Raw genomic sequence first — 115,343 nt, 5'->3', positions numbered from 1 at the left:
GTGAATTTGCACCGCTTCACGAATAACATTGCGATCACCAATGACAACTCGCGTATCTTCACCACCATACTTCTTATCTTGGTTCTCTTCGCCAATGACGGCGTGAGGGAAAATACGGTTCTCTTCACCAATGACGGTGTTTCCTTTGATGACCACATGCGACATCACTTCCGTACCTTGGCCAATACTTACCCCAGAGGTGATGTAAGTAAATGGACCAACGGTGACGTTAGCTCCGATGGTAGCGCCATCTTCAACCACCGCACTTGGGTGGATTTGTGCAGTTTCATGAATCATATTAAAACTCTCTACGAGCACATTTCATTTCAGCTGAACACACAACCTCACCATCAACTTTCGCTACGCCATTAAACAACGCAATACCACGACGCTCTTTAATGAACTGCACTTCGATGATCAGTTGGTCGCCAGGACCTACAGGCTTACGAAACTTCGCATTATCAATACTAGCAAAGTAATACAATTCGTTATCTTTCGGTGCACCAAAGGTTTTGAATGCTAGTAGGCCCGTTGCTTGTGCCATTGCTTCTAAAATCAGTACACCTGGAAAAATAGGTAACTGCGGAAAATGACCAGTGAACTGAGGTTCATTAACTGACACATTTTTCAAGCCAACAAGGTATTTGCCTTCTTCAAAGTCAATTACACGGTCAATCAACAGAAATGGGTAACGGTGAGGAAGCAGCCTCTGAATTTCAGTGATGTGCATCGTTTTCGTTTCAGTCGTCAAAGTCATATTCCTATACAGTAAAACTTTCAAAAATTATTTGGCATTATAGACGAAAAAGACTCGCAATTGGCGAGCCTAATCGGGAAAAAGTAGAATTAGGATTCCGCTTCCTGCTCTAAGTACTTTTCAAGTGCTTTAAGTCGCTTGTGCATATCTTCGATACGGTGAACGCGAGCGGCAGTTTTACGCCATTCTTTGTTCGGTTGCAACGGAATACCAGAAGAGAACATGCCTTTCTCGGTGATGCTGCGCATCACCATTCCCATGCCAGTAATGGTGACCCCATCGACAATCTCGATATGGCCATTGATGACAGTACCACCACCAATAATGCAATATTTGCCTATGTGGGTGCTGCCAGCAATGATGGTACCGCCAGCAATTGCAGTGCCGTAGCCAATACAGACGTTATGTGCAATCTGTAATTGGTTATCGAGAATGACGTTATCTTCAATCACAGTGTCATCTAATGCGCCACGATCAATTGTCGTGCAGGCACCGATTTCAACTCGATTACCGATCCGGACTGTGCCAATTTGCGGAATTTTAATCCACTCACCTTTCTCATTGGCATAGCCAAAACCATCAGAACCAATCACGGCACCTGACTGAATAAGGCACGCCGAGCCAATTTCCACTTCGTGGTAAACGCTGACATTTGCCCACAACTGGGTGTTAGCGCCAATTTTGGCGTTTTTACCGATGAAACAGCCAGCACCAATGGCGACGTTATCGCCCAGTTGCACGCCCGTCTCAATGACCGCGTTTGCACCAATAGAAACGTTCTGCCCTAGCTGGGCATCCGGTGCAACAACCGCAGAAGAGCTGATATCACTCGCAGGTCGCGGTGTCGTGTCCAGCGCTTGCGCCACCTTTGCAAAAGCAACGTATGGATCAGCGACGACCAATACATTGGTTGTACACAATTCACGTTCACTAGCCTTGACCATAATCACCGTTGCGCGGCATTGACCAAGGTGTTTGTTATATTTGGGATTAGAGAGGAAAGTTACGTAACCTTCCTGCGCCTTATCCATAGGTGCGACAGCGGAAACTGTCGCAGAGCCATCACCAAACAGCTCTCCCCCGGTGATGGTTGCCAATTCGGCTAAAGTCAGTTTTGCCATAATAATATTATTTTAGTTGTTTAATTACTTTCTCTGATAGGTTGTAGTCCGGCTTACCATATTGCATAGCTTGCACGTCAACAACGATGTCATAACCTTCTTTTTCCGCAACTTTCTTCACAGCGTCTTGAATCACCATGAAGAGTTTTTGCTTCTCTTCACTCTCACGACGCGCTGAGGCTTGCTCTAACGCTTGCGCTTTGATTTTGTACTTGCTGTCTAATTGACCAATTTCAATACGCAGCTTCTCGATCTCATCTTGACCTAGCAGTTCGCCATCACGTTTAAGTTTTTCAATTTTGGTTTTTGCTTCAGCTTGAATTGACTGTAGCTCTGCCCCTTTATCTTTAAACTCTTCTTGTAATTTTTGCAGCACAACTTCTCGTTGAGGTAATGCTTGGAATACTTGCGCGGTATTAATGTAACCTACTTTCTGCGCCGCCTCAGCGGCTTGCGCAAAAAATGATGAACTCAGTACAACTAGGCCCAATCCTGCCGCTTGAATCGCTTTTTTCAAAATACTTTCCTCTAATTAGAATGTTCTGCCGATCGTGAAAGTGAAGAACTCTTCATTATCACCTTCATAAATTTTAATAGGTTTGGCAATTGAAAATACCAATGGCCCCATAGGTGACATCCACTGTAGTGCCGCACCATAAGAGGAACGGTAATTCATTGGATCTGAGTAATCGTAATAATACTGATCACCATAACCGAGTTTCCCATCTTTGTAATCGAACTCTGTATCCCAAACGCTGGCCATATCGAAGAAGATGCTGGTGCGAATTTGGCTACGAGTTTCATCAGAGGCAAATGGCGTCGGTACAATCAGTTCTACACTGGCTAGCGCGACCGCGTTACCACCGACAGAGTCATCTGTTGCGCTATAGCAGCGGTTGTTGCCACCATTATTGCCATTACATCCTGTCGCATCGTTATAAATCGCTTTCGGTCCAGCCGAGTTAGATCCAAAACCACGCAAAGTGGTAAAGCCACCTGCATAATAGTTTTCATAGAATGGGAACAAGTTATCGTTACCATCCGTTTTCCCGTAACCATTACCATACCCTAAGCGTCCTCTTAGCAAGAGTGAAAACTCATGTTTTTTGGTTAATGGGAAATACTGGCGGACATCGTACTGCGCTTTGAAATACTTTACGTCTGAGCCCGGCACGGTCATCTTGTAGAAAGCGCGTTGGTGATTCCCCGCTGTTGGGAAAATGGTTCGGTTTAAATTATTGCGCGTCCATGAGATGTTGACGTCAAAGTCATTGGTGATCAAACTGCCATCATCGCTACGATTACTCGCTTGAGACTGTAAGAATTGACTAACTTGCACATACTCATCGATATTACCGATCTTGTTGTGCGTGTAACCGATACCGAGGTCAAAACGGTTTAATTCGTCAAATGGGAAACCCCACGTTAAACTTGTGCCGTAGCTTTCATTGGTATAATCAACAATACCAGCTTCAGAAGCCTCAAATTGGTTATAGAAAATCTTACCACCCAAACTGACACCATCAAGGTTCCAGTAGGGATCACGGTAATCTAAACTGATGTTCTTTTGATAGTCGTTCATCATGGCATTGATGCCAACTCGATTACCTGAACCAATGAAGTTGTCTTGTTGTAAACCAACCTGAAAACTCACGCCTGATTCTGTACCATAACCGACACCAAAGTTAACACTACCTGAGTTGGCCTCTTTCACGTTGTACACCAGATCGACTTGGTCTTCACTACCAGGTACACGTACGGTTTGCACATCCACTGTTTCAAAGAAGCCAAGACGGTTCAAACGGCTCTTACCCGTATCAATCGCTTTAGAGCTCAGCCAACTGCCTTCCATTTGACGCATTTCGCGGCGCAAAACTTCATCTTTGGTTGAGTTATTACCGACAAAGCGAATATCACGGACATAGATACGCTTACCCGCTTCCACATGAACAACCAAGGAAACTTCTTGCGTTTCATCATTAAATTCTGGGATGGTTCGAACTTGAGGATAAGCATAGCCAGCTTCACCCAATACTCGTTTTACATCTTCTTCAAGCTTGGTCACCAGTGAGCCGTTATAGGTTTCCTCGGCTTCAAACGGGATCAAAGCGGTAAACTCAGCCTCTTTGCCAATCAGCTCTCCGCGAAATTTAACGTCTTTGATTTTATAAGGCTGACCTTCGCTAATGCCTAAAGTGATATAAACGCCTTTTTTATCAGGAGAAATAGCAACTTGCGTGGAATCGACTTGAAACTTTAAGTAGCCACGGTCGAGGTAGAAAGAGCGCAAAGCTTCAATATCAGCGGCTAAAACCTGCTTTTGGTATTTATCATCAGAGAGGAAATTCCACCACGCCACATCGACATTTAAATTGAAGCGTGACAGTAAATCTTGGTCACTAAACACTTCATTGCCAATAAAGTTGATTTGCTGAATTTTCGCAGAAACCCCTTCACTGAACACAAATTTAAGGTCAGCACGGTTGCGAGGTAAAGGTGTTACCACCGCTTTTACGGTCGCGTTGTACTTACCTACGCTGTAGTAAAAATCTTCCAACCCCTTTTCAATGTTGCTCAAGGTCGTACGATCAAGCGCCTCACCGATGCGGATATTGGATGCATCAAGATTCTGCTGCAACTGCTCTTCTTTGATCGCTTTATTTCCAGAGAAGGAAACACTTGCAATGGTTGGACGTTCTTTAACCTGAACGATCAGAACATTGTTGTCTCGTAATACTTTGATGTCTTCAAAGTTGCCCGAAGTGTAAAGTGCTTTGATAATATCCGCGACATCTTGTGCATCAACGGTATCGCCAATTCGAACGGGCATTTTAAGCAGTGCAGCGCCGAGCGCAACGCGTTGAAGCCCTTCAATTTGAATATCCTGCACTACGAAATTCTCGGCACTGTGTGCTGAGAGGCTGGTTGCCAATAGTGTCGCGAAAAGGATCTGTTTCATTGCCATATTTATTCTTGTTATTCCTTGCTACAACTTCTGCCTAATGGTTACAAATCACAGGCGACTAAAATCATTAAATATTGCCACAGCCATCAAAGAAAAGATGATCGCCCCACCAATTCGGTATCCCATTTCTTGAATCTTCTCTGGGACAGGACGACGAATAACGGCTTCAATTGCAAAAAACAGTAAGTGTCCGCCATCTAACATTGGCAGTGGTACTAGATTGATAATGCCTAAGTTGACACTAATCAGAGCCAGAAAACCCAAGAAATAGACCAAACCGTAGTCAGCGGTAGTTCCAGCTCCTTTGGCAATCGAAATCGGCCCACTCAGATTATTCAACCCCACATCACCGACCACCAGTTTTTTCAACATGCTGACGGTTAAGTTGATCACTTGCTGTGTTTTTTCAACCGCTTTTCCGACTGATTCAAATACACCATATTGCAGCTCAAATCGATAACTTTCCGGCCATTCTGCGACTTTAGGAGCGATTCCCGCAAAACCTATCGTTTTGCCTTGCGGTAACTCACGAACGTCAGGCGTAAGCTCGATAGTCAAGCGTTGTTCATCACGCACAACAACCAATGAAACTGGCTGATTGGGATGGCTTTGTATCAACTCCACAACTTGCTGCCAATGGTTTATCTTCGCACCGTTGGCTTCGATCAAGGTGTCACCAACTTCTAACCCGGCCTTCTCTCCAGCGCTGCCTTGAGAAACATTGGTTAGCGTCAGCGATATTTCAGGGACAAATGGTTTAAAACCCAACGCTCCCATAGCAGACTCTGTTTCTGGGTTAAAGTTCCAAGAACGGATATCTAATGTTTTGATTTCATCCACACCAATTTCATTATCGGTTCCGACGGTGAGCGTTAATTGTTCATCACCAATATGGCTAATCAGCCCCATATTGACCGATTCCCAATCTAAGGTATTCACTCCTGAGACTGCTTTGATCTGCATTCCTGACTCTAAACCCGCTTGAGCGGCGATCGATTGCGGAGCAATTTCGCCAATCACAGGCTTTACCGCTGGGACGCCAATTAAGAACACGAGCCAATAGGCAAAAATGGCGAAGAAAAAGTTAAAAGCAGGCCCAGCACTCACGACAGCGACACGTTTCCACAATGGTTTTTGGTCAAAAGCTAAGGGTTTTAATTCAGCTGGAACATCATCAACACGGCTATCGAGCATTTTAACGTAGCCGCCGAGAGGAATAATTGAGAGGTTGTACTCGGTGCCATCTTTGGCTACTCGGCTCCAAAGTGATTTACCAAAGCCAATGGAAAATTTTTCGACTTTAATTCCGCAGCGACGTGCTACCCAAAAATGACCAAATTCATGCACAGCAACCAATATACCTAACGCAATGATGAAAGAGACGAAATTCCACAAAATACCACTCATAATAAATGCTCTTGTATGATTTGCTGGGCAATAGTGCGCGCCATTCTATCGAGCTCTAACAAGCTTTCCAAGTCATAGCAATGTAACTGAGTATGTGCTGCACACACTTTTGACAATACACGTTCATTAACTAGTGCGATATCGGTAAAACGAATTTGCTTATTTAAAAAAGCTTCAACGGCTATTTCGTTGGCTGCATTTAAAGAGGTGGTGGCATGTTGCCCTTGATAGCAAGCATCAATCGCCAATCCCAAACAAGGATAACGCTCGTAGTCCACATCCATAAAACTCAAATTACTTAATTTGGTAAAATCCAGTGCCGGAACACCCGCAGTAATGCGTTCTGGATAAGAAAGAGTTAAAGCAATTGGCGTGGACATATCGGGTTCCCCCATTTGCGCAAGCACCGAACCATCTCGGTACTGCACCATAGAGTGGATCACCGACTGTGGGTGGATTAACACTTTTAATTGCTGTTTCGATGCATTAAACAGCCACTTAGCTTCAATATATTCCAAACCTTTGTTCATCATAGTGGCGGAATCAACCGAAATTTTCGGCCCCATCGACCAGTTAGGATGAGCAATCGCTTGCTGTGGTGAAACATCAGCTAACGTGGATAAATCACTATAGCGAAAAGGGCCGCCAGAACCCGTGAGCAGAATATGTTGCACACCATGTTCTTGTAAATCACAGCGACCCAAAGAGCCTTGTATTTCAGGGGGTAAGCATTGAAAAATCGCGTTATGTTCGCTATCGACAGGGAGCAATTCCGCACCGTGTTTTTCGACCGCATCAATAAACAATTGGCCAGACATCACCAAGGCTTCTTTGTTTGCCAACAAAACACGCTTGCCCGCCTTTACCGCGGCCATGGTTGGTAACAAACCTGCTGCACCAACAATCGCCGCCATCACCGTATCCACCTCATCTAATGCGGCGACGTGGCACATGGCGTCTTCACCAAATAATACGGTTGTTTTTAAGTTCAGTGACTGCAATTGAGCTAAAAGCTCATCCGCCGCCTTTTGGTTTGCCATTACCGCATAAACTGGCTGCCAACGCTGACATAGCTCACGCATTTTATTGACATTATTTCCCGCGGCTAAAGCCACAACGGAAAAGTGTTCGGGATTTTGAGCCACGACTTTTAATGTGCTTGCCCCAATTGAACCTGTGGCCCCGAGAATCGTTAACTTACGCATAGCAACAACCGTGAATTAAGATTGGGGTAAGACAGCTTAACCCAAGCATTAGAAAATGAAATACAGTAGAGCAAAAACAGGAAATGCAGCCGTCAGGCTATCGATACGATCCAAAACGCCACCATGCCCAGGAATAATATTACTGCTGTCTTTAATTCCTGAAACGCGCTTAAACATACTTTCGACCAGATCACCGAGCACAGAGATAATCACAGTCGCTAATGTAATACCAACCATCGACAGCGTGTTTGTAAACCGGATATCAAACCAATCAGCAGTAAACCACGCCACAATCAATGCCGTAATAATGCCACCAATCAACCCTTCAATGGTTTTATTTGGACTGACTGCTGGTGCCATTTTGTGCTTACCAAAACTTTTGCCCGCAAAATAAGCGCCACTGTCTGCAGCCCAAACAATTAAGCAGACAAATAGCACCAACTTAGCACCGTGGTATGGCTCACTCAAAAAGGCTTCTGCGCGTAAAAAAAGTACGCTCCAGAAAAAAGGAAGTAGCGTAAGCACACCAAAAAGGTGCCTAAGTAGATTGGATTTTTCCCACCATGGGCGGGATTTAGGATAGGTAATGGCTAAAAAGCTAGAAAAAAGCCACCAAGCCACCCCAACACTTAATATCACATAGTGATTCGAGTTCATGTTGGCTAGGCTAACGGCATCAGGGGAAATCAGTAGGTAACTTGCTCCACCAATGATAATGGCGGGTAACAGCGCCAGATACCTAGATGTCGAATCGATAAACTGCGTCCATTCCCATACACCGACGAGCGCCACAAGGGCCAAAACGGCCATAAATAGGGGGAGTGGCAGTTCAAAAATGCCCAGCATCACCAGTGGAGCTAATATGAGCGCCGTGATAATTCGTTGCTTCAAACTAATGGATCCTTTATTTCTGTTCCATCAATGCCTTAACCTGTTCCCCTGTGCAGCCAAAACGGCGTTCACGGTTAACAAACCAAGTCACTGCTTCAATTAAACTTTCTTCACCAAACTCAGGCCAGTAAATCGGCGTAAAGTACATCTCTGCATAGGCCAATTGCCACAACATAAAATTACTAATACGACATTCACCGCTGGTACGAATGAGCAAATCCACTTCAGGAATATCAGACATCGTTAGCGACTGTGTAATCAGCGTCTCGTCAATCTGATCAGGAGAAAGCTCACCGCTCGCCACTTTGACCGCGATAGAGCGCATTGCTTCTGTGATATCCCATTTTCCGCCATAGTTTGCGGCGATATTAACGACCATGCCACTGTTTGATGAGGTTAACTCTTCTGCCTGAGCGATTTTTGTTTGTAAGCGTGAGCTAAAACGTGTTTTATCACCAATGACTCTAAGACGCAGATTGTTCTTATGCAGTTTTTTTACTTCTGTGGATAGCACAGTAATAAATAACTCCATCAACACGCCTACCTCAGCTTCCGGACGCCGCCAATTTTCACTACTAAAGGCAAACAGAGTAACGGCTTTAATACCCAATTTCGCTGCAGTGGAAATCGTTCTTCGGACCGCTGCTACACCATTCTTATGGCCAAATACACGAGGCTTACCTTGCGCTTTAGCCCAACGGCCATTTCCGTCCATAATGATTGCGATGTGCTGAGGTAATACATCAGATGAGAGGGATGAGTTTTGCATAAGAAATTAATTGATTACCAAACTGATAGGGCAAAATAGCATAAAAAAACGCTGCACTGTGAGCACAGCGTTTTAGAAAGGCTAAAAAGAGCGAATTAAACTTCCATTAACTCTTTTTCTTTTGCAGCAAGAACTTCATCAATTCTCTTAATCGCTACATCGGTAAGTTTTTGAATCTCTTCTTGCGCTTTATGATCTTCGTCTTCAGAGATTTCTTTATCTTTCAGTAGAGCTTTTAAGTCGCCATTGGCATCACGACGAATGTTGCGAACCGCAACGCGACCACCTTCGGCTTCACCACGAACAATTTTCACCAAATTACGACGACGTTCTTCGGTCAGTGGTGGCAGTGGTACACGAATAACCGTACCTGCAGACATTGGGTTTAGACCCAAATCAGACATCAAAATCGCTTTTTCAACTTTTGGCGTCAACTCTTTATCAAAAACAGTGATCGCGAGAGTACGTGCATCTTCAGCTACAACGTTAGCGATTTGATTCAGCGGTGTCGAAGCACCATAGTAATCGACAGAAATGCCGGAGAGTAAACTTGGGTGAGCGCGACCAGTACGTACCTTAGAAAGGTTGTTTTTCAGGGCATCTACGCTCTTATCCATACGCTCTTGAGCGTCTTTCTTGATTTCGTTAATCACAAATATCACCTACTTGTTTTTTTGTTTTGGAGTGATTAGTCAGCGGTGCTAATTAGTGTACCTTCCGCTTCACCCATTACCACGCGACGTAGTGCGCCCGGTTTGTTCATATTAAATACGCGGATTGGCATTTTATGGTCACGCGCTAGCGTAAACGCGGCCAAGTCCATCACTTTTAGCTCTTTTTCAAGCACGGTTGTATAAGACAGCTTATCATACAGTTCTGCGTCTGGGTTTGCCACTGGGTCTGCACTAAATACGCCATCTACTTTTGTCGCTTTTAGAACCACATCCGCTTCAATTTCAATACCGCGCAAACAGGCAGCAGAATCAGTTGTAAAGAATGGGTTACCAGTACCCGCAGAGAAGATCACAACACGGCCTTGACGTAGTTGGCTGATAGCATCGGCCCAATTGTAATCGTCACACACACCTTTAAGAGGAATGGCAGACATCACGCGCGCATTCACATAAGCACGGTGCAAAGCATCACGCATTGCCAAACCATTCATTACGGTTGCCAGCATTCCCATGTGGTCGCCCACAACACGGTTCATGCCCGCTTCAGCAAGACCTGCGCCACGGAATAAGTTACCGCCGCCGATGACAACACCCACTTGAACACCCAGTTCAACCAGTTCTTTTACTTCCTGTGCCATGCGATCTAACACCGCAGGATCAATACCAAAACCTTCTTCGCCTTGTAGCGCTTCACCGCTAAGTTTTAACAGGATACGTTGATAGGCTGGTTTAGGGTTCGTAGTCATGGAGCTTACCTTCCAAATAGAGAGTTGTTAATTAACAGTCATGATTTAAAACTGAATACTGAATTCTAAATCATCACAATTAGTCTCAATATGCCATTCGTAAAAAGACCGCAGCCTTGGCTACGGTCTTTTTTTAGGCAAAATCGCTAGGATTAACCTTTTTGAACCATTGCAACTTCTTCAGCGAAGCTAAGTTCTTGAGCTTTCTCAATACCTTCACCAACTTCTAGACGTACGAAGTTAGTAACGGTTGCGCCTTTAGCTTTCAGCATTGCGCCAACAGTTTGAGAAGGATCCATGATGAACGCTTGACCAGTAAGTGATACCTCACCTGTGAACTTAGTCATGCGGCCTTCAACCATTTTCTCAGCAATTGCTGCTGGCTTGCCAGATTGCATTGCGATTTCGATTTGGATTTCACGCTCTTTAGCCACAACTTCTGCTGGTACATCTTCAGGGTTCACGTACTCAGGTTTTGCAGCAGCAACGTGCATTGCTACGTGTTTGATGGTCTCTTCATCCGCTTCACCAGCAACCACAACACCGATACGGTCGCCATGGCGGTATGAACCTACTTTAGCGCCTTCAATGTAATGAACGCGACGGATAGTGATGTTTTCACCAATTTTAGCAACAAGAGCAATACGTGCTTCTTCAAATTTAGCTTGAAGTGCTGCGATATCTAGACGCTCAGCAAGTGCAACCGCTAGAACTTCGTTAGCGAACGCTAGGAAGCTTGAATCTTTTGCTACGAAGTCAGTTTGGCAGTTCACTTCTAGAAGTGCTGCAAAACCATCAGCTTCTTTAATTAGGATAGTACCTTCAGCTGCGATGTTACCTGCTTTTTTCGCTGCTTTAGCTGCGCCGCTTTTGCGCATGTTTTCAATTGCTAGTTCGATGTCAGCGTTTGCTTCTACAAGCGCTTTTTTACATTCCATCATACCTGCGCCAGTACGCTCGCGCAGTTCTTTTACTAGAGCAGCAGTTACAGTTGCCATTCTCTATTCCTCAGTTGATTCTGGTGGTAAAAATCAGGGGCCGATTGTTTGGCCCCTGATGCTAACTATAACTTGTTCAATGCACCAATCGTGTGACACATATAATCAAGTGTGACTCAGAGCCGCTATTATTCTGCTTCTACGAAACCGTCTTTTGCAGCAGCAAGTGCAGCTGCATCTTTGTTACGACCTTCGTTAACCGTTTCTGCAACAGCATTTAGGTAAAGCTGGATTGCACGGATTGCGTCGTCGTTACCAGGGATAATGTAGTCAACGCCATCTGGGTTAGAGTTAGTATCAACAACAGCGTAAACTGGGATACCTAGGTTGTTTGCTTCTTTAACTGCAATGTGCTCGTGATCTGCATCGATAACGAATAGTGCGTCAGGTAGACCGCCCATATCTTTGATACCACCAAGAGATTTCTCTAGCTTCTCCATTTCACGAGTACGCATTAGAGCTTCTTTCTTAGTTAGCTTATCAAAAGTGCCATCTGTTGCTTGAATTTCAAGCTCTTTTAGACGCTTGATTGACTGACGAACAGTTTTCCAGTTAGTTAGCATGCCGCCCAACCAGCGGTTGTTAACGTAGAATTGGTTGCTTGCGATAGCCGCTTCTTTAACAGCTTCAGATGCTGCGCGTTTAGTACCAACGAAAAGAACTTTACCTTTTTTCTCGCCAACTTTTTGTAGCTCAGCTAGAGCTTCGTTGAACATAGGAACAGTTTTTTCTAAGTTGATGATGTGAACACGGCTACGAGCACCAAAAATGAATGGCTTCATTTTTGGGTTCCAGTAACGAGTCTGGTGACCGAAGTGAACACCAGCTTTTAGCATGTCGCGCATTGATACAGTTGCCATTTAAAAATCCTCTATGGGGTTAGGCCTCCACATTCCCCATGTATCCGACCCCTAACATCTATTCGGTTGTTGCCGATAGTTTTATTGTTGGAGCACCCCGGAACACGTGTCGGAATGTGTGTGATTTAAAGATAATGTGTTTAGAAAGGAAGGTGGGCTTCGTCATTTCAGAAGAAAACGCACTTCGATTCCGGCGCGCTTTATACCATATTTAGCCCTTCTCTGGCTAGAAAAAAATACGACACATCATGGCTTAGGTAAGCTGTAGTTATGCAAACAATTCTTACTTACCGACAGGGATCCCTTGCGATTCATCCATGCACTGCTAGAATAACGCCCATTCGCACAGTTAAGTGCTTAAGAATTAATGCATAGAGAAAGCCGATGTCTGTAAAAATCAAAACTGCTGAAGAAATAGCCAAAATGCGCGTCGCGGGTAAACTGGCTGCCGATGTCCTTGAGATGATTGAACCGCATGTAAAAGTGGGCATCACCACTGAAGAACTTGACCAGATCTGCCACAAGTACATCACTGAAGTACAGCAAGCTATTCCAGCACCATTGAATTACCACGGTTTTCCTAAATCGATCTGTACCTCTATCAATCACATTGTTTGTCACGGTATTCCGGCAACTCAAGATACGCAGTATGGGCAATTACAGCGTCCAGCGGTACTGAAAGAGGGTGATATTCTGAACATTGATATCACGGTTATTAAAGATGGCTACCACGGTGATACCTCAAAGATGTTCTTTGTCGGTGAAGTGTCGCCAGCAGATAAGCGCCTATGTCTTGTTGCGCAAGAGTGTCTTTATATCGGCATGAAGAAGGTCAAACCCGGAGTTCAATTGGGTGAGATTGGTACTGCGATCGAAAAACACATTAAAACCAATAATAAAAATAACCCACGCCTTAAATTTTCGATTGTGAAAGATTATTGCGGCCACGGTATTGGCGCTCAATTTCATGAAGAACCGCAAGTGGTTCACTATAAAAACGGCGACAGAACCGTACTGCGTGAAGGGATGATTTTCACTATCGAGCCAATGATTAATGCAGGTAAATTTGGGTGCCGCCTTGATGATGAAGACAATTGGACGGTTTACACCGCCGATGGCAAAAACTCAGCGCAGTGGGAACACACCATTTTGGTTACCGCCACTGGCTGTGAAGTGCTGACGCTGCGTGAAGAAGAAACCATTCCGCGTCTGATGCATAACGCCTAATTACATCGAACCAAAACCTTATCAATCAATATCCCTCTTGCAGGGATATTTTTTTATCTGCAGTGATTTGATACAGTCAGTCTACGTTGTGACATATCACCAGCATGGATTGCCGTTATGCCTTTTCAGTCTCCCCTCACCTTTACTGACGCACAACTCACTATCGGCGAGCTTAAACAACAACTTGAACAGTTCACTCAGTATCAGAAACATCAATTTTTGCACCACCATCCGGTCAACGACCTGGTATTAGGCCGCTCTGAATATATGGACCAACTGCTCTACAGATTATGGGAACATTATTCATTTTCGCAGGTTCCAGACATCAGTTTAGTGGCCGTCGGAGGCTATGGCCGCGGTGAACTTCATCCCCTTTCGGATATCGATATTCTGGTCGTCTCCAATCATACTTTACCCGCTGAACTCGGCAGTAAAATTAGCGAATTCATTACCTTGTTGTGGGATTTGCGTTTAGAAGTGGGCCATGCCGTGCGTACCGTGCAGCAGTGCGCTGAAATTGGCCGTGAAGATTTAACCGTCGCGACAAACTTACAAGAAGCTCGGCTATTATGTGGTAGCGAAGAGACATTTTATAAACTCAAGATGTTGATTCATTCCGAATCGTTTTGGCCAAGCGAAACCTTTTACCGCGCCAAAATTCAAGAGCAGCGCGACCGACACGCTCGTTACCATGACACCACTTATAACCTTGAACCCGATATCAAATCGACTCCTGGAGGCTTAAGGGACATTCATACTTTAAGCTGGGTGGCTAGACGCCACTTTGGTGCAACATCACTGCTTGAAATGAGTCGTTTTGGTTTTTTAACTGATGCTGAATATCGTGAGCTAGTAGAGTGCCAAGACTTTTTATGGCGCGTGCGCTTTGCGCTGCACATTGAATTAAAACGCTATGACAATCGGCTTATTTTTGCTCATCAAGCTCAAGTGGCAGAACATCTGGGCTTTACTGGTGAAGGGAATCGCGCAGTCGAGATGATGATGAAAGAGTTCTACCGTACGCTACGTCGTGTTGCGGAACTCAACAAAATGCTCCTGCGTCTGTTTGATCAAGCCATACTCAATAACGGCGAAGAAGCCGTGGCAGAAATTTTAGATGATGATTTTCAACGTCGTGGCAACTTAATAGAAGCTCGTAAACCCGCGCTTTTCCAAGCTCGCCCTGAAACGATCTTAGATATGTTTATTCATATCGCCAATGATTCCAGCATTGAAAGCGTCGCGCCCACAACCATGCGCCAGTTGCGTACAGCCAGAAGGAGGCTCAATAAATTCCTGCACACCATTCCCGAAGCGCGTGAGAAATTCATGGCATTGGTACGTCACCCTAACGCACTACATCGTGCGTTCAGCCTGATGCATAAATTAGGCGTGCTCGCCGCTTATCTTCCCCAATGGAGCCAAATTGTTGGACAAATGCAGTTCGACCTATTCCATGTTTATACGGTCGATGAACACAGCATTCGTCTTCTCAAACACATCAATACCTTTAGCTACGCACAAAATCACGATAAACACCCCATCTGTTGCGAAGTCTACCCACGTCTCCAGAAAAAGGAGATGCTGATTCTGGCCGCTATTTTTCACGACATTGCCAAAGGGCGCGGCGGCGATCACTCTGAAATCGGTGCGGTAGAAGCCTATGATTTTTGTATTGAACACGGTTTATCAAAACCTGAAGCAAAATTAGTCTCTTGGCTGGTACAAAACCACCTCTTGATGTCGGTAACGGCGCAAAGACGCGACATTTACGACCCAGATGTCATTACCGAATTTGCCAAGAAAGTGCGCGATGAAGAGTATCTCGAACATCTTGTTTGCCTGACTGTCGCGGACATCTGCGCTACTAACCCTGAGCTTTGGAACAGTTGGAAACGCACCTTGCTGGCAGAGCTATATCACTCAACACAGCGGGCACTTAGGCGTGGGCTTGAAAACCCGGTAGATGTGCGCGATCGCATTCGCCACAACCAACAAATGGCATCCGCATTGCTTCGTAAAGAAGGCTACAGCGCACGCGAAATTGAAGTGCTTTGGCAGCGCTTTAAAGCCGATTACTTTTTGCGTCACACTCACAAGCAGATCGCTTGGCATTGTGAGCACCTACTCAAACATAGCGACCCAAGCCAACCGCTGATCCTAATGAGCAAAAAAGCCACTCGTGGCGGCACTGAATTGTTTGTTTACACTAAAGATCAACCCGCCCTCTTTGCGACTGTGGTTGCTGAACTGGACCGTCGAAATCTCAATGTTCATGATGCGCAGATCATGTCGAGTAAAGATGGCTACGTCCTTGATACCTTCATGGTACTGGATCAAAACGGCCATGCAATTGACGAAGAGTGTCACCCATCGTTGATCAAACACCTACTCAGTGGGCTAGAAACGGGTTGGCAGAACAAACTGAAATTGCGCCGCACGCCACGTAACTTGCAACATTTTAAAGTCAAAACTAAAGTCGATTTTTTACCCACCAAAAGCAATAAACGAACCTTAATGGAATTAGTCGCACTTGATACTCCGGGACTGCTGGCAACGGTCGGAGCCACATTTGCTGACTTAAACATTAACCTGCATGGTGCAAAAATCACCACCATTGGCGAACGAGCAGAAGATTTGTTTATTCTCACCGGTTCGCAAGGCGGAAAATTGAGTGAAGAAGAAGAGTGCACGTTACGTAACATGCTGATTAAAAATGTTTCTGAACTCGCGCCAAATTAAACGGAAAAGGAAAGCGATCTGGTCCACAACTTGAACCATTGATATCACGATGAACTATCTCGGGCGAGCATGGACTGCTACATTGAAATGGTTCATTGATGTGTCACAAAATACAATAGAGGTTGCCTATGTATCCCTACCTCACCGGTTTAGGCATTCAAGATCCTAAACAGATTGAGCGCTATTCACTTCGTCAAGAAGCCCATAAAGATGTGTTGAAGATTTACTTTCATAAGCAGAAAGGCGAGCTGTTCGCTAAAAGCGTGAAATTTAAATACCCTCGACAAGTAAAAAATGTATTGGTCGATAGCGGCAGCCATCAATACAAAGAGGTGACGGAGATCAACCGTAATTTAACCTTGGTGATTGATGAACTAAATAAAATCACTAAGCCGGTTCCTATGGGTGATCTCGATCTGAAGCAAAAAATATTGACTGACTTGCGCCATTTGGAAAAAGTGGTCACGAGCAAAATCGCTGAAATTGAAGCTGACTTAGAGAAGCTAAAATAGTCTCAAGACGGTAAAGTAACTTTAGATACCCAGAACATCGAATAACCCTGTTTCAGATAACTCTTCACTGACAAAAAAGGTTCCCAAAGGAACCTTTTTTATTACTAAGTATAAGCCGTCAATCAATATTGAACGCTGACCATGTTATAACCAACCCGCCCAAAAGCCGACCCAATACAGCGCAATCGCGGATACAACACCTGCCACGATATCATCGAGCATAATCCCCAAACCACCATGCACTCGTTTATCTAACCAACTGATCGGCCACGGTTTGAGCATATCGAAAAAGCGAAACAGCACGAATCCAGCCACCAGCCATTTCCAATCTAAACTAGGCAGTTCAAGCACTGGCACGACTAGCATTGTTATCCAAAAACCGGCAAATTCATCCCACACAATCGAACCGTGGTCATGCACTTTCATGTCGTCAGAAGTCACTTGGCAAATTTTCACGCCCACCAAGCAAGCCAGCACAACCACGGCACAATACACTGTGATAGGTAGCTGTACTAACAGCAAATAAAAAGGCACTGAGGCAAACGTTCCCATTGTGCCGGGCACGATAGGCGATAGGCCACTGCCAAAACCCGTGGCCAAAAGATGCCAAGGGTTCTTTAATGAGATTAATGCGATAGGGTTTGTCATCCGTTCACCTTAAAATGATCATAGCCGCTTAACTGCCAATTGAGTTTTTTTCCTTGATGCTGGAGCTCAAAAATACCCTGCGGGCGAATTTGGCCAATGCAACTCACCTTGCAACCGCAATGAGCAAGCGCACTTTCGATGGAACCTCGGTTATGCTCTGGAACAGTGAAACACAACTCATACTCTTCACCGCTGGTTAGTGCATATTGCTGGGCTATTTTTCTTTCGCCCACAAACTGCAACAGCTCTTGCGAAATAGGCAACGCACCGACATCTAAACTCACCCCAACATTTGAACGATGCAAAATATGCTTGAGATCAGACACCAAACCATCGGAAATATCAATTGCAGAAGAAGCCAAATGAAGCAATGCTTGGCCAGCAAGAATTCTTGGCGTTGAGAGATAGTGACGCTTTTCAAGCTCTTGGGCAAAAGGTTTATGGCGTAAGCTTGGGTCAAGAACCACATCGAGCCCAGCTTGGCTATCACCGAGTTCACCAGTGACGTAAACCCAATCTCCCACTTTGGCTCCACTGCGCAGCAGCGCCAATTCTTGTGGCACAAAACCTTGTACTGTCAAGGTAATGCTCAGTGGTCCTTTGGTTGTATCTCCACCAATTAGCTGAATATTGTAGTAATTCGCAAGTTCGAAAAAAGCATCACAAAAGGGTTTTAGCCATGCTTCATCGACACTGGGTAGAGTGAGTGCGAGCGATACCCAAGCAGGCGTTGCCCCCATCGCAGCCAAATCACTGATGTTAGATGACAATGCTTTATGAGCCACCCAAGCCGGATTCGCATCGGTTAAAAAATGAGTACCTGCGACTAAGGTGTCGGTACTGATGGCGATCCGAACATTTTCTGGTGCTTTGACCAATGCACAATCATCTCCTAGAGCAAGAGAGACATCTTTACGTTGTGACTGACGGTTAGAGAAATAGGTATCGATTAAATTGAATTCACCGAACATAAAAAATTCCCTGCCCTGAGTTTTTATTATGTACATCATTTCTCATCGCTTAGGGCTTTCGCGGAGAAAGATCCGTCATAAAAAAGGTCAGCGAATGCTGACCTTTTATTTTAAAACGACTTATTATTTTTTGCGTACATGTGGGGCGGCTTTATCAAGCACGCCATTCACAAACTTATGGCTATCTTCAGCAGCAAATACTTTTGCTAACTCAATCGCCTCATTGATGACCACTTTATATGGCACATCATCGCGACGAGTCATTTCGTACATGGCTAAACGAAGTAACGCCAATTCCATCATGTCTAAGTCTTGCATTGGACGAGACACGAAAGGACGCAATTTGCTATCTAGCTCTGTGTGGCTTAGCACTACACCCGTGAGTAGATCACGGAAATATGCAACGTCGGTTTCTGGAGCCGCTAACGCTGGCTCAGCAGCATGATGCTCTTCTTCATCATACTTACCACCCGAGAGGAATTGCTCTTCGATAGTGGCAACATTTTCTTTTGTAATTTGCCAAGAATAAATTGCTTGTAGCGCAAATTGACGTGCATTACGACGTGCGGCTGGTTTCACACTGGCCCCCATTAGGAATCGATTTCTGAAAGAACGTTAATCATCTCAAGCGCGCTTAGTGCAGCTTCTGCACCTTTGTTACCAGCCTTGGTTCCCGCGCGTTCAATGGCTTGATCGATGGTATCAACAGTTAGAACACCAAATGCCACTGGAAGGCTGTATTCCAGAGACACTTGCGCCAAACCTTTATTGCATTCACTGCACACATAATCAAAGTGTGGCGTACCGCCACGAATCACAGTGCCAAGAGACACGATAGCGTCGTATTTACCCGTTTTTGCTACGCGTTGAGCAGTAAGAGGTAATTCGACAGCACCAGGGCAGCGAACAACAGTAATATTGTCATCGCTAACTTGTCCGTGACGCTTTAAAGTATCGATTGCACCAGAAAGCAGGCTTTCGTTAATAAAACTGTTGAAACGAGAAATAACGATAGCAATTTTTGCATTTGGTGCGGGGAAACCACCCTCGATCACTTTCATAAGCCTTCCTTTAACTATATACACAAGTGAGAATCGCCGGATTCTAGCACAATTTTGTGAGCAATATCTAATGGAAATTCGGCTTAGACGGCAAACCAAGCGGCTAATCAGCAAAATAATAAAGGAAGCGTTGGGCTTCCTTTATTGGTTTTATTACGGTGTATTTTTAAATGTGACGTTAGGTTCTAAGCGCTAAAACGAGATGACGTTATTGGCAAACATACTCAGTCACATTCAAGCCGAAACCGCCTAAAGCGTGATACTTTTTATTGGCTGAAGAGAGTAAACGCATATCACGAACACCTAAATCCGCCAGAATTTGTGAACCAATCCCCACACGGCGTGAAGTACCTTGTTTTTTCGCTAAAGTAGGCGCTTGGCCTTTGTCTTGTTGCTCAAACATTTTAACGCGATGGATCAATAAGTCGCTCGACTCTTCATTACCTAAAATGACCAATACGCCGCCCTCTTGGCCGATACGCTGCATCGCTTTATCTAAAGTCCAACTGCGTTCAGCATTGCGATCACTGCGCAGCAAATCGGTAAAGGTATCGTACAAATGAACTCGCACCAATGGCGCTTGACCATCCAATGTTCCTTTTTGCAATGCGTAGTGGATCTGATTATCAATCACGTCGCGGTAAGTGATCAGTTCAAATTCACCGTATTCTGTCGGCAACTTGCACTGTGCAACACGCTCAATGGTCGTTTCTGTGTTATTACGATATTCAATCAGATCAGCAATCGTACCGAGTTTTAAACCATGTTGCTCGGCAAACACTTCAAGATCAGGGCGACGCGCCATGGTGCCATCATCATTTAAAATTTCGACGATCACAGACGCGGGCTCTAATCCCGCAAGGCGCGCTAAATCACAACCGGCTTCCGTGTGTCCAGCGCGAGTTAAAACGCCCCCCTCTTGCGCAGCCAGTGGAAAAATGTGCCCAGGTTGCACTAAGTCTGAAGCTTTGGCATCTTTCGCCACCGCAGCTTGTACCGTCACGGCGCGATCGGCCGCTGAAATGCCGGTGGTTACGCCTTCAGCCGCTTCAATCGAGACGGTAAAATTGGTGGTGTATTGAGCATTATTATCCTGCACCATAGGAGCCAAGCCTAAACGCTGACAACGAGCTTTAGTCATGGTTAAGCAGATCAGGCCACGACCAAATTTAGCCATAAAATTAATCGCTTCAGGAGTAACGTGCTCGGCGGCCATGATCAAGTCACCTTCGTTCTCACGATCTTCGTCATCCATTAAGATGACCATTTTCCCAAGGCGAATATCTTCAATGATCTCTTGCGGGGTACTTATTGGCATACTCTATTTTCCTATCGCTGAACTATTTTCCGCACAGTCCCTGACTTAGATTTATCCACGACCGTGGAGGCATGGGACAATACGCGGTTTACGCAAAACCATTTTGTTGTAAAAATGCTAAGCTAATTTTCGACTCTGGTGTCTCTTCATCTTGCTGGTTTTGCAGCAAACGCTCCATATAACGCGCGAGCACATCCACTTCCAAATTCACTTTACGCCCAACATGAAATGCATCAATGGTCGTTTCGGCAGAAGTGTGAGGCACTATGGTCAGCTTAAAGGCATTCTTTCTTAAATCATTCACAGTGAGGCTGATACCATCTACTGTAATTGAGCCTTTTTCAGCCACGTATTTATTCAATGCCGGTGGGATCGCTACCCAAAACTCTATCGAACGACCAACAGGATTACGTTCAATGATTTCACCAACACCGTCAACGTGCCCAGAAACAATGTGTCCACCAAAACGAGTGGTGGGCAACATGGCTTTTTCTAGGTTGACCTTGTCACCAACTTGATAGTGAGCAAACCCGGTTTTGTTGAGCGTTTCTAGTGAGAGATCCGCTGTATATTGAGTGCTGTTATAATCTACCACGGTCAAACAGACACCATTTGTGGCAATACTGTCACCAAGTTTGACATCGCTCATATCAAGATGACCGACTTTCACGGTCACACTGATGTCTTCACCTTTGGGTGTAATCGCGGCAAGTGTACCTACCGCCTCGATAATTCCTGTAAACATGCTATTTATCTTTTATTTTAGGTACGGCAATGATCCGAATATCCGGCCCAACTTGTCGTACATCTTTGATGATTAACTCTAGCGTATCCGCCATGGAAGATAGCCCCAAAGCACCAAATAGCCCCCGACCATCACTACCCATGATTTTAGGCGCTAAGTACAAAATGATCTCATCGACCAATTGGGCTTGGATCAGTGAACGAGCCAGTGTGGCACCAGCTTCTACCCAGAGATGATTCATTTGTGACTGCTCAGCTAAATAAGCTAAGGTATCCGCTAACTCAAATTGTGTCTGGTTGCTATTGAGCAATGACGTATGTTCAGTGCCAAGCACCAATACTTCACCGGAATGTTGATACAGCTTTAGACCATCATGGAGTTGGTTTTGCCTGTCAAGAATGACTCGCACTGGTTGGCGTAACTGATGTTGTGGGTAGTTCACTTGCACTGATGGAGGCAGTTCATCCCAACGCACAGTCAATGAAGCATCATCTTCAATCACTGTTTTGCTGGTCGATAAAATCCCACCCGCTTTGGCGCGAAATTTTTGCACATCTCGCCGCGCGGCCGCTGAAGTGATCCATTGACTCTGACCATTATTGAGTGCTGTTTGTCCATCAAGACTTGCGGCCATTTTCAATTGGACAAAGGGCATCCCACTTGTCATGCGTTTAATAAAACCCGGATTGAGCGCGATGGCATCCGCTTCTAACAAACCGACTTCGACTTCAATCCCAGCGTCACGCAGCATTTGAATACCACGCCCAGCGACTTGAGGATTCGGATCTTGCATTGCGCAAATCACTTTCGCCACTTTGGCGTTAATCAAGCCTTCAGCGCAAGGCGGTGTACGGCCATGATGCGAGCAAGGCTCTAAAGTGACATAAGCGGTAGCGCCTTGCGCTTGCTCGTTTGCCATGCGTAAGGCGTGTACTTCGGCATGCGGCTCACCAGCACGAACATGAAAACCTTCACCAACAATCTGCTCTCCTTGAGTGATCACGCAGCCGACATTGGGGTTAGGTTGAGTGGTAAAAACGCCACCTTTAGCAAGCTCAATGGCTCGCGACATCATTTGATAATCAAAAGGAGTAAACATAAGCGATTAATCTTCCAGCTTCGCGATTTCTTCACCAAACTCACGAATATCTTCAAAACTACGATACACGGAGGCAAAGCGGATGTAAGCGACTTTATCGAGTACTTTGAGCTGCTCCATCACCAAGTTACCAATCATTTTACTTGGAACTTCTCGCTCACCAGTGGCTCGCAACTGAGATTTAATCATACTGATTGCAAGCTCAATCGCATCGGCGCTGACTGGTCGTTTTTCTAATGCTCGCTGTATACCACCGACCATTTTATCTTCGTTAAACGGTTCACGATTTCCATTTGATTTGATGACTCTTGGCATCAAGAGCTCGGCCGATTCAAACGTGGTAAAACGTTCATTACATGCCAAACATTGACGGCGACGGCGCACTTGATGGCCATCTGCGACAAGACGAGAATCAATCACTTTGGTGTCGTTCTCTGAACAAAAAGGACAATGCATATCACCTCCATAGCAATGAGCATCAGTGTACCGGAATTAGTACGCAAGTTGAACGCAAAAGGGGCATCAGCCCCTTTTCAATCTCTATTTTGTTAACAACCACACTTTGCGTTATCCATAACGAAAAGAACTTAACGACGTGATAAGTAATTGGCTTTGCCAACCCACTTGTAACTGGTCAACTCTTCTAAGCCCATCGGCCCGCGAGCGTGCAATTTTTGGGTCGAAACGGCCACTTCAGCGCCTAAACCAAATTGAGCTCCATCGGTAAAACGCGTCGAAGCATTGACATACACTGCAGCAGAGCCCGCTGAATTAATAAACAGCTCTGCATTAAATAGGTCATTTGTCATGATCGCATCCGAATGGCTTGCATTGTGTTCACGCATATGTTCAATCGCTTGCTGCACGTCATTGACCACTTTGACGCCCAAAGTGTAACTTAGCCATTCGGTGTCAAAATCGCCTTCAACAGCCTCTCTCAACTGTTTCGCATGGCTCATGCAGGCTTGGGCTTTTGGCTCAACAACGAAGCTCACTTGCTCATTAAGTCGTAGCACCAGTTTTGCCAAAAATTCACTCGCAATCGCTTGATGAACCAGCAAAGTATCCAGTGCGTTGCACGCAGAAGGGCGCTGAATTTTAGCGTTTTCAATTACCTCGACTGATTTGTCTAGATCCGCCGATTGGTCAACAAAAATATGGCTAATGCCAAAACCACCAATAATCACCGGAATCGTGCTGTTTTCTTTGCACATTTTATGTAGGCTAGCGCCGCCGCGCGGAATGATCATATCAACATATTCATCCAGCTTGAGCAGCTGTGAAACCAGTTCGCGATCCGGTTTTTCAATATACTGCACCGCAGCCGCTGGTAGTTGTGCTTTTTCTAGCGCCGATTGAATAACGTTGACTAGCGCCATATTGGAGAAAAAGGTCTCTTTCCCTCCCCGTAAAATACTGGCGTTACCCGTTTTTAAACACAATGCCGCAATATCAATGGTTACATTCGGACGCGCTTCATAAATAACGCCTACCACACCTAACGGTACTCGGCGGCGAGACAATGACAATCCGTTTTCAAGCACTCGGCTATCGATTTCACTACCGACAGGGTCATTGAGATTAATCACATTACGCACGTCATTAGCAATGGCTTGCAGGCGCGATTCATTGAGCAATAGGCGATCAAGCATGGCATCGTTCAACCCGGCTTGGCGGGCCAGTTCGATATCTTGAGCATTCGCTTTTAAAATCGCGGCGCTCTGCGCCTCCAGTTCATCGGCAATGATCGCTAATGCATTGTTTTTTTGTGTCGTTGAAACGGTAGCGAGCTGGAAAGCGGCCTGTTTGGCGGCTTTACCCATTATGGTTAAATCCACTTTCTTTTCCTTACTATTCTTGGATCACAACAAGATCATCGCGATGAATGACTTCTGAGCCATAATCGTAACCTAAAATGCCTCCGATATCTTTGCTGTGTTTGCCCGCGATTTTGGCTAAGTCTTGGCTGGAATAAGCGGCGATGCCACGGGCAATTAATACGCCTTGTTTATCGGTTACTCGCGCCACTTCACCACGTGCAAAAGTACCACTGACATTCACTACCCCTTTCGCTAATAAGCTACTGCCATTCGCGACTACAGCGTTGACGGCTCCGCCATCAATGACAATGTCACCAGAAGCGGCAGGACCCGCTAAAATCCAGCGTTTGCGGTTTTCTAACGCTTCGGTACATGGCAAGAAACGGGTGCCTTGTGGCGCATCACTTAAAGAGTCAAAAATAACGTTGCTGGCACGCCCTGCGGCGATAATGACTTCAATCCCTGCACGGCGAGCAATATCAGCGGCCTGAAGCTTAGTTGCCATACCTCCGGTGCCAAGCGTGGTACCACTACCCCCAGCGATTTTACGCAAGGTATCATCAATGGTTTTGACTTCTTTAATCAGTTCAGCGTTAGGATCTTTACGCGGGTCTGCGGTGAAGAGCCCTTTTTGATCAGTGAGCAGCAATAGTTTATCGGCACCACATAAGATACCAACCAAGGCTGACAAATTGTCGTTGTCGCCCACTTTGATTTCACTGGTTGCCACTGCATCGTTTTCGTTGACCACAGGAATAATATCGTGTTCGACCAGAGCATTAATGGTGTCTCGTGCATTCAAAAAACGCTCACGGTCTTCCAGATCGGCACGAGTCAGCAACATTTGACCGATTTTAATCCCGTAAATAGCAAAAAGAGATTCCCATGCTTGAATCAATTGACTCTGCCCAACCGCAGCAAGCAACTGTTTGCTAGCCATTGCGTTGGGGAGTGCGGGATAACCTAAGTGTTCTCGACCAGCGGCAATTGCGCCCGACGATACAATCACCACTGAGTGGCCTTGCTTTTTCAGTTCAGCACATTGACGGACAAGCTCAACCATATGAGCTCTATCTAACGCCAAAGTACCACCGGTTAATACACTGGTTCCTAGCTTCACAACGATTGTTTGAAGTTGCACCGCTTTTCCGCTTTGTTGATTCGTTGTCATGATTTCTTCTGAAATGGAAAACACATAAGAGCTGATGTTTTAGCAATCAAAGCAATAATTCACAAGTAGAAAAGGTGCTAAAAAGCACCTTTTTCATCACGAGGGCAAGGGGATAACGAAAATCAGACGAATTCAGCGGAATCTTGTGCAATCTCAACACTCAATTCAAAGCGCTCATAGAGACTCGCTACCAGTTTGGCATGAAACTCTTCTTGGGTACGTTTGACTTCAGAAAATACGGATTTAGGAATCGCGTCGGCATCCCACGTGCCAGCTAAGTTGTAACGTCCTGTATGATACTTAGCCTCAAACCCTGATTCTTTCTTAGTAAGTTCCAGCCACCAGCCCCAAAACTCTCGTTTTTCTGGGGATTTTTTGTCATTAACGCAAGACGCAAGGCAATCAAATAAGTAGTGATCCTCACGACATTGGCCTTCTCGTAAATAAGGTCCAATAGCTTTTAAAGCAGACAATAAGCGATAATGAGTCGGGGTGTGGGTCATTTCTGACATATTGACTCTCCATTTCAATGTTAAGAACGATCATTATTTTTATTAATCATATGCTTGTTACCGCATACCAATATCATGCTTAACTAATTTAGTAGAAAAGTCACCTAAATAGCTCATCTTCTAACCACTTTATCGCTAAATCGAGGGATTGCTCATATCCTTGTGTAATTGTTTTGCTTTTTATCTGTTTCGCTTTGCCGTATTCACTAAAAATTGCAACTAATTGATTATCTGAATAGGGTGAAATGGGATCACCTTCTAATCCTAAAGCCAAAATCGGAACTTTAGTTCGCCTACTGGTTAAAAAGCCTTGCACTTTCAGTGACCACGCTCGCATCAACCCAGCAAGGCTATTAATATCCACCACGTCTTTACCTAAACGAGACGCCAGCACATCAATATACATTTTGGGCATTTTTTTCAATTTTTCTGGCGAAGCTAAAATATCGTGGATAGGTGCACCTAATGAAACACAAGCCTTAATTTTATCTTGCTCTAGAAAAGAGAGCCTGATCATGGAGTTACCACCAAATCGAAATCCAACAAGCCCCACTTTTCGATGATCAACCCAAGGCAAGCTTTCCAGTTCATTGAGTACGGCTTGATGCAGACATGAAGAATCTTCAGTTAAGGGCCAATGGGAGCTATGACCTACGGAGGGCATATCAATGGTTAACATCGCAATATCTCTAGGCGCGAGATAATCTCTAAACAAACGCCACATATCCGTCTGCAAACTGTCTAAACCGGCACTAACCAAAACGACCGGATGAGGCCTATCGGTATTGGGCAAATGCAAATTAGCGACTATTTTTTTGTTCTTATAGGGTACTTCAACTTGCTTAATCACATAACGAGTCAATTTGGCCGCTTCGTTATAAGCGCTGTTTGACAGTATCTGCGCCTGCAAGGATAAATTATCATTTTTTAGATGCGGATAACCAGCAATGCTAAAGCAGAGCGACGCGGAAAAAAGTTCATTGGCCGCCTCTTCGTCTTGCTTGTCATTAGCGCGCTTTTGGTGACGCATACCCAGCTTAGTCCACTCGTATGCCCAGTTACCACTGTGATAGCCCATAACCGTATCTAACCAATCCGCTTCGGTTCGCGAATGTTTCGAAGAGGCAATGCGGGCGAGAACTTCTTCTTGCTCTACAGGATCAACACCTTGCCATATCCACTGTAACCGCCTGAGATTTCGATACCAAACGTACCCTTCTTGTTGTTTTTTAAGATCCAAAATTTCTTGGCTACTTGGCATATAGCGAATTAATGCCGAGGTTTCTTGAGCTTGCTTGTGTTTCTGGAACAAGGTTTCAGAAAGATTTTGGCTGTTAGATTCAGACATAAGTCGATTCAATTGAGAGCGGTGCTCTAATAGTAATAAAAAAAATGGCCCGATAAAGGGCCATTTTCAAATAAACGCAAGAAAAGCATTACTTTTGTTTACGGTTAATCGGTTCTGCGTATTGAATCGTCATATCCCATGGCTGCTCAATCCACGTATCTTGAGCAATATCCACAACATAATCATCTAACAAGCTTACGCCAGAAGGCTTCGCACACACCGCAATCAATTTCGCTTTAGGATACATTTCACGTAGCTTACGTGCGGTATCACCACTATCGACCAAATCTTCAACAATTAAGAAACCTTCGCCGTCACCTTCAGGTGCTTTGATCACTGTCATGTCACGCTGGTGATCATGATCGTAACTTGAAATGCAAATCGTATCGACATGGCGAATACCTAATTCACGCGCCAATATGGCACCTGGAACCAGACCACCACGGCTCACCGCCCAAATACCTTTCCATTGCTCTGCAGGCATCTGTTTTTCTGCCAATTGACGACAGTAAGTCTGCATGTTGTCCCAAGTGATAACGAATTTATTGCTCATTGTTGTAAACCTAATTATTTAAATAATCTGTGTCGTTCATTACATTGCAGAGGCGATATACTTAAAGATGAAGATGGCTGACATCACCCACACACTCATCGATACACTGCGCCCTTTGCCACTAAATAGTTTGATAGCCGCATAAGCAATGAAACCAAGAGAAATACCTTCTGCGATAGAGAATGTCAGCGGCATTAATAAACAGGTAACGACGACAGGAGCCGCTTCTGTTAAATCGCGCCAATCAATACTGACCAAACCAGAAAGCATCAAAATTGCCACGTAAAATAATGCACCAGACGTAGCGTACGCAGGGATCATTCCAGCTAATGGCGAGAAGAATAATGCAAGTAAGAACAAAATGCCAACAACGACTGCAGTCAGCCCTGTGCGCCCGCCAGCAGCAACACCCGCCACACTTTCAATGTAAGAGGTTGTGTTTGATGTACCTAGCAGGGCACCGACTGACGTAGCAGTAGAATCGGCAAGCAATGCTTTATTTAGACGTGGGATTTTACCATCTTTGCCAATCAAATCTGCCTTTTGCGCCACACCAACTAAGGTGCCAGCCGTGTCAAATAGATCGACAAACAGAAACGCAAATACCACTGAAATCATACCCACTTCAAAAATGGCGGAGAAATCAAGCTGCAAAAAAGTTGGCGCAATACTTGGTGGTGCCGACATAATGCCATGCCACTGAACGTCACCAAACACTAAACCAAGGCCAGTAACCGCAAGAATCGCGATCATTACGGCACCCTTTAAACCACGATGAACCAAAGCAATCGTCAGGAAGAAACCTATCGCACCGAGTACAGCAGGAAGAGAAGTAATTGCGCCGACAGAAACCAAAGTTGCAGGGTTATCAACTACAATGCCTGCATTTTTCAGGGCAATAAAGGCAAGAAAAAGTCCAATACCGGCCGAGATCCCCGTTCGTAATGACATCGGAATCGAACCGATGATCCACTCACGGATTTTAAAGATACTAAGAAAAATGAACAGCACACCAGAAACGAATACCGCTGCCAGCGCAACTTGCCATGTATATCCCATGCCGAGCACAACGGCGTAAGTAAAAAATGCGTTTAACCCCATACCCGGAGCCTGCGCAATTGGGTAGTTGGCAACAAAGCCCATGATGAAACAGCCAATAGCCGCCGCAAGACACGTAGCAACAAATACTGCACCACGGTCCATGCCGGCATCCGCTAAGATCGCAGGGTTAACAAAGATAATGTATGCCATCGTGAGAAATGTCGTTATTCCTGCGATAACCTCAGTGCGCACGTTTGTGCCATATTCACTAAGTTTAAATAGCCTTTCGAGCATGATCGAGTCCTATAAGGGTAAAAAGTAAACGGTTGCGTAATCGATTGGCTGTGGATTATAGAGAGATCAGATCACAAATTCCAGATAGAATTAAGGCTGTAATATGCTTTTATTAATGGCTTATGAACCTAGTCGCGCTTCATTTCTTCAAAAAGAAAAAGCGGATTTCCATATCGTATTGCCATTGAGCCGTAAAGGAAGTGCTGAACATTGAGATAAAAAAACGCCACCTCATCTGAGGTGGCGGCGAATCATTTTAGCCAAACTGACTACAAAAAAATTCCAATATCTAGGGGGTGAACATACAGTTCAAATAACATGCTTAAAGTCTTAATAACCAAAGCTTGTTGGGTAAGCAAAGTTGCCAGTGTAAACAGACTTGTTTGTCCAGAACATTGCTGATGGTAAACCTTTCATAACTATCACCTTATAAAATCAATTGAACATAAATTTGATTTCTCGGTTCCATGGAGGCGATAAACGGACTCATCCTTTGAGCATTTTTTCTTCGCTTTCGAAGTTGGTTACAAATATACCACCAAGAAATTAAATTACAATATTTAGCGTGATAAAAATCACATAATTTTATTTTAATGATCTACATCAACAGATTTAAGTAATTAAATTACACAAATATCAGCAAAAAATGATTATTAGGCGGTAAGGGGAAGAATCTCATCGCCGATTGTGTCATCTCTTCTATACGCTACAGTCGATTTAATGTGACACCAATAAAACAATTCTCAAGCGGTGAGGCTACTCGCTGATTGTCGAGAGTGGTATGCTGTCCACCACTACAAGTCATGCTCAGATCTAGTCGATATCGCTACCAAAGAAACATTTCGCCTGTTCATGATCTGGCAAGCTCGAATAAAAGGAGTATTCCGTGTCTGAGTTCTATTCTGAAATCAGTAAATTGTCATCGGCACCCGTATGGCAATTTTTCGATAAAATCTGTTCCATTCCTCACCCGTCTAAGCATGAAGAAGCCTTAGCCCAACACATCATCCAGTGGGCGACAGAGCAGGGTTTAGCGGTACGCCGAGATCCAACCGGCAACGTTTTCATAAAAAAACCAGCGACAGCTGGCATGGAACATAAGAAAGGTGTGGTTCTACAAGCTCATATTGATATGGTGCCGCAAAAAAACGAAGACACGCAGCACGACTTTGCTAAGGACCCTATCCAACCGTATATCGATGGCGAATGGGTAACGGCCAAAGGAACCACTTTAGGTGCCGATAACGGCATGGGTATGGCAGCATGTTTGGCTGTTCTTGCGTCAAAAGAGCTCAAGCACGGTCCTATTGAGGTGTTACTGACGATTGATGAAGAAGCGGGTATGACTGGTGCTTTCGGCCTTGAAGCGGGTTGGTTAGAAGGAGAGATCCTACTCAATACTGATTCAGAACAAGAGGGCGAAGTATATATGGGCTGTGCTGGTGGTATTGATGGCGCAATGACTTTTAATATCCAACGACAAGCCATGCCTGCTGGTTACGTAACACATCAATTGATTTTGAAAGGGTTAAAAGGAGGTCACTCTGGATGTGACGTCCATACTGGCCGTGGGAATGCTAACAAGCTACTGGCTCGCTTTCTTGCTAGTCACGCACAAGAACTTGATTTACGTTTGATCGAGTTTCGCGGTGGTAGCCTACGTAACGCCATTCCTCGAGAAGCGTTTGTCACCGTGGCCATTCCTGCCGAAAATGGGGTAAAACTGGATGAGCTATTTAGCTCCTATACCCAGCTAGTGAAAGAAGAGCTTGGACGCGTCGAAACAGGGATCGTCACTTTCAACAACCCGCAAGAAAATGCAGAAAATGTCTTCGCTCTTGTTGATCAACAACGTTTTATTGCCGCATTAAACGCGTGTCCAAACGGTGTGATCCGGATGAGCGATGAAATTGAAGGCGTGGTTGAAACCTCATTGAATGTCGGTGTTATTACTACACAAGAAAACTCTGTGACTGTGTTATGCCTTATTCGTTCTCTGATAGATTCAGGTCGCCAACAGGTTGAAAGCATGCTCAAATCCGTTGCTGAGCTAGCGAATGCGGAAATTGCCTTTACTGGTGCTTATCCGGGCTGGAAACCAGATGCCGATTCAGAGATCATGGCTATTTTCAGAGACATGTACCAAGGTATTTACGGTCATAAACCGAATATCATGGTGATCCATGCTGGCCTAGAATGTGGTCTTTTCAAAAAACCTTACCCAGAAATGGATATGGTTTCGTTTGGCCCAACCATTAAATTCCCTCACTCACCGGATGAGAAAGTGAAGATCGACACAGTCGACCTTTTCTGGGAGCAAATGGTTGCCCTACTAGAGCATATTCCAGCGAAAGTTTAACCCACTCTGATGTCGAATTCTTCAACCAGCGTGTAATAGCAAGTTGATGAATATCTTGCTTTGGCAGCGGAATTCGGCATCAATCCTTACCTCTTTTTCTATCAATTAATTTTATCGATAAGGCAAATTAATTTCATTAGCGCACATTTTTTGTGACTGCTAGAGTTCGCCCCCTTGAAGTTCCTAGAGTTATTCACCACACTCTCTTCAAGCGATAACACCATTTAAAAGTTGTATCGGGGATGCGGCTACTCCTTAGCGGCGTCTTACATTCTCCAAAAATATTGAAACTGCGATGAAAGAAAAAATGATTGTCGGATGGCGAGAAACTCTCAGCCTTCCAGGGTTAGGTATTGAGCAAATTAATGCCAAAGTCGATACCGGAGCCCGCACGTCGTGCTTACACGCATTTAAGGTAGAGAGCTTCATCAAGGAAGAGACTCTTTGGGTTCGCTTTTGGATCCACCCTGTGCAGCGCAATAATGACAAGGTCACAGTGTGCGAAGCTAAAGTCATTGATGAACGAATCGTCCGTGATTCCGGTGGCCATGAAGAGTCACGTTACGTTATTCAATCAGACGTCAGTTTGGGCGGCCAAACTTGGTCCATTGAAATAACGTTAACCAATCGCGAAAATATGGGTTTTCGTATGCTATTAGGTCGCACCGCAATGCACCGTCGAATTTTAGTTAATCCAACTAAATCATTTTTAATCGCTTTCGAGGAGAGCAAATAATGAAAATTGGTATTCTGTCACGTAATGCTTCGTTGTATTCAACCAAGCGTCTGATTGAAGCGTGTAAAAGCCGTGGCCACCAAGTCAAAGTGATTGATGGGCTGCGTTGCTATATGAATATCAATTCTGAAAAACCCGAAATTCACTTTAAAGGTGAAGAGTTAGCGGGTTTTGATGCAGTCATTCCTCGTATTGGTGCATCCGTTACGTTTTACGGTACTGCGGTATTACGCCAATTTGAAATGATGGGGGTTTATCCCGTCAATGAATCTGTGGCTATTAGCCGTTCCAGAGATAAACTTCGCTCAATGCAGCTATTGTCTCGTCGCGGCATTGGTATGCCAATTACTGGTTTCGCCAGCAAACCCGATGATGTCAAAGACTTACTCGACATGGTCGGAGGAGCACCGGTAGTAATTAAATTACTTGAAGGAACTCAAGGCATCGGTGTAGTGTTAGCGGAAACACGCAAAGCAGCAGAAAGTGTGATCGAAGCGTTCATGGGCCTGAAAGCCAATATCATGGTGCAAGAGTACATCAAAGAGGCCGGTGGTGCCGATATTCGCTGTTTCGTTATTGGCGACAAAGTTATCGCAGCCATGAAACGGCAAGGTGCCGATGGTGAGTTTCGCTCTAACCTACACCGCGGCGGAACGGCCTCTTTGGTAAAAATCACCCCTCTAGAACGTAAGACGGCTATCGATGCGGCGAAGATTATGGGTCTCAATGTTGCGGGTGTGGATCTTTTGCGATCGGAACGTGGCCCATTAGTGATGGAAGTCAATTCATCGCCAGGTCTTGAAGGTATTGAAGCCGCTACTGGTAAAGATATCGCCGGGTTGATTGTCGAATTTATTGAAAAAAATGCGGCAACGAAAGGGACAAAAACACGTGGCAAAGGTTAGGAAAAACACAGCATTTCATTTCCTGGGGGATTCAGTTCCCCCAGGAACGCGCAAGGCAATGGAGCTAGAAGCGGCTAAGCTTTATACACACTCGCCACTCTCTATCCCTATCGAAATCATTAATGGAATATCCACTGGCCCAACCTTAATGGTCAATGCCGCCATCCATGGTGATGAACTGAACGGCGTTGAAATAGTCCGTCAACTGATCAACTCCATCGACCCGCAAAAACTAAAAGGGACACTGATTGTTGTCCCCATCGTCAATGCCTTTGGCTTTATTCATAAATCTCGCTACCTTCCTGATCGACGCGATCTCAATCGCTGCTTCCCTGGAAGTGAAACTGGCTCCCTCGCCTCTCGCATTGCACATACTTTTTTTTCCCAAGTCGCTTTACGTTGTGATTACATCATTGACCTGCATACTGGTGCTATTCATCGCACGAATTTGCCACAAATCCGCGCCGATCTCACTAATCCTGAAACCTTACGTATTGCCCAAGCATTTGCAACCCCAGTGATCATCGACTCTCCACTGCGTAATGGCTCGCTCAGAAGTGAAGCGGAGAAATCAGGCATCACAGTATTAACTTATGAAGCAGGTGAAGCGCTAAAATTTGAACCTATTGCCATCAATGCGGGTATTGTCGGTGTGAAACGCACCATGCAAGCCATTGGTATGATGCGCAAAAGTCGTAAGGCCGTACCGACATCGATCATCGCAAAATCAACCAGTTGGCTCAGAGCCGAAAGCGATGGCATCTTGCGCACTGTGGTGACGCTTGGTGACAAAGTCGAAAAAGGACAAGTGCTTGCCTATATCAACTCACCGCTTGGTCATGTCGAAGTCGAATTAAGAGCCAATAAGGGTGGTATTGTGATTGGCCAACAAACTCTGCCTCTTGTTAATGAAGGAGATGCCGTATTCCATCTCGCCTACTTCTCGCAAAGCGATGAGATGGTTGAGCAAGTCGTGGGCGATTTTATTGAAGAGGTCGCAGACAGCGATTTAGAACCTCTGACCACGGGACACTTGATGCCACCGTCGATGGTCTAAATAGTCGATAACTCTAAACAATAGAGACACATAAGTTCAATAATAAAGCCCTTATTCAAAGGGCTTTATGCTGTTTAAGTGTGGGTGGGAGGAAGAAAGTAATTCATTAACCGAACGAAGCCCAAATCACAGTAGCCACTAATACAGGGCAGACAAATTTCACGTACCAAGGCCAGATTTTACCAAACCAACCCAATTGGAACTCAGGGAAACCTTGTTCTAACTCTTTGACTTTCGCGTGACGACGCCATACCCAACCGCCAAATAGGCAGAACATCAGCGCTGCTGTCGGCTGCAAATATTGCGTCGCAACCGTTGCCACTAAGCCAAATAGCGCACCAAAATTATAAACAATAACGACACTGACTAGCGCAATTAACGCGCCTAATACCCAGCTTGTTGGTGCGCGTTTCGTATTAAAACGCTCGCTGACTAAGGCTACAGGGCATTCCAGCATAGAGATAGAAGAGGTTAACGCGGCGATCGTCAGTAAAGTGAAAAATACGATAGCAAACACCTGCCCCATCCAACCAAGGCTATCAAACATCAATGGCAACACGGTAAAAACGAGCGTATCTGAATTTAGTAAAGAACCGTCAGCGGCATAGATTTCCACACCTTTATGCATCGCAACAAACATCGCAGGCAACACAACAAGGCCAGCAATGAAAGCCACGGCGGTATCAACTAAAGTCACATTTAGTGCCATCTTCGGCATGTTTTCTTGCTTACTCAGATAAGATCCGTAAATCAGCATCGAGCAGCCACCAATGGTTAATGAGAAGAAACCTTGCCCCATTGCCGCCAGTAAGAGATGTCTGTCAAACACCTTTGAAAAATCAGGGACTAAATAGTGTTGTAAACCTTCCATAGCTCCTGTTTGCATCATGATGTAAACAAACAGCACACCAAACAGTACAAACAATGCAGGCATTAAACGCGTTGACCATTTTTCAATCCCGTCTTTAACACCACCTTGCACGATTAGAATCGTCAAAATATAAAACACTAAGGTTCCGAATAAGTTACGCTCAACACTAAACCCTTTCAACCAAGCTGTGATTTCCACAAAACCCAATAACTCTGTCATCGCACCGAATAAAAAGCAGATTAGCCAGCCCCCGACGATGCTGTAAAACGCCAGTACCGCACTCGGAACACTCAAACCAATCCAACCGACAAAGCCACCGACCATTTTACCTAGTCGATGAGGCGTTAATGAGCGCATGCTATCAACAGGGTTTGCTTGCCCAAAACGGCCTATCGCCATTTCAACCACTAACATAGGGAAGGCAACGACCATGATCATCACCAAATAAACCAACAAGAATGCGCCGCCGCCGTTGCTTGCCACTTGGGTTGGAAAGCCCCAGATATTACCTAGGCCAACTGCCGCACCCGCCGCCGCAAGAATAAAACCAAGACGTGAACCAAAATGTTCACGAGAATCAGGCTGTGTCATACCACTCACACAAATATCAATAGACTAGTTAGCTAGTACGGTAATACAGGCAATCAAATAGAGCAATTACACTGCTTATTAATTAAACAAGCATTGCAAAAATAAACAGAATTTACTGCGTAAAGATTATTGAACAGGCAATGTTAACGGGAGATTAGAGGTGAATTTTTGCACGAGATAACGACCTCTTCCTTGTGCTTTGACTGCATAAAGTGCTCTATCAGCCACATGAAAGAAATCTAGATAGTGATTCAACTGTGGGGTATCAATTTCAACCCCGCCAACGCTGATTGAAAGCGTCTTCTTAGCCAGGGAAAATTGGTGGGTAATGCGCAGCGATTCAACCGATTCGATCAGTCGTTTAGCATAAGCTTGACCATCAATTTCGATGTCGCTCGCCAAAACTACACAAAACTCTTCTCCACCAAAGCGAGTAACCAGTTTTTCACCGCCAAAATCCAATTTTTTTAAGCTGGTCGCAACAGATTTCAATGCTTCATCACCCTCTAAGTGGCCGTAGTGATCATTGAACAATTTAAAATAGTCAATATCGATCAAAAACAATACGATATATCTAAATTGATAGTCAACGATATAGCTTTTAAAGACCTTTTCTAAACGACGGCGGTTCGCAATACGTGTGAGTGGATCGTGCTCTGATTGCCATTTTAGTTCACGCCGACTGGTTTCCAGCTCCCATACTATTTGGTTCATCGTACGAGAAAACTCTTTCATTTCCTTCGATATGAAGGATCGCTCACTAGGCATCTTTCCACCCGATGCTTTAAATTGATCCAGTACTTGATTGGCATCATTGATTGGCTTGACTACTTTATTCGCTACAACTAAGTTCAAGAAAAACATTAGGATAGAGAATGAAGCAAGCCCAGACAGTTCCTGCCATTGAATAAACGGTGGGACTTTAACGGTATGACTAACTTTAATCAACACAGTAAGACGATTGCGATAATCAAGCATTTCAAGGTAAGAGATATTATCTTCATGTGGCGCGGCAACGGTTTGATCATTAAGACTTTTGATCAGCATCACTTCCACATTCACCCCAGTTGCAATCACAAGCTCATTGATAAACTGTCCACTGATCCTTTTTAAAAAAAGTAAATAACCTTTGTCGCACTCCTTTGCGTCACTATTACAAACCCGAGAGGTTGCAACGATAAAAGGTTTGTCGTCTATCACGATAAAACTGAGATTCGGTTTGATGAAATCTTTTGGTGCTTTCATCGCGTCCGCTAAAATATCACCAAAATTATATCGAATCGCATCATAACTGGCTTCATGGCCAGTCTCATAGTCGTAGCGCTGGCCCCAAACTAATTGCACATCTGGATTAAAAATAAAAATACCGTCTAATGACTTGGATTCAAAGGTGTGAGTACCAATACTGTCGCGAATAAAATCATCATTAGGCTTAGCAATAAAATCGGCCATTTCATTCCATGCGGCATAATCAGCCAACGATGCCCCCATGTCCGTTTTTTGCATATTAAGAACAGTTCGAACTCGGTTAACCTCACCTCGTTGCAAGGAAAGAGCATCTTCAACGGCGCGATCATAAGACCACATAAACTTAAATAGCAGATAACACAAAATAAACAGCACAACGAAGGCTGTTGAAACTAATGCTGTTAACTGTCTCAAGCTAAAATTATTAAACAACATCCATACCAGTAAATTAACCTAACATCATAGACACAAATAAAGAGCACCGAATGTGCTCTTTAAGTTTAGATGGTAAAAACTTGATAATCTTTTAATACTGGTATTTTTTGGTGCAGTTGTTGTTCCTGCTCAACCATATCATTAAGAGACTCACAAAAATCACGACTCTCTTTTTGAATTGTGGCGGCGTTTTCTTGAATTCGCTCGGCTAACTTAACTTTTAAGTCCGCCATGGTATCGGTCAATTTTGTGATGTTTAAGCCACCCTCTTCTCTCATTTTCAGTGAAAGGGCATCGAAGGCGCCGGATATAAACTCTTTGTTAAATAAAGCTTTCGCTTTTTCAAAATCATCGGCCCAAGTTTGCGTCATTGATTCAAAAGTCTGCGCAGGGAGAACCAGCTCACCATCTTTGTAATAACGAGATTCAATATTGGCAAAAAAAGTGGCTATGGATTGCTTGGCGCTATCGAAGGCGTTGGGAGATTCAATACTTTTCGCAACATCATCCAAAATATCATTCGCCAACGCTAAGCCATCACTCGCCATCTGTTTTACTTTAGGCAATGAAGCATTCATGCTTTCTCTATACTGCTCAAGGGCCGTTTTCTGCTCACTGTCGAGTTCCATCTTTTCACCACGGATATAGAGATTATTCTGTTTATCTATCAAAACAGTGTCGGTGCTCGTTTTAAGAATTTCAACCTTATCACCATCAAGGTGAACTTCATGGTTCACATCAACTCGGCACTGCGCTGCCCACAAAGGGGAGCTCAACAACATTAAAGTGACTAACACTACTTTTTTCATTGTTTTCTCTCATCGATCGTTTTATGACTAACCATATCAGGTGTGGATATTTGATGAGTTAGTATTTCTCGCTAGCAATATAAATGATTTCAACCTAAAAACCGTCAATTTAATGACATAAATGTTAGTTTGTTTCACTAATTTAAAAAAAACTGAGCTGCTTATTGAGCATTTCTGGCTTTAACATCACCTGTAAACCAAGTAAGCGAATTTCTCGCCCATTTTGCCGCAACAAAATATTCACCAAAAGGGTTCGAAAATCATTGAGCTCTAACTGTGGATGAAGATGCTCAATCGTCGTAAGTTGAAAATCGGCAAACTTGACTTTGATCCCTTGTTTGACAATCGAACCATCAACACTCACTCTGTCTAACCTCGCTTTTATCTCTGGATAGAGATGATGTTCAATCACCTGCCAGCACTCTTCATAACTTGAGATATTTTGACTAAATGTTCTTTCGACACCTAATGATTTGCGCTCCCTCTCTGTCACGACTTCGCGATTATCAATTCCATGACTTTTCTTCCATAGTGAAGCGCCTAATCTGCCAAAGTTACGAAGTAGCTCTCGATAGTCCGTTAGCTTGATATCTTCACACTTATAAAAACCCGCTTGGTGCAACTTTTCCAGACTAACCTTACCGACACCGGGTATTTTCTCTAGCGGCAATGAATCGACCACCTGCTGTACTTTATCGGGTGGTATTACAAATTGGCCGTTAGGCTTATTCATATCAGAGGCCACTTTAGCCAAAAATTTTACAGGTGCTACACCTGCAGAGGCGGTCAGTTGGAGTTCGTTGTGAATATCATGGCGAATAGCTTGAGCTATCAATGTTGCGCTTCCTTGACATAGCGGTGAATCACTCACATCAAGAAATGCTTCATCTAATGATAACGGCTCAATAATGGAAGTATAACGTTCGAATATCTGTCGGATTTGAATGGAGATAGCTTTGTATACCGACATTCGCCCCGGAACGACCAGCAGATTGGGGCATAATTTTAAGGCTTGAGCAGTCGGCATTGCGGAACGAACGCCAAATTTCCTCGCTTCATAATTGCAAGTACTTAACACACCACGCTGCTTTTCATGACCACCAACGGCTAGAGGACGATGCCTATATTCGGGGTTATCACGCATTTCTACCGCAGCGTAGAAACAATCCATATCAATATGGATAATTTTTTTGATTTTATTTTTCAATTCAAAACCATCAAAAGACTGTATACATAAACAGTATATTCTTGGTTTCTATGGATTGAAATGAATTGCTTTTAAAAATTAAAGAGCCTGCACAAAACAGGCTCTTTAATCGTAGCTCAGGCGATACGATCTTTTTCCCAATGCGCTAACTTTTCAGCTCTTGCTGCGGCCTTAGCTTCGCGTTTTTTACGTGCATCACAAGGCTCTGGGCAATTGCACACTTTTTCAATGCCAACAGCACCTAATCCACCACAACTGCCTTTGACTACTTTCTTTTGAAAGACATAGCCAACCGCCATCGCGGCAATGACACACAGAAATACACTGAATGTAATGAAAAAAGTATTCATAACTTAACTCACTTTTTATTTAGAAATGGCTTAAATGCGCTGGAGGCAATCTCTTCAAAACCTTGTTCTGTTTTCACAATCATGAACACAGGAATATTGTATTGCTCTGCAACCTCAATACCTTTCGTCTCTCCTAGTACCATTAATCCAGTCGCTAGGCCATCTGCCGTCATTGAAGATGCATCCAAAACGGTAACTGATACCACTTTATTATGGATGGGTTTGCCAGTGATTGGATTGATAATGTGAGAATAACGCACACCATCTTGCTCAAAATAATTACGGTAATCACCTGAAGTGGCAATTGCCAGATCACCAGGTTCAATGATCTCTTGAGCGGTACGTTCATCAACTGTCGGTTTTTCTATAGCGATTCGCCAAGGTACGCCTTCTCGATTTACGCCTTTTAAGCGCATCTCACCACCGACTTCAACCATGTAATTGACAATGCCTTGTGATTGAATGTAGTCAGCAACCACGTCGACTCCCCATCCTTTCGCAATAGTTGAAAGGTCCACATAGAGATTAGGAAGATCTTTACTTAACGTAGTGTCGGTTGCGCTAAGATGCTCAATGCCTATATTGTTTTTACGCTCAGCCAATTCAGCATCGCTTGGCACCACATCAGGACGAGCTTCAGGGCCAAAACCCCATAGGTTAACCAAAGGACCAACAGTGACATCCAATGCACCTAAAGTAAGACCGTTAAGACGCAGCGCTTCTTTCACCACGGTTGCGGTTTGAGAAGAAACCGTAAAAGGTTCCGTTCCTTGATATTGATTAAAACGGCTGAGCTCAGAATCTTTACGATAGGTCGACATTTGATCGTTCACTTCTTCCAATAACCGATCAACTTCCTTTTGGAGAGCCTCCGAGCTAGGGATCCCTTCAGCTTTCAGGTACTTAATATTGTAAGTCGTGCCCATAGTAGGGCCACTGAGATGAACTTGCTCAACCGATTTTTCACAACCCGCCAAGATGAATAGAGAAGCTAACGCAACAAGCCATTTTTTCACTTGTTTACTCCTAAAAATGAAAGTGAATATAGAAAAGAAGTGGTTATAGAAAAGAAATTCCTACACCTATTTTCTATGTTAACTGAGTTGGAATTCAAAGCCACAAGGCAAAACTAAAACTAAAACTAAAAAACCCATGGCTGACTCATCAGAGCCAGCCATGGGTTTTACTTACTTCAGTGAATTAACCACCGAAGTCATCAAGAAGGATGTTCTCATCTTCTACACCAAGGTTCTTCAGCATGCCAATCACAGCCGCATTCATCATCGGTGGACCACACATGTAGTATTCACAATCTTCAGGCGCTTCATGGTCTTTCAGATAGTTTTCATACAATACATTGTGGATGAAACCTGTGTATCCATCCCAGTTATCTTCAGGCATTGGATCAGAAAGCGCACAGTGCCATACGAAATTCGAGTTTTCAGCTGCAAGGCCGTCAAAATCTTCAACGTAGAACATCTCACGCTTAGAGCGCGCACCATACCAGTAAGACATTTTACGGGTAGATTTTAAACGCTTAAGCTGATCGAAGATGTGTGAGCGCATTGGAGCCATGCCCGCACCACCACCGATAAAGACCATTTCTGCATCCGTATCTTTGGCAAAGAACTCACCAAATGGACCAGAAATAGTACATTTATCACCTTCTTTCAGTGACCAAATGTAAGAAGACATCTGACCCGGTGGCACATTGGGATTATTAGGCGGCGGCGTAGCAATACGCACGTTTAGCATAATAATACCGAACTCTTCAGGGTAATTCGCCATTGAGTAAGCACGAATAATATCTTCATCAACTTTTGACTCGTAGCGGAACAGGTTAAATTTGTCCCAATCGCCACGATACTCTTCTGGCACGTCAAAATCTGAATATTTGATGTGGTGTGCTGGCGCTTCGATCTGAATGTAACCACCAGCACGGAAAGGTACTGATTCGCCATCAGGGATCTGAAGTTTAAGCTCTTTAATGAAGGTGGCTTTGTTGTCGTTAGAGATAACGGTACATTCCCACTTTTTAACACCAAAAATTTCTTCAGGAAGTTCAATATCCATGTCTGTTTTCACAGCCACTTGACACGCTAAACGTTCACCCTCACGAGCTTCACCTTTAGTAATGTGATCAAGTTCAGTAGGAAGAATATCACCACCGCCAGATTTCACTTTTACACGGCATTGACCACAAGAGCCACCACCACCACACGCCGATGATACAAAGACACCAGAACCTGCAAGTACGCTCAGTAGCTTACCACCTGGATTAGTCACAATAGACTTATCTGCATCACCGTTAATTGAAATTGTAATGTCGCCTGTTGGAACTAGCTTAGATTTAGCAAATAGAATTACCAAAACGAGTGCTAGAACAATCAGGGTAAACATCACTACACCAAGAATAATGTCCATTGACTATTCCTTAATTGTTGCGGTTTACCCGACTTACAGTTGAACACCAGAGAAAGACATAAAGCCTAACGCCATTAGACCCGCCGTGATGAAGGTAATCCCTAAACCACGTAAACCCGGAGGTACATCTGAATATTTCATTTTCTCACGGATACCGGCAAGAGCGACAATCGCTAACATCCAACCCACACCCGAACCGAAACCGTAAACGACGGATTCAGCAAAGTTATAATCACGCTGAACCATGAAAGATACACCACCAAAAATGGCGCAGTTCACTGTGATTAAAGGTAAGAAAATGCCCAGCGCGTTATACAAAGGTGGGAAAAAACGATCCAATATCATCTCTAAGATCTGTACCAATGCGGCAATAACACCGATAAAGGTAATGAAATTTAGAAATGTAAGATCAATATTTTCACCCAATGCACCCGGTTTAAGTAACAAGTTATAAACCAAGTTATTCACTGGTACTGAAATGGTCAGAACAACAGTAACCGCAATCCCTAAACCAAACGATGTCTTTACTTTCTTAGATACAGCAAGAAATGTACACATACCCAAGAAGAAAGAGAGTGCCATGTTTTCGATAAAAATCGATCGAACAAGCAAACTGATATAATGTTCCATAACGCCCTTACTCCTTCGCTTCTAGTTGTTCAGGTTTGAACGTGCGAATCGCCCAAATCATGAAGCCAATTAGGAAGAATGCCGAAGGTGCTAGCAGCATCAAACCGTTAGGTTGATACCAGCCACCATCTTTCACAAGAGGTAGAACTTCCATTCCAAATAGCTTGCCTGAACCAAGAAGTTCGCGGAAGAAACCAACAGTGATCAATACAAAACCATAACCCAGACCATTACCGATACCATCGATAAAGGAAGGAATCGGTGCCGACTTCATTGCAAATGCTTCAGCACGGCCCATTACGATACAGTTAGTAATGATCAACCCTACGAACACCGATAGCTGTTTCGAGATATCGTATAAGTAAGCACGTAGGATCTGGTCAACAACAATAACCAATGAAGCAATGATCGCCATCTGAACGATGATACGCACACTGTTAGGTATGTGGTGACGAATTAACGAAACGAATAAGTTAGAGAAAGCCGTTACAAACATAACGGCTAGCGTCATAACAAACGCCGTTTCCAACTTAGTGGTTACCGCAAGGGCAGAACAGACACCAAGCACTTGAAGTGCGATTGGGTTGTTATCCAACACTGGCGCTAGAATGCTCTTTTTAATCTCTTTTGCGCTAGACATTAGTTCAAACCTCCGTCACGAACTTTTGCTAGGAATGGACCAAAGCCCATATCACCTAACCAGAAGTCGAAAGTGTGTTGAACACCGTTACTGGTTAGTGTTGCGCCAGAAAGTCCATCAACGCCATGCTCAGATCCGGCAGGAGCGCCACCTTTCACAACTTTAATTGCAGGTTGGTGGTTGTCATCAAACAATTTCTTGCCAACAAATTGAGCTCGCCATGATGGGTTTTCAACTTCACCACCCAATCCCGGAGTTTCACCTTGTTCGTAGTAAGTAATGCCGGAAACGGTATTACCATCGGTTTCTACAGCCACAAATGCGTACATCATTGACCACAAACCATTACCGTGAACGGGAACAATCACTTTAGAAATCTCATCGCCACTTTTCACTAGGTAAACAACCCCAGTATTGGCACGACGAATAATCTTCGCTTTATCTTGTTCCGCTGTTAGCTTGATAGATTGAGCTGGGTCTTTAGAAGCTTTGCGTTGATCATAGGCCGTTGCATCGCCATCAACAAAGTTCCCGGTTTTAAAATCAATCAAACGAGGTTCAATGTATTTAGCAAAAAGCTCTGGCACGCTACCAGACTCGTTAATGCCTGCAACTTCAACAATCTTGCTTTGCTTATCAAGTACTGCGTTAACTTTTTGCTTGTCACGCAGGCCAACCGCTGCTGTCGATACGATGATTGAGCACACTAAGCTCAATGCGATAACAACAAACAGCGTTTTTTTAATGCTATCGTTATTACTTGCCATAGCGTGCTAGTCTCCGCTTGATGTTCTTCTCAATCACAATATGGTCAAACAAAGGTGCAAATAGGTTCGCAAATAAGATCGCCAGCATCATACCTTCTGGGTAAGCTGGGTTAACCACACGAATCATCACACACATTGCACCAATCAAAATACCGTATGCCCATTTACCTTTGTTAGTAAATGAAGCCGATACTGGGTCGGTTGCCATGAAGAACATACCAAACGCAAAGCCACCAAGTACTAGGTGCCAATGCCAAGGCATATTAAACATTGCATTTGTGTCTGAACCAATAACATTGAACAGCGTTGATATGGCAATCATACCTACCATAACACCCGCAATAATGCGCCATGAAGCAATGCCCATGTAGACAATAAATGCCGCGCCAATCGCCAGTGCTAACGTCGATACTTCACCGATAGAGCCAGGAATGTTACCAACAAATGCGTCCATCCAAGTAATGGCTTCGCCAGTGACCTTATTGATCAGAGCACCGTTACCACCTTGAGCCCATTGGCTTAGCGCCGTTGCACCAGAAAAACCATCTGCAGCTGTCCAAACAACGTCACCAGAGATCTGTGCTGGGTAGGCGAAGAATAGAAAAGCACGACCGGCTAATGCTGGGTTTAGGAAGTTACGCCCGGTACCACCAAAGATTTCTTTGGCAACAACCACGCCAAAGGTAATCCCTAAAGCGGCTTGCCATAAAGGCAGTGTGGGTGGAACAATCAGAGCAAACAAAATTGAAGTTACAAAGAAACCTTCGTTAACTTCATGCTTACGCACCATACAAAACAGCACTTCCCAAAAACCACCGACCAAGAATACCGTGGCGTAGATAGGTAGGAAGTAAGTCGCACCAAGCAGCATCATACTTGCCCAACCGGCTTGCGTACTTAATGTACCGCCAAGCATTTCAGTTAGCCAATAGTGCCAGTTACCACTGATGACTGTCGCCAATTCAGCGCCAGAATACAGATGGTTAAGTGCAGTAATCGATTGGTGACCAACGTTATACATACCCCAGAACATCGCTGGGAATACCGCTAGCCAAACCATGATCATGATGCGTTTGAGGTCAACGCTATCACGAACGTGTGAGCTTCGTTTTGTAACTAAACCAGGCGTATAAAAAAGCGTTGCGGCTGCTTCATACAAGGCAAACCATTTTTCATGTTTGCCGCCAGGTTCAAAATGATGCTCGATGTCTTCAAGAAACTTTTTAAGGCCCATGAAAATTACCCTTCCTTCTCAATCTTGTCTAGGCACTCACGAAGTAGCTGACCATATTCGTATTTACCAGGACATACAAAGGTACACAATGCGAGATCTTCTTCGTCCAGTTCAAGGGCACCGAGACGTTGAGCGCTATCGATGTCACCTGCACATAGGTCACGAAGTAGGAGCGTTGGTTCCATATCTAGTGGCAACACTTTTTCATAGTTACCAATAGGTACCATCGCACGATCACTACCATTGGTTGTGGTTGTCATGTTGAACAACTGACCTGTGAAGAGATGACCAAGGAAAGAGCGAGTGACTGAAAATTTGTTCTTGCCAGGCATTGCCCAACCAAGAAAATCTTTGTCACGACCTTCACGCAGAACCGATACTTGGAGGTGGTAACGACCAAGATAAGCTACAGGCCCCGCCGCTTTCACACCAGAAAGTACAGAACCAGAGATGACACGAACTTCGCCCGGCATCAATTCGTTATCCGTTAACTCTTCGAGGCTAGCACCAATCTGAGTACGGACAAGACGAGGTTTGTTGACTACGGGTCCTGCAAGCGACACCACTCGTTGTGTGTATAGCTCACCGGTTAAGAACAATTGACCAAACGCAATCACGTCTTGGTAATTGATGCTCCACGCCACATTGACTGCATTTACTGGATAGAGGAAATGCATGTGAGTCCCTACAAGACCTGCAGGGTGTGGGCCATCAAACACATGTTCTTCAACGTTTGGCTGTGAAGAGCGTGGTAAGCTAGTACCAGATTTACAGACGTAAACCTTGCCCTCAGTCAGAGTTGAAAGGATATCGAGACCAGCGACGAATGCTTCAGATTGCTCATTAATGATCGTCTCAGGTTTTGCCGCTAATGGATTGGTATCCATTGCTGTCACAAAAATAGCCTGAGTTGAAGACTCAATTGCTGGAACCTTGCTAAACGGACGAGTACGCAACGCAGTCCAAAGACCAGACTCAACTAACTGAGTTTTAACCGTTTGACGGTCAATACTTGCTAGTTGGCTAGCTTCAAAGCTATCGAACGTGATTTGCTCATCACCTGCCACTTCAATCACTACGGATTGTAGGACACGTTTGGCGCCACGATTGACTTCGATAACCTTACCGCTTGCTGGTGAAGTAAATTTAACACCCGGATTCTTTTTATCTTCAAAAAGAATTTGAGCTTTCTTTACTTCATCGCCTACGCGAACATGCATGGTAGGACGCATGCCAACGTACTCTTCGCCAAGCAAGGCGACTTTAGTGATGGTCTTACCATCATTAATCACCTGGGAAGGAGTTCCTGCAATAGGAAGGTCCAAACCCCTTTTTATTGTAATCATACGCACTTGCACTATTTTATCGGGAAAAAGATTCTTTTAATTGCGTAAGTTCAAGGCTTGTTTATCTTTCATGGTCGTTCTTGATAAGAGGCCAAATGAAAGTTAAACCAGCCTTAGACACGACATTTCTGTGTCCGATTTTGGCTTGTTTTAAACGCCAGAACCGCAACATCCTTTTAATAACCTCATCACAAGTATGGTATGAGATCCATTAGGTGCAATAGTCTAGCATTTTTTCGGAACCTGATGCCATGACCAATCCTCTGATAAGTCGTTTTATTTGGAAGGATTTGAATCATAAAGGCTAGCGAATAGTCATAACTTTGAAGCATCGCACAAATAACCTATTCCTTACCCCTTATGAGTATTTATTTTTATTCACTACCTAAAACAATTTCTCTCAACTTGTTCATCTCGTCAATTTGTTTAAATACTGTTAACATTCCGCTCAAAAACAGAACAAGAGAACGGCATATTCAGACGGTTCTGAACGAGTTATTTTCCACCGCCCATACACATAGGACTATCAGGTACGCCACTAATTTGCGCCTGCCACTCTTGTGGTGTGTAGGTATGAATCGAGAGTGCATGAATGTGGTTCGCTAACTCTTCAGCCAACACTTGGTTAACCTGTCGGTGACGGCCGATCAAACGCATTCCTTCAAAACTGTCACTCACCACAATGACTTTAAAATGGCTTTCCGATCCTGAAGGCACATTGTGCATATAGCTTTCATTTTCGACTTTCAAATAATCAGGGTGAAATGCTTGATGCAATTTTTGTTCGATTATGGGTTGGATCATACCGTTGCCTTTCTTCCTCAAATAAGAGCATGAGAACATATACGAGTGTAAAGAGATTTAAGTTTAACTAGCCTTATAGAATAGCGAAAGGTTTTGGTTCCTTGTTTCTACGCCATTTGAGACAATGCATCCGTAATTCTCACTACGACCTATAAAAAATTATGAAAACAGAGTTGGCACTGCATGATCGAACGTTGAGCTTGCACCGTTTCCCACATCGTTCAAACGAAACATTACAAGCTTGGGATGCGGGCGATGAATATATGATTAATCATATTGAAGCGTTGAATTTAGCAATAGGCAAACGCATCCTTATTTTAAACGATCACTTTGGCGCTCTATCGTGTTGGTTTGCAGATAAGCACCACGTCACCATGATGAGCGACTCTTTTATTTCGCAACAAGGTACGTTAAACAATCTTCAGCGCAATCAGTGCCGCAACGTGCAATTGCTCTCAACAATGGATGCCATCCCTGAATCGGTCGATCTGGTGCTTTTTCAATTGCCCAAGAGCAATCGCCACTTGGTTTGGCAATTAAGCCAACTCCGTCAGTCCCTTGCCCAAGATTGCCCTGTGATAGCGGTCAACAAAGCGAAAGAGATCCACACATCAACCTTAAACTTATTTGAAAAGTATTTAGGTTCAACAAGCACTTCTCTTGCATGGAAAAAACACCGCCTCGTTTTTTCAGCACCGAACGTATCACCGATTGAAACGGTGGAACCCATAACTGAATGGGCCGTAGAAAGCGAATCCATCCGTCTAAAAAATCTGCCGAATGTCTACTCAGGTGAGGGATTGGATCTCGGCGCACGCTTTTTTCTACAGCATCTTCCACAAGATCCTAAGTTACAGCACATCATCGACCTTGGATGCGGCAACGGGGTGTTATCAATCAAGATGGGCCAACTCAATCCTCAAGTACGCATGACCTGCGTTGATGAAAGCTTGATGGCCGTCGAGTCTGCAAAGCTAAATTTGCTGGAGAATTTAGGAGAAGATCGCAATATTCAATGCATTGCGAATAACTGCTTAGATGGTTTTCAACAAGAGAGTAGCTGTTTAGTATTGTGTAACCCACCATTCCATCAACAACAAGCTATCACGGATCACATTGCTTGGCAGATGTTCTGTGATGCAAAGCATGTTCTTAAAAAAGGGGGACGATTATTAGTGATCGGCAATCGCCACCTCGGCTACGATGTAAAACTAGCAAGATTATTTGGCCAAGGGCAGGTAAAAACTGTCGCGACCAACCATAAATTTGTTATCTTACAAGCAACTAAATAGGCAAGGATAAGAAAGGAAATGACCATGAAAAAACTGGTTCTCGCAGCCTCAATCGCATTACTCACCGCTTGTGCCGCACCTCAGCAACAGCAAATCAACTTTATGCCTACTGCAACGACCAGCAAAAATACGGTCGTCAACAATAAAGCCTTTACTCTGGTTAGCAAAGATGTTCGATCGGCGCAATATGTGGCTTTAGTGGATAGTGGCCGCTCTAATATTGAGCCAATTCATGCCAAACAAAATGTTCGCATTGCGGTTGAGAATGCGTTGGCAGAGCAATTTAGCTCTCAAGGCTATCGCTTAACAGTGAACAGCGAAAACAATGTCACCGTTGAAATTGCAGAAGCACTAGTGACGGTAAAACACAGCGTCATGTCGAATGAAATGGATGGCAGTGTCACGCTTGAAATCACCGCGGAAACACCAAAAGGCAAATTGGTGAAAACGTTCAACGGAACGGCAAAACGTTCCGGTACACTCAGCGCTTCAAATGATGAGATTGAAATGGTACTCAACGATGTCATGAACTTGGTACTTAAAGAAATTGCCAATGACAGCGAACTTAATGGTTATTTACAGGAGCGCTTTTAATGTTACGTTCTCTCGTTACGACATTAGCGCTCGTCAGTTGCACTGCGTTTTCGGCGCCCAACGTCCTAATTGAGACGAACTTAGGGTCATTTACTGTTGAACTTAATACAGAGAAAGCGCCAACCACTGTCGCAAACTTCGTAAAATATGTTCAAGATGGCAGTTATGTTGGCAGCCAGTTCCACCGCATTATCCCAGGATTTATGGCACAAGGCGGCGGATTTGATGCGGATTTAAAACAACTCACCACTTACGCTCCCATCAAAAATGAAGCGAGCAATGGGTTGACCAATGACACTGCGACGATCGCAATGGCCCGTACCAATGATCCTAACTCGGCTACTCGCCAATTCTTTATTAACTTGGTCGATAATGATTTTCTCAACTACAACGCTCGCCCACCGGGTTATGCCGTCTTTGGTAAAGTCACGCAAGGGTTTGATGTTGTGCAAAAAATGGCTCAACAGCCGACCAGCACGAAAGGGCGAATGCAAGACGTCCCCATCGAACCAATCGTTATTACGAATGTCACACTAGAACAATAACCATACCAACGCCGATTTATCGGCGTTTGATTTTATTGGGTCGCCTTTCGACCTAAGCTGCTTTACTGACAAGGATTCGCTGTATGCCATCAACCTCCTCCTCTCTCACTTGGATGGAAACTATCCGTAGCTATCTTGATAAACGCCTATTGTGGGTATTTATGATGGGGTGTTCGAGCGGTTTTCCGTGGGTTTTGATTGGTTCAAATATGTCAGGATGGCTAAAAGATGCAGGCTTAACCACCGCTGCTATTGGTTATTTTGGCAGTGTCTTCGCAGTTTACGCGATTAATTTTCTATGGGCCCCATTGGTGGATCGCGTCAAATTACCCATTCTGACGCCATTATTAGGTCAACGCCGCAGTTGGGTATTTTTGTGCCAATCGATCATTTTGATCTGTACGTTGCTGATTGCGGGTGTCAATCCAGCCCAAAATTTGATGTTTACCTCAATGCTTGCCTTGGGCATTGCGATCGCTTCTGCCACTCAAGATATCGCGATTGATGCTTTTCGTATCGATACTTTCCCCAAATCACAAGCCAATAAGCTGCCACAAGCCTCCGCCATGGCCATCATGGGGTGGTGGACTGGATATTCTCTGCCGGGCTATCTCGCTTTTGTAAACGCCGATAGTATCGGTTGGAATGCCGTTTATTATGGCATGGCACTCTGTGTCGGGCTGTTAATGCTTTTCACGCTCTTGGTGGGAGAACCAAAAACACATCGCGAAGCACTACAGCATCAAGCGGAGCTGCGACACAATCAGGTAGTTGGTTCGAAAGTCGTCGCGTGGTTCACCGTTACCGTAATCGAACCATTTCTCGATTTCTTCAAACGCAATGGCGCGCAAGTAGCACTAACCCTGCTGTTGTTTGTCTTTTTATTCAAGATTGGCGAAGCTTTTCTTGGCCGAATGTCGATTCCATTTTACAAAGAAATTGGCTTTAGCAACGAACAAATTGGCCACTACTCGAAGTTAATTGGTTGGGGAGCAACCCTATTCTTCACTTTGATTGGCAGTATGTTTAACGTGCGATTTGGTATTGTTCGCGGTTTGATGATTGGTGGCATCGCGATGTCTGCCAGTAATTTGATGTTTTCGTGGATCGCTCAAGTTGGCCCTAATGAGCATCTGTTCTTGGCGACCATAATTGTCGATAACTTTACCACTGCGTTTTCCACCGTGGCCTTTGTTTCGTTTCTTACTGTGTTAACAGGGCAGGCATTTTCAGCAACACAATATGCGCTATTGGCCTCTCTAGGAAACTTTGGCCGCACCACGTTGGCCTCTTTTAGCGGAGAGCTGGTCGACTATCTCAATAATTGGTCACTGTTCTTTATTATTACTGCACTGATGGTAGTACCAAGCCTTATCATGCTCTACTCACTGCGCCATTATTTTGCTGATTTACTGCAAAAAGCTCGGCAGAGAGACATCGATGATATTGCCAAGCAAGGCATTGATAAGCGTTAGATGAAAAAAAGGTCGTACAATACGACCTTTTTTAATTTGATGTGCCCGCTATAGACTACGGATAGAGACCTTTACCAAATAAGTTAAACACTCTCGCAACACCTTGCGTAAACAGCATCGGCTCAGTTAGCACCGTTAAGCATAAACAATCTTCATCCACTTTGGTAAAAGGGCTGTGTTTAATACTCGCATCTCTTTGAATGAAATCACCCACTTGATAATGTCCATCTTCATCACTGAAACCACCATGGAGCACCAAGGTCGACTCAACCCCTTTGTGTGTATGCTGAGGGATCTGCACGTTGTGATTGATGTACATCAGGTTCATGCGAGAGTCTTCAGCAATATCTAGGTGGGCACTAAAAACTTTACCACCATAGCTGCGCCACTCGCCTTTGAAGCGAATGAGTTGGCTCAACGTACTAGGCAGCATCATAACGCGATCATTGACTTTAATTTCTATCGACTCAGGCTTACGCAAGGTCGATGGGTGTAGGGTATCCAGCGCCGTGATCGTTTCAAACATCTGGTTTAAATGATCATCATTAGAAGCGGCCATTCTTTGTTGCGGTAACGATTGGCTCAGCAATGCTTCGGCGGCCCGAGTTTCTAAGTATTGAACCTGTTGACGACACTGAGTACAGAGTTCAAGGTGAGTGGCAATCATAATGCCATGCGCCGCATCAATTGAACCATTGGCATACTGCTGCAGTACTTCGTTGCTTGGATGGTGGCTCATAATTGCTCCGCTTGAATAGAATGTCTAAGTTTTTCAACGGCTAGTCGTAAACGCGATTTGACAGTACCGAGAGGAATATTGAACATCTCCGCAACCTGCTGCTGGGGTAGTTCTTCAAGATACACCGCCTTCACGATGGCTTGCTGAGCTTCAGGCAACAACGCCACAAACTTTAATATTTGCTCTTTTAACATGTCATGTTCAGGACAATAATGTTCAACCAAATCAGGTGGGCAGTAGTCAGTTGGCCAAATATCATCGGCATAAACATGTAACTCTCGTCCGCGCTGCTTACGCAGGAGATCAAAACACAAATTGCGTGCAATCGTGTAAACCCACGTCGAAAGCGAACTTTTTCGGTTATCGAATAGGTGAGATTTCTGCCACACCGTGGTCATGGTTTCTTGCACCATTTCTAACGCCACTTGCTCACTGCCTACATGCTTAAACGCAAACTGTTGTAAGCGAGGAGAGAAATAACGAAACACTAAGGCAAACGCCTGCTTATCACGTTGCTTGACACGTTCCATGCATTCAGCCCAGTCTTGCTTGGTGTAGCTTGGGCTTAGCGACACACTATGCTGAGAATCACTGCTCATGCTGCGCTCTTCCTTTAGGAGTAACCGTTGTTATTGGCATACAGTAGCCATAAACCTTTATACGTGAGTAATGCATACATCGATCACTCGTCGTATTCTTTTTTATGCAGAGCCACTACTACAGAGCGACTTCTCGTTTAAGTTTACTACACGCTTTCAAAGTTAGTGTGAGACTTCGATTACCTGCAATAAAAAGTCAACCGCACTGTGCGCGTCATCCTGCCTCATTAAATCATCAAATTGTTGAATCGAGATAGGGAGCAGCTCTAGCCATCGCTGCGCCACCCAACTGGCATCATCAAAAAAACAGTGCGAATAGAGCTCGCCAAGCTGAGGGAATTGCTGATAAACCGCTTGTAGCTGGTGGCTTAAATACCATTCGTGAGGTTCTAAATCTCTTACTGGCCAACTGGGCAATGACGTGACCTGAGCAACTCGCAGGCCATCAAATTCGCTCACTACTGACTCTATTTTAAAGCGCTCCATTCCCATAACAGTTAATCCTAACATCCCATTGTCGAGCGCTTCAAAATCAACAATCTTAACCAACATCCCAAATTTAGATAACTGATTTGCTTTATTGCCTTTTTTGTTATCAATCAAACAAATCCCAAATGTAGAGTCAGACTGGCTGGATTGAGTGACCATCCTCTTATACCTTGATTCAAAGATCCGTAGCTTCATTTTCCCTTCTGGTAAAACGATTGAAGCTAAAGGAAACAGCATCAATTTCTTCATCATTCATCACTCTTCATCATGCCCGTCAATAAATACGTTGAAGATTACAAAACGATCACTAACTAAAAATGTTGGTTTATCGATTTGCATAAAACAATACTAAAGCAAACGTTTAAGTGATTAAAATCACATTAAAGATGCAAGCGAACGAAATATTAATTTAGTTCCGAGCAAATATTCATTAACGTGACCGTAGTCACTAAGTTTGTTCACTTTTGCATTCGCAATCACTTTTAATTGAGATTTTTATCGTTATTATTCGGGCCAATTGAACGCACATCAGAAATATACGTGTGCTGAATTATGACAAAACATAGAGAGTCCCCCTTATGCGTAAATCACTTCTAGCTCTAGGCCTAATGGCTGCAACTTCTGCTCCAGTTATGGCCGCTGACTATTCAGATGGCGACATCCATAAAAACGATTACAAATGGATGCAATTTAACCTAATGGCTGCAATCGATGAATTACCAGGTGAATCATCGCATGATTACCTAGAGATGGAATTTGGCGGCCGCTCAGGGATTTTTGATCTGTACGGTTACGTTGATATCTTTAACCTGCTAAGCAACCCAAGCAGTGACAAAGAAGGTGCCGAAAAAATCTTTATGAAATTTGCACCTCGTATGTCACTAGATGCACTTACAGGTAAAGATTTGTCTTTCGGGCCAGTGCAAGAGTTGTATGTCTCTACGCTAATGGAATGGGGTGGTAACTCTGGCGTTAACACTCAAAAAGTGGGCCTTGGCTCTGATGTGAATGTGCCTTGGTTTGGTAAAGTGGGTTTAAACCTGTACGGTACTTATGATTCAAATGAGAAAGATTGGAACGGCTTCCAAATTTCAACCAACTGGTTCAAACCTTTTTACTTCTTTGAAAACGGCTCGTTTATCTCTTATCAAGGTTACATCGATTACCAATTTGGCATGGATGACAAAAATACTGCACTAAAAACCTCAAATGGTGGTGCAATGTTTAACGGTATTTACTGGCACTCCGATCGCTTTGCTGTTGGCTACGGCCTTAAAGGCTACAAAGATGTTTATGGTCTGAAAGATGAAGGTCTTGCAGGCAAAACAACAGGCTTTGGTCACTACCTAGCTGTGACTTACAAGTTCTAATCGAACCTAAGTTTTTAGCTAAATGGCGCTCTCGAGCGCCATTTTTATTGCTTTCCATTTCTACCTCATTATCCTTGGCGCAAAGTCAACAATGGAGAGGTGTTATGAATATCGTCGTGCTTGGGCCGGGCGCGGTTGGGTTGCTTTGGGCGACAAAGCTGCATGCTGCTGGACACCGCGTTTCATTATGGGGCAAACAACCTCAATCTTCACTTTCCATTGCTTTAGATAAACAGGCGTCTATTACCCTGCCCTACAATGATCACAGCGCGCTCTGCCATGCCGATCTCTTACTGATTACTGTTAAGGCTTGGCAAGTCGAGCAAGCGCTCACTCCACTGCTGAATACACTCAATCGTGACACCATTTTGCTATTTATGCACAACGGCATGGGCGCGCTTGATTCGATGCAGGATCAACTGAATGACTTTCCTATTGTGCTTTCAACCACCACGCACGGTGCACTCAAGCCGTCAATGAATCAAGTATTGCATACTGGCAAAGGCGTAACTCAATTAGGGGCTTACAACGCCCAAGGCAAGCAGTGTCAGTTTCTAGTGGATGTACTTCAGCATGCATTGCCAGACGTAATGTGGAATAACACGATTGAAGAAGCACTATGGCATAAGCTTGCGATTAACTGCGCGATTAACCCGCTCACCGCGTTAGAGCAATGCCGCAATGGTGATTTAGCCGATGAACGCTTCCAACGGCCGCTGGAAAATATTGTTGCAGAAGTCGCCGATGTCATGAGCGCTGAAGGCTTTGCGATCACTCAATCATCACTGCTTGCTAAGGTTAAGCTGGTGATTCAAGCCACAGCAGAGAATTATTCGTCAATGCATCAAGATATTTTCTATCAACGTAAGACTGAGATAGACTTTATTACGGGCTATTTACTGAAGAAAGCAGAGCAACATCAGCTCGCAACACCAGAAAATAGTAAGCTATATCACGCCATTCAACAGATAGAACACAGCTGGAAAAGCCAATGAGTAAACGAATTTTAGTCCCGATAGCAACGGGCTGCGAAGAGATGGAAGCGATCACCGTGATTGATATGATGGTCAGAGCTGGCTATCAAGTCGTGGTTGCCAGCGCTAATCTCGACGGGCAATTGATGATGAAAGCCTCACGCGGAGTGACATTAACCGCAGACTGTAAACTGCTGGATGTGATCGATAAAGAGTTTGACGTGATTGCGCTGCCCGGTGGCGTTGGAGGCGCTGAGATCTTTCGTGACAATCCAGTGCTAATCGAAATGCTCAAGCAACAGCATAACCATGGTCGATGGTTGGCGGCTATTTGTGCCACGCCAGCCTTAGTTTTGCAACATCATCAGCTTTTCCCGCAAGCGATCATGACAGGGCACCCGGCTTTTCGCGATCATATCCCCACTGATTTATGGCGAGATCAACGCGTAACCATCGATACAAACCATCAATTAATCACCAGCCAAGGGCCGGGAACAGCACTTGAGTTCGCGATGGAGATCATCATATCACTCTCAGGTAAAGCACACGCATGGTCAGTTGCACAGCCAATGGTGACACTGGCAGCATTGAATTATCACAAGTTAGGTGAGCAATAATGTTTGACGTGCAGACCATTCGCGATCAATTCCCCGCACTCAATCAAGCCGTGGATGGTGAGACTCTGATTTATCTAGACAGCGCCGCTACCACACAAAAGCCACAAGTGGTGATAGATGCCATTAGTCATTACTACAGTACGCAAAATGCCAATGTACATCGTGGTAGCCATCGCTTAACAGCAAAAGCGACCAGCGATTTTGAAGCGGCGCGTGACACTATGGCTCAATTTATTGGCGCATCATCTCGTAAAGAGATTATTTGGACTCGCGGAGCGACCGAAGCGATCAACCTGATCGCGCAGACTTACGCACGTAATATATTGCAAGCCGGTGATGAGATTCTAGTCAGTGAAATGGAACACCACGCCAATATAGTGCCTTGGCAAATCGTCGCGGCTCAAACCGGAGCAAGCGTCGTCAAAGTCCCCATCACGCCAGAGTGCCACTTTGATCTTGAGGCTTTTCAAGCACGGCTATCGAATAAAACCAAAATTGTCGCCCTAGCCCATACCACCAACGTGACGGGCACGCGCCAACCGATTGAAACTGTAATTAAACTAGCGCACCAAGTCGGCGCTGTGGTCGTGATTGATGGCGCGCAAGGAATTGTGCATGAAACTGTCAACGTGCGCGAACTCGACGCCGATTTTTATCTCTTTTCTGGGCACAAGCTTTACGCTCCCGCTGGCATTGGTGTTCTGTACGGAAAATTAGCGCTGCTTGAAACAATGCCTCCATGGCATGGCGGCGGCAAGATGGTAGAAAAAGTGTCGTTTGAAGGTACAACATTTGCCGAACTGCCGGGGAAATTTGAAGCAGGCACACCGAATGTCGCCGGGGCGATAGCCCTTGCCAAAGCAATCGAATGGTTACAAAACTGCAATCGAATGGCCGTAGAAACTCACCTGCATAGATTGCAAGCACGCACTTATCAAGCCCTGCAACAGCTCGATGATATTCGCGTAATCGGCTATCAACCGAATGCCAGTATTCTCAGTTTTGTGATGGATGGCGTTCATCATCAAGACATAGCCACCTTACTCGATCAGCAAGGCATCGCGGTTCGCTCTGGCCATCACTGCGCTCACCCATTAATGGATGCGCTCGGGTTAACTGGCACAGTGAGAATTTCGTTTGGTATTTACAATACCGAACAAGAGGTTGAACAGTTGATCGCCGCCATCACTAAAGCGGTTGATATGCTGTAATAATTCCCCCTTTAATCAAAAGGGGGAGATGCTCAGCTTGGATCGATATTTTTTATCTTATCGACAATGGCTTTAAGGCCATTACCACGTGAAGGACTTAAGTGGGCAATCAAGCCTATTTTTTCAAAATAAGCATCCACATCAAACGCTTGAATTTGTGCGTAGGTCTTGCCGTTGTACGCAGCAAGGACTAAAGCAATTAAACCACGCACAATCCGCGCATCCGAATCGGCACAGAAAGACCATATTCCTTGGTGCTCCTGCCCCACTAACCATACTTGACTCTCGCAGCCTGCAACACTGACTTGCTGCGATTTCAAAGCATCAGGCATCGTGGGCAATAACTTCCCCCACTGGATCACTTGTCGATAGCGATCTTCCCAGCCAGTAAAATTTTGCATGGTCGCCACAATGTCATCAGCGCTAATCTCACGACCAAAGGGGGAGGCAGGAAAAGGAGTCATTAACGTTACACCTTATGTTTCTGAATTAACTTTTCAACAATACGCGCTACGGCAACAAAACCAAAGGTTGCGGTAACAACCGTCGCAGCGCCAAATCCGCTGGCGCAATCCATCCGCTTTGGCCCTTCTGCGGTTGATTTCACCGCGCACACACTGCCATCGGCTTGCGGATATTTGAGCTGCTCTGTTGAGAACACGCAATCAATACCAAACTTACGCGCAGGGTTTATAGGGAAATTATGGCGATGACGAAGCGTATCTTTGAGTTTTTTTGCCAATGGGTCTTGAATCGTTTTGGTTAAATCCGCGACCTTGATTTGAGTTGGGTCAACTTGACCACCCGCACCACCGACGGTAATCACTTTAATTTTATTGCTACGGCAATAAGCCAGTAGTGAAGCTTTCGCTTTCAAACTGTCTATCGCATCAAGCACGTAATCGAACGTTTGACTCAAATAGCGGTGTTGGTTATCTGGCGTGATAAAGTCATCAATTAAGTGCACCACACACTCAGGGTTGATGAGCTTGACCCGCTCGGCCATCACTTCAATCTTACTTTGCCCAACCGTACCGCTCATCGCATGGATTTGACGGTTGATGTTGGTGACGCACACATCGTCCATATCAATCAGTGTTAACTCGCCAATGCCAGTGCGCGCCAATGCTTCGACCGCCCATGACCCAACGCCACCGATACCAATCACACACACATGCGCAGCACGCAGTATTTCAACCTCACGATTTCCATAAAGGCGACGAGTGCCTCCGAAGCATTGGTTGTAGCTATCTGAAGCGGGGGTATCGAGTTCACGCATAATTAAAAGTCCGATTGAAAGCGATAGAAAAATAAAGAGTGCGATTTATACGCACTCTTTATTTAAAAGTCTAGGTCGAAACCTGTGTCACTATTGTAGCTTTTCAGGCGGCAATGCCCAAGGTGCTTGTGTGGCTGAGTTTTCTAACCCCAGTTTCCAAACGCGACCAAAATGTTTGTAATGCCCTGCTTCCGTTCCGGCGCGCTCGCCCATGCCATGGTACAGATCGAGGTGGTTATCTTTTACCGCGCCGCCCGTATCTAGCACAATCAACATTCTCAACTGATGAGCGCCACTCCATGTACCATCGGCATTGAGCAGCGGCACTTCTGCTAAAATAGGTGTGCCCATTGGAAAGATGGAACGATCTCCGGCCACCGAGGCCATCGGCAGTAGTGGAATACCGGCAGAGCCAGTGACAGGGGCTGCCGCTTTGGGCGCAAAAAAGACATAGGAAGGATTTTGCTCTAGCAGCTCTCTTACCGTCGGTTCATCATTGGCTAGCACCCATTCCTTGATCGCTTTGAGTGACATTTTCTCTCGTGTCACTTCACCTCGTTCAATCAAGACTTTGCCAATACTGATATAGGCTTTGTTATTCTTACCAGCGTAAGCGAAGTACTCAAGCGTATCGTCATCTTCAAAATGCACAAAACCACTGCCTTGCACCTCCATAATGAAAGGGTCAATCAGGTTCGCCGCATAACCTAACTCAAGCCCTTTTTCAGCTAACGCACCATCATAAATTTGCGCACGCGTTGGGCAATCTGCCGAACATTCAGGCAAACCAAATACGGGATATTTGAATATTTCATCCGGTTGATGGCGAAGCTCCATCACCGGAGAAAAATAGCCAGTGAAAAGCACATTACCTTTTTTATCGCCACCACCAAGCTGCGCCGCTTGTATTCCAAAATTCGCCAAATCTTGTGGATCACCACTTTGCAAAATCCATTCACTGATCTGTTGATACAAAGGTTGATAAATCGCTGCCATCGACGCCGAGCGAGTCACCACTTGTTCGCTCTGTTTGGAAAATTGCGTAAAGTCACGTGGCGTATTGGACTGCACCGTGTCTACTTTGTTGAGCGCTTTAGAGAAATCACCATCCAAATATTGCTGAGCACGGTCGGTCGGTTGCGCACAACCAAACAGCAGCAGTACTGCCGCAAGAGGAAAAATTTGCTTAATCACAGAAGTTATCCGTTATTTGAGTTGCTAAAAGCATGACAAACTCGCGCCTAAACCGCAATCAGCGAATTGTTAACGGAGGTTTTTTTGGTATTTTCCTGACAATCGGAAGGTTGGATTGTAGTGCGACGACGACATTTGTGTCATTTCGGTATTGTTATCATCACGCATTTTGTAACGATAGCTCGTATCACCAATCTGGTATTCTAAAAAATGACCATCAAACTCAAATGAAGTGGTGAGTACTCGGCCACTACTGATCACGCCAGCTTTGCTCAATTCAATTCGTTTGGCTGAATAAGGGGCAACATATTGCTCAACCCAAACCCCATACACCTCATCCTTTGGCGAAAAATAGTTTTCCAACCGAGTAAAGAGATCACCGTATAGCGACGCTACGGAAATCAAGCCGATAATCACAAGCAGCATCAAACCTCGTTCAATGTACTTACGTCTTCGTAAGTTTATTGCCTGAGGCGTAACCGTAAGGCCTACGTTTTTTGTCATTTTCATGCGACTCAACTCGTTGGTTTTGGCCATATTTCGCCTTTATTGGCAAGCAGTCTAACGTGTCCTAAATCAGAGATAAAATCGGCGATTGAATAATTGCACCAAACTCAAAAAACCACTTGCCGACAAGTGAATAAAAAGTCATCATTTGAACATATTTAAACACCAAGGTGCTCTCAGAGTGAAAATTCGCAGTACAGCTCTCGTTAAAGGATTTAGACAATCTGCTCCCTATGTTAACGCTCACCGTGGTAAAACCATGGTGATCATGCTCGGCGGTGAAGCGATTGCCGATAAAAATTTCGCTAATATCATCAGCGATCTCGCACTGCTGCATAGCCTTGGTGTCAAAATTGTTTTGGTGCACGGTGCTCGCCCACAAATCAATCAAATTCTGGCGACACATCATTGCTCCACTCCTTATCACAAAGGCATTCGGGTCACTGATGAGGAAGCGCTCAGCTTAGTCATGCAAGCCGCGGGGCAGCTCCAACTCGCTATCACAGCACGCCTTTCAATGAGCTTAAATAACACGCCAATGGCAGGAACTCAGCTCAATATCGTTAGTGGTAATTTTGTTATCTCTCAACCATTAGGTATAGATGATGGTGTCGATTATTGCCACAGTGGCCGCATTCGCCGTATTGATATTGAAGGCATCAACCGTATGCTTGACCAAGGTTCGATCGTGCTACTGGGGCCTATTGCGAGTTCCGTCACTGGCGAATGTTTTAATTTGCTCTCTGAAGAAGTAGCCACACAAGTCGCAATACGCCTAAAAGCAGATAAGCTGATCGGTTTTTGCTCAGAGCAAGGCATTATCGATGAGCAAGGCAACGCGATTGCTGAACTATTTCCATCTGATGTTGAACGGATAATGCAGCGTATTGAAGCAGATACCGACCAAGTTCAGGATAATAGCTCAGGTACCTCACGCTTTCTGCGAGCCGCCGTTTCAGCGTGCCGCGCAGGTGTGCCACGTAGTCACTTAGTCAGTTACAAACAAGATGGTGCTTTGATCCAAGAGTTGTTCTCTTTTGACGGGATCGGTACTCAGATTGTCATGGCAAGTGCCGAACAAGTCCGTCAGGCACAGATCGATGATATCGGCGGAATTTTCGATTTAATCCGCCCGTTAGAAGAACAAGGAATATTAGTACGGCGTTCACGTGAGCAGTTAGAGCAAGAGATCCACAAATTCACGATTATTGATAAAGATGGCTTATTGATTGGTTGCGCCGCGCTTTATCCTTACCCAGAAGAGGGCATGGCAGAAATGGCGTGTGTTGCTATTCACCAGGAGTATCGGGACGGCAACCGCGGTTTATTGTTACTCAATCACATGAAGCAACAAGCAAAATCGATGCGTTTAGATCGCCTCTTTGTTTTGACAACGCACAGTTTGCATTGGTTTAGAGAACAAGGTTTTTATGAAGTCGGTGTGGAATCGTTACCGATAACTAAACAGAGTTTGTACAACTATCAACGCCGTTCAAAAATTTTAGTCCTGACGCTCTAACGTCAGGATATTGTATTTATTCGTTAAGTTATGGTGAATAGTTTATCTTTGATCAAGTGCAAACGTTTTCATTATTTTGTATACAAAATAAGCGCTTTATTTAACTTAATATTATGTGTAGAATCCGCCGACATCATTAATGATGTACATTTAATGAACAACACAGGAACTTGGCTTTATACCGATTGGTCAGATACCAGTAGGTCGGCTTGCACGGATTGCTTTTACTACGACACGTACTTAAGAGCAAAAATTCTATGAAAACTGTTATTTGTAACTCACTTCAAAGCTTTTGGGATATGGCTGATAACCAATTCCTTGAAGGCCAACATGTGCATTGCGTATTTCCCGTTAACGACAAGCTACGAGTCTTTATACTCAGCTCGCAAGATCGTTATAAAATCAGAAACATCTCTTTTACTCATGCTTTCGCATAGCAGCACACCAAATCATTAATTGAGCTTCCCCTAAACAACGGAATGAATTCAACATACCATGTAAACTTCAAACTGTGTGGGGACTGCTCAAACTCGTTTATTCCAGTTGCTGATTTACGCTAGTCTCTTGTCTAATCTCGTAACTAAGCCGCTGGCTCGCTGCGTTTTTATCTTTAGCCCTCGTTTCATCGTTCCCATGTCAGCAAAAAGCATCAACTGCTTCTTAGCCCGCGTAATACCAGTATAGATAAGCTCTCTGGTCAATATCGGGCTAAAATCAGGCGGTAAAATCATCAGCGTTAGATCAAACTCACTGCCTTGTGATTTATGAATGGTCATCGCATAGGCTGTTTCGTGCTCTGGTACGCGGCTTGGTAAAATGGCTTTCACGCTACCATCTGGCAGCTCAAAATACACTTTCAAACGCGGTTCTTGCTCGCTCGTATCAAGCATGCATATGCCGATATCACCATTATACAAACCCAGCCCATGATCGTTACGCGCCACCATCACGGGTCGGCCGTGATACCAAATCTCATCTTGAGTCTTAATCAACTTACGTGCGACCAGCGCACGTTCAATGCGTTGATTCAAACCACTTACACCAAAATCCCCTTCACGAATAGCGCAAAGCAAACGACATTGATTAAAGCAATCCAATACGGCTTTGGCTTTTTGGGCTTGAGTTTCCGCAGCATAAGCACCAGAACTCTCGATGCGCGTGAGATAACGACCATACTCCTTGACTAAGGTTTTCAGCATTAGGTTATAGCTTTCACTGCTGAGTGAGTGGTGCGTAATATCAGCATAATTACATTTTAACACCTCATCCACCATAGCCACTTGCCCAGCATTAATCGCTTTTGCTAATTGACCAATGCCTGATCGGACATCAAAACGGTAGCTTTTTTGCAGCATACATAAGCTGTCTGAAATCGGGGTTGCGTTAGGGTGTGAATGAGCAATCAGTGTTTGATAGCCTGTTAACTTAGCTAGGTGCTCGCTGTGCGCTCGGCTGTAGCCTAAGGTCAAAAATGAACAAATGTCCCCCAGCACAGCGCCCGCTTCTACTGACGCGAGTTGGTCTTTATCACCCAGTAAAATCAAGCGCGCGTGTTTGGGTAATGCCTCGATTAACTTGACCATCATCGGTAAATCGACCATCGATGCTTCATCAACCACCAATATATCCAAATGCAGCGGGTTACGCTGATGGTGACGAAACTCAACACTGTTAGGTATGACGCCCAATAAACGGTGAAGTGTGCTCGACTCGGTGGGAATCGCCGCTTTCAACGCCGGCTCAACCGCCAGTTCAGCCACCGCTTTACCGATCGATTCCGTTAAACGTGCCGCAGCTTTACCCGTTGGTGCCACCAATTTAATGGTGGGCGTCTCACCTTGCTGTTGGGCTTGGGTAATCAAAGCGGCTAGTAATTTGGTAACCGTGGTGGTTTTACCGGTTCCCGGCCCGCCAGAAATCACGGCAAAGCGGCGTGTCAGTGCCACTGCCGCTGCGACTTTTTGCCAGTTGATGCAAACGCTTTGCGGGATCAGCGTCTCTAATGCTTCGAGTTCTTTCGCCATACGTGCTTGGCTAATGACTTGATCAATCTCATTCCAATCAAGTTCATCGGAGTTGACCACATCCAGAAAATCACACACTTGTTGCTGGCGTGCTGATGCATTGGCTGTCTCTGGCAATTGGCGAAGCGCATGGAGCAGAAAGTGGTATTGACGCGCAAACAGCGTATCGAGCAGCAACTTTAGCTTTTGGACATCAGTAGGCTTTAGGCTCATGGGTGTCCCAAAGCTGATTAAACGCTGTGCTAAGGTAACTTCATAATGCCAATAACGGTGTAGGTATAAACGTTGCCCATCAAACATTAAAGGCACCGCTTCCCCTTGTTGTCCGACTAAGTCTGAACGGTTGAGTAGCCAAGGCCAATCAATCGCCAATAGGTGCTGATTGACCGCCAATGCAGCCTCACCAAACAAGCCTAACTTAGCCGCAAGGTCGACACCCTGCGCCGTTGAAGCATCCACTAAAGGTAAGCAGATATGCCCCTTGGCCAATTCAGCACTGACCACCGCGGCAATAAATCCGAGCGCTTGGCTATGTTCAGCGCCAAGTTGCTGCTGGCTTTTTTGTTCGATAAAACGCGCGAATTGGTAATCTAACTGACGCATAGCGCCTTTTTCCGCTAACTGCTTAAGCGTTGTCATTAGCGTACTGCTCATAAATCTAACTCCATTTGCCCTGCATCGGTCGCGCGAGTATCTACGGTTTCTCCATCAATCAATCTGTCCATCTCATCAAGCAGTTCAAAGCTCGGTTTGGTTGAGAAAATCCCATGCTCAGACTCGCCATCCATGCCGCGCAAAAAGAGATAATAGACTCCGCCAAAATGGCGATGGTAGTCATAGCTTGCTAGACGACTGCGTAAGAATCGATGCAGCGCCAATGCGTAGAGTTGATATTGTAAATCATAGCGATGCTCTGCCATCGCCGCTTTCAAACGCTCGCCATGATAGGCGCTCACATCATCCCCCAAATGATTCGACTTCCAGTCCAGCACGTAATACTTTCCTTGATGCTCAAACAGCAAATCAATAAAGCCCTTCAGCATGCCCTGCACAGTGTAAAAACCAAGATCTCCAGCTTTAGCCGACAGTGGATCATGGCGTTGAATGACACGGTTCAATGCAGGAGCGCTCAGTACTTCTATCGGTAATAGAAATTCCATTTCAACCAAGCGCTGAGTGGCGGTTTTTTGGTTCAAACGCAACGTTTTGCCATCTAAAGGTGTCTGTAACACGGTATCGACCAGCGTTTGTAACACTGGTAACCATTCAATATCGATTTGTTCTCGCACCAGTAAATCCAGTATCACTTTTTGGTTAGCATCGCTGCTAGCAGGCTCAGTAAACTCTACCTCTTCAAAGAGAGAATGCAAAAAAGTACCGGGCGTTGCACCGCGTGGAAAAGTGAAAATGGAACGTTCAGGTTCAACCAGTAAAGCTTCCGCTTGCTCATCAACAGAGTCGATATCAAAGCCTGAGACTTCTAAACTCGCGTCGTGGCTAGCGTGTTTCACACCTTGTTTTACCAACCCAGAATAGCTGGTCATTCGCCAAAAACGGTCAATCTGCGCTTGCAGTGTTTTGGCACTCAATACCGGCGTCTCGACGCTCAACGCTTTAAACGGCTCTGGTTGCTCGGCTGGTGGCTCAGAAACACGAATGTATTGATTAGATTGAGCGTGCAGCGCAGCGTTAAGATCGGCAATGCCTGCGGCTTGACCATTTTGCAGCAGATAGCCAATGGCACTTAAATGCACACCGGTTGGCTCTTTGGTGGAGCGGCCATTACGCAGCGGCGCAATGCCGATAAAACAGCCATACACAGCACGAGTCAGCGCTACATAAATCAAGCGCAGATCTTCCGCAAGTCGCTCTTTATCTGCTTGCTTGAGAGAAGCTTCACTGGCGGTAATATCCAGCACAGTTTCCTCATTCACGGCATCATGATATTTGCCTTCACTTGCCTCTCGGTAGCTGACCACAAACGGCAGAAACACTAAGTCGTATTCCAAACCTTTCGATTTGTGAATGGTGACGATCTGCACCAAGTTACGTTCGGATTCCAAACGTTGAATTTGATCATCACAGCCCCCTAAGCCATGCTCGGCGTCACTGATAGCTTGTGCCAGCCAACGCAGTAAACCGTGATCGCTATCAATCTCTTGTCGCGCTTGCTGTAGTAGCTCACCAATGTGCATAAAATCGGTCAGTGAGCGCTCACCTTGCGGCTCTTCCAACCAACGTTCAGCGACGTGACGTTTACTCATCACACTGCGCAACATAGGAAGCACGCCGCGCTCAAGCCACAATTGGCGATATTGTTTAAATTCGTTAACCGCGTTTTCCCATACCGATTCGTCGTTGTTTAAATCATCCAAGCTGGCAGCATCTAAAGCGAAAAGTGGTGAGGCCAAACAAGCCCGCAAGGCGCGATCATGTTCAGGAGTCAGTACCGCTTGCAATAGACGCTGTACATCTTGTGCTACCTCGCTGCTAAAAACACTATCGCGGTTCGAGAGATAAACACTGGCAATGCCTTGCGTAGCGAGCGCCTCTTTCACCATACGACCTTCATTACCCGTCCGTACTAAGACTGCGATATCACCAGCTTGCACGCTCTTTTGCCCTTTAGCAGTATCAAAGTACGCTTGTTGATGCTGAGCGGCGCTCAAAATACTCTGAATTTGGCTGGCGCACGCTTTGGCCATGCATTGCAGGTATTCGCCTTTTGGCAACGGGCTGTCTTGCGTTTCTTGCAGCCAATAGGTGAGCGCAGGTTGCACGGTTCCGTTAAGCCACCATTGACGCTGCTGCGCATTTGGACTGGCTTCAACGGGTAAAAAGGGAATGTCTTGGTCGTAGATAAAAGCACTATCAGGCGTACTAAAAATCTGATTGACGGCATTGACCATATTCGCGCTAGAACGCCAGTTGGTCCCCAAGGTGTAGTGTGCGCTCACCTGTTTACGCGCTTTGATGTAGGTAAAAATGTCTGCACCACGAAACGCGTAAATCGCTTGCTTTGGGTCGCCAATCATAAACAAACCGCATTCAGCCTTAGGCAGATAAATGCGGCTAAAAATACTGTATTGCAGCGGATCGGTATCTTGGAATTCATCGATCATCGCAACGGGGTAAAGGCTGCGAATCCGCTCAGTCAGTATGCCCAGCTCATCATTATCTATCGCGGCAGAAAGCTGAGTGAGCAAATCATCAAACGATAACCACTGCTTTTGTGCTTTCGCTTTGGCAAGCATGGCTCGGCAATGAGTAATAGCGTGCGCTAGCAGCGGCGCTTCTAAGCTGATGGGTTGTTGCAAAAAGAGCTCAATGGTCGTGAACAGCGCATGTTGCGGGGGTTGACCTTTTTTCGACTTAGCCTCCAACGCGCTTTGTGCAAACTCTTGTAATTCGCTCGGTAGGTTCAATTCATGCTGCGGGTTGCTCGCCCACAACGCTAACCCTTCTAGCCGTTTCAGTAACGCTTTCTTGGTTGCTGCATGCAAATCTGAAGCTTCAATGCACGGCGGTAAATCATCGCATGAATCAAGCCACTGCTTTTTTAACGACTCTATGCGTGACAGGCACGATTGATAAAGCGCGCTTAAATCGCCACTCATCGCTTCAACAGAGAGCGTTAGCGCCGAGCCAGTTAAATAGCCACTGATTTTTTCAAGCAGCGCCGCTGGTGATGACCATAAACGGCGCACTTCCGCAGCAAGCTGAATCGACAACGGATAGAACTGACGACGCCAATAATCCGCGACCACTTGCGCTTTTAGATGGCTTTCATCGGTCACAAATTCGTTATTAAAACGGCTTCCCGATTCAAACGCATTTTGGGTGAGCATACGCTGGCAAAAGCCGTGAATGGTATAGACTGCCGCTTCATCCATCTGCCGTTCCGCTTGCAGTAATATTTGCGCCGCTTGCTTGTGATGACTGGTTTGCTCAAGTAGCGGTTTGATAACAGGGTCATCACTGAAACCGCGCGAAAAAGCGATACGCGCCTCATGAATGCGCCGCCGAATACGGTCACGAAGCTCAGCAGTGGCAGCTTCCGTAAAGGTCACCACTAGAATTTGATCGACCGTCAGTGGCACTTGATGACGTGACTTTGCATCACCATGCCCAAGTAATAGGCGCAAATACAAACCTGCAATGGTGAAGGTTTTACCTGTGCCCGCCGACGCTTCGATAAGCCTTGCACCGTGCAGCGGGAACGTAAGGGTATTTAATGGTGTTGTGACCGTAGCCGGGGTCATACTCATAAACAGTTAGCCTTTGAATACGCAAGCGAATGTGATCGCGCTTGAATAATGGTATGAATAATCAAAATAAGTTTATAAATTAAGACGTTGTGAGATCTTTCTCACGGTTCGCCAAACGGGCAGCCTTTACTATCCGCGCCACGTGTTTCGTCAATCTCACGATGATGCGAACCAACCAAATCATGGTCCCTCTGACCTGTGGCCGTACAGAAAACGCCCTACACAATAATGATTGACTGGCGGCCACTTTACTTTCCAAGCAGTTATCCATCGCTAAACATCCTGCGCCACTTGAACCCACAATCGTGGTCCTTGCATCACCAACGTGGCCAATAAACGCACCTGCTCAGCTAAGGCTTCATTCCACTGCGGCCAAATCCGCGCGATGTAAACATTGCTTCCTTCACCGTGGCTCATGTAACTTTCATTAAAGCTATCAGCCATTTTCTTGAGCGATTTATCGCGATCATCAACCCATTGACCACGGCTGAAGCCAGCTTCCACACAGGCTAACGCGGTTTTTGGAAAGTAAGCGAGCGGCGCTGTCATACCTTGATAAAACAAACCCACCAGTTCTGCGAGCAACGCTTTGGCTTGTTTGGTATCGGGCATGGGCGGATAAATAAAATGCTGCACACCTTCTTTACGATCGTAGCCCATCAAATGAGTAGGTTGACTTTCGCCCATCGCCGCTAGTGAGAGATGATCAATCCACGCGGCTAAATAGTCCTGCGCGCGAATCGAACCACTGCGGTAGCGCACTAAACCGGATTGATAGCGCTTAGTCAGCCACCCCGTCAGTTGTACGTTTTTGCCTTCACCAAACAATTCAAATCGCAGATCGATCTCTTGGTCATCAAGTGGCGAATGGCATAAGAAAGCGATTCTTTGCGCCAATTCTTGTGCTTGCACGCGATTAGTTTCAAATTCCAAGGATCCAAAAGCACCAATCGGTAACTTTCCTTGCGCGCGCTGCTGGTCGATGAATCTCTCAAGGGCATGCGGTGAATTGGGTTGATCAAGCAACAACTCTAGCAGTTCATCACGTAACTGGTAGCTCTCTAAGCCATTTAAGACAAAAGGTTCATCATCTTCCATTACCGGTAACGGAGGCTCGAACGTCACTTTAAGGCGACGGTTAAAGAAATATTGCACAGGCAAACGCCAAAACCGTTGCAGCTCAACCAGATCTAAACTGACAGGAAAGCTCGCCCCTTGTAAATAATCGCTTAGGGCGAGATTAAACTCACCACTGGCTCGCCCTTGCCGACTGGCGGCAGGTAGCCACTCTTTGGCATAGCTACCAGTTTTACTCAAAAAAGCATTAGGGCTAAAAGGCACCATGGCGTGAGTGGTCGTTAAAGCACAGGCTAAATTTTTGGCCGATTGATCGCAGCCAAGCGCTTCATCCCCGACCAAACAGTAATTTTGTTGGCAATACTCTAAAAGCTCAGAGACCAACACCGAAGGAACGCGTTCGGTATTATCTTGAATTGAGCGCCCAACGTAGCTGATGTACAAGGTTTGCTGCGCCGAGAGCATCGCTTCTAAGAACAAATAGCGGTCATCGTCACGCCGCGAACGATCGCCAGCGCGGGTGCGACCGTTCATCAAATCAAACCCTTCGGCTGGCATAGTGCGCGGGTAAACGCCATCGTTCATTCCTAGTAAACAAACGGTTTTAAAAGGGATGGAACGCATTGGCATTAAAGTACAGAAATTGACTTGTCCCGCCAGAAAACGCTGGCTGATGCGCGTACCTGACAATTTGTTTTGCAAATATTGAGTAATAATACTTGGCGCAAGTGCTTGCTCATAACCGGCCTCGGCCAGTTGATCTTTTAACTGCGACAAGGTGTCGCGAATCGACTTGAGTGCGAGCTCCCCTTCCAGCTCAACCTTGAAAAAAGCGCCAAGCATCTCACCGAGCAAGCGACGCCACTCGTCGACGCTTTGGATTTGTGCTAACTGCTCGCGGTAATGGCTCACTTGCTGAATAAAGTGCGCTAATTTACCCGCCAATTCAGCGTTCATGCCTTGCACTTCATTATAAGGCGCGAGCGTCACTTCGCCTTGCGTAAATAAACCCGCTGAAGCAGGCATGGCATAACCAAGTAACATGCGCTCAATCCCGAATTGCCAAGTATTTTGCTCGGTCTGTGGCAACTCAAATTGTTGCGCGGTGCTCGCATTGAGCCCCCAGCGAATACCTGACTCTTCTACCCACAATTTGGCTTGCGCAAAGTCTTGCTCATTAAGCTCAAATTTTGCCATCATCGCAGGAGTTTCAAGCAGCTCTAATAACTCTGATGCCAGGCAGCGAGAATCGGGCAAATGCACTAATTGCATAAATGCCGCTAAGATCGGGCTCTCTTGATCTGCCGTACGGTCTGAAATGGAGTAAGGAGTAAAGCGCTCACCCGGCGCGTTACCAAATACTGCCGCAATGGCTGGGCTGTAAGCATTGATGTCCGCCACCATCACAATAATATCGCGCGGTTTCAGTTCAGGGTCAGCATCAAACATTGCCAACAATTGATCGTGCAACACTTCCACTTCTCGCATCGGGCTATGGCAAGCATGAAGAGTGAGCGATGGATCATCCAAAGCAATCACTTGTTTGTGGTCGCTACTGTCCAGTTGACTATCATCTCGATGCTCTTGCAAATGTAAAATGTCGGCCTGCAACTGATGCAATAAGTTATCGCGTGGCAGATCAATAAAAAATTCGTGCTCTTCATTTTCCGTTTGGGAGAGTAAAAAAAGATTATCGCGCCCAAGTTTCCCCATCGAGGCCAATAACTCATTGCCAACCGCAGCTTCGGTATGCAATTCATCCACGAGGTTAGCTTCAATGTCACCTTTAAGCGGCGAGCGTTGCCCTTCAAACTGAATCTCATCACCTTGTAAGGCGAACGTTTTACGTTGCTGACTGTGCAGTCTGGCGAGCGTTTTTCTATCTCGAAGATCGCCCCAATAATGCTGACAAGGGTTGGTAAACATCAAGTGAACATCAATCTGCTCGCCCAACGCTTTGAGTGCATCCATATAACGAGGCGGCAGTGATGAAATACCGAAAATAAACAAACGTTTGGGCAGTTTGGTTAAATCAACCGAGCCACGCGCAATCTGATCAATAAAACTTTGATAGAGATTGGCACGATGGTAGTGTGACTGGCCTTGATCTAGCGTGTATTGATATAAGGCTTGCCATAATATCGGCTGCCATGGGTGTTCATCACCAATCTCGCTCACATCATCGCCCGCCTCCCACTTGGCAATCCAATCGGGGCGGTAGACTAAATAACCATCAAAAATATCGGCAATTTTCTCGGCCAACTGATAGAGCTTGGAATGGTCATCATCCTGTTCAAGATAACGCTGCAAAGGGGCAAAGGGGTCGAGCGTGAGCAAGGTTGGCAACAGATGCATCAGTTTCCACGTCATCGCTTCTTTGTTAAAAGCGCTGCGCTTAGGTACATCAGGTAGCACTTTAGTGAACATGTCCCAGATAAAGGTCGCCGGTAGAGGAAACTCAAGGTTCGCCGCCACACCGAGCTCTTTCGCTAAGGCCATTTTGAGCCATTGCGACATCCCCGGGCTTTGCACCAAGATCTGCTCTTTCTCAAAGGGGTTGGCTAACGGTGCACTTTTGATCAAATGCACGAGTAGGATCTTTAAGGTATCGACTTTATTGGAATGGTAGACAGTAAACAAAATGCACTCACGCTTTTCTTGTCACAATAAGGACTGAGATTAGCATAAGTGCATTCTATACTTGAGAATTTTATGTTTTGAATTGCCTAAACTGCAGGCTATTTCATTTCACAGTTCAATGCGTGTTCATCTTGCTCTTCTAGCTCATTCATGCTGCTGAGTAGCACGCGATGAGGTTGATAGAAATTTAAGTAACGAATAGCAACATAACCCACCACAATAGTTGCCACAATCAACTCTAACCCAGCTAACCAATGCACTTGCTGTATATACTCAGCACTCACCCCAACGGTTTCCATCCAATGTGTGAGTTTAAATAGCGCCGTTGCACCAATCACCATTGGGAAGGTAAACGCTGCGTAGCCTGGGCTAAAAGGCAAGCGTAATAATTTAAAGAAAGCTAAGTAGATAATCGTTGTCATTAACACGGCAATACCAAATAAAATGCCGATAATCACTGGCGATGGGTTAGCCGTGACAGTTAAGTAACCAGCCAATGAGAGGCTCGCTGGTGCCGCCAAAATAGCCATGGTTGGTTTTGCTGCATCTGGAACTTCATGTGTGAACATGAAACGGTAAATCATCATCGGCAGCATCACCGCATAAGCGACTAAACCGAACATCATAGTTGCATTTGCGATTGGTGCAAGTGCTGGGTTTCCAGAAAACGCCACGTCGGCCACAATAATACCCACAGGTGGAACGAACCAACTTGGCACCATGTGGTGAAGTTCAAAAGACTGCGCGCGATGGTACAAAAAACTGACCAAGAAGATGATGTGTAAACCCACAGCAAATAGCCATAACGCATCACCGGCCATTGGGTAAAAATGGCCTAATGAATTGGAAACCACCATGGTGCCCATCGCAAAAGTAGGCACAACACTGCCCACGACCGGATGAGCGAGATCTTGGCGTAATAAGTGGCCATGAAAGAGAAATTTAAACGCAAGAACCACCAGTAACACGCTGGCAATAACGGCTCCACTTAATTGGCCATAACCTTGTAATGGTGCAAAGTTTTCCCAACTCCAACCCAAGCTTGCGATGCCTAGAGCTAAACCCGCCATAGGGGTTGGCGCACCCATAACTTTCGCTTTTGCTGCTCGAATCATATTGACCTCTCATCAGAACTAACAAAGTAGTTGTTCAATGTCGCTATCATACGCTTGCCTTTTGTTCTGATATATCTAAATATATAGAACACACGTTCAGATTAATTAAACAAAATTATGGCTGCCAATATTTCTCTTAAGCAATTGAAAGTATTCACTTCGATTACGCAACACAAAACCTTGACCCAAGCCGCAGAGGCGCTGTTTTTGTCAAAAGCGGCCGTGAGCATGTCACTGTCTGAACTGGAAAAACAGCTTGGGCATGCGCTGTTCGATAGGGTCAATAACCGTTTAATCCTCAATCAAGAGGGACAAAAACTGTTGCCGCTCGCCGATGAACTGCTAAGCCGTGCGAGCAACATTAACCAACTGTTTGACAGTGAGCAAACCCTCGCAGGCCAATTGCGCATTGGCACCAGTGATACGGTTGGCAACCATGTTGCGCCTTATCTACTCAGTCAATTTCGCCAGCAAACCCAACACATCTCGCAAAGTTTGTTTATTTCCAACTCGGCGCTGATTTGCCAAAAGTTGGTCGATTACGAACTGGATCTTGCGTTGATTGAAGGAAAAACACTGCACCCAGAGCTGATTTCAACGCCTTTTGCACACGATGAAATGTGTATTATTTGCGCACCCGAACATCCACTCACAATGATAAATCAGCTCACCCTCAATGATTTCGAACAGAGCCAATGGGTATTGCGCGAAGCGGGTTCTGGCTCGCGAGAGTTTTTCTTACGGGCTATCGCACCACGACTTGAGCAGTGGCATGAAGCCTTTGAATTGAATACCACTGAAGCCTTAATCAACAGTGTTTCGGCAGGGTTAGGCTTGGGCTGTTTATCCACCCTTGCTGCGCATTCAGCACTGCAAGATGGCCGGGTTGAAAGACTCGATGTTCCGCTGGACATGAAACGCCGTTTTTGGCTATTGGTGCATAAAGAAAAATACCAAAGCCCACTGCTCAAACACTTTATTGAATTTTGTTATCAATGGAACAAAGAGTAGCCATCCACCTCTCACTTTTTCCTGCTCACCTAGACTTCATGGTTTAAAAACTGTATAAACAGCCAGTAGAATTAATGACTAAGTTAGAGGATTAACCATGGCTGTAATCGTCAAGTACGTGGTGGAACGCAACGGAGAAGAAAAGATGACTTTTACCTCTAAAGCAGACGCTGACGCTTATGACAAAATGCTCGATATGGCAGATGAGCTTTTCGAACTGTTAGGGAAAAGTGAGTTGCTAGAAGATGAAGCCAAGCAAGAAGCTTTGGCGATGTTCTTAGCGCAAAACAAAGAAGAAGTGCTTTACGCACTTGGCGCAAAGCGCAAGCCTGCACCGGCTAAGCCTAAAAAAGCCAAAGCGGTAAAAGACGAAGCACCAGAAGAAGATGCAGCTTAAGGCGATTAAACGCTTAACTTAAGATGATAGAACGTGAAAAGACCGCTGCTTCGTCAGCGGTTTTATATTTCTGTCTAAAGAAATACATCGCTAAAAAGACAAAAGGTATCGTTTTACGGACTTTCTCCTCTTTTGCCCTTTCCTACCCCTGCCTCACTCTTTATGATGCTTGATAAATCGAGTGCGCCGCAATGATGCTCAACCTACGCTGGCGAGCGCATCAATAGTGACAACATGGAGATATCAAAATGGCTTACTTTGCACTTGCCTTTGGCACGGCAACCAAAAACCGTGATGGAAAAATTATTGAAGCGTTTTTTCCAGCGCCAATTCTCAACCCAAGTGACGCACTAGTGAGCGAGCTTGCTCAAGTCTCTGGTTATGGCGAAGGCAACCAGTATATCGACATCTCAACCGAGCAAAGCGCCCAACTCGCCGCGATATTTGCTCGACATGATCAGGCTAACAATGCCAGTTTTGCCGATAAAGCCGCTAACGCCTCACAACCACTGGTACTGGTTATTTTAGCTTCCGACCAACAACCTCAATCAGTCGCTGAAGGCTTTTTGAAGCTACAACTGATTTCACACCGTTTAGTGAAACCACACGGTACTGTGCTTGATGGTATTTTTGGCCTGCTGCACAACATCGCATGGACCAATGAGGGTCCTATCGACCTACCTGAACTAGCGGATCGTCAAATTGAAGCTCGCCTTGCAGGCCGAGCTTTAACGGTAGATTGTGTCGATAAATTCCCGAAAATGGTTGATTACATTGTCCCAGCGGGCATCCGTATTGCGGATACCTCGCGCGTTCGCCTTGGCGCGCACGTGGGCGAAGGTACCACTGTGATGCATGAAGGTTTTATCAACTTCAACGCTGGTACAACAGGCGTGAGCATGGTTGAAGGGCGTATTTCTGCAGGTGTAGTTGTTGGTAATGGATCGGACATCGGCGGTGGCGCTTCTATCATGGGTACGCTTTCTGGCGGCGGTAAGGTCGTGGTCTCTATCGGTGAAAACTCACTGCTTGGCGCAAATGCAGGCTTAGGTTTCCCACTCGGCGATCGCTGCACGATAGAATCAGGTTTGTACGTAACTGCTGGCACTAAAGTGCGTATGCTCGATAACCAAGGCCAAGAAGTGGAAATCGTCAAAGCACGTGATTTAGCTGGTGTATCGGATCTACTTTTCCGTCGCAACTCGATCACAGGTCAAATTGAGTGTTTAGCCAATAAATCAGCCGTTGAACTGAACAGCATGCTGCACAGCCATAACTGATCCAGTTTTTCTGATAAAACGGCTTGGCGATGTGCCAAGCCTTTTTCTTTTGCGCGCTTTCTACTGCTAGGCTACTTTCTACTTTTTTATTTTGCTACTTCCACGTTACGAGCCAAACCGTTATCCCGGGTGGCCATCGACTCTCGGCGTAAGTAACATCGTGCCGAATTTCCACACAAACAGAGTAAAAGCCAATATCCAGAGTGCGGCGCTGATATTCACCATCAAAAAGAGTTGTGCTGGGAAAAACGCCACACCGAGGCTGCGTACCAATGCCGACATCATCAAAGCCGCAAACGCAATACTCATTTTAGGCCCTTGATAAATCGCCCTGCCGGTATGCCCCATGGTCACGCGTGCAATCATCGATAAAATCAAGCCTGAGATGGCTCCAATGGCAAAGAGATGGATCAGGTTATGAGTGACATATACATCATCAATTAACCCGCGCAGTAATAAGCTCAAAGGAATACAGGCATACGCGGCGTGCAGCGACCAAACCAGAGGCTCACTCAATGTTAGCCATGGTTTCCAACGCATCCAACGTACCCACTGCGCTAACCCAGCCAGTAACATGATAGGCTGACCAATCTGCACCATCGTCAGCGGGAAGAAACTCAAAATAAACAAGGCCGCAATGGGTGCATTGGCTAACCAATCGAGCCATACCCATGGCTGTGCTTTTTCAAAGTTAAAACGCCTTGCGCTGAAGAAAGGGATCACGCGTGCTCCCATGACTGATAGCAACAATGTGAACCACCACAACATAGCCTGCCATACCGCCGCTGAGCTAAAGGGCGGCATTCCTTTAATGGTGGCATAACTCGCAAAGTTCGCGCCGATCGCTAAAATAAACAGCGGCACAAAAAAGAGATTTTTCCAGCCTTTCGCTTGCACTACTCGGCAGCCAATTTCATAGGCTGAAGCGGCCAAAAAAAGCGCTTCGGCAGAAGAGATGACCCACAAAGGTGTCGGCGTCCACAATAAGATTCGAGGCGCTAGCCACAAGGCGACTAACACGGCTAAGCGATAATGTTTCGTGCCATTAATGCCAGTCCAGTTCTGTACGGCAGTCAATAGAAAACCGACCACAATTGCCATAGCAAAACCAAACAGCATTTCATGTACATGCCACCACAGCGCAGGAACTTGTAATGCCGATGGTTGACCTGTTTGAAACATCCAGACCCATAACGTCACCGCTAAAACGGCATATACGCTACCAAGTAGGAAAAAGGGACGAAAACCAAGGCGCAACCAAGCGGGTATGCGTTGTTCTACTTTTATATCGGTAATATTGAGCACTGTGACCTCTTACGGCGGGTGGTGGATATCATGACAGACGACCAACACCACAAGCACAATTCAAGCCAATAAAAATACCCAATAAAAACAATAAAATAAGAAATATCACTCAAAAAAAGAGTCATAACAACTCAAGAAAAACAGTCATTATGACTCAATGAATTCACTTAAACTCTATCCTAACCCGTAGTTACACACATAGCACTGCGGTTCGAGCTAATCACCACACAAGCCGTCTGTTTTTGTTTACCAAAACCGATGATTTGTGACAGCGCTTTTTTGCCGACCGGAATGAAGGCCGAAGCCATCGCATCCGCTTCTGTTTCTGCATGTGGATCGTGAATGAAGAAGAATTTATCGCTCATACCACTGAGTACGATCCAATGCGGCTCTTTCTTACCATCGAAACGATAAGTGCTGATGAGTAGCAGCACACATGCCCCTTCCGTCACCCACGCTTCCAGTTGCTCTTGACTCGGTGGTGCATCAATCATCGCCACATCTTGATGAGTAAGCTGCTCACAAAAATCAAGATGAACCAATTCGATAACTTGTTTTTTATTGGCATCTCGCACGCTATCAATAAAAGGCGTGCTTTTGGATTGGCTCCACAGCTCCACATGATAACCGCGTCGACTAGCAGCCAGTGCCAACCCTTGGCCGCTGCACCCACCGTGCCCTGCCGCCATAAAAATCGTTGTTGCTTCTCGCCACAGTTGCAGCTCAGCGGTGCGACTCGGCTCAAACGATTTAGACAAGCAAGAAAAGCTCATCAGCAAGCATGCCGCACCGCAAGTAAATGGCGTAGTCTGAACATAAAGTGGCATTGGCAATTGCACCTTAGGCCCTTGTGGCGACAAGCGTTTTTGCATCCGGCGTCCATTACACAAATCATCGTAATAATGGATAAGAAATTTCAGGGTTTTATAGCCCATTTTTTCATATAAATTTATCGCTGCCGTATTGTCTTCACGCACTTCTAATCGTAATGTAGTGGCACCTTGATCAAGAGCAGCACGCTCGCATTGCTCGACCAAATTTTGAGCAATCCTCCGGCCTCTGAAATCAGGTTTTACGGCAATCGAATACAACCTTGATAGCTGTGTACCTTGATGAAATAGTAGCAATGCATATCCAGCCAGCTCTGTGCCGGCATCGGCCACAAACAACACCGCTTGGTTGGAATGTAAAAAACGCTTCATTTGACGTGGAGAGATTTTATCTCCGTCAAACAGCTGTTGTTCTAACGCATTAAGAGCAGTGAGATCAGCACTTTTCGCAAGACGAAAGTCCATACGACGTCCTTAAGTGGTTGGCAAGATTGCGGCTCAATATTATTCCTATTGATTAAGGAAAAGAATAGCAATGGCAAACCTTTTGATCGTGACCGACCAGTCCAGTGACTGGCAACAATATTTTCCCTCAGAGCAAGTGGTAAGTGTAGACCAATACCTCAACAGTAATGGCACCCATACTCATCGCAGCCTGCAAGTGGTCAACCTGTGTCGCGATTATGGCTACATGAGCAGCGGCTATTACTGCTCGCTGATGGCAGAGGCACGCGGCCACCGCGTTATCCCTCGAGTGATGGCAATCAACGACATCAATCAACCCTTTTTACTCTCTTCTGGCTTATTGAAACTCAATAAACTGTGCGCCCAAACCGATTTTATACAGTGCAAAATTTATTTTGGCCGCACCGCAGAAAAAGGCTTGGATAAACTGGCTCGCCGCCTGTTTGAACAGTTTATGGTGCCCGTTATTGAGTTGGAAATGAACCGCGTTCAAGGGCAGTGGCAAATCAGCAAAATTGGCCCTTTCCCATTCCAAGATTTGAACGACCAAGAGCAAGATTTCTTCGTCGAATCATTAGAACTGTTTTCAACCAAAGTTTGGCGTAAACCGAAGCAAGAGAAAAAGTACCGTTACGATATTGCCATGCTGGTGGACGAAGAAGAGAAAATGCCACCTTCTGATCCCTCAGCATTAAAACGTTTTCGCCGCGCCGCAAACCGTTTAGGAGTCAACCTAGAAACCATTTCACCGGATGACTTATCGCGTTTGGGTGAATTTGATGGCTTGTTTATTCGCGCCACCACGAACATCAGTAATTACACTTACCGCTTTGCAAAAACGGCTGAGAAAATGGGCTTGGTGGTGATGGATGATTCTGAATCGATCATGAAATGCACCAATAAAGTGTTCTTAACTGAGTTGTTGCAACGCAATAAAGTGCCTGCGCCAAAAGGCGTGATTTTGCAAAGTTTTGATGAGCAATGGAAAAGCAATGTCATGCAGGAGTTGAACTTTCCCATGGTATTAAAAATTCCAGATGGCGCATTTTCACGTGGCGTGGTCAAAGTACGCGACGAGCAAGAGCTGGAACGCGAAGCCGGCGCACTGTTTGAAAAAAGTGCTCTGATTTTGGCACAAGCCTTCATGCCAACTGACTTTGACTGGCGCATCGGTGTAATGAACCGCCAAGCCATCTTCGCCTGCAAATACATGATGAGCCGCGGCCACTGGCAAATTTATCAACACCACAACAGTGGCCGAGTCTCTTCTGGCGGCTTTGAAACCTTGGATTTAAAACAAGTACCTAAAAACGTGGTTGATGTTGCCTTAAAAGCGTCAAACCTTATCGGCAGTGGCCTGTACGGCGTTGACTTGAAAGAGATTGATGGCCAAGTTTATGTAATTGAAGTGAATGATAACCCTAGTATTGATCACCAAGTTGAGGATGCGTTTTTAGGCGATCTTCTTTACGATAGGATCATGACTGAGTTTCTGCGCCGTATTCAAATGCGCGGCTTCTGATCTCAATTGGTATAATCTACTGCTCCTCAATGCAGAGTCATTGAGGAGCAAGTGATAAGGATATTCATGGAATTTTTGATCGACCAGTGGCATTTTTCTGCATCCGCTCCGCAGCAAAAACTCAATAGTGCTTCACTGATTGAAGCCGGGAATTGGTATCACTGCCAACGCGATATTCCCGGTTTAAAAGAGTGGTTGCTGCAGTATCAGATCCCCACTTCAATTGTCGACAGCCTCTTAGCAGAGGACACTCGCCCACTGTTTGAGCAATACGATGATGATAACTTTTTACTGATTTTGCGTGGCGTCAACATGAACGACAACGCCAACCCTGAAGATATGTTGAGCGTTCGCATTCTCTATTTCAATGGCGCGCTGTTTTCAACCCGAAAAATCCCGTCAAAAGCCGTCAATGTAATCCGTGACCTACTGCAGGCCGGGCAAGGCCCGCAAACCCTTTCAGATGTACTCGTGCAGATCATTGATGGTTTAAACAAAAACATCGATAACTACTTAAACAGCATTGAAGCGAAAATCACCCAATACGATAACGAAATTGAACTCAGTGGCGAGCTGATGCAGACACATAAAGCGCTGCTCAAAATCAAACGTTTTATCAAACCTCAGCAATACGCCATCGATGATTTCAGTGATTCCAAAGTCTCGCTGGCAAATGATAAAAACTTGCGTCTGCGCCACAGCGTTAACACCATCACGCGCATTAATGAAACCCTCGATTTTTACCTTGGTGAGCTCGAACTGATCAAAGGGGAATTACGTCAATATCATGCTGAGAAGATGAACCAAAACACCTATTTATTCTCGGTGATTGCGGCGATCTTTCTACCAACAAGCTTTTTAACTGGCTTACTTGGGGTTAATGTCGGCGGTATTCCCGGCACTGAATCCCCCGTTGCTTTTGCTCTCTTTTGCATCGCACTGGTTGGTATTTTTGGTTTAGAGTTTTGGATTTTGCATCGGTTACGTTTTTTCAATAAGGAGTCGTAATTCACTGATGATGTATATTTTTGGTTATGGCAGCTTGATCAACTCCGCTTCTCGCCAGTTAACAGGGCAAACAGGAAGAGCGATTCCCGTCGTCGCGCATGGTTTAGTTCGTTACTGGGGGAAAATTGATGAGAGCTACATATTGTCACCTTTGGTGGTGAATGAAGGACAAGGGCAAGTCAACGGCGTACTACTGGAGATCGATGAAACTGCTTTGGCAGAATTTGACCGTCGAGAGCGTGGTTATGAGCGAGTGCCCCTCAACGCTAATCAAATCGAGAGTAATGACGCTTTTAACCTTCAATGGCCGATTTGGGTTTATGTCAAAGAGGCACCAGAGCCTCCCTGCGAGCGAAGCCCTATCGTACAAACCTATGTCGATACCGTGCTGGCTGGTTGTTTAGAGTTTTCAGAAACCTTTGCGCGCCATTTTGTTGAGCACACGGTTGGCTGGCAACATCCGCTGATTAACGATCGCCTCGCGCCGAAATACGGTAATTTAGCAGGGGTAGAACCCTGTCATCATGCGATCATTGATGAGCTGATTGCTACGGTCCGTTAGCGCCTTAGCTTTTATTCCAATTTTAAACGTTTACATTAATTAGAAGCCTTGATTTACCTGTATAGAAAGTCGTAATTATCACATTGATTGCATTGTTCGTTTGCCTTATTTACACCACCATTGTTAAATACAGCGAGCAATAGCAAGAGGTGTAATATGGCTACCATAAAAGATGTAGCTCGCGAAGCCGGTGTGTCAGTGGCAACGGTTTCACGAGTCATCAATAAATCCCCTAAAGCGAGTAAAACATCGATTGAAGCGGTCACCGCCGCAATGAGTTTACTTGGTTATCGGCCTAACGCCGCCGCACGAGCTTTAGTCAGCCAAAGTACCGACACCATAGGCGTGCTAGTCAGTGACGTTTCCGATCCTTTTTTTGGCATGCTCGTGAAAGCGGTCGATAATGTGGCTCATGACAATGGCAAGCATCTGTTGATTGGCAATGGTTATCACCGTGCTGAAGAAGAGCGCCAAGCGATTGAACTGTTGATCAACAGCCGTTGTGACGCTTTGGTGATTCACTCGAAAGGTTTATCGGATCAAGAATTGATCGACTACGCCGCCGAAGTGAAATCGATGGTATTGATCAACCGTCATATCCCGCAACTGGCTAACCGCTGCATCTCATTGGATAACTACAAAGGTGCTTATTTGGCGACTGAGTTTTTGATCCGCCACGGTCATAAAAAAATCGCTTGTATTGGCTCTTCTCATTCGATTGAAGACGCTACAGATCGCGTAGCTGGTTATCAAGCCGCGTTGAAAGATCACGGTATTGAGATCGCTCCTAATTACATCGAGTTGGCCGAACCACACAGCGAAGGTGGCGAGCAAGCGATGACTCACTTGCTGATCCGTTCGATCGACATGACTGCCGTGGTCGCCTACAACGACAATATGGCAGCGGGCGCGTTAAATGTGCTTGAGGAGAATGGTGTAAAAAGCCCTGAGCAAATTTCAGTGATCGGCTTTGATGATGCGTTGATCGCACGCTACATTCGCCCAAGGCTGACCACCATCCGCTACCCAATCGAGATGATGGCTGAAAAAGCCGCTAAACTGGCACTCCAATTAGCCCGTGGCGAAACGATAGAAAAAGAACCGATGATTTTCTCACCAACTTTGGTGCGTCGAGATTCGGTAGAAAAAATCTGACGCACTCAGGTTACACTTTCACTCGCCACTTTGGGCATCAATACTCAACATCTAAGCGATGTACCCACCTTAAACGTCAAATTGGTAAATGGTGGTATGAGTATATTCTTGCCCTGGCAGAGTAATACAGCTGGGTTGCTGCCATTCGGGATGATTGGGAGCATCCGGCAAGTATTGAGTTTCTAATGCGACCCCCGCATAGCCTTGATAAACCCCACCGCGCCGATTGGGCGTCCCCGATAACCAATTTCCACTATAAAGTTGTATGGCTGGCTTAGTCGTAAATACGCTCATGGTTACCTTTGCATCTGGTGACTTCAGTTGCGCGGCGCACACGGTTAAATCAGTTTTGTCGGGCAATAAATAACTGTGGTCATACCCTTTGCTTGCTTGTTGCTGCTCATCTTTGAGTAAGTCACGACCTATTGATTTTGCAACGCGAAAATCAAAGCCCGTGTCGATGACAGATTTTGGCCCTGACAATGGGATTCCATGTGGATCTGTGGGTAAAAATTGATCGGCTTTTATAAAGAGTGAATGATCTAAAATCGTATGATCACTCTCTGCGCCTAGCAAATTAAAATAGGCGTGGTTGGTTAAATTAAGCGGCGTTGGTTTATCTGTGGTCGCTAAATAACGGAGGATCAATTGATTATGATCGTTCAGTTCATAGCTCACGGCAATGTCAACATTACCGGGAAAACCTTGGTCACCATCCGATGAATGGATTGAAAACGTCACTTGTTGAGCACTTTTGTGAGCAATAGTCCAACGACGCTGATCTAACCCTTCAAGACCGCCATGCAAACTATTTCCAGCTTGGTTGGTCGTCACTTGATAGCGTTGATCATTTAATTCAAATTGGCCTTTAGCGAGCCGGTTGGCATAACGTCCCACAGTGACGCCCATATAGCTTTGTTGTTTCTGGAAGTCGCTCATGGTGGAAACACCCAGCAGAACTTCTCTGCGTTCCCCATCCTTAAGCGCCAACTCACAACTGAGCCATGTTGCACCAATATCCATTAATACTACGCGGCTACCAATGCGGTTAGTCAAACTGACAAGTTGTGCCGGGCGGCCATCATAGGCTACTTGCTGAGTCATAGTGTGAACAAGTGAAGATGTGCAGCAAGCCTCCACTAGACCTGCGCCCTCTTTTGCTTGGCAGACGTAAATCGACGCTTTGAGGCCAGTCGCCACTTCATATTTCTCATCGACAGCCGCTTTCACTGCATCAACCAATGTCGGTGGGACAAGTGCCACAATACAGCCACCAAAGCCGCCCCCAGTCATACGCACACCGCCTTGGTCACCAATCACCTCTTTGATGATATCAACCAAGGTATCAATCTCTTTGACCGTAATTTCAAAATCATCACGCATCGATGCGTGCGATTGAGCCATCAGCTCGCCCATGCGCTTCATGTCGTGGGCTCGCAGCGCTTGGGCCGCTTCAACAGTACGGTCATTTTCAGTAATGATATGACGAGCACGTTTAGCCACCAACTCATCAAGCTCAGAAACTTTTTGGTTAAACTGTTCAATGCTTACATCACGCAGCGCTTTGACGCCAAAAATACGCGCAGCCTCTTCACACTGCTGACGGCGAGTATTGTATTCGCTATCTACCAAGCCGCGTTTTTTATTGGAGTTGACGATCACGACAGCCATCTCTTCTGGCATTGAAACCGCTTGTGTTTCTAGGCTACGGCAATCTAAAAGTAGCGCGTGGTTTTCACGACCTTGCGCCGAAATCATTTGATCCATAATGCCGCAATTACAGCCGACAAATTCGTTCTCGGCCTGTTGGCCATTTAGTGCAATTTCCGCTTGAGAAATATCCAGTTGATAAAGTTCTTTAAAAGTTTGACCGATCACGACCTCAAGCGCAGCCGAAGAGCTAAGCCCCGCTCCCTGTGGAACATTACCGCTGACAGTAATATCCGCCCCGGTAAACGAGTACCCACGCGCAAGCAAACATTTCACCACGCCGCGAATGTAGTTCGCCCACATTTTGTCTTGTTGGAAAGTAATCTCTTGGGTGAGGTCAAACTCATCAAGTGCATTGCCATAATCAACAGACACGATGCGGACTAAATTATCTTCACGCTTGGCCGCCGCTACCACGGTTTGGTAGTTAATTGCGCAGGGGAGCACAAAACCGTCGTTATAGTCGGTGTGCTCACCAATCAAATTTACACGGCCAGGTGCTTGGATGATATGACTAGGCGCGTAGCCCAACACTTGCTCAAAAGACGCTTTCACATTTTCGATTAAATCAAACATTTGTATTCCTAAACTCATAAACTGGTTTTCATTTCTCATTAACCACTTAGCGCTATGAAAAAAACTTTGTTAAGCCCAAGTCGTTGGAGGCGCAGCGAGGTGATAAGTAAATTCAGCCAATGAACATAGATTACCTATGTTCTTAGGGGGCGTTTACGCAGCAACAAGGCTACAACTTCACAGATGACGTTACTGCTCTTTGTAGTGAACATCACTTAGCTCGCGCAGACGCTGCGCCGCTTGTTCTGCGGTTAAATCTCGTTGGCTTTCAGCCAACATTTCATAACCCACCATAAACTTACGAATCGAGGCACTGCGCAGCAGTGGTGGGTAGAACAGTGCATGCAGTTGCCAATGGTCAATGTTCGTACCCTCTTCAAAGAAAGGCGCGTAATGCCAGCCCATAGAATAAGGGAAAGAACATTGGAACAGGTTGTCGTAACGGCTGGTCAGTTTTTTAATCGCAACGGCGAGATCGTCACGTTGCGCATCACTCAACTCACTCATGCGACGGATATGCGTTTTTGGCAGCAACATGGTTTCAAATGGCCATGCAGCCCAGTAAGGCACAACAGCCACCCAATGCTCTGTTTCCAGCACAATGCGTGAGCCATCTTTCAGCTCAGCTTGCACATAATCCACCAGCAGGTTACTACCCTGTTGTTGGTAATACGCTTTTAGGTTGTGCTCCTTGCGTTCAATTTCATTGGGTAAGAAGCTATTAGCCCAGATTTGGCCGTGTGGGTGAGGCTGGGAACAACCCATGGTTTCACCTTTGTTCTCAAATGCTTGCACCCAAACGTACTCTTTACCTAACTCTTCGATTTGATCGTTCCACGTATCAATCACGCTGCGAATGTTGCCCACGGGTAACTCTGGCAGAGTTTTGCTGTGATCTGGAGAGAAACAAATCACTCGGCTCAAACCACGCACACCTTGAGTTTTGAATAGAGGGCTATCGGACTCCGGTGCATCTGGCGAATCTACCATCAGTGCTGCGAAGTCGTTGTTGAATACGTATGTACCTTGGTAGTCTGGGTTGACATCACCAGAGATACGCTCGTTTGTCGGACAAAGAAAACACTTCTGATCATAACTTGGCAGTTCATCTACCGCTGGCTTTTCATCAGCCCCGCTCCAAGGGCGTTTAGCGCGATGTGGTGAGACTAAAATCCACTGCCCCGTGAGTGGGTTGTAGCGACGATGTGGATGATCCACTGGGTTAAATTCAACATTCGACATATTGCTTACTCAATTATGCTATTTGATAGTCCGGCGCGTCACGCCGGATAAAAACTAGTACCCTTGCGGGTTATTGGATTGCCAATGCCATGTATCAGCAGCCATTTCATTGATACTGCGCGTCGCCTTCCAAGCCAGATCTCGCTCCGCTTTTGTGGTACTAGCCCAACACTCGGCAATATCACCCGGGCGGCGTGGGCAAATCTCATAAGCAATAGGAACACCACTTGCTTGAGCAAAGGCTGAAACTATCTCTAACACACTCGATCCGTTACCCGATCCAAGGTTGTAAATATGCCTTCCCGCTTTCATCGCAACCGTATTTAAAGCGGCCAAATGGCCATCGGCTAGATCCATCACATGAATGTAATCACGCACACCCGTACCATCCGGTGTGGGGTAGTCGCTACCAAATATGGATAACTTCTCGCGGCGACCTACCGCAACTTGGGCAATAAACGGCATCAGATTATTCGGCACACCTTGCGGGTCTTCGCCCATAGTGCCAGAAGGGTGAGCCCCCACAGGGTTGAAGTAACGCAGTAAGGTCACACTCCAATCTGGCTCAGCAACCACTAAATCCGATAGGCACTGCTCAATCATATATTTGCTACGACCGTAAGGATTGGTGGTTGATCCGGTTGGAGAATCTTCAGTTATCGGCACGATTTCAGGATCGCCATACACTGTCGCCGATGAACTGAATACAATACTTTTCACTCCAGCTTTACGCATACTGCGCGCTAGCACCAACGAACCATTGACGTTATTGTCATAATATTCGAGCGGTTTTATCACGGATTCACCGACGGCTTTTAAACCTGCAAAATGAATCACAGCATCAATATTATGTTCAGCAAATACCTTATCGAGAAAGGCCTCATCACGGATATCACCATGATAAAACACGGGCGTTTTATCTGTCAGTGCATGGATACGGCTTAATACTTCAATCTTCGCGTTAGATAAGTTGTCAACGATAATGGGGTCGATACCCGCTTGTATCATTTGTAAACAGGTATGACTTCCGATATAGCCCATGCCGCCCGTCACTAATACTTTCACCATACTCTCCTATTGGGATACCGATAGAGGTTGATTCTCGCTTTTGAAAAAGTCTAACAGCCTTACTCGCTTTTAATCTGTGATCAAAACACCACAATGTAAACGTTTCCACAAAAACTCTAAAACAATTCCCTTCACTTAACTGATTTTATTTAAATTACGTATACAATACGCACAGGTAGGCTCTAGTGAGATATTTTGCAGCCCACCACCTTGCACCATCATCTTCCCTAGTTCGACTTACCTTGCTGAGTTTTAGCCCATGACCCAAAGCCGTGTAGAACTGAATAACCGAATGAATATCGTCACTTTGACTTGGCCGATCTTTATTGAGATTTTATTACGGACGGCGATTAACACCAGTGATGTATTTATGCTGAGTAGTTATTCAGACAAGGCTGTATCAGCGGTTGGGGTTATCACTCAAATCAATTTTTTCTTGCTGATTGTCTCAATGATGGTCAGCAGTGGTACAGGGATCCTAATTGGGCAATACAATGGCTCTGGCCGCCAAAGTGAATCGGCACATGTTGGGGTGGCCAGTTTACTGCTTGGATTAATCATTGGCTCATTGCTCAGTTTAGCCGCTTATTTGAGCGCTAATTCAGTCATGAATGCCTACGGCTTAGAAGCGCAGGTCGCACAATATGGCTATGAATATCTGGTTATCAGTGGCAGCTTTACAGTAAACGTTACCATCGGCATTGTACTGGCGACGATTTTGCGCAGTAACGGCTACTCCAAAGCGCCGATGTTCATTAATTTATTTGCCGGATTATTGAATATCATCGGTAACTATATTGCTATTTTTCAACCCTTTGGACTGCCCGTCTACGGTGTACAAGGGGTTGCGATATCAACAGTGTTCAGCCAAATTGTCAGCACTATTTTGCTGTACTACACCGTTAAGTACTACCACATATCACTACCGATGAAAGAGTGGAAAATCATCCCGAAGCCGCTATACCAGAAGATCATCAAGATCGGCATGATGAATGCGGGAGAGATTCTTTCCTATAACATGATGCAACTTACGGTGATTTTTTTCGTTGTAAAAATGGGCACGGCTTCACTGGCCGCGTTTACTTATGCGCAAAATATTGCCCGTCTCGCCTTTGCATTCTCAGTGGCTCTTGGGCAAGCCGGGCAAATTCAAACTAGCTACTACATTGGTAAAGGTTGGGTGGATGAGATTCTGACTAAAGTACAACAATATTTTGTGGTTGGCTTTCTCGTCTCCAGCACATTGACGATCTCAATTTATCTACTGCGCGCTGACGTCATCGCCCTCTTCACTTCTGATCCTGAGATAACGGCCTTGGTCGCAGGGTTAATTGCTGGCTCCATTGCAATGGAAGCCGGGCGCACGTTTAACCTAATTTTTATTGCCGCACTCAAAGGCGCAGGAGACATTCGCTTTCCAGTGCAGATGGGCATATTAAGCATGTGGACTTTTGGCGCAGGTTTAACTTACTTATTTGGCCTACATTGGGGATGGGGAGTTATGGGTGCATGGGTGGCCATTTCGGTGGATGAATGGTTCAGAGGCATCATCATGTTTAGGCGTTGGCGATCTAAGGTTTGGACTAAGTTTAAACTCAGTTAACCCATGCCAATCTGTCTATCATTTTCCTGCGGTTTACAAATGGTTAATGATTAAATTTGAATCTGCTCAAACATCCTTTTAAAGTAGCAAAACAACGTCTATTTAAGAGTGCTTATGCACATGTTTACTATTTTCAAAACTTTTTTTCTGCTTGGATGGATAAGCTTTGGCGGGCCTGCCGCTCACATTGGTTATTTCCGCAATACATTCGTTGAAAAATTAAAATGGATTGAAGATAAAGAATACGCACAGATCGTTGCCTTAAGTCAGTTTTTGCCAGGGCCAGGTTCAAGCCAAGTTGGGTTTGCACTAGGGTACCATCGTGGTGGCTTACTGGGTGGATGCGCCGCTTTTGCTGGTTTTACACTCCCTTCGGTTTTGATCATGGTTGCCCTTGCCATCGCCAGCAGCCAATTACTACAAACCCCCTTATTTCAAAACATGATTCACGGCTTAAAACTGCTAGCCGTTGTGGTTGTCGCGGATGCCACATGGGGAATGTATAAAAACTTCTGTAAGAATCGCTTAACTGTTGGGTTGTGTGTGGCCACCGCTGTGATGCTGATTGTTGCACCCAGTATTGGAACGCAAATTGGAGTTCTCATTGCGGCAGCGCTGATCGGAGTGAAATGGCTCCCTAGTCAAGATTTAGCCACTGAACGTTCATTTGTCCCCGCTTTCGTCCCTTTCACTCTCTTTATTGGCTTACTGGTCGGTTTACCTTTTGCCGCCCACTTAATGCCTGAAATCGCTCTATTTAACCACTTTTATCAAGCGGGTAGCTTAGTGTTTGGCGGTGGACATGTCGTACTTCCATTACTGCAAAATTTGGTTGGCGACGCGCTTGACCCGGATCTGTTTTTAACAGGATATGCCGCAGCACAAGCGGTTCCTGGTCCAATGTTTACCTTCGCCACTTACATTGGTTACGCTCTACTACCACAAGCGCCAATCTTAGGCGCAACGCTGGCGACCATTGCCGTCTTTTTGCCGGGTTTTTTGTTACTGCTCGGCGTGCTTAAAAATTGGCAAGCCTTAGCAAACTATCGATCAGTATCAGGAGCAATCAACGGTGTTAACGCCGCCGTCGTTGGTTTGCTGCTCTCAGCCTTATATCACCCAGTATTTACAAGCTCGGTCAGCAATCATCTAGATATGGCGATCGTTCTGATCGGTTTTTACCTACTAAAACAGCTCAAACTGCCTATTGTCTGGCTGGTTATATTCTTTATGCTCAGTGGTATTGCACTTGGATTAAGCTGAAACTGGCCATACGCCTTGTGACTAAACATGGCGTCAAATAGCCGTATTTATCTAGTGACCCAGCGTCACCCAACGGCTTTCCAGTACCACCTCATATTGCTTGGTTATATAACCCATTTTTTAGTTAAATTTCACGCACGCATCGCTTATCTGTTCTAAACTTATCAATTAGAAGAGCCTCTCCATTTCAACCTTGGAGACCCTGTAGCGCAGAGGAACACGCGATGGATACGCATAGCAAAGGTTGCGAGCACGCCTATTTTCCACATGTTGGTCCACTCAATAAGCAACTGGCTAACATACACCAACGAATGCAAGTCAAAGTCCCAGAGATTGACCGTATCTCTTTTGCGCTATACGACCATCATCATGATAATTTGAAAACCTACGCCGACAGCACCTTTCACGGGGGCGAGCTTATACATTACGAGTTTCCACTTGCTGAGCTTCCAGTCCTTAAGCAATGTGCACAAAACGGCCAGAGTCGTAGCGTTGAAAATATCCCAATCCAATTGAAGCCAGACTATCCTCATACTCGCTGGCTAATTGAGCAAGGTTATTGTTCATCACTGGCGATTCCGACTTACCACCAGCAAGCATTTATTGGCTTTATTTTCCTCAACTCGTGTCAAAGCCATTTGTTTACCGAACAGGTAAGGCAGAATGTAGAACCTTTTATTGAGATGATTCGCTTTGCAGTTTGCTCTGAATACGATTTAGTCCACACTATTTTAGAGACTGTAAATTTGACTCAAGCGCGCTCCCCAGAGCATCAACTGGAATCGAAAGAGCATAAAGAACGTATTAGCTGTTATGCCAAAGTCATCGCTACTGAGGTTGCTGACATTTATCAACTGGATGATGAAACCATTGATAACATCATCCAGTTTTCGCGCTATCACGACATAGGCAAACTTGCCCTACCGACAAGCTTATTACTTAACCCAAATTCATTAGATAAACCAGAGCGCGCTCAACTGTATAGCCACATAGAAAAAGGGATTGAAATCATTAATCAAATTATTGATGACATAGGTACACCTGATCACCCTTGCATATCCATATTAAAAGAGATCGTCGCTTATCATCATGAGTTTTTGGATGGCAGTGGCTACCCTTACGGCCTAATGCAAGACAATATCCCGATATCGGCACGCATTATTGCTGTTGCCAACGTCTTTGATGCCTTAACAAGCCATCGTCCATACAAACAAGCTTGGTCTGTTCCTTTTGCCCTTCTCGAACTGGAAAAAATGGTCGTGAGCGGCAAGCTTGATAAACACTGTGTCAATGCCCTTCGCTATCATCAAGATTACTTAAAACATGTGATTGATATTCACCCAGAAATCGACCCAAAGGATAGATTCAACTGAACAGAAATAAACGTCACTCTGAGTTAATAGTGTCAAAATAAGAAAGTGAATCCAGCGCTCAACTTTAACGTTTAGTAACTACAATCTTCTTTTACCTAACCATTCCACCATGCTAAGGTTAACAAAACATTAACATAAGAATAATAATATTTTTGCCAATAACATGGAGTTAGAGAATGATTCAGCCTAACGAGTTAAGCAAAGCAACTTGTGCTCTCCCACCACCGAATGAAATGATCTTGAAATGGGCAGCGGAACGCCCCAACCAAGTTTATTTAAGACAAATTATTAACCGAAAATTTGTTGAATACACCTATGCTGAAGTGGCCGACAAAGCACTCAGGCTCGCCTCGGCACTACAAGCGCTAGGGGCAAAACCCCAAGATAAAATTGCACTCATTTCCAAAAACTGCGCTGAATGGTTTGTGTGTGATCTCGCAATGATGCTCGGCGACTTTGTCAGTGTTCCCATTTTTCCAACGGCTGGCGCCGATACCATCGAATACTGCCTCACCCATAGCGAAACAAAAATAGTCATTGTGGGTAAACTCGATAACGGCCAAGCCACCCAACAAGTATTGAGCCATTTGCCAGATATCATCAGTATTGCGCTACCCTATGATTCAGCTCCCATTTGCGATCACCTGTTTACAAAATTGATTGAGCACTATCCGCCAAGCACAGAACGCCCTGTACATTATGACAATAAGTTGATGTCTTTAGTCTATACATCGGGTACGTCAGGCTTGCCGAAAGGGGCTATGCTGACCTACGGTGCATTTAGCTGGTCAGCTCAACAGCTTATAAACCACATTGGCATTCAAGAAAACGACCGTTTATTTTCCTACCTCCCTTTAGCTCATATTACTGAACGTGTTTATATTTTTGGCTCTTCCATCATGGGTGGGGTACAAACGGCTTTCCCTGAATCATTAGACACCTTTATTGAAGATGTCAAAATGCAGCGCCCGACGCTCTTTATCTCAGTACCAAGGTTATGGACCCTATTTCAGCAACGCATTCAAGACAAATTACCGCAGAAAAAGCTCAATTTTCTGCTAAAGATCCCTTTTGTAAGCACGCTGATTAAGAAGAAACTTGCTGATGGCTTAGGGCTTGATCAAGCACGTGTGCTTGGTTGTGGCTCGGCTCCCGTATCACCGGCGTTATTAGAGTGGTATCACCAAATTGGGCTGAACATTACCGAAGCTTGGGGCATGACAGAATCTTTTGCTTATAGCACCCTGAACTACCCGTTTAGAGCCGACAAATTGGGGTCGGTTGGACGAGCAGGCCCAGGAATCGAACTTAAAATCGCTAATAATGATCATGAGATTATGGTGCGTGGCCAAGGACTATTTTCTGGCTATTATAAAAATGACATTGCAACTCAAGAGTCATTTGATAAAGAAGGATGGCTACATACTGGCGATATCGGTTTTATTGATGCTGAAGGTTATCTCACCATTCAAGGGCGCAAAAAGGATACCTTTAAAACAGCCAAAGGCAAGTTTGTGGCTCCCGTACCTATCGAAAATAAACTGTTCGAATACACTCGAGTCGAGATGATGTGTCTGATTGGCTTAGGGCTTCCCGCCCCTATTTTGCTAGTTGTTCCACATAATTTCCCTCATTTTGATCGCGTTCGTTATGAGCGTACTACTCAAAAAGTCATTAAGCGGATGAATGAGGAATTGGAATCGCATGAGCAAATCAAAGGCGTGCTAATGATAAAGGAGCCATGGTCAATCGAAAATGGTGTCCTCACTCCTACCTTAAAAATCAAGCGGCATGTATTAGAACAGAAATATCATGAAATGGGGCACAATTGGCCAAAAGGACAACTGGTTGTTTGGGAAGAGTAATCCATTCTAATTGAGCAGGTTGGACTTAGCCTCTAACCTGCCAATACACCAAGTTTTCACACTAACAACCTCCTATATTGCCTAATATTTTGTCCTAATTTAACTCCTGTGCCTGCTATACTTAGCTTAAATAACGCTATTGAATAATTGAATCATGACACAAGATAATAACCCGCTGCATGGGGTCACTTTAGAAAAACTACTCACGGATCTCGTTGAATACTATGGCTGGGAAGAGCTCAGCTACATGGTCAATATTAACTGCTTTAAAAAGGATCCGAGTATTAAATCAAGCTTGAAGTTTTTACGTAAAACTGAATGGGCACGTATTAAAGTTGAAGAAATCTATATCAACCTTAAGGGCTAACTAAACGATATGAATTGAGTTGTATAAACTACCTTCGCCCGGCAGTTTCCACTTTTATCGGTTCTGCTTTTATCGGTTTTTATGCCCTTTTCTATTTCGTTGTTACATAAAAAAGCCCCACCAGCTTTCACTGGTGGGGCTTTTTACGTTCAGCTTAGCTTTTAAGAATTACTTCTTATCTGCTTCTTTACGTGCTTTAACGTCAGCAATAACTTGCTCTGCAACGTTTGCAGGACATGCAGCGTAGTGTGAGAACTCCATAGAGAACTGACCACGACCAGATGTCATTGTACGTAGGTGACCGATATAACCAAACATTTCAGATAGAGGAACGTTCGCTTTAATACGTACACCTGTTACGCCAGCTTCTTGATCTTTAATCATGCCACGACGACGGTTAAGGTCACCGATAACATCACCAACGTGATCTTCTGGAGTAAACACGTCAACGTGCATAATTGGCTCTAGAAGTTGAGCGCCAGCTTTAGGCATAGATTGACGGAATGCACCTTTCGCTGCGATTTCAAATGCGATTGCAGATGAGTCAACTGCGTGGAAGCCACCGTCGAACAGTTCAACTTCAACGTCTAGTACAGGGAACCCAGCAAGAACACCTTGGTCCATCATAGACTTAAAGCCTTTCTCTACCGCAGGCCAGAATTCTTTAGGTACGTTACCACCAACAACTACTGATTTGAACGTGAAACCTGAATTTGGCTCACCTGGTTTGATACGGTAGTCGATCTTACCGAACTGACCAGAACCACCAGACTGTTTCTTATGCGTATAGCTGTCTTCAATTGCTTTAGTGATAGTTTCACGGTAAGCAACTTGAGGAGCACCAACGATAAGATCAATGCCGTGTGTACGCTTAAGGATATCAACTTTGATATCTAGGTGAAGTTCACCCATACCTTTTAGGATGGTTTCGCCAGTTTCTTCATCAGACTCAACTTGGAATGATGGATCTTCTGAAACCATTTTACCTAGCGCAATACCTAGCTTCTCAGAACCGCCTTTGTCTTTAGGAGCAACAGCGATAGAGATTACAGGCGTTGGGAAAATCATTGGCTCAAGAGTACATTCGTGTTTAGGATCACATAGAGTGTGACCAGTTTTCACGTTTTTCATACCAACGATAGCGATGATATCACCCGCTTGAGCGGAATCAAGTTCGTTACGATCGTTCGCGTGCATCTCAACCATACGGCCAATACGCTCAGTCTTACCAGTAGCACTGTTAAGAATGGTGTCACCTTTCTTCAGTTTACCAGAATAAATACGGATAAACGTTAGGGCACCAAAACGGTCGTCCATGATCTTGAACGCAAGTGCGCGGAATGGTTCATCAACAGAAACTGTTGCAACTTTACCAGTAGGCTCACCTGTTTCAGGATCAGTCAGATCTTGAGGTACAACTTCAGCTGGAGCTGGAAGATAATCAACAACGGCATCTAGTAGAAGTTGCATGCCTTTGTTTTTGAATGCTGAACCACAGAATGTAGGGAAGAACGCTAATTCACGAGTACCCTTACGGATACAAGCTTTTAGTTGCTCAATAGTTGGCTCTTCGCCTTCCATATAAGCCATCATTAGCTCGTCGTCTTGCTCTACTGCAGTTTCGATTAGCATTTCACGGTATTCTTCAACTTGCTCTACCATGTCTGCTGGAATTTCTTTGATTTCGTAGTTTTCTGGCTGACCTGAATCATCCCAAACGTAAGCTTGACGGTTTAATACGTCAACAACGCCAACGAATTCGTCTTCACGACCAATTGGAAGAGTCATAACAAGTGGGTTTGCGCCAAGAACTTTCTTCACTTGTCCTACAACGCGGAAGAAGTCTGCACCCATACGGTCTAGTTTGTTTACGAAGATCAGACGAGCTACTTCTGAATCGTTCGCGTAACGCCAGTTAGTTTCTGACTGAGGTTCAACACCGCCAGAACCACAGAATACACCAACACCGCCATCAAGAACTTTCAGAGAACGGTAAACTTCAACTGTGAAGTCAACGTGCCCAGGAGTATCGATAACGTTAAAACGGTGATCTTTCCAGAAACAAGTCGTCGCTGCTGATTGAATTGTGATACCGCGTTCAGCTTCTTGATCCATGAAATCCATGGTAGAAGCGCCATCGTGTACTTCACCTGTACGGTGGATTTTACCAGTAAGCTTAAGAATACGCTCAGTGGTAGTGGTTTTACCGGCATCAACGTGCGCGAAAATACCAATGTTTCTGTATTTTGATAAATCTGCCATTGTCTTACTCTGTTAATAAGGTATAAAGTGCGCGCAGAGTATATCACAATCTGTCAAGACTGATACCCTTGCATACGCTTGCTTGAAAAAAAATATAGTACGGTTACGAACTGTCGGTGAAATATAGGTCATAACCGTAAAAGAGGCGAGTTTAATTAAGATTTATAACTCATCAAATGCTTCAATTGCTTCAGATAATTTCTTCACACCGTGCAATTGCATGCCCGGTATTCCACCTTTAGGCATGTTCGCCATCGGAATAATTGCTTTCTTAAAACCATGTTTAAATGCTTCATTTAATCGCTCTTGACCACTAGGTACTGGGCGAATTTCTCCGGCCAAACCGACTTCGCCAAACACGACAACATCTTTAGCAAGTGGTTTATCTCTGAAGCTTGAAAGCAGTGCCATGAGAAGTGCTAAGTCGGCGCTTGTTTCCGTCACTTTAACGCCACCAACCACATTAACAAACACATCTTGATCGGACATTTGTAAGCCACCGTGCTTGTGAAGCACTGCCAACAATAAAGATAAGCGATTTTGCTCAAGCCCAACGGCGACTCGCCTTGGGTTCGCTAATTGTGAATAGTCAACCAGAGCTTGGATCTCCACTAGCAGTGGACGCGTTCCTTCCCATACGACCATCACCGAACTGCCCGAAGTATCTTCTTCGCCTCGCGAAAGGAAAATGGCAGAAGGATTACTCACTTCACGCAAGCCCTGTCCCGTCATGGCAAAAACGCCGAGTTCATTGACCGCACCAAATCGGTTCTTGTGACTGCGCAATGTACGAAAACGACTATCAGTCCCTCCGTCGAGCAATACCGAGCAGTCAATAATATGCTCTAGCACTTTTGGACCAGCCAAAGAACCGTCTTTAGTAACGTGTCCGACTAAAAATACGGCAACGTTGTTTTGCTTAGCATAGCGTGTGAGCGTTGTCGCAGACTCGCGCACTTGTGCCACCGTACCGGGAGAGGATTGGACGTCGGCCACATGCATCACTTGAATTGAGTCTATGACCATGATGCGGGGCTGCTCTTTTTCAGCGATTTGGCAAATTCGATCTACATTGGTTTCCGACAGCATTTTAAGCTTATCTTTAGGTAAACCAAGACGAGAGGCTCGCATCGCGACTTGCTGAAGCGATTCTTCACCCGTGACATACAAAGCAGGCATTGACGCCGCGAGCTGACACATGGTTTGCAGCAATAAAGTCGATTTCCCAGCGCCAGGGTTACCACCGATTAAAATCGCCGCGCCGGGTACGACACCACCACCCAAGACACGGTCCAACTCTTTAAAGCCGCTAGAAAACCGTGGGACTTCCTGCAGATTAATATCCGACAGCACTTGGACTTGTGATTCCGTTACTGCCCCAGCGTAACCACCTAGTCGCTCATTACGTGCAACCTGCGGCGATGCTGCCAAGCGTACTTCGGTGATAGTATTCCATGCACCACAAGCACTACATTGACCTTGCCAACGCGGAAAATCTGCGCCGCAATCATTACATACATAGGCGCGTTTTGCTTTTGCCATGCTTCCTCAACAATTCCTGTTTCTTGTTGGTAACCTATACTTTTCAAGCTTAAAGATTAAACTGTTAAGTAATCATGAAGTGATATAGGTTGATTTACGTTTAAATAAAGGTTGAACCTTCGCAACAGATAACTAAAGATTATGATAACGATGCCGATTAATCTTTGAGACGGACACTCTAACAGAAAAGTATGCAGCAATCTGAAATTCTATCAATCGCAGAGCGTTTGATCCCAGCTTACCGTTTACCTGATTTTGAATACCTTCTTTCACAAATGACAGAAGATGAATCACCGTCGGCAAAATTACTGGTCAAAATGGAGCTCAATCGCATCATGGCTCCTTGTGTTAAAAGTATTGACTTGCGAGGTCGGGTACAAGGGGAATGCCGAGAATATGAATTAGATGGCCGCAAACATTGGTTCGACGATGTGGCCTTTAACGCGTATCACAAAGGGGTCAAAAAATTTGGTGCGTACACGGAAGGTGTATGGGAAGCATTAAACAATACGCCAAACAACTTCCGTGTGATGCAACAACGTGGTGCCCAAAACCCACAAAAAGACGGTGGTGGCAGTACGTTTTTTGAGGCTGAGCCAATTAAGCTTGGTTATGATCTCAAGCGTCAAGAAAATCGCTTAAAAGTCACCTCACAAGTTGAGATTCACCTACCTAGTAAACAGCTGGTCAATGGCCTCAGTGTTGATCTATCCGTTTCGGGTGCAAAATTTAAAGTTCCCGCCGCTTTTAACTACAAGCTCGGTGAGGTGATCAAAGTCTATTTTTCCGAACTCAACAAAACGTCAGAAGTGGTTGGACTGCACCACGCCATTGAATATCGTATTTTAGGTATTGATGAGTCTTACGATAACGATGCCGTGAAATTTCTGCGTACACTAAAACTTTCCGACACTAACATCATCGAAAAAGTGATTACTGAATCGCTGCAAAATAACACTCAAAAAGCGCGCCACGATAACCAAGATAAACTAATCCGAGCTCGAACCCGTGGTTACGAGCACACCTATTTAAAACACACCTGTAACTTACCAGTGTTTTTTAGTGGCAGTGAATTGAAGTTGGTGCTGCTGACTGAAAATAACCAACCGATCTGGCAATACTGGCACGACGAGCGTAATCAACAAGCACTCGGTTCGTTATTCAATAAAGAGCGGATGGAACAGTTAACCAAGCCGGGGATGCGAGGTAGCAATAATGTGCTTTATGCTTTTAAGCATGAACATCAGGAAAAAACGCTCTTTTTTTCAATGATGATGCCCGAGGCTAACCGTGAACAAAGAAAAATGTTTTGGCATGTTGGCGCTCGTCGACAAAGTTGGAAAGCGTTTCGCTTATTTGTCTTTGAACTCTCGGATGAAGAGCGTCAAGAACTTGCGGTTCATGCCCATGAATTGTCAGATCGCTCAAGCCACTTAACCCACTGTGGCGTTTTACAAGAAATTGGCGATGAGGATTCGGCAAAAGATTACCTATTGACTGACAAACCCAATTTACCCAATAGCGAACTCAATAAATTTCGTCATCCAAGGCAGATCATTGGTCAACCTACAGGTATTTATTTTGATGCTCGCTCGCGTAGAAAAGAGCCTCGTTACCAGTTCAAGACACCGCTAACCATCACCTCAGACTCTGGAGTAAATGCGACTGGCCATACGGTTGATTTATCTAAACGTGGTTTAAGTATTATTGTTGATACACCACTGCCCGTGAAAGCAGGCGATAACGTCACCATCAATTACCACGAATTACAGCTTTACGACAAAAAGCTGCCACTGCATAGCCTTCCCTATAATGTCATTCGAATTGGGCCCGAAGGTCGGCGTCTACAATTGGTGATAGAAGAAAATATACATACCATCAAAACAATCGCTTTTTTCAATAGCATTATTGAAAACAATCAAGATAAGTTGTTACAGAAAGAAGAAGTGCTACCAAGTCATAACTTGCTGGAAGGGTTGCACAACATTTTGCTTGATAAGATGATAAGTTCGCCAATTTTCGTTGATAAACACGGTGCAAATTTACGCCCTAAAGTGATTGGCGTGAATTATCCCTTGCCGCCTCATCTTGTGTTACTGGCTAAATTAGGCCAAGAAAATCGCATCACGTTAGAGCCAATATTCAAAGGTCACACCAATACTCTACTGGCTAAACCGATGCGGCGCATTGAAGGAGCGATACCGCAATATCACGACGTTTATATTGCGGCAATCAAATTTGGCACGCGTATTCAATCAATCCAATCGAAATTATTAAGTGATTTTGAAAACACTAAAGAGCGTATTGATTTCATTCAAAAAGCGCAGCACATGGGTGAAATTTACATCTTGAGGATTTGCAGTGCACCCGTCTTTGACCCAATCACTACGCTGCTGCGCAGTGATCTCAATGAGTTGGCACAAATTAGTCTTCATCACGCTCGTACGCTAGAAAAAGAGATCACCTCAATCATTGGTTATGGAGAGGTGATCGATATTACAGAAGAAGTATTGATCCGCTTAGAGCTGACCTTGTAAAAGCGACTGACTTTTGTAAAAGAGAGAGTGGGCATCGCTCACTCTCTTATCTCTTGCTGTTGAGCTTTACTTAAGGCTTCACTTTCCAACTGAGTTTTTGCTGCTTCACCAATGAGGCAGAGAGAATACAGAGCACGCCGCCAAGGCCTGCAAAACGGACCGCCGCTTGTGCTTTTTCTTCAACTTTAGGTTTAGCATGATAAGCAACGCCTAACCCCGCGGCAGCCATCATAACTAAATCATTCGCCCCATCGCCAACCGCGACAGTATTGTGCAATTCAATCTCATAACGTTGTGCTAACTCAACCAAAATATCGGCTTTGGTTTGTGCCGAAACGACATCACCTAGCACTTGACCAGTAAGCTTGCCATCAACAATTTCCAACGTATTGGATTGCGCATGATCAAGTTGCAGTTCGCTTTTTAAATAATCTGAAAAATAGGTAAAGCCACCGGATGCAATCACCGTTTTCCACCCCAATGCATGCAGTGTCGCCACCAGTTCACGTAAATCGGGCATCATGGGTAATGTAGAGCGAACCGCTTCAAGAATCGACTCATCGGCACCAGCAAGTTTGCCAACCCGCTGACGCAAGCTTTGCTCAAAATCCAATTCACCTTGCATCGCTCGCTCAGTAACTTCGGCTACCTCCTCTCCGACACCCGCTAACTTAGCTATCTCATCAATGCATTCAATTTGAATCGCCGTGGAGTCCATATCCATCACAATCAAACCCGGTTTAGAAAGGTCTGGTACTTCACACAAACGGGCATAATCAATTTCGAGCCCTTGTAAAATTTTCTCGTGCTCTGTCGTCAGCTCACCTGACATCAGCGCCACTTCATAATGCCCCACTTTCCACATATCGAGGACAGCGTTGTAGTAACCGGTAAAAAAGTCAATATCATCAAAGTGTTGAGTGGAGAGATAAGGTGCAAAAACAATCCAACTTGCTTTTGCTTTGTCAAATTGTGAAGAGAAACGAGTTTCAGGCAAGCGGTTGAGCAGCGTTGTGTGCCTTTTGATCGGCAATGTTTTGAGGGCATCCATGTTTATCATTCCTTAATCAATCCTTTTCCTTCAGCCTGCTTAAACGCACCACAAGCAAAATGGGATCAACTCGATTCAATGCTCGAGTATCAATAAATGGGTGTATGCCCCTGACGTTACCCTATTGCAATTTAAAAACGCAAGTCTCAATATGAGTAAAGTTTTTATTTATCCAATCAGGTGGGTTATGGACGGCTCTTTATTTTCATTTCGCGTCGCAATTCGTGTGCTTACCGTCATTTTATTAGCAGGCATGTTCTTCTTTACCGTAAAAAACAGCGTTGTGATCAGTAAAGGTAACGAACGAATTCAGGCCAACCAACTAGAAACATTAACTAAGGTTTTGATTTCACAGGCATCATTATCTGCGGGCAGCATGATATCAGAGCAAGATCAAGAGCGCCTGCTAGCCCTTACCAACCAGTTAGCTCAAGACAAACTGGTGTTTGATGCCACCATTTATGATTCCGAAGGGGTTAAATTAGCCGCCAGCGATAACGCGTTAAGCGTACGCGAAGTATTAGGATTGGATACACCACTGCGCACGGCCAGCATTGGCCGTCAGCAACTGGTTGAGCCTGTCTATCATGAAAGCAGTATCATTGGTTTTATCCGCATTACTTTTGAAACTGGCCGCGTCACGGCGATTTCAGATCACCACTATCGTAAAAGTGATCGCTACATGTATCTCATGCTGCTAACCAGCTTTGTCAGCGGTGTATTGCTCACACTGCTACTACTGCGTCGAAAACCGAAGAGTGGTGGTGAGAACCTGCTGCTACAGAATGTGGATGATATGACTTAGCAGGCTTTGTAAATAAAAAAAACCTCAGTTGCGACACTGAGGTTTTTTATAAAAGAAGATTATTGAGCGTCGCCAATCAATACTGAATCTAACGCAATTTCAATCATTTCATTGAAAGTGTTTTGACGCTCTTCTGAAGTCGTTTGCTCGCCAGTTTTGATGTGATCAGACACAGTGCAAATCGTCAGTGCTTTTGCGCCATATTCCGCCGCTACGCCGTAGATTCCTGCCGCTTCCATTTCTACACCAACAATGCCGTATTTATCCATCACATCGAACATCTCTGGATCTGGCGTGTAGAAAAGCTCTGCGGAGAACAAGTTACCCACTTTCACGTTAATACCACGCGCCGTAGCCGCCTCTTCTGCGGCTTTAACCATTTTGTAATCGGCAATCGCAGCAAAGTCGTGGTCTTTAAAACGGATGCGGTTAACTTTGGAATCGGTACAAGCCCCCATACCAATCACAACATCACGCACTTTGATATCGTCGCTGACCGCACCACAGCTTCCGACACGGATCACTTTTTTCACGCCAAAATCTTTGATAAGTTCCGTCACGTAAATTGAGCATGAAGGGATCCCCATGCCATGGCCCATTACCGAAATTTTACGACCTTTGTACGTCCCTGTATAACCAAACATGTTACGGACATCACACACTTGAACCACATCATCAAGGAAAGTTTCTGCGATGTATTTTGCGCGAAGTGGGTCACCCGGCATTAAAACGACGTCTGCAAATGCACCCATTTCAGCATTAATATGTGGAGTTGCCATTAAAAGTATCCTTTATCTAAATTGACCAAAGAATAGAGAGTGATCTCTCTATTCATCCTCAAAAAATGAATCGCTACGCTTACTGTAAGAAATTGGTGCCGTAATCCATCGCAGACGTACCGAAATAGTGCGCCAGTGACTGACCAATATCAGCAAACGTCTCACGGCGGCCCAATGAACCGGGGGCCACTTTATGCCCATAAATCAAGACTGGAATGTGCTCGCGCGTATGATCCGTACCCGGCCAAGTTGGATCGCAACCATGGTCCGCTGTAAGAATAAGCACATCGTCCTCTTCCATTAACTCAAGCACTTGTGGCAGACGCTTGTCAAAGTACTCCAGTGCCGCAGCGTAGCCCGCTACATCACGGCGATGACCATAAGCGGAATCAAAATCAACGAAGTTAGTGAAGACGATGGTGTTATCTTTCGCTTGTTTGATTTGTTCTAGTGTTGCATCAAATAAAGCCGGGATGCCTGTCGCTTTGACTTTATGAGTGATGCCGCAGTAGGCGTAAATATCAGCAATTTTACCAATAGAAACCACGTTACCTTGCTTCTCATCAACCAATTTTTGCAGCACGGTCGCCGCTGGCGGCTCAACAGATAAATCACGACGGTTGCCAGTACGAGCAAATTCTCCCGCTTTCGGGCCAATGAACGGGCGCGCAATCACGCGGCCAATGTTGTAATCCGCCAATTCTTCACGTGCGATCTGGCAAAGTTCTAACAAACGATCAAGACCAAACGTCTCTTCGTGACAAGCTATTTGGAACACTGAGTCAGCTGAGGTATAGAAAATCGGTTTACCCGTTTTCATGTGCTCTTCACCCAAATCATCTAAAACCTGAGTGCCTGATGCATGGCAGTTACCAAGAAAACCATCCAAACCTGCGCGTTCAATAATGCGATCTGTCAGCTCTTTCGGGAAACTATTTTGCTTATCGCTGAAATAACCCCATTCAAACAGCACAGGAACACCAGCAATTTCCCAGTGACCCGAAGGAGTATCTTTACCTGATGAAAGCTCAGCGGCGTGGCCGTACGCACCGATAATATCAGCGTTGGCATCAAGCCCCGGAGCAAAACGCCCCGTTGACTCTTTATGCGCCATGGCAAGCCCCAGTTTCGATAAGTTTGGCAGCGTCAATGGGCCCTGGCGATCCGCGTTATTCGCTTCGCCTTTAGCACATTGGTCTGCGATGTGGCCCAAAGTGTCAGCGCCAACATCACCAAATTGTGGTGCATCAGCGGTTTCGCCGATACCAAATGAATCTAATACTAAAATAAATGCTCTTTTCATTGCTCTCTCCAACCGATATTTTTATACGTCTTCTGCGCGAATTTGGCCGTAGACATCGGGTGTTGGTGTGTATTCTCCGCCAATTTGAATGGCGCTTTGTAATGCTTTGGCCGCTTGTTGCCATTGCGCTTCATTACGCGCATGGATCACCGCCAACGGCTTGCTGCTATCGGCAACGTCACCTAGGCGAATAAATTGGTCAAACCCAACCGCGTAATCAATAGTGTCAGTTGCGACGCGGCGTCCACCGCCCATCTCCACCACGGCCATGCCAATCGCGCGAGTATCCATTGCCGATACGACGCCACTTTCTAGAGCGTAAACGGGCTTAACCAGCTCGGTTTTTTCAAGATAGTGATCGTAATTTTCAACAAAATCAGCGGGGCCGCCTAACCCTTTGACCATTTTGCCAAAGCATTCAGCCGCTTTTCCGTTATTAAGAACGGCCATCAGTTTCACACGAGCATCATTGCTGTCTTTTGCTAAATTGCCTAACAACAACATCTCAACGCAAGAGGCCAAGGTAATTTCCAGTAAGCGAGGGTTGCGATATTCACCAGTTAAAAAGCGTACCGCTTCACGCACTTCAAGGGCATTACCTGCCGAAGAGGCCAGCACTTGGTTCATATCCGTTAAAATAGCCGTGGTTTTCGTACCTGCGCCGTTAGCCACTGCGACGATAGATTTAGCCAACTCTTCAGAAGCTTCGTAAGTCGGCATAAATGCGCCAGAACCGACTTTGACATCCATCACCAAGGAATCTAACCCAGCGGCTAATTTTTTAGAAAGAATCGAGGCGGTGATGAGTGAAATGTTGTCGACCGTTGCGGTAATGTCACGTGTGGCGTATACGCGTTTATCCGCTGGCGCGAGATCACCTGTTTGGCCGATGATAGCAACGCCCGCTTCTTTGGTTACTTGACCAAATACGTCATTACTTGGCGTGATGTTATAACCGGGAATCGACTCCAATTTATCCAGCGTGCCGCCCGTATGACCAAGGCCGCGCCCTGAAATCATAGGAACAAAACCGCCGCATGCTGCGACCATGGGGCCAAGCATCAGCGAAGTAACATCGCCTACGCCGCCAGTTGAGTGTTTATCAACGATAGGACCACCGAAGTTCATCGCATCCCAGTTGATCACCATCCCAGAATCACGCATGGCGCACGTCAGTGCAATGCGCTCTGGCATAGTCATTTCATTGAAGAAAATCGTCATGGCAAAGGCCGCAATTTGGCCTTCGGAGACGGTATTATTCGCCACACCTTGAATAAAAAAGTTAATTTCTTCGGTGGTGAGGATCTCGCCGTCACGCTTTTTGCGAATGATTTCTTGAGGTAAAAAAGTTTGAGTTGAATACATTAGTTGCCTCCCAAGCATGATGCTTTGGTCAGTAAGGTAAAGAGGTAATCGGGAGCTGATGGCTCAGCTCCACGAGTCAGACTTATTATTATCAGTCCTACTTCAGCGCATAATTAATACGCAGCTGGATCGGCTTTTTGGTCTGTTACTTCTAATGTATTCAAAAGATTGGTTAGCAGGCTTGAAGCCCCAAAACGGTAGTGCATGCTGTCGGCCCAATCTGCGCCAAGTAGCTCATCAGCCATCGCGAGATACAATGCAGCATCTTGCGCTGTGCGTACACCGCCCGCGGGTTTAAAGCCTACAGTTTTGGCAACGCCCATATCGCGAATCACTTCTAGCATCATGCGTGCGTATTCTGGTGTTGCATTCACAGGGACTTTGCCCGTTGAGGTTTTGATGAAATCAGCACCCGCTTCAATACAGATTTGAGACGCTTTTTTGATTAATGCTTCTTCTTTTAGCTCACCAGTTTCGATGATCACTTTAAGCAGAATGTCACCACACGCGGCTTTACATTGCTTAACAAGATCAAAACCGACTTGCTCATTACCGGCGATTAATGCGCGGTAAGGGAACACAACGTCGACTTCATCAGCACCGTACGCAACAGCGGCTTTAGTTTCAGCAACGGCAATCTCAATATCATCATTACCGTGTGGGAAGTTGGTAACGGTTGCGATACGAATCTCTGGCGTGCCTTGCTCACGAAGTGTCTTCTTCGCAATAGGAATAAAGCGAGGGTAAATACAAATTGCAGCGGTATTACCTACAGCCGTTTTGGCATCATGACAAAGGGCAATCACTTTCGTATCCGTGTCATCATCGTTTAGCGTAGTCAAATCCATCAATTTCAGTGCACGTAGTGCGGCTGCTTTTAAATCGCTCATTTCTATCTCCGATCAATATATTCAAATAGTTCACTAGTAAACCACGCTCAGTGTTGAGAGCGAGATTGCTTGCTAGCCACAAATGAACGGACTTGGTTCCTTGAAGACTCGAAATGCACTTGCATTTCAATTGCTATCCCTGTCACCGCACAGTACCAATTTGGCCTATGGCACAACCATGATATGCCACTTATTTGCACTCATCGCCGTGTCTAACGTATATCCGTGTGTAACTTATACCCGTATCTAATTTATATCAAAGCAACACGACATGATAAAACGGGCTGCCTTTGCGTCAAATCATACTCCATGTATTGATTGGCGCTAGCTGATATCTTCACTCTTCTATTGAAAATGAATCTCACTGATACAGTATAGATTTTCACTACAAAACTGTAGCGTCATTCATAGAGCAAACGGTTTGTATCTCAAAAAAGATCAGCGTCAACGATAATCTCGTTTACCGATAAACTCTGATCTATCCATTAAAAGCTAACTTATAAAAGAGAGCTTGAGGTGATAAACACTGACCACCCGACTAAAGAGTGAATCAAAGCATTCCTTTCGCCAAAACAAAAAAGCCCCGCAGCAATCTCTTGCTACGGGGCGATGTTAAACGGCGTCTATATCTCTTTCTCTTATTTAATTAGAAAGAAAGGAAGAAGCCAGCAATGGTTGCTGCCATTAAGTTAGACAGTGTACCAGCACAAACGGCTTTTACACCCATCTTCGCGATATCGTGACGACGGTTAGGAGCAAGACCACCTAAACCACCGAGTAGAATCGCAACAGAAGAAAGGTTGGCGAAGCCACACAGTGCAAATGAGATGATAGCTTGAGTTTTCTCAGACATCACCGCACCAGTAGCAGCAACGATCTGTGCGTTATCACCCACGTAAGGTACGAAGTTTAGATAAGCAACAAATTCGTTTACAACCAGTTTTTGACCGATGAAAGAGCCCGCTAGCGTTGCTTCTTCCCATGGCACACCAATCAGGAATGCTAATGGAGAGAAAAGCCAACCAAGCAGTAGTTCTAGAGTCAGTTCAGGCATACCGAACCAACCACCCACACCACCAAGCATACCGTTAACTAAGGCGATTAGACCAACGAAGGCAAGTAGCATTGCACCTACGTTCAGCGCAAGTTGCAGACCAACAGAAGCACCACCTGCAGCAGCATCGATTACGTTGGCAGGTTTATCATTGCCATCCATATCGCTACCCAGTTCTTCGTCTGGAGTATCGGTTTCTGGTTTGATGATTTTTGCAAACAGTAGACCACCCGGTGCAGCCATGAAAGACGCCGCAACAAGGTACTCTAGCGGTACACCCATCGATGCGTAACCAGCAAGTACACCACCCGCAACTGAAGCCAAACCACCACACATTACTGCAAACAGCTCAGATTGAGTCATTTTAGGTACAAACGGACGAACCACGAGTGGCGCTTCTGTTTGACCTACGAAAATGTTGGCTGCTGCAGACATCGATTCCGCGCGAGAGGTACCGAGTGCTTTTTGTAAACCACCACCTAGAATCTTAATTACCCATTGCATAACGCCAATGTAGTAAAGCACAGAGATAAGTGCCGAGAAGAAGATTAGAGTAGGTAGAACTTGGAAAGCAAAGATGAAGCCAATACCGTCAACTGAAAAGTTAACTAGGCTGCCGAATAGAAAACCAGTACCGTCTTTACCGAAGTCGATGACGTTTTGAACACCCGCAGAGAAACCTGCAAGGAGATCACGACCCCATGGTACGTAAAGAACGAAACCACCGATAATAAATTGGATAGCAAAAGCGCCACCCACTGTTCTTAGATTGATAGCTTTGCGGTTATCAGACAGTAGAACTGCAAGTCCTAGCAGAACTGCCATACCGACTAGGCTCATAAACAGGCTCATAGTTTATGATTTCCTTATTAGGTTATTGTTGGCGTGTTATAAAATGGAGCTCATGAAGCGGGGTGATTATACTCATCACCACTAAGATAAAGTAATGCCAGCCTCACACTTTCTTATAAGATTCACTGCCCATTCACTCATTTATGTGAGCACGTTCAATGTTTACTGACACTAGAATCATTAAACCTACATTTCATTTCGAATTTATTCACACCGGAAAGAACAGAGAATGGCTGTTTTTCCACAAAACATCAGCAACCGTTTGCTCTGATTGGTTCTTCAGCAACGCAAGCGTTTGCAGGATAATCGGCAGTTTTTGTGGGTGATTCGCTTGCCCTTGAAAACCATTGAGTGGCATATCAGGAGCATCCGTTTCTAGCACTAAACTTTCGATGGGGAGTGCCGCAATAGTAAGACGGGTTTTGTTCGCTCTTGGATAGGTAATAACACCACCCACGCCAATCTTAAAACCCAGTTCAATAAACTGGTTTGCCTGTTGAACGCTGCCAGAAAATGCATGCAGCACTCCACCTTGGCTAAATTGATGCTTTTTTAACAGTTGTATTAGGCGGTTGTGCGCTTTGCGGCTGTGTAATATCAATGGAAGTCTGGCTCGTTTCGCAAGCTCTAGTTGCATTTCAAACATTGTTTCTTGCAAAGCAGGAGCAATATCAGTCGCAAAATCTAAGCCACACTCCCCCAGAGCCACGCATTGAGCTGGTTTTTGAAGTAGCTTTTGCTCAAGCTCGTCGATATCCGCAGGGGAAGAGGTTGATAAAAAACAGGGATGGAAACCGAGAGCAAAATAGAGTTCAGGATAACCGTTAGCAAGCTCGGCCACTCGTTGCCAGTTACTTGGACCAACGGCGGGAATCACTATTTTCTCAACCCCCTGCTGGCGAGCTAAGTGTAAATGGTGTTCAAACTCACGCTCAAAGATAGAAAAATCGAGATGGCAGTGCGTATCAAATAAACGCAGCTTCTTATTCTCGCTCACGTTCTTTACTCTGAACAGGATCTTGACGATAAGGAACACAGCTACGTTTTTTATCTGGTGTTAAACCCATGTTCTCACACCAACGATCATAACGCGCAACCTGCTTTTTCAACCATTGCCACATAACCACCTCTCTTACATCACTGCTCTTCGCGTTTAAAGACCAACTCAGTTGCTGATGACTCCTGTTCTACAAAATAGTAGCCAGCACTGTCAAACTGAGCCAATTGCTCTACAGAAGAGATTTGTTTATCGATAATGTAGCGCGCCATCATGCCTCGAGCCTTCTTAGCATAGAAGCTAATGACTTTGTATTGCCCTTTCTTACAATCCTTAAATACCGGAGTAATGATGCTCCCCTTAAGCTTTTTCGGATTAACCGCTTTAAAATACTCGTTGGAAGCGAGATTAATCAACACATCATCGCCTTGCTCTTTCAGAGCTTGATTGAGTTTATCGGTAATGATATCTCCCCAAAACTGGTACAGGTTAGTCCCCCTCGAGTTACCCAATCTCGTGCCCATCTCCAAACGGTACGGTTGCATCAGATCCAGTGGTTTCAATACACCATACAAGCCAGAGAGCATTCTTAAATGCTGTTGGGCATATTCAAATCCGGCATCCGATAATGTTTCTGCTTCAAATCCTGTATAAACATCCCCTTTAAACGCCAAAATGGCGGGACGTGCATTATCCAACGTGAAGGTTGGGCTCCACTGCGCAAAGCGAGCCACGTTGAGCCCAGCAATTTTATCGCTCACTTTCATCAACGCTGAGATGTCGGCAGGAGTCAATTGACGGCAAACATCGATCAACTGAGCTGAATGGTCAATAAGCTCCGGCTGAGTATATTTGCTTGTCACCAACGGGGATTCGTAATCTAACGTCTTGGCTGGGGAAACAACAATGAGCATGATATTCTTTCCTTTCTATTCTTATTTTATGACTCACAGAGTACAAAAAAAGCCATGCGGTGTCTGCATGGCTTTTTCAATCTATTTAATCGTCAGTAACGATAACAGGCTATTTGTTGTTGTACCAAATGCCATCTTCCAACTGAGATTTTAACTCAGGGTAATCATTAGCATCGAAGGTGGGAACCTTACCCGCGGCTAGCTGACGGTTATAATCTTTCGCGAGCTTAATCACAATGCCAGAGAGCAGAATGATCGCCACCAAGTTAACAATCGCCATTAACCCCATCGAGACATCCGCCATTGCCCATACGGTAGGCAAGGTCGCCAATGAACCAAACATCACCATGGCAAGGAAAACAATACGGAACAACGTTAACCCTTTCTTATTGTTGTGCTCTAAGAAAATCAGGTTCGTTTCGGCATAAGAGTAGTTGGCAATAATTGAAGTAAAGGCGAAGAAGAAAATCGCAAAAGCAACAAAAATCCCACCCCAACTGCCCACTTGTGAGCTTAATGCGCGCTGAGTCAGCTCGATACCGGTAATTTCACCGTGCGGTACATATTCACCCGACATCAAAATAATGGCGACGGTTGCTGAACAGATCACAATCGTATCAATAAAAACACCCAACATTTGCACGTAACCTTGAGAAGCAGGATGCGGCGGATAAGGCGTTGCAGAAGCCGCTGCATTAGGTGCTGAACCCATACCCGCTTCATTGGAAAACAGACCGCGTTTGATGCCGTTAATCATAGCTTGAGCAATCGCGTAACCTAAACCGCCTGCGGCCGCTTCTTGAAGGCCAAATGCACTTTTGAAAATAAGGCTTAATACGGCTGGTAGCTTTTCTATATTAGTGACCATGACAAACATCGCAATCGCTAAGTAAGCTAATGCCATGAAAGGTACAATCAACTCAGCGGTACGCGCAATTTTACGGATACCACCAAAAATGACGAAAGCCGAAATGGCAACGATGAAGATACCGACATACAGCGGATCAAATCCAAAAGCATTTTTCATAGCTCCTGCAATTGAGTTAGCTTGAACGGCATTGAATACTAGGCCAAAAGCAATAATCAGGAAAATGGAAAACAGCACACCCATCCAACGCATACCAAGGCCTTTTTCCATATAGTACGCAGGGCCACCGCGGTAGTTACCATCTTTGTCACGGGTTTTGTATAGCTGAGCCAACGTGCTTTCAGCAAATGAAGTCGCCATACCAAGCATAGCAATCAACCACATCCAGAAAATCGCGCCGGGACCACCCGCCGTTAAAGCAACGGCTACACCGGCCATGTTTCCCGTACCAACACGCGCAGCAAGGCTAGTACAAAGTGCTTGGAAAGAAGAAATACCGGCTTTATCTGCTTTGCGGCTGTTTTTCAACACACTAAACATGTGGCCGAAATGGCGAAATTGAATGAATCCTAGGCGAACGGTGAAGTACACACCAACACCGACTAAAAGATAAACAAGGATGGATCCCCAAAGTAAATCATTCATTAAATTGATTAAGTCTGTCACAAGAACCTCTCATAGAGTGATAGCGCTGACCTAAGCGAAAAGCTTCACGAAAAAATGCACATGCTGCGAGTCAACGTTCTAACCAGCATGTTTTTATCGATATTATGCAATGCATTTTATTCGTCCAAAAAGTGAGGAGTCTCAACTTTTGAAGGGGCAACGTATTTTTGACGGGCGGATAATGCAACCTGAAAGAACAAAAATCAATATGCAACAAGTTTAGTTAAAATGTTATTTTTCACTATAAAATCACCTTTGATTAACATTTAACAAACCAACACAGAAACAAATTAGCAACCAAAACAACCCAAACTGGAAACATTGAAAGATAAAAAACAACCATAAAAACCCAGTTGCACTCACTTAATCTCACCCCTTGAGAATAAAGGGCTAATCAGTTTCACCACTAAATCTTGCATAAATTTATGATAATTTTTTATTGAATGGTCATAAAACAACCAACCAGGCAATTGTAAATTTTCAAAACAACATTTATTTAACATTTCAAAATGCAAATAAAATCGTTTGCGTCGCTTAACCGCTCCCTTTTTGTACTAAAGAATCCCACTGAAACTGTGAAATTCTGGTCAAAATCCAATAAAAGGTTCATCAAAAGGAAACAAATGAGAAACAAATCATAGCTAGGCTAGCGAAAACTGTGCTATCTAGAGAGCACGACATGGCGTAATAACAACAACAAGAGGTTGCTTATGGAAAGCTTGCAATTTGACGAAATGTTGGAAATGGAAATCACAAAACTCCGCTCTAGTCGCACTAAACCAGTCAAAAGAATGTGGCGAGAAATTGAAGCGATTCAGGATCAAAAACGGTTACAAAGAGAATTGATGGAGATGGATGTCTGCTTCGAGGCTGATCAAATAAAACTCTGAGTAAAAAGGCACTTCAACAGTGCCTTTTTGTTTAACTGAATCAGCAGAGATTACTGGCACTCTTGTGCGGTTTGTCGAACTCGGTGAGCTAATTGTTGGTACTGCTCCGCAATTGTCTCACCAAATACTGGATCATCTTCGGATTGTTGCCAGCTCGCCTCCACCGCTTGCCAATCAGTCACATTAAAGGTGCGGCTGATCAAAGGTAAAACCGATTGTTCTTCTAACTCCAGATGACGCTTCTGGGAAGAAATAAATGCATCAAGCTGCTCGATGAACACGTGCTGTGGTACAACTGCATCTTGCAAAATCATATCGACAATCTCTAGAAAAGTATGAGTTTTCTCAGAAAGTTCTACATGTTCTCTCGCTAAATTTTGAATATCATTATGTTGACCATAATGATCAATATAATAGTGATAGAGAATATCTTCTTTGGGGTGGTGTACTGACTCTGAATGCGTCGCCAAGTAGTCAATAATCTCTCTCACTAAAGAGTAGTTGATACTTTGTTCATTACTCAATTGCCGTTGTTTATCTCGCAAAATGGCAAGCAAACGCGCCATATACCCGTGTTCTCTACGGATCCTTTCAATCATCATTGTGCTTCTCCATTACACTTATTTTAGATAAGTGTATAAAAGCTTCAGCGTGCTTGTTTTGACCCTGCTCGAAAAAACATCAATTAATCACTTATCCAATACGGGTTGCCAATTCACAGGCGCTTTCCCCTGCTCAATAAGCAATTGATTAGTCTTTGAAAAATGTTTACAGCCCAAAAAGCCTCGATGCGCAGAAAGAGGAGAAGGATGCGGTGCTACTAATACATGATGTTTACTGCGATCAATCATGCTGCCTTTCTTCTGCGCGTGTGAACCCCACAACAGGAAGACAACACCTTCACGCTGCTGATTTACCGCCTCAATCACCCGGTCGGTAAAGGTTTCCCAACCAGTATTAGCGTGCGAATGCGCCATACCTTGTTCAACGGTCAATACGGTATTGAGCAATAGTACCCCTTGCTCGGCCCAACTTTTTAGGTAACCGTGCTGAGGAGTCACAAAACCGGGGATATCTTGCACCAGCTCTTTGTAGATATTCACCAGTGAAGGTGGGGTTTTAACGCCGGGTAACACCGAAAAACATAACCCATGAGCCTGATTTGGCCCGTGATAAGGATCTTGCCCTAAAATCACAACCTTAACATCGCCAAATTCGGTAAAACGAAACGCATTAAACACGTCAGCAGCAGGTGGATAAATCACTTTCCCCGCCAGCCTTTCCTTTTCAACAAACGCTATCGTCTGTTGAAAATACTCCTGCTGTTTTTCATGGCCGATAACATCGTGCCAAGTCAATGATTGAGTCATAACAACGCTCTGCAAATTAACTAATTACAGCATTGTAACCATAAAAAGCCACCACTGCATGAGTCAATGTCACAGAGCTTTTGCCAGTTAATGTGATTGTTGTGGCGTTCGAGTATGCCCTTGACCGTTCACATGTCGGTTAGGTATAGGCAATCGGACTGGTGGTCGAGCTATTGATGGTGAACGTGAGATCATATGAAACATAGTGACATCCTCCTTCATTTTGACGCGGCTATGCCTTTGTCTTTATGAAAGAAAGATGCCAACTTATTTAAGATGCTACTGAATCTACCGATTGTGCGTGTAGAGCTCTTAATGTTTGAATTTCTTGGGCCCAAATGTCTGGATCGATTGTTTCTAAAATCAATGGGATACCATCAAACCTTGCATCTTTGGCAATAAATTCAAAGCATGGCCAACCAATTTCGCCTTGCCCTAGAGAATGATGGCGGTCAACACGGCTGGCAAACTTTGCCTTTGAGTCGTTGATGTGCATTGCACGTAAGTAGTGCATTCCCACCACGCTATCAAACTCTGAAAAGGTTGCCTCGCACGCCTCAACTGTGCGCAAATCATAACCTGCAGTAAAAGTATGACACGTGTCAAGGCACACACCTACTCGCGATTTATCCTCAACTTGCTGGATAATTTCGGCTAAATGTTCGAAACGCCAGCCTAGATTCGTCCCCTGCCCTGCGGTGTTTTCAATCACAGCAACGACCTCAGGCACGGCTTGATGTGCAAGGTTTATCGATTCTGCAATCGTCGCAAGACATTCACTTTCTGAGACTTGTTTAAGGTGACTACCCGGATGAAAATTCAGAAGCGTCAGCCCCAGTTGCTGGCAACGTTGCATTTCATCAATAAAAGCTTCGCGTGACTTAGCAAGCTTATCGGCTTCTGGCGCGCCCAGATTAATAAGGTATGAATCATGCGGCAAAATGTGTTCACTTTTAAAACCAAGCATGTGGCAGTTAGCCTTAAAAGCGCGAATGGTTGCCTCTTCGAGCGGTTTAGCAACCCACTGGCGCTGGTTTTTAGTGAATAAAGCAAATGCATTTGCTCCAATTTCTCTCGCTCTCAATGGGGCTTGGTCAACGCCGCCAGAGGCCGATACATGAGCACCAATAAATTTCATTCCACGGCCCTGAATTCTATTTGTCATTAAATCACTTTGTACTTTCAACATTGGACTTCAAT

Annotated in this window: 103 protein-coding genes and 1 pseudogene (1 of these 104 running past the window's edge); 32 read left to right on the top strand and 72 right to left on the bottom strand. The window is 45.1% G+C overall.

What is annotated here, in order from left to right; all coding sequences use genetic code 11:
* From lpxA to rpsB, 13 genes are all read right to left on the bottom strand, one after another.
* Positions 1-297 carry the beginning of an acyl-ACP--UDP-N-acetylglucosamine O-acyltransferase gene (gene lpxA / locus AACQ21_RS06195; protein WP_026027915.1) on the bottom strand. Its footprint begins 492 nt before the window's first position, so the window shows 297 of its 789 coding nt (coding positions 1-297); it begins with the start codon at positions 295-297; its stop codon lies beyond the left edge, outside the window.
* A 1-nt stretch (position 298) separates the two neighbouring features.
* Complete coding sequence (gene fabZ / locus AACQ21_RS06190) at positions 299-730, bottom strand: 3-hydroxyacyl-ACP dehydratase FabZ (protein WP_026027636.1); 432 nt, start codon at positions 728-730, stop codon at positions 299-301.
* A 116-nt stretch (positions 731-846) separates the two neighbouring features.
* Positions 847-1,878: a UDP-3-O-(3-hydroxymyristoyl)glucosamine N-acyltransferase gene (gene lpxD / locus AACQ21_RS06185; RefSeq protein ID WP_105977249.1), complete on the bottom strand. Its 1,032-nt coding sequence runs from the start codon at positions 1,876-1,878 to the stop codon at positions 847-849.
* A 7-nt stretch (positions 1,879-1,885) separates the two neighbouring features.
* Positions 1,886-2,395: an OmpH family outer membrane protein gene (locus AACQ21_RS06180; protein ID WP_013856212.1), complete on the bottom strand. Its 510-nt coding sequence runs from the start codon at positions 2,393-2,395 to the stop codon at positions 1,886-1,888.
* A 15-nt stretch (positions 2,396-2,410) separates the two neighbouring features.
* Complete coding sequence (gene bamA, locus AACQ21_RS06175; RefSeq protein WP_017046601.1) at positions 2,411-4,843, bottom strand: outer membrane protein assembly factor BamA; 2,433 nt, start codon at positions 4,841-4,843, stop codon at positions 2,411-2,413.
* Between the two features lie 48 nt (positions 4,844-4,891).
* The gene (gene rseP / locus AACQ21_RS06170; RefSeq protein ID WP_105977248.1) at positions 4,892-6,250 is read right to left on the bottom strand and encodes a sigma E protease regulator RseP; all 1,359 of its coding nucleotides are present in this window, start codon (positions 6,248-6,250) and stop codon (positions 4,892-4,894) included.
* Positions 6,247-7,455: a 1-deoxy-D-xylulose-5-phosphate reductoisomerase gene (ispC, locus tag AACQ21_RS06165; protein WP_105977247.1), complete on the bottom strand. Its 1,209-nt coding sequence runs from the start codon at positions 7,453-7,455 to the stop codon at positions 6,247-6,249. Before ispC ends, rseP begins: the two co-directional genes overlap by 4 nt.
* 48 nt (positions 7,456-7,503) lie before the next feature.
* On the bottom strand, positions 7,504-8,346 hold the full coding sequence (locus AACQ21_RS06160; protein ID WP_017047317.1) for a phosphatidate cytidylyltransferase: 843 nt from the start codon (positions 8,344-8,346) through the stop codon (positions 7,504-7,506).
* A 13-nt stretch (positions 8,347-8,359) separates the two neighbouring features.
* A complete protein-coding gene (locus AACQ21_RS06155; RefSeq protein ID WP_013856207.1) occupies positions 8,360-9,115 on the bottom strand; it encodes an isoprenyl transferase in 756 nt (251 codons plus the stop codon).
* A gap of 95 nt (positions 9,116-9,210) precedes the next feature.
* Positions 9,211-9,768: a ribosome recycling factor gene (frr, locus tag AACQ21_RS06150; protein ID WP_010320122.1), complete on the bottom strand. Its 558-nt coding sequence runs from the start codon at positions 9,766-9,768 to the stop codon at positions 9,211-9,213.
* Positions 9,769-9,803: 35 nt separating this feature from the next.
* Complete coding sequence (pyrH, locus tag AACQ21_RS06145; RefSeq protein ID WP_010320123.1) at positions 9,804-10,535, bottom strand: UMP kinase; 732 nt, start codon at positions 10,533-10,535, stop codon at positions 9,804-9,806.
* A 152-nt stretch (positions 10,536-10,687) separates the two neighbouring features.
* Positions 10,688-11,533, bottom strand: coding sequence for a translation elongation factor Ts (tsf, locus tag AACQ21_RS06140; protein WP_013856205.1), 846 nt, complete (start codon positions 11,531-11,533; stop codon positions 10,688-10,690).
* Between the two features lie 128 nt (positions 11,534-11,661).
* Entirely contained in the window at positions 11,662-12,393 is a 732-nt protein-coding gene (rpsB, locus tag AACQ21_RS06135) for a 30S ribosomal protein S2 (protein ID WP_013856204.1), read from the bottom strand.
* Between the two features lie 384 nt (positions 12,394-12,777).
* Between rpsB and map the strand changes: the two genes are divergently transcribed.
* From map to AACQ21_RS06120, 3 genes are all read left to right on the top strand, one after another.
* The gene (gene map, locus AACQ21_RS06130; RefSeq protein ID WP_017044011.1) at positions 12,778-13,620 is read left to right on the top strand and encodes a type I methionyl aminopeptidase; all 843 of its coding nucleotides are present in this window, start codon (positions 12,778-12,780) and stop codon (positions 13,618-13,620) included.
* Between the two features lie 117 nt (positions 13,621-13,737).
* Positions 13,738-16,362 carry a bifunctional uridylyltransferase/uridylyl-removing protein GlnD gene (glnD, locus tag AACQ21_RS06125; protein ID WP_105977246.1) on the top strand — a complete coding sequence of 875 codons (2,625 nt, stop codon included), beginning with the start codon at positions 13,738-13,740 and terminating at the stop codon, positions 16,360-16,362.
* Between the two features lie 128 nt (positions 16,363-16,490).
* Complete coding sequence (locus AACQ21_RS06120; protein WP_105977245.1) at positions 16,491-16,874, top strand: DUF3461 family protein; 384 nt, start codon at positions 16,491-16,493, stop codon at positions 16,872-16,874.
* A gap of 144 nt (positions 16,875-17,018) precedes the next feature.
* Here AACQ21_RS06120 and pgpA read toward each other — a convergent pair whose 3' ends face one another.
* The 14 genes from pgpA to AACQ21_RS06050 all read right to left on the bottom strand — a co-directional run bounded on the left by pgpA (position 17,019) and on the right by AACQ21_RS06050 (position 29,455).
* The gene (pgpA, locus tag AACQ21_RS06115) at positions 17,019-17,522 is read right to left on the bottom strand and encodes a phosphatidylglycerophosphatase A (protein WP_105977244.1); all 504 of its coding nucleotides are present in this window, start codon (positions 17,520-17,522) and stop codon (positions 17,019-17,021) included.
* Positions 17,519-18,493, bottom strand: a complete 975-nt coding sequence (gene thiL, locus AACQ21_RS06110; protein WP_171817126.1) for a thiamine-phosphate kinase — start codon at positions 18,491-18,493, stop codon at positions 17,519-17,521. Before thiL ends, pgpA begins: the two co-directional genes overlap by 4 nt.
* Positions 18,494-18,616: 123 nt before the next feature.
* Positions 18,617-19,084, bottom strand: a complete 468-nt coding sequence (gene nusB, locus AACQ21_RS06105; protein ID WP_013856197.1) for a transcription antitermination factor NusB — start codon at positions 19,082-19,084, stop codon at positions 18,617-18,619.
* Positions 19,084-19,554, bottom strand: coding sequence for a 6,7-dimethyl-8-ribityllumazine synthase (ribH, locus tag AACQ21_RS06100; RefSeq protein ID WP_026027639.1), 471 nt, complete (start codon positions 19,552-19,554; stop codon positions 19,084-19,086). Before ribH ends, nusB begins: the two co-directional genes overlap by 1 nt.
* A gap of 208 nt (positions 19,555-19,762) precedes the next feature.
* A complete protein-coding gene (ribBA, locus tag AACQ21_RS06095) occupies positions 19,763-20,872 on the bottom strand; it encodes a bifunctional 3,4-dihydroxy-2-butanone-4-phosphate synthase/GTP cyclohydrolase II (protein ID WP_105977243.1) in 1,110 nt (369 codons plus the stop codon).
* An 88-nt stretch (positions 20,873-20,960) separates the two neighbouring features.
* Positions 20,961-21,617 carry a riboflavin synthase gene (locus AACQ21_RS06090; RefSeq protein WP_010320134.1) on the bottom strand — a complete coding sequence of 219 codons (657 nt, stop codon included), beginning with the start codon at positions 21,615-21,617 and terminating at the stop codon, positions 20,961-20,963.
* Position 21,618: 1 nt separating this feature from the next.
* On the bottom strand, positions 21,619-22,716 hold the full coding sequence (ribD, locus tag AACQ21_RS06085) for a bifunctional diaminohydroxyphosphoribosylaminopyrimidine deaminase/5-amino-6-(5-phosphoribosylamino)uracil reductase RibD (protein WP_017047324.1): 1,098 nt from the start codon (positions 22,714-22,716) through the stop codon (positions 21,619-21,621).
* 6 nt (positions 22,717-22,722) lie between these two features.
* Entirely contained in the window at positions 22,723-23,172 is a 450-nt protein-coding gene (gene nrdR, locus AACQ21_RS06080; protein ID WP_010320136.1) for a transcriptional regulator NrdR, read from the bottom strand.
* Between the two features lie 131 nt (positions 23,173-23,303).
* Entirely contained in the window at positions 23,304-24,554 is a 1,251-nt protein-coding gene (locus AACQ21_RS06075) for a glutamate-5-semialdehyde dehydrogenase (protein WP_105977242.1), read from the bottom strand.
* A gap of 13 nt (positions 24,555-24,567) precedes the next feature.
* Positions 24,568-25,707, bottom strand: a complete 1,140-nt coding sequence (gene proB / locus AACQ21_RS06070) for a glutamate 5-kinase (protein ID WP_038148735.1) — start codon at positions 25,705-25,707, stop codon at positions 24,568-24,570.
* Between the two features lie 122 nt (positions 25,708-25,829).
* The gene (gene crl / locus AACQ21_RS06065; RefSeq protein ID WP_026028531.1) at positions 25,830-26,219 is read right to left on the bottom strand and encodes a sigma factor-binding protein Crl; all 390 of its coding nucleotides are present in this window, start codon (positions 26,217-26,219) and stop codon (positions 25,830-25,832) included.
* A 100-nt stretch (positions 26,220-26,319) separates the two neighbouring features.
* Positions 26,320-27,567, bottom strand: coding sequence for an esterase FrsA (gene frsA, locus AACQ21_RS06060; RefSeq protein WP_105977241.1), 1,248 nt, complete (start codon positions 27,565-27,567; stop codon positions 26,320-26,322).
* An 88-nt stretch (positions 27,568-27,655) separates the two neighbouring features.
* Positions 27,656-28,120, bottom strand: a complete 465-nt coding sequence (tet(34), locus tag AACQ21_RS06055; protein ID WP_010320141.1) for an oxytetracycline resistance phosphoribosyltransferase domain-containing protein Tet(34) — start codon at positions 28,118-28,120, stop codon at positions 27,656-27,658.
* 39 nt (positions 28,121-28,159) lie between these two features.
* The gene (locus AACQ21_RS06050; RefSeq protein ID WP_019282317.1) at positions 28,160-29,455 is read right to left on the bottom strand and encodes an NCS2 family permease; all 1,296 of its coding nucleotides are present in this window, start codon (positions 29,453-29,455) and stop codon (positions 28,160-28,162) included.
* 886 nt (positions 29,456-30,341) lie between these two features.
* On the opposite strand from AACQ21_RS06050, the gene AACQ21_RS06045 reads away from it, so the two are divergent.
* From AACQ21_RS06045 to AACQ21_RS06030, 4 genes are all read left to right on the top strand, one after another.
* Positions 30,342-31,814: an aminoacyl-histidine dipeptidase gene (locus AACQ21_RS06045; RefSeq protein ID WP_064625822.1), complete on the top strand. Its 1,473-nt coding sequence runs from the start codon at positions 30,342-30,344 to the stop codon at positions 31,812-31,814.
* Between the two features lie 295 nt (positions 31,815-32,109).
* Positions 32,110-32,550 carry an ATP-dependent zinc protease family protein gene (locus tag AACQ21_RS06040; RefSeq protein WP_105977240.1) on the top strand — a complete coding sequence of 147 codons (441 nt, stop codon included), beginning with the start codon at positions 32,110-32,112 and terminating at the stop codon, positions 32,548-32,550.
* Positions 32,550-33,455: a 30S ribosomal protein S6--L-glutamate ligase gene (rimK, locus tag AACQ21_RS06035; RefSeq protein WP_010320145.1), complete on the top strand. Its 906-nt coding sequence runs from the start codon at positions 32,550-32,552 to the stop codon at positions 33,453-33,455. Before AACQ21_RS06040 ends, rimK begins: the two co-directional genes overlap by 1 nt.
* Positions 33,415-34,512: a succinylglutamate desuccinylase/aspartoacylase family protein gene (locus tag AACQ21_RS06030; protein WP_088718002.1), complete on the top strand. Its 1,098-nt coding sequence runs from the start codon at positions 33,415-33,417 to the stop codon at positions 34,510-34,512. Before rimK ends, AACQ21_RS06030 begins: the two co-directional genes overlap by 41 nt.
* Positions 34,513-34,618: 106 nt before the next feature.
* Here AACQ21_RS06030 and AACQ21_RS06025 read toward each other — a convergent pair whose 3' ends face one another.
* From AACQ21_RS06025 to AACQ21_RS05965, 13 genes are all read right to left on the bottom strand, one after another.
* Entirely contained in the window at positions 34,619-35,974 is a 1,356-nt protein-coding gene (locus AACQ21_RS06025) for a sodium-dependent transporter (RefSeq protein ID WP_105977266.1), read from the bottom strand.
* A gap of 126 nt (positions 35,975-36,100) precedes the next feature.
* The gene (locus AACQ21_RS06020; RefSeq protein WP_181185571.1) at positions 36,101-37,657 is read right to left on the bottom strand and encodes a diguanylate cyclase; all 1,557 of its coding nucleotides are present in this window, start codon (positions 37,655-37,657) and stop codon (positions 36,101-36,103) included.
* Between the two features lie 65 nt (positions 37,658-37,722).
* The gene (locus AACQ21_RS06015; RefSeq protein WP_017049722.1) at positions 37,723-38,466 is read right to left on the bottom strand and encodes a YggN family protein; all 744 of its coding nucleotides are present in this window, start codon (positions 38,464-38,466) and stop codon (positions 37,723-37,725) included.
* Between the two features lie 142 nt (positions 38,467-38,608).
* Positions 38,609-39,673, bottom strand: coding sequence for a DNA polymerase IV (dinB, locus tag AACQ21_RS06010; protein ID WP_105977239.1), 1,065 nt, complete (start codon positions 39,671-39,673; stop codon positions 38,609-38,611).
* A gap of 116 nt (positions 39,674-39,789) precedes the next feature.
* Entirely contained in the window at positions 39,790-40,023 is a 234-nt protein-coding gene (nqrM, locus tag AACQ21_RS06005; protein WP_013856179.1) for a (Na+)-NQR maturation NqrM, read from the bottom strand.
* Positions 40,024-40,031: 8 nt separating this feature from the next.
* Positions 40,032-41,039: an FAD:protein FMN transferase gene (locus tag AACQ21_RS06000; RefSeq protein WP_105977238.1), complete on the bottom strand. Its 1,008-nt coding sequence runs from the start codon at positions 41,037-41,039 to the stop codon at positions 40,032-40,034.
* Between the two features lie 184 nt (positions 41,040-41,223).
* Entirely contained in the window at positions 41,224-42,447 is a 1,224-nt protein-coding gene (gene nqrF, locus AACQ21_RS05995) for an NADH:ubiquinone reductase (Na(+)-transporting) subunit F (RefSeq protein ID WP_013856176.1), read from the bottom strand.
* Positions 42,448-42,480: 33 nt separating this feature from the next.
* Positions 42,481-43,077: an NADH:ubiquinone reductase (Na(+)-transporting) subunit E gene (gene nqrE, locus AACQ21_RS05990; protein ID WP_013856175.1), complete on the bottom strand. Its 597-nt coding sequence runs from the start codon at positions 43,075-43,077 to the stop codon at positions 42,481-42,483.
* A gap of 7 nt (positions 43,078-43,084) precedes the next feature.
* On the bottom strand, positions 43,085-43,717 hold the full coding sequence (locus AACQ21_RS05985; RefSeq protein ID WP_013856174.1) for an NADH:ubiquinone reductase (Na(+)-transporting) subunit D: 633 nt from the start codon (positions 43,715-43,717) through the stop codon (positions 43,085-43,087).
* Positions 43,717-44,484, bottom strand: a complete 768-nt coding sequence (locus AACQ21_RS05980; protein WP_013856173.1) for a Na(+)-translocating NADH-quinone reductase subunit C — start codon at positions 44,482-44,484, stop codon at positions 43,717-43,719. Before AACQ21_RS05980 ends, AACQ21_RS05985 begins: the two co-directional genes overlap by 1 nt.
* The gene (locus AACQ21_RS05975; RefSeq protein ID WP_013856172.1) at positions 44,474-45,718 is read right to left on the bottom strand and encodes an NADH:ubiquinone reductase (Na(+)-transporting) subunit B; all 1,245 of its coding nucleotides are present in this window, start codon (positions 45,716-45,718) and stop codon (positions 44,474-44,476) included. The genes AACQ21_RS05980 and AACQ21_RS05975 overlap by 11 nt, the downstream gene beginning before the upstream one ends.
* 5 nt (positions 45,719-45,723) lie before the next feature.
* Complete coding sequence (locus tag AACQ21_RS05970; RefSeq protein WP_026027642.1) at positions 45,724-47,064, bottom strand: Na(+)-translocating NADH-quinone reductase subunit A; 1,341 nt, start codon at positions 47,062-47,064, stop codon at positions 45,724-45,726.
* Between the two features lie 495 nt (positions 47,065-47,559).
* Positions 47,560-47,868, bottom strand: a complete 309-nt coding sequence (locus AACQ21_RS05965; RefSeq protein ID WP_026027643.1) for a BolA family protein — start codon at positions 47,866-47,868, stop codon at positions 47,560-47,562.
* 161 nt (positions 47,869-48,029) lie between these two features.
* On the opposite strand from AACQ21_RS05965, the gene AACQ21_RS05960 reads away from it, so the two are divergent.
* From AACQ21_RS05960 to AACQ21_RS05945, 4 genes are all read left to right on the top strand, one after another.
* A complete protein-coding gene (locus AACQ21_RS05960) occupies positions 48,030-49,160 on the top strand; it encodes a methyltransferase (protein WP_019282324.1) in 1,131 nt (376 codons plus the stop codon).
* Positions 49,161-49,184: 24 nt separating this feature from the next.
* Positions 49,185-49,754, top strand: a complete 570-nt coding sequence (locus AACQ21_RS05955; RefSeq protein ID WP_026027920.1) for a YajG family lipoprotein — start codon at positions 49,185-49,187, stop codon at positions 49,752-49,754.
* Positions 49,754-50,299, top strand: coding sequence for a peptidylprolyl isomerase (locus AACQ21_RS05950; protein WP_105977237.1), 546 nt, complete (start codon positions 49,754-49,756; stop codon positions 50,297-50,299). Before AACQ21_RS05955 ends, AACQ21_RS05950 begins: the two co-directional genes overlap by 1 nt.
* A gap of 83 nt (positions 50,300-50,382) precedes the next feature.
* Positions 50,383-51,774 (top strand): AmpG family muropeptide MFS transporter, encoded by a 1,392-nt coding sequence (locus AACQ21_RS05945; RefSeq protein WP_026029152.1) that lies wholly within the window; start codon positions 50,383-50,385, stop codon positions 51,772-51,774.
* Between the two features lie 55 nt (positions 51,775-51,829).
* Here AACQ21_RS05945 and AACQ21_RS05940 read toward each other — a convergent pair whose 3' ends face one another.
* The 3 genes from AACQ21_RS05940 to AACQ21_RS05930 form a co-directional block, all read right to left on the bottom strand.
* Complete coding sequence (locus tag AACQ21_RS05940; protein WP_105977236.1) at positions 51,830-52,513, bottom strand: ChrR family anti-sigma-E factor; 684 nt, start codon at positions 52,511-52,513, stop codon at positions 51,830-51,832.
* A complete protein-coding gene (locus tag AACQ21_RS05935) occupies positions 52,510-53,112 on the bottom strand; it encodes an RNA polymerase sigma factor (protein WP_013856164.1) in 603 nt (200 codons plus the stop codon). Before AACQ21_RS05935 ends, AACQ21_RS05940 begins: the two co-directional genes overlap by 4 nt.
* A gap of 162 nt (positions 53,113-53,274) precedes the next feature.
* Positions 53,275-53,850, bottom strand: a complete 576-nt coding sequence (locus tag AACQ21_RS05930) for an LON peptidase substrate-binding domain-containing protein (RefSeq protein ID WP_026029151.1) — start codon at positions 53,848-53,850, stop codon at positions 53,275-53,277.
* 329 nt (positions 53,851-54,179) lie between these two features.
* On the opposite strand from AACQ21_RS05930, the gene AACQ21_RS05925 reads away from it, so the two are divergent.
* From AACQ21_RS05925 to csdA, 4 genes are all read left to right on the top strand, one after another.
* A complete protein-coding gene (locus AACQ21_RS05925) occupies positions 54,180-54,971 on the top strand; it encodes a nucleoside-specific channel-forming Tsx family protein (RefSeq protein ID WP_105977235.1) in 792 nt (263 codons plus the stop codon).
* Between the two features lie 104 nt (positions 54,972-55,075).
* Positions 55,076-55,966, top strand: coding sequence for a 2-dehydropantoate 2-reductase (panE, locus tag AACQ21_RS05920; protein WP_105977234.1), 891 nt, complete (start codon positions 55,076-55,078; stop codon positions 55,964-55,966).
* Positions 55,963-56,562, top strand: a complete 600-nt coding sequence (locus AACQ21_RS05915; protein WP_105977233.1) for a DJ-1 family glyoxalase III — start codon at positions 55,963-55,965, stop codon at positions 56,560-56,562. Before panE ends, AACQ21_RS05915 begins: the two co-directional genes overlap by 4 nt.
* Positions 56,562-57,773, top strand: a complete 1,212-nt coding sequence (gene csdA / locus AACQ21_RS05910) for a cysteine desulfurase CsdA (RefSeq protein ID WP_105977232.1) — start codon at positions 56,562-56,564, stop codon at positions 57,771-57,773. The genes AACQ21_RS05915 and csdA overlap by 1 nt, the downstream gene beginning before the upstream one ends.
* Positions 57,774-57,805: 32 nt before the next feature.
* Here csdA and csdE read toward each other — a convergent pair whose 3' ends face one another.
* From csdE to AACQ21_RS05890, 4 genes are all read right to left on the bottom strand, one after another.
* Positions 57,806-58,237, bottom strand: a complete 432-nt coding sequence (gene csdE / locus AACQ21_RS05905) for a cysteine desulfurase sulfur acceptor subunit CsdE (RefSeq protein ID WP_017046572.1) — start codon at positions 58,235-58,237, stop codon at positions 57,806-57,808.
* A gap of 5 nt (positions 58,238-58,242) precedes the next feature.
* Complete coding sequence (gene tcdA, locus AACQ21_RS05900; protein WP_105977231.1) at positions 58,243-59,052, bottom strand: tRNA cyclic N6-threonylcarbamoyladenosine(37) synthase TcdA; 810 nt, start codon at positions 59,050-59,052, stop codon at positions 58,243-58,245.
* Positions 59,053-59,142: 90 nt separating this feature from the next.
* Positions 59,143-60,246: a murein transglycosylase A gene (mltA, locus tag AACQ21_RS05895; RefSeq protein WP_013856156.1), complete on the bottom strand. Its 1,104-nt coding sequence runs from the start codon at positions 60,244-60,246 to the stop codon at positions 59,143-59,145.
* 69 nt (positions 60,247-60,315) lie between these two features.
* The gene (locus tag AACQ21_RS05890) at positions 60,316-60,756 is read right to left on the bottom strand and encodes a DUF2850 domain-containing protein (RefSeq protein WP_258174230.1); all 441 of its coding nucleotides are present in this window, start codon (positions 60,754-60,756) and stop codon (positions 60,316-60,318) included.
* Positions 60,757-60,934: 178 nt separating this feature from the next.
* Here AACQ21_RS05890 and argA point away from each other — a divergent pair, with 178 nt between their 5' ends.
* Positions 60,935-62,272: an amino-acid N-acetyltransferase gene (argA, locus tag AACQ21_RS05885; RefSeq protein ID WP_026027647.1), complete on the top strand. Its 1,338-nt coding sequence runs from the start codon at positions 60,935-60,937 to the stop codon at positions 62,270-62,272.
* A gap of 257 nt (positions 62,273-62,529) precedes the next feature.
* On the top strand, positions 62,530-62,709 hold the full coding sequence (locus tag AACQ21_RS05880; RefSeq protein ID WP_013856153.1) for a hypothetical protein: 180 nt from the start codon (positions 62,530-62,532) through the stop codon (positions 62,707-62,709).
* A gap of 114 nt (positions 62,710-62,823) precedes the next feature.
* On the opposite strand, the gene recD is transcribed toward AACQ21_RS05880, so the two are convergent.
* From recD to AACQ21_RS05860, 4 genes are all read right to left on the bottom strand, one after another.
* Positions 62,824-64,950, bottom strand: coding sequence for an exodeoxyribonuclease V subunit alpha (recD, locus tag AACQ21_RS05875; RefSeq protein WP_105977229.1), 2,127 nt, complete (start codon positions 64,948-64,950; stop codon positions 62,824-62,826).
* Entirely contained in the window at positions 64,947-68,564 is a 3,618-nt protein-coding gene (recB, locus tag AACQ21_RS05870; RefSeq protein WP_105977228.1) for an exodeoxyribonuclease V subunit beta, read from the bottom strand. Before recB ends, recD begins: the two co-directional genes overlap by 4 nt.
* A 273-nt stretch (positions 68,565-68,837) precedes the next feature.
* Positions 68,838-72,281, bottom strand: a complete 3,444-nt coding sequence (gene recC / locus AACQ21_RS05865) for an exodeoxyribonuclease V subunit gamma (RefSeq protein ID WP_105977227.1) — start codon at positions 72,279-72,281, stop codon at positions 68,838-68,840.
* A gap of 98 nt (positions 72,282-72,379) precedes the next feature.
* Positions 72,380-73,396, bottom strand: coding sequence for a TDT family transporter (locus AACQ21_RS05860; RefSeq protein WP_105977226.1), 1,017 nt, complete (start codon positions 73,394-73,396; stop codon positions 72,380-72,382).
* 117 nt (positions 73,397-73,513) lie between these two features.
* Here AACQ21_RS05860 and AACQ21_RS05855 point away from each other — a divergent pair, with 117 nt between their 5' ends.
* The 3 genes from AACQ21_RS05855 (at position 73,514) to dapD (ending at position 76,084) form a co-directional block, all read left to right on the top strand.
* Positions 73,514-74,407, top strand: coding sequence for a LysR family transcriptional regulator (locus AACQ21_RS05855; RefSeq protein WP_105977225.1), 894 nt, complete (start codon positions 73,514-73,516; stop codon positions 74,405-74,407).
* A gap of 97 nt (positions 74,408-74,504) precedes the next feature.
* On the top strand, positions 74,505-74,804 hold the full coding sequence (locus AACQ21_RS05850) for a YebG family protein (protein ID WP_010318120.1): 300 nt from the start codon (positions 74,505-74,507) through the stop codon (positions 74,802-74,804).
* A gap of 248 nt (positions 74,805-75,052) precedes the next feature.
* Complete coding sequence (gene dapD, locus AACQ21_RS05845) at positions 75,053-76,084, top strand: 2,3,4,5-tetrahydropyridine-2,6-dicarboxylate N-succinyltransferase (protein WP_013856147.1); 1,032 nt, start codon at positions 75,053-75,055, stop codon at positions 76,082-76,084.
* A gap of 120 nt (positions 76,085-76,204) precedes the next feature.
* On the opposite strand, the gene AACQ21_RS05840 is transcribed toward dapD, so the two are convergent.
* Both AACQ21_RS05840 and AACQ21_RS05835 read right to left on the bottom strand, forming a co-directional pair.
* On the bottom strand, positions 76,205-77,389 hold the full coding sequence (locus AACQ21_RS05840; protein WP_105977224.1) for an NnrS family protein: 1,185 nt from the start codon (positions 77,387-77,389) through the stop codon (positions 76,205-76,207).
* A 179-nt stretch (positions 77,390-77,568) separates the two neighbouring features.
* The gene (locus tag AACQ21_RS05835; protein ID WP_105977223.1) at positions 77,569-78,684 is read right to left on the bottom strand and encodes a GNAT family N-acetyltransferase/peptidase C39 family protein; all 1,116 of its coding nucleotides are present in this window, start codon (positions 78,682-78,684) and stop codon (positions 77,569-77,571) included.
* 70 nt (positions 78,685-78,754) lie between these two features.
* Here AACQ21_RS05835 and AACQ21_RS05830 point away from each other — a divergent pair, with 70 nt between their 5' ends.
* The 4 genes from AACQ21_RS05830 (at position 78,755) to AACQ21_RS05815 (ending at position 82,931) form a co-directional block, all read left to right on the top strand.
* Positions 78,755-80,206 (top strand): RimK family protein, encoded by a 1,452-nt coding sequence (locus AACQ21_RS05830; RefSeq protein WP_105977222.1) that lies wholly within the window; start codon positions 78,755-78,757, stop codon positions 80,204-80,206.
* Positions 80,207-80,272: 66 nt separating this feature from the next.
* Positions 80,273-81,214, top strand: coding sequence for a zinc transporter ZntB (locus tag AACQ21_RS05825; RefSeq protein ID WP_105977221.1), 942 nt, complete (start codon positions 80,273-80,275; stop codon positions 81,212-81,214).
* Between the two features lie 10 nt (positions 81,215-81,224).
* Positions 81,225-81,776 (top strand): gamma-glutamylcyclotransferase family protein, encoded by a 552-nt coding sequence (locus AACQ21_RS05820; RefSeq protein ID WP_026028691.1) that lies wholly within the window; start codon positions 81,225-81,227, stop codon positions 81,774-81,776.
* Positions 81,777-81,932: 156 nt separating this feature from the next.
* Positions 81,933-82,931 (top strand): substrate-binding domain-containing protein, encoded by a 999-nt coding sequence (locus AACQ21_RS05815; protein WP_026027964.1) that lies wholly within the window; start codon positions 81,933-81,935, stop codon positions 82,929-82,931.
* Between the two features lie 69 nt (positions 82,932-83,000).
* On the opposite strand, the gene galM is transcribed toward AACQ21_RS05815, so the two are convergent.
* The 4 genes and pseudogenes from galM to galE all read right to left on the bottom strand — a co-directional run bounded on the left by galM (position 83,001) and on the right by galE (position 87,527).
* Entirely contained in the window at positions 83,001-84,035 is a 1,035-nt protein-coding gene (gene galM / locus AACQ21_RS05810; protein WP_258174231.1) for a galactose-1-epimerase, read from the bottom strand.
* Between the two features lie 30 nt (positions 84,036-84,065).
* Positions 84,066-85,217 (bottom strand): annotated as a pseudogene (gene galK / locus AACQ21_RS05805) (galactokinase); the annotation flags it as partial.
* Between the two features lie 189 nt (positions 85,218-85,406).
* Positions 85,407-86,459: a UDP-glucose--hexose-1-phosphate uridylyltransferase gene (locus AACQ21_RS05800; protein ID WP_105977219.1), complete on the bottom strand. Its 1,053-nt coding sequence runs from the start codon at positions 86,457-86,459 to the stop codon at positions 85,407-85,409.
* Positions 86,460-86,513: 54 nt separating this feature from the next.
* On the bottom strand, positions 86,514-87,527 hold the full coding sequence (gene galE, locus AACQ21_RS05795) for a UDP-glucose 4-epimerase GalE (protein WP_105977218.1): 1,014 nt from the start codon (positions 87,525-87,527) through the stop codon (positions 86,514-86,516).
* Between the two features lie 292 nt (positions 87,528-87,819).
* Here galE and AACQ21_RS05790 point away from each other — a divergent pair, with 292 nt between their 5' ends.
* From AACQ21_RS05790 to AACQ21_RS05770, 5 genes are all read left to right on the top strand, one after another.
* The gene (locus AACQ21_RS05790; protein WP_105977217.1) at positions 87,820-89,130 is read left to right on the top strand and encodes an MATE family efflux transporter; all 1,311 of its coding nucleotides are present in this window, start codon (positions 87,820-87,822) and stop codon (positions 89,128-89,130) included.
* Positions 89,131-89,244: 114 nt separating this feature from the next.
* Positions 89,245-90,393 carry a chromate efflux transporter gene (chrA, locus tag AACQ21_RS05785; protein ID WP_105977216.1) on the top strand — a complete coding sequence of 383 codons (1,149 nt, stop codon included), beginning with the start codon at positions 89,245-89,247 and terminating at the stop codon, positions 90,391-90,393.
* A gap of 224 nt (positions 90,394-90,617) precedes the next feature.
* Positions 90,618-91,766 carry an HD-GYP domain-containing protein gene (locus AACQ21_RS05780; RefSeq protein ID WP_017047485.1) on the top strand — a complete coding sequence of 383 codons (1,149 nt, stop codon included), beginning with the start codon at positions 90,618-90,620 and terminating at the stop codon, positions 91,764-91,766.
* A gap of 176 nt (positions 91,767-91,942) precedes the next feature.
* Positions 91,943-93,631 carry an AMP-binding protein gene (locus AACQ21_RS05775; RefSeq protein ID WP_017047484.1) on the top strand — a complete coding sequence of 563 codons (1,689 nt, stop codon included), beginning with the start codon at positions 91,943-91,945 and terminating at the stop codon, positions 93,629-93,631.
* A 154-nt stretch (positions 93,632-93,785) separates the two neighbouring features.
* On the top strand, positions 93,786-93,998 hold the full coding sequence (locus tag AACQ21_RS05770) for a VF530 family protein (RefSeq protein ID WP_013856133.1): 213 nt from the start codon (positions 93,786-93,788) through the stop codon (positions 93,996-93,998).
* 168 nt (positions 93,999-94,166) lie between these two features.
* Here the strand turns inward: AACQ21_RS05770 and fusA are convergent, their stop codons facing one another.
* Positions 94,167-96,260 carry an elongation factor G gene (gene fusA / locus AACQ21_RS05765; RefSeq protein WP_017043055.1) on the bottom strand — a complete coding sequence of 698 codons (2,094 nt, stop codon included), beginning with the start codon at positions 96,258-96,260 and terminating at the stop codon, positions 94,167-94,169.
* Positions 96,261-96,422: 162 nt separating this feature from the next.
* A complete protein-coding gene (radA, locus tag AACQ21_RS05760) occupies positions 96,423-97,802 on the bottom strand; it encodes a DNA repair protein RadA (protein ID WP_013856131.1) in 1,380 nt (459 codons plus the stop codon).
* Positions 97,803-97,993: 191 nt separating this feature from the next.
* Here radA and AACQ21_RS05755 point away from each other — a divergent pair, with 191 nt between their 5' ends.
* On the top strand, positions 97,994-100,339 hold the full coding sequence (locus tag AACQ21_RS05755; protein WP_105977215.1) for a PilZ domain-containing protein: 2,346 nt from the start codon (positions 97,994-97,996) through the stop codon (positions 100,337-100,339).
* A 70-nt stretch (positions 100,340-100,409) separates the two neighbouring features.
* On the opposite strand, the gene serB is transcribed toward AACQ21_RS05755, so the two are convergent.
* On the bottom strand, positions 100,410-101,390 hold the full coding sequence (gene serB, locus AACQ21_RS05750) for a phosphoserine phosphatase (protein WP_105977214.1): 981 nt from the start codon (positions 101,388-101,390) through the stop codon (positions 100,410-100,412).
* A 187-nt stretch (positions 101,391-101,577) separates the two neighbouring features.
* On the opposite strand from serB, the gene AACQ21_RS05745 reads away from it, so the two are divergent.
* Positions 101,578-102,195, top strand: a complete 618-nt coding sequence (locus tag AACQ21_RS05745; RefSeq protein ID WP_026027378.1) for a YtjB family periplasmic protein — start codon at positions 101,578-101,580, stop codon at positions 102,193-102,195.
* 59 nt (positions 102,196-102,254) lie between these two features.
* Here the strand turns inward: AACQ21_RS05745 and deoD are convergent, their stop codons facing one another.
* From deoD to AACQ21_RS05700, 9 genes are all read right to left on the bottom strand, one after another.
* Positions 102,255-102,974, bottom strand: coding sequence for a purine-nucleoside phosphorylase (gene deoD, locus AACQ21_RS05740; protein WP_013856127.1), 720 nt, complete (start codon positions 102,972-102,974; stop codon positions 102,255-102,257).
* Positions 102,975-103,053: 79 nt separating this feature from the next.
* Positions 103,054-104,277 carry a phosphopentomutase gene (locus AACQ21_RS05735; RefSeq protein WP_026027379.1) on the bottom strand — a complete coding sequence of 408 codons (1,224 nt, stop codon included), beginning with the start codon at positions 104,275-104,277 and terminating at the stop codon, positions 103,054-103,056.
* A gap of 21 nt (positions 104,278-104,298) precedes the next feature.
* Positions 104,299-105,660, bottom strand: coding sequence for a thymidine phosphorylase (deoA, locus tag AACQ21_RS05730; protein WP_105977213.1), 1,362 nt, complete (start codon positions 105,658-105,660; stop codon positions 104,299-104,301).
* A gap of 95 nt (positions 105,661-105,755) precedes the next feature.
* A complete protein-coding gene (gene deoC / locus AACQ21_RS05725; protein WP_105977212.1) occupies positions 105,756-106,532 on the bottom strand; it encodes a deoxyribose-phosphate aldolase in 777 nt (258 codons plus the stop codon).
* 646 nt (positions 106,533-107,178) lie between these two features.
* A complete protein-coding gene (locus AACQ21_RS05720) occupies positions 107,179-108,438 on the bottom strand; it encodes a NupC/NupG family nucleoside CNT transporter (protein ID WP_017043062.1) in 1,260 nt (419 codons plus the stop codon).
* Between the two features lie 208 nt (positions 108,439-108,646).
* Positions 108,647-109,435 carry a TatD family hydrolase gene (locus AACQ21_RS05715; RefSeq protein WP_105977211.1) on the bottom strand — a complete coding sequence of 263 codons (789 nt, stop codon included), beginning with the start codon at positions 109,433-109,435 and terminating at the stop codon, positions 108,647-108,649.
* Positions 109,422-109,559 (bottom strand): DUF5363 family protein, encoded by a 138-nt coding sequence (locus AACQ21_RS05710; RefSeq protein WP_013856121.1) that lies wholly within the window; start codon positions 109,557-109,559, stop codon positions 109,422-109,424. The genes AACQ21_RS05715 and AACQ21_RS05710 overlap by 14 nt, the downstream gene beginning before the upstream one ends.
* Before the next feature lie 16 nt (positions 109,560-109,575).
* Entirely contained in the window at positions 109,576-110,349 is a 774-nt protein-coding gene (gene yaaA, locus AACQ21_RS05705; RefSeq protein WP_094129835.1) for a peroxide stress protein YaaA, read from the bottom strand.
* A 109-nt stretch (positions 110,350-110,458) separates the two neighbouring features.
* Positions 110,459-111,883: an alanine/glycine:cation symporter family protein gene (locus AACQ21_RS05700; RefSeq protein ID WP_013856119.1), complete on the bottom strand. Its 1,425-nt coding sequence runs from the start codon at positions 111,881-111,883 to the stop codon at positions 110,459-110,461.
* A gap of 710 nt (positions 111,884-112,593) precedes the next feature.
* On the opposite strand from AACQ21_RS05700, the gene AACQ21_RS05695 reads away from it, so the two are divergent.
* Positions 112,594-112,773, top strand: a complete 180-nt coding sequence (locus AACQ21_RS05695) for a DUF3545 family protein (protein ID WP_010318284.1) — start codon at positions 112,594-112,596, stop codon at positions 112,771-112,773.
* Positions 112,774-112,823: 50 nt separating this feature from the next.
* Here AACQ21_RS05695 and AACQ21_RS05690 read toward each other — a convergent pair whose 3' ends face one another.
* From AACQ21_RS05690 to nfo, 3 genes are all read right to left on the bottom strand, one after another.
* Entirely contained in the window at positions 112,824-113,375 is a 552-nt protein-coding gene (locus AACQ21_RS05690) for a hemerythrin domain-containing protein (RefSeq protein ID WP_105977210.1), read from the bottom strand.
* Between the two features lie 87 nt (positions 113,376-113,462).
* Positions 113,463-114,143, bottom strand: a complete 681-nt coding sequence (gene ung, locus AACQ21_RS05685) for a uracil-DNA glycosylase (protein WP_026027958.1) — start codon at positions 114,141-114,143, stop codon at positions 113,463-113,465.
* Between the two features lie 271 nt (positions 114,144-114,414).
* Complete coding sequence (gene nfo / locus AACQ21_RS05680; protein ID WP_105977209.1) at positions 114,415-115,332, bottom strand: deoxyribonuclease IV; 918 nt, start codon at positions 115,330-115,332, stop codon at positions 114,415-114,417.
* Positions 115,333-115,343 lie beyond the last annotated feature (11 nt).

Origin of the sequence: Vibrio sp. V01_P9A10T6 (assembly GCF_963877065.1) — a bacterium.
Lineage (GTDB): Bacteria > Pseudomonadota > Gammaproteobacteria > Enterobacterales > Vibrionaceae > Vibrio > Vibrio anguillarum.
This window is presented reverse-complemented; position numbering and strand designations above follow the sequence as displayed.

Bases quoted from the DNA above. Each gene is read 5' to 3' on its own strand.
- csdE (WP_017046572.1), bottom strand. From the start codon at position 58,237: ATGACTCCTTTTCCTGCCTCCCCCTTTGGTCGTGAGATTAGCGCTGAT.
- AACQ21_RS05690 (WP_105977210.1), bottom strand. From the start codon at position 113,375: ATGATGATTGAAAGGATCCGTAGAGAACACGGGTATATGGCGCGTTTG.
- galE (WP_105977218.1), bottom strand. From the start codon at position 87,527: ATGGTGAAAGTATTAGTGACGGGCGGCATGGGCTATATCGGAAGTCAT.
- AACQ21_RS05825 (WP_105977221.1), top strand. From the start codon at position 80,273: ATGGAATTTTTGATCGACCAGTGGCATTTTTCTGCATCCGCTCCGCAG.
- AACQ21_RS05770 (WP_013856133.1), top strand. From the start codon at position 93,786: ATGACACAAGATAATAACCCGCTGCATGGGGTCACTTTAGAAAAACTA.
- deoA (WP_105977213.1), bottom strand. From the start codon at position 105,660: ATGCTTGGGAGGCAACTAATGTATTCAACTCAAACTTTTTTACCTCAA.
- recD (WP_105977229.1), bottom strand. From the start codon at position 64,950: ATGAGCAGTACGCTAATGACAACGCTTAAGCAGTTAGCGGAAAAAGGC.
- AACQ21_RS06050 (WP_019282317.1), bottom strand. From the start codon at position 29,455: ATGCTCGAAAGGCTATTTAAACTTAGTGAATATGGCACAAACGTGCGC.
- AACQ21_RS05965 (WP_026027643.1), bottom strand. From the start codon at position 47,868: ATGATCCAACCCATAATCGAACAAAAATTGCATCAAGCATTTCACCCT.
- map (WP_017044011.1), top strand. From the start codon at position 12,778: ATGTCTGTAAAAATCAAAACTGCTGAAGAAATAGCCAAAATGCGCGTC.
- thiL (WP_171817126.1), bottom strand. From the start codon at position 18,493: ATGTTCGGTGAATTCAATTTAATCGATACCTATTTCTCTAACCGTCAG.
- AACQ21_RS05720 (WP_017043062.1), bottom strand. From the start codon at position 108,438: ATGAGCCTGTTTATGAGCCTAGTCGGTATGGCAGTTCTGCTAGGACTT.
- AACQ21_RS05980 (WP_013856173.1), bottom strand. From the start codon at position 44,484: ATGGCAAGTAATAACGATAGCATTAAAAAAACGCTGTTTGTTGTTATC.
- tcdA (WP_105977231.1), bottom strand. From the start codon at position 59,052: ATGCGTGAACTCGATACCCCCGCTTCAGATAGCTACAACCAATGCTTC.
- AACQ21_RS05800 (WP_105977219.1), bottom strand. From the start codon at position 86,459: ATGTCGAATGTTGAATTTAACCCAGTGGATCATCCACATCGTCGCTAC.
- rpsB (WP_013856204.1), bottom strand. From the start codon at position 12,393: ATGGCAACTGTATCAATGCGCGACATGCTAAAAGCTGGTGTTCACTTC.
- pgpA (WP_105977244.1), bottom strand. From the start codon at position 17,522: ATGACAAACCCTATCGCATTAATCTCATTAAAGAACCCTTGGCATCTT.
- AACQ21_RS05710 (WP_013856121.1), bottom strand. From the start codon at position 109,559: ATGTGGCAATGGTTGAAAAAGCAGGTTGCGCGTTATGATCGTTGGTGT.
- chrA (WP_105977216.1), top strand. From the start codon at position 89,245: ATGCACATGTTTACTATTTTCAAAACTTTTTTTCTGCTTGGATGGATA.
- AACQ21_RS05820 (WP_026028691.1), top strand. From the start codon at position 81,225: ATGTATATTTTTGGTTATGGCAGCTTGATCAACTCCGCTTCTCGCCAG.
- AACQ21_RS06020 (WP_181185571.1), bottom strand. From the start codon at position 37,657: ATGTTGTTTAATAATTTTAGCTTGAGACAGTTAACAGCATTAGTTTCA.
- AACQ21_RS05790 (WP_105977217.1), top strand. From the start codon at position 87,820: ATGAATATCGTCACTTTGACTTGGCCGATCTTTATTGAGATTTTATTA.
- fabZ (WP_026027636.1), bottom strand. From the start codon at position 730: ATGCACATCACTGAAATTCAGAGGCTGCTTCCTCACCGTTACCCATTT.
- AACQ21_RS05940 (WP_105977236.1), bottom strand. From the start codon at position 52,513: ATGAGCCACCATCCAAGCAACGAAGTACTGCAGCAGTATGCCAATGGT.
- AACQ21_RS05930 (WP_026029151.1), bottom strand. From the start codon at position 53,850: ATGAAGAAATTGATGCTGTTTCCTTTAGCTTCAATCGTTTTACCAGAA.
- galM (WP_258174231.1), bottom strand. From the start codon at position 84,035: ATGACTCAGCAAGTAGCCTATGATGGCCGCCCGGCACAACTTGTCAGT.
- AACQ21_RS05745 (WP_026027378.1), top strand. From the start codon at position 101,578: ATGGACGGCTCTTTATTTTCATTTCGCGTCGCAATTCGTGTGCTTACC.
- AACQ21_RS05835 (WP_105977223.1), bottom strand. From the start codon at position 78,684: ATGGACTTTCGTCTTGCGAAAAGTGCTGATCTCACTGCTCTTAATGCG.
- crl (WP_026028531.1), bottom strand. From the start codon at position 26,219: ATGTCAGAAATGACCCACACCCCGACTCATTATCGCTTATTGTCTGCT.
- bamA (WP_017046601.1), bottom strand. From the start codon at position 4,843: ATGGCAATGAAACAGATCCTTTTCGCGACACTATTGGCAACCAGCCTC.
- deoC (WP_105977212.1), bottom strand. From the start codon at position 106,532: ATGAGCGATTTAAAAGCAGCCGCACTACGTGCACTGAAATTGATGGAT.
- nfo (WP_105977209.1), bottom strand. From the start codon at position 115,332: ATGTTGAAAGTACAAAGTGATTTAATGACAAATAGAATTCAGGGCCGT.
- nqrE (WP_013856175.1), bottom strand. From the start codon at position 43,077: ATGGAACATTATATCAGTTTGCTTGTTCGATCGATTTTTATCGAAAAC.
- lpxD (WP_105977249.1), bottom strand. From the start codon at position 1,878: ATGGCAAAACTGACTTTAGCCGAATTGGCAACCATCACCGGGGGAGAG.
- AACQ21_RS05925 (WP_105977235.1), top strand. From the start codon at position 54,180: ATGCGTAAATCACTTCTAGCTCTAGGCCTAATGGCTGCAACTTCTGCT.
- AACQ21_RS05970 (WP_026027642.1), bottom strand. From the start codon at position 47,064: ATGATTACAATAAAAAGGGGTTTGGACCTTCCTATTGCAGGAACTCCT.
- AACQ21_RS05830 (WP_105977222.1), top strand. From the start codon at position 78,755: ATGGCAAACCTTTTGATCGTGACCGACCAGTCCAGTGACTGGCAACAA.
- AACQ21_RS05735 (WP_026027379.1), bottom strand. From the start codon at position 104,277: ATGAAAAGAGCATTTATTTTAGTATTAGATTCATTTGGTATCGGCGAA.
- AACQ21_RS06015 (WP_017049722.1), bottom strand. From the start codon at position 38,466: ATGAAAAAAGTAGTGTTAGTCACTTTAATGTTGTTGAGCTCCCCTTTG.
- frsA (WP_105977241.1), bottom strand. From the start codon at position 27,567: ATGTCTGAATCTAACAGCCAAAATCTTTCTGAAACCTTGTTCCAGAAA.
- AACQ21_RS05695 (WP_010318284.1), top strand. From the start codon at position 112,594: ATGGAAAGCTTGCAATTTGACGAAATGTTGGAAATGGAAATCACAAAA.
- proB (WP_038148735.1), bottom strand. From the start codon at position 25,707: ATGACAACGAATCAACAAAGCGGAAAAGCGGTGCAACTTCAAACAATC.
- AACQ21_RS05815 (WP_026027964.1), top strand. From the start codon at position 81,933: ATGGCTACCATAAAAGATGTAGCTCGCGAAGCCGGTGTGTCAGTGGCA.
- yaaA (WP_094129835.1), bottom strand. From the start codon at position 110,349: ATGCTCATTGTTGTTTCCCCAGCCAAGACGTTAGATTACGAATCCCCG.
- recB (WP_105977228.1), bottom strand. From the start codon at position 68,564: ATGAGTATGACCCCGGCTACGGTCACAACACCATTAAATACCCTTACG.
- panE (WP_105977234.1), top strand. From the start codon at position 55,076: ATGAATATCGTCGTGCTTGGGCCGGGCGCGGTTGGGTTGCTTTGGGCG.
- pyrH (WP_010320123.1), bottom strand. From the start codon at position 10,535: ATGACTACGAACCCTAAACCAGCCTATCAACGTATCCTGTTAAAACTT.
- AACQ21_RS05860 (WP_105977226.1), bottom strand. From the start codon at position 73,396: ATGATTCGAGCAGCAAAAGCGAAAGTTATGGGTGCGCCAACCCCTATG.
- AACQ21_RS05880 (WP_013856153.1), top strand. From the start codon at position 62,530: ATGAAAACTGTTATTTGTAACTCACTTCAAAGCTTTTGGGATATGGCT.
- nqrF (WP_013856176.1), bottom strand. From the start codon at position 42,447: ATGGACATTATTCTTGGTGTAGTGATGTTTACCCTGATTGTTCTAGCA.
- AACQ21_RS06090 (WP_010320134.1), bottom strand. From the start codon at position 21,617: ATGTTTACAGGAATTATCGAGGCGGTAGGTACACTTGCCGCGATTACA.
- rseP (WP_105977248.1), bottom strand. From the start codon at position 6,250: ATGAGTGGTATTTTGTGGAATTTCGTCTCTTTCATCATTGCGTTAGGT.
- AACQ21_RS05950 (WP_105977237.1), top strand. From the start codon at position 49,754: ATGTTACGTTCTCTCGTTACGACATTAGCGCTCGTCAGTTGCACTGCG.
- AACQ21_RS05915 (WP_105977233.1), top strand. From the start codon at position 55,963: ATGAGTAAACGAATTTTAGTCCCGATAGCAACGGGCTGCGAAGAGATG.
- AACQ21_RS05855 (WP_105977225.1), top strand. From the start codon at position 73,514: ATGGCTGCCAATATTTCTCTTAAGCAATTGAAAGTATTCACTTCGATT.
- AACQ21_RS05945 (WP_026029152.1), top strand. From the start codon at position 50,383: ATGCCATCAACCTCCTCCTCTCTCACTTGGATGGAAACTATCCGTAGC.
- csdA (WP_105977232.1), top strand. From the start codon at position 56,562: ATGTTTGACGTGCAGACCATTCGCGATCAATTCCCCGCACTCAATCAA.
- AACQ21_RS06030 (WP_088718002.1), top strand. From the start codon at position 33,415: ATGCGGCAACGAAAGGGACAAAAACACGTGGCAAAGGTTAGGAAAAAC.
- radA (WP_013856131.1), bottom strand. From the start codon at position 97,802: ATGGCAAAAGCAAAACGCGCCTATGTATGTAATGATTGCGGCGCAGAT.
- AACQ21_RS05985 (WP_013856174.1), bottom strand. From the start codon at position 43,717: ATGTCTAGCGCAAAAGAGATTAAAAAGAGCATTCTAGCGCCAGTGTTG.
- AACQ21_RS05755 (WP_105977215.1), top strand. From the start codon at position 97,994: ATGCAGCAATCTGAAATTCTATCAATCGCAGAGCGTTTGATCCCAGCT.
- deoD (WP_013856127.1), bottom strand. From the start codon at position 102,974: ATGGCAACTCCACATATTAATGCTGAAATGGGTGCATTTGCAGACGTC.
- dapD (WP_013856147.1), top strand. From the start codon at position 75,053: ATGGCTTACTTTGCACTTGCCTTTGGCACGGCAACCAAAAACCGTGAT.
- AACQ21_RS05890 (WP_258174230.1), bottom strand. From the start codon at position 60,756: ATGAAAATGACAAAAAACGTAGGCCTTACGGTTACGCCTCAGGCAATA.
- AACQ21_RS05780 (WP_017047485.1), top strand. From the start codon at position 90,618: ATGGATACGCATAGCAAAGGTTGCGAGCACGCCTATTTTCCACATGTT.
- nusB (WP_013856197.1), bottom strand. From the start codon at position 19,084: ATGGGGGCCAGTGTGAAACCAGCCGCACGTCGTAATGCACGTCAATTT.
- fusA (WP_017043055.1), bottom strand. From the start codon at position 96,260: ATGGCAGATTTATCAAAATACAGAAACATTGGTATTTTCGCGCACGTT.
- nqrM (WP_013856179.1), bottom strand. From the start codon at position 40,023: ATGAATACTTTTTTCATTACATTCAGTGTATTTCTGTGTGTCATTGCC.
- AACQ21_RS05955 (WP_026027920.1), top strand. From the start codon at position 49,185: ATGAAAAAACTGGTTCTCGCAGCCTCAATCGCATTACTCACCGCTTGT.
- ribH (WP_026027639.1), bottom strand. From the start codon at position 19,554: ATGAAAGTGATCGAGGGTGGTTTCCCCGCACCAAATGCAAAAATTGCT.
- ung (WP_026027958.1), bottom strand. From the start codon at position 114,143: ATGACTCAATCATTGACTTGGCACGATGTTATCGGCCATGAAAAACAG.
- ribD (WP_017047324.1), bottom strand. From the start codon at position 22,716: ATGTTTACTCCTTTTGATTATCAAATGATGTCGCGAGCCATTGAGCTT.
- AACQ21_RS05960 (WP_019282324.1), top strand. From the start codon at position 48,030: ATGAAAACAGAGTTGGCACTGCATGATCGAACGTTGAGCTTGCACCGT.
- AACQ21_RS05975 (WP_013856172.1), bottom strand. From the start codon at position 45,718: ATGGGCCTTAAAAAGTTTCTTGAAGACATCGAGCATCATTTTGAACCT.
- tsf (WP_013856205.1), bottom strand. From the start codon at position 11,533: ATGGCAACTGTAACTGCTGCTCTAGTAAAAGAACTGCGCGAGCGTACT.
- ribBA (WP_105977243.1), bottom strand. From the start codon at position 20,872: ATGCCAATAAGTACCCCGCAAGAGATCATTGAAGATATTCGCCTTGGG.
- nrdR (WP_010320136.1), bottom strand. From the start codon at position 23,172: ATGCATTGTCCTTTTTGTTCAGAGAACGACACCAAAGTGATTGATTCT.
- serB (WP_105977214.1), bottom strand. From the start codon at position 101,390: ATGGATGCCCTCAAAACATTGCCGATCAAAAGGCACACAACGCTGCTC.
- AACQ21_RS06120 (WP_105977245.1), top strand. From the start codon at position 16,491: ATGTATCCCTACCTCACCGGTTTAGGCATTCAAGATCCTAAACAGATT.
- AACQ21_RS05850 (WP_010318120.1), top strand. From the start codon at position 74,505: ATGGCTGTAATCGTCAAGTACGTGGTGGAACGCAACGGAGAAGAAAAG.
- AACQ21_RS05775 (WP_017047484.1), top strand. From the start codon at position 91,943: ATGATTCAGCCTAACGAGTTAAGCAAAGCAACTTGTGCTCTCCCACCA.
- AACQ21_RS06025 (WP_105977266.1), bottom strand. From the start codon at position 35,974: ATGACACAGCCTGATTCTCGTGAACATTTTGGTTCACGTCTTGGTTTT.
- ispC (WP_105977247.1), bottom strand. From the start codon at position 7,455: ATGCGTAAGTTAACGATTCTCGGGGCCACAGGTTCAATTGGGGCAAGC.
- glnD (WP_105977246.1), top strand. From the start codon at position 13,738: ATGCCTTTTCAGTCTCCCCTCACCTTTACTGACGCACAACTCACTATC.
- AACQ21_RS06155 (WP_013856207.1), bottom strand. From the start codon at position 9,115: ATGCAAAACTCATCCCTCTCATCTGATGTATTACCTCAGCACATCGCA.
- AACQ21_RS06040 (WP_105977240.1), top strand. From the start codon at position 32,110: ATGAAAGAAAAAATGATTGTCGGATGGCGAGAAACTCTCAGCCTTCCA.
- AACQ21_RS05935 (WP_013856164.1), bottom strand. From the start codon at position 53,112: ATGAGCAGTGATTCTCAGCATAGTGTGTCGCTAAGCCCAAGCTACACC.
- rimK (WP_010320145.1), top strand. From the start codon at position 32,550: ATGAAAATTGGTATTCTGTCACGTAATGCTTCGTTGTATTCAACCAAG.